This window comes from Patescibacteria group bacterium (assembly GCA_028715115.1).
Taxonomy (GTDB): Bacteria; Patescibacteriota; Patescibacteriia; order UBA2591; family UBA4787; genus JAQUSN01.
Genome location: JAQUSN010000002.1, coordinates 56,128 through 171,470 on the forward strand (window position 1 = coordinate 56,128; position 115,343 = coordinate 171,470).

The 115,343-nt window shown below is 37.4% G+C and carries 111 protein-coding genes (2 of these 111 only partly in view); 99 read left to right on the top strand and 12 right to left on the bottom strand.

Annotation, left to right across the window (positions count from 1 at the left end):
* The 14 genes from PHV78_02875 to PHV78_02940 form a co-directional block, all read left to right on the top strand.
* Positions 1–704: the 3' portion of an ATP-binding protein gene (locus tag PHV78_02875; protein MDD5396164.1), read on the top strand. Its footprint begins 160 nt before the window's first position; only the last 704 of its 864 coding nucleotides appear in the window; its start codon lies beyond the left edge, outside the window; it ends in the stop codon at positions 702–704.
* A 6-nt stretch (positions 705–710) separates the two neighbouring features.
* Positions 711–1,862, top strand: coding sequence for a cytochrome c biogenesis protein (locus tag PHV78_02880; protein MDD5396165.1), 1,152 nt, complete (start codon positions 711–713; stop codon positions 1,860–1,862).
* A 25-nt stretch (positions 1,863–1,887) separates the two neighbouring features.
* Positions 1,888–2,937, top strand: a complete 1,050-nt coding sequence (locus tag PHV78_02885; protein ID MDD5396166.1) for a cation diffusion facilitator family transporter — start codon at positions 1,888–1,890, stop codon at positions 2,935–2,937.
* A 1-nt stretch (position 2,938) separates the two neighbouring features.
* Positions 2,939–3,220: a DUF134 domain-containing protein gene (locus PHV78_02890; protein MDD5396167.1), complete on the top strand. Its 282-nt coding sequence runs from the start codon at positions 2,939–2,941 to the stop codon at positions 3,218–3,220.
* A gap of 104 nt (positions 3,221–3,324) precedes the next feature.
* Entirely contained in the window at positions 3,325–3,576 is a 252-nt protein-coding gene (locus PHV78_02895) for a FeoA domain-containing protein (GenBank protein MDD5396168.1), read from the top strand.
* Positions 3,569–5,506, top strand: a complete 1,938-nt coding sequence (feoB, locus tag PHV78_02900; protein ID MDD5396169.1) for a ferrous iron transport protein B — start codon at positions 3,569–3,571, stop codon at positions 5,504–5,506. The genes PHV78_02895 and feoB overlap by 8 nt, the downstream gene beginning before the upstream one ends.
* 740 nt (positions 5,507–6,246) lie before the next feature.
* The gene (locus tag PHV78_02905; protein ID MDD5396170.1) at positions 6,247–6,939 is read left to right on the top strand and encodes a M23 family metallopeptidase; all 693 of its coding nucleotides are present in this window, start codon (positions 6,247–6,249) and stop codon (positions 6,937–6,939) included.
* A 159-nt stretch (positions 6,940–7,098) separates the two neighbouring features.
* The gene (locus PHV78_02910; GenBank protein ID MDD5396171.1) at positions 7,099–7,677 is read left to right on the top strand and encodes a sigma-70 family RNA polymerase sigma factor; all 579 of its coding nucleotides are present in this window, start codon (positions 7,099–7,101) and stop codon (positions 7,675–7,677) included.
* Between the two features lie 73 nt (positions 7,678–7,750).
* Entirely contained in the window at positions 7,751–8,167 is a 417-nt protein-coding gene (locus tag PHV78_02915) for a hypothetical protein (protein ID MDD5396172.1), read from the top strand.
* 8 nt (positions 8,168–8,175) lie between these two features.
* Positions 8,176–8,643: a hypothetical protein gene (locus PHV78_02920; GenBank protein MDD5396173.1), complete on the top strand. Its 468-nt coding sequence runs from the start codon at positions 8,176–8,178 to the stop codon at positions 8,641–8,643.
* A 54-nt stretch (positions 8,644–8,697) separates the two neighbouring features.
* Positions 8,698–10,494, top strand: a complete 1,797-nt coding sequence (locus PHV78_02925; GenBank protein ID MDD5396174.1) for an efflux RND transporter periplasmic adaptor subunit — start codon at positions 8,698–8,700, stop codon at positions 10,492–10,494.
* Between the two features lie 11 nt (positions 10,495–10,505).
* Positions 10,506–11,219: an ABC transporter ATP-binding protein gene (locus PHV78_02930; protein ID MDD5396175.1), complete on the top strand. Its 714-nt coding sequence runs from the start codon at positions 10,506–10,508 to the stop codon at positions 11,217–11,219.
* Complete coding sequence (locus PHV78_02935) at positions 11,216–12,439, top strand: ABC transporter permease (GenBank protein ID MDD5396176.1); 1,224 nt, start codon at positions 11,216–11,218, stop codon at positions 12,437–12,439. Before PHV78_02930 ends, PHV78_02935 begins: the two co-directional genes overlap by 4 nt.
* A 57-nt stretch (positions 12,440–12,496) precedes the next feature.
* Positions 12,497–12,943 carry a hypothetical protein gene (locus tag PHV78_02940; protein ID MDD5396177.1) on the top strand — a complete coding sequence of 149 codons (447 nt, stop codon included), beginning with the start codon at positions 12,497–12,499 and terminating at the stop codon, positions 12,941–12,943.
* A 69-nt stretch (positions 12,944–13,012) separates the two neighbouring features.
* Here the strand turns inward: PHV78_02940 and PHV78_02945 are convergent, their stop codons facing one another.
* Positions 13,013–14,602, bottom strand: a complete 1,590-nt coding sequence (locus PHV78_02945; GenBank protein MDD5396178.1) for a tRNA uridine(34) 5-carboxymethylaminomethyl modification radical SAM/GNAT enzyme Elp3 — start codon at positions 14,600–14,602, stop codon at positions 13,013–13,015.
* Between the two features lie 112 nt (positions 14,603–14,714).
* On the opposite strand from PHV78_02945, the gene PHV78_02950 reads away from it, so the two are divergent.
* From PHV78_02950 to gatB, 50 genes are all read left to right on the top strand, one after another.
* A complete protein-coding gene (locus tag PHV78_02950; protein ID MDD5396179.1) occupies positions 14,715–15,470 on the top strand; it encodes a methyltransferase domain-containing protein in 756 nt (251 codons plus the stop codon).
* Between the two features lie 110 nt (positions 15,471–15,580).
* Positions 15,581–16,393 carry a glutamate racemase gene (gene murI, locus PHV78_02955; GenBank protein ID MDD5396180.1) on the top strand — a complete coding sequence of 271 codons (813 nt, stop codon included), beginning with the start codon at positions 15,581–15,583 and terminating at the stop codon, positions 16,391–16,393.
* On the top strand, positions 16,390–16,788 hold the full coding sequence (gene ruvX / locus PHV78_02960; GenBank protein MDD5396181.1) for a Holliday junction resolvase RuvX: 399 nt from the start codon (positions 16,390–16,392) through the stop codon (positions 16,786–16,788). The genes murI and ruvX overlap by 4 nt, the downstream gene beginning before the upstream one ends.
* A 3-nt stretch (positions 16,789–16,791) precedes the next feature.
* Entirely contained in the window at positions 16,792–17,934 is a 1,143-nt protein-coding gene (locus PHV78_02965; protein ID MDD5396182.1) for an MraY family glycosyltransferase, read from the top strand.
* A complete protein-coding gene (locus tag PHV78_02970; protein MDD5396183.1) occupies positions 17,924–18,370 on the top strand; it encodes a DUF192 domain-containing protein in 447 nt (148 codons plus the stop codon). The genes PHV78_02965 and PHV78_02970 overlap by 11 nt, the downstream gene beginning before the upstream one ends.
* 43 nt (positions 18,371–18,413) lie before the next feature.
* Positions 18,414–19,979 carry a type IV secretion system DNA-binding domain-containing protein gene (locus PHV78_02975; protein MDD5396184.1) on the top strand — a complete coding sequence of 522 codons (1,566 nt, stop codon included), beginning with the start codon at positions 18,414–18,416 and terminating at the stop codon, positions 19,977–19,979.
* Positions 19,980–20,000: 21 nt separating this feature from the next.
* Positions 20,001–21,050, top strand: a complete 1,050-nt coding sequence (locus tag PHV78_02980; protein MDD5396185.1) for a lysylphosphatidylglycerol synthase transmembrane domain-containing protein — start codon at positions 20,001–20,003, stop codon at positions 21,048–21,050.
* Complete coding sequence (locus tag PHV78_02985) at positions 21,031–22,902, top strand: alanine--tRNA ligase (protein MDD5396186.1); 1,872 nt, start codon at positions 21,031–21,033, stop codon at positions 22,900–22,902. The genes PHV78_02980 and PHV78_02985 overlap by 20 nt, the downstream gene beginning before the upstream one ends.
* Positions 22,903–22,930: 28 nt before the next feature.
* Positions 22,931–23,518 (top strand): YbaK/EbsC family protein, encoded by a 588-nt coding sequence (locus tag PHV78_02990; GenBank protein ID MDD5396187.1) that lies wholly within the window; start codon positions 22,931–22,933, stop codon positions 23,516–23,518.
* 29 nt (positions 23,519–23,547) lie between these two features.
* Positions 23,548–24,333 (top strand): DUF3800 domain-containing protein, encoded by a 786-nt coding sequence (locus PHV78_02995; GenBank protein ID MDD5396188.1) that lies wholly within the window; start codon positions 23,548–23,550, stop codon positions 24,331–24,333.
* An 84-nt stretch (positions 24,334–24,417) separates the two neighbouring features.
* Complete coding sequence (locus PHV78_03000) at positions 24,418–25,125, top strand: ScpA family protein (GenBank protein MDD5396189.1); 708 nt, start codon at positions 24,418–24,420, stop codon at positions 25,123–25,125.
* Between the two features lie 6 nt (positions 25,126–25,131).
* On the top strand, positions 25,132–25,707 hold the full coding sequence (gene scpB / locus PHV78_03005) for an SMC-Scp complex subunit ScpB (protein ID MDD5396190.1): 576 nt from the start codon (positions 25,132–25,134) through the stop codon (positions 25,705–25,707).
* Between the two features lie 6 nt (positions 25,708–25,713).
* Positions 25,714–26,559 carry a hypothetical protein gene (locus PHV78_03010; GenBank protein MDD5396191.1) on the top strand — a complete coding sequence of 282 codons (846 nt, stop codon included), beginning with the start codon at positions 25,714–25,716 and terminating at the stop codon, positions 26,557–26,559.
* A gap of 2 nt (positions 26,560–26,561) precedes the next feature.
* On the top strand, positions 26,562–27,227 hold the full coding sequence (rsmI, locus tag PHV78_03015) for a 16S rRNA (cytidine(1402)-2'-O)-methyltransferase (GenBank protein MDD5396192.1): 666 nt from the start codon (positions 26,562–26,564) through the stop codon (positions 27,225–27,227).
* A gap of 23 nt (positions 27,228–27,250) precedes the next feature.
* Positions 27,251–27,676 (top strand): hypothetical protein, encoded by a 426-nt coding sequence (locus PHV78_03020; GenBank protein ID MDD5396193.1) that lies wholly within the window; start codon positions 27,251–27,253, stop codon positions 27,674–27,676.
* 2 nt (positions 27,677–27,678) lie between these two features.
* The gene (gene metG, locus PHV78_03025; protein ID MDD5396194.1) at positions 27,679–29,196 is read left to right on the top strand and encodes a methionine--tRNA ligase; all 1,518 of its coding nucleotides are present in this window, start codon (positions 27,679–27,681) and stop codon (positions 29,194–29,196) included.
* 28 nt (positions 29,197–29,224) lie between these two features.
* The gene (locus PHV78_03030; protein ID MDD5396195.1) at positions 29,225–31,123 is read left to right on the top strand and encodes a hypothetical protein; all 1,899 of its coding nucleotides are present in this window, start codon (positions 29,225–29,227) and stop codon (positions 31,121–31,123) included.
* A 9-nt stretch (positions 31,124–31,132) separates the two neighbouring features.
* On the top strand, positions 31,133–31,426 hold the full coding sequence (locus PHV78_03035) for a hypothetical protein (protein ID MDD5396196.1): 294 nt from the start codon (positions 31,133–31,135) through the stop codon (positions 31,424–31,426).
* A 97-nt stretch (positions 31,427–31,523) separates the two neighbouring features.
* On the top strand, positions 31,524–32,033 hold the full coding sequence (locus tag PHV78_03040; GenBank protein ID MDD5396197.1) for a CvpA family protein: 510 nt from the start codon (positions 31,524–31,526) through the stop codon (positions 32,031–32,033).
* 96 nt (positions 32,034–32,129) lie between these two features.
* Positions 32,130–32,582: a transcription elongation factor GreA gene (gene greA, locus PHV78_03045; protein MDD5396198.1), complete on the top strand. Its 453-nt coding sequence runs from the start codon at positions 32,130–32,132 to the stop codon at positions 32,580–32,582.
* 81 nt (positions 32,583–32,663) lie between these two features.
* Complete coding sequence (locus tag PHV78_03050) at positions 32,664–33,872, top strand: MiaB/RimO family radical SAM methylthiotransferase (GenBank protein ID MDD5396199.1); 1,209 nt, start codon at positions 32,664–32,666, stop codon at positions 33,870–33,872.
* A gap of 63 nt (positions 33,873–33,935) precedes the next feature.
* Positions 33,936–34,271: a histidine triad nucleotide-binding protein gene (locus PHV78_03055; GenBank protein MDD5396200.1), complete on the top strand. Its 336-nt coding sequence runs from the start codon at positions 33,936–33,938 to the stop codon at positions 34,269–34,271.
* 30 nt (positions 34,272–34,301) lie between these two features.
* A complete protein-coding gene (locus tag PHV78_03060) occupies positions 34,302–34,544 on the top strand; it encodes a YtxH domain-containing protein (GenBank protein ID MDD5396201.1) in 243 nt (80 codons plus the stop codon).
* A 33-nt stretch (positions 34,545–34,577) separates the two neighbouring features.
* Positions 34,578–34,784, top strand: a complete 207-nt coding sequence (locus PHV78_03065; GenBank protein ID MDD5396202.1) for a ferredoxin — start codon at positions 34,578–34,580, stop codon at positions 34,782–34,784.
* A 62-nt stretch (positions 34,785–34,846) separates the two neighbouring features.
* Positions 34,847–36,706, top strand: coding sequence for an indolepyruvate ferredoxin oxidoreductase subunit alpha (gene iorA, locus PHV78_03070; GenBank protein ID MDD5396203.1), 1,860 nt, complete (start codon positions 34,847–34,849; stop codon positions 36,704–36,706).
* A gap of 78 nt (positions 36,707–36,784) precedes the next feature.
* Positions 36,785–37,381, top strand: a complete 597-nt coding sequence (locus PHV78_03075; protein MDD5396204.1) for an indolepyruvate oxidoreductase subunit beta — start codon at positions 36,785–36,787, stop codon at positions 37,379–37,381.
* 4 nt (positions 37,382–37,385) lie between these two features.
* Positions 37,386–38,258 (top strand): 16S rRNA (adenine(1518)-N(6)/adenine(1519)-N(6))-dimethyltransferase RsmA, encoded by an 873-nt coding sequence (rsmA, locus tag PHV78_03080; protein MDD5396205.1) that lies wholly within the window; start codon positions 37,386–37,388, stop codon positions 38,256–38,258.
* The gene (locus PHV78_03085; GenBank protein ID MDD5396206.1) at positions 38,255–39,016 is read left to right on the top strand and encodes a hypothetical protein; all 762 of its coding nucleotides are present in this window, start codon (positions 38,255–38,257) and stop codon (positions 39,014–39,016) included. Before rsmA ends, PHV78_03085 begins: the two co-directional genes overlap by 4 nt.
* 77 nt (positions 39,017–39,093) lie before the next feature.
* Entirely contained in the window at positions 39,094–47,109 is an 8,016-nt protein-coding gene (locus tag PHV78_03090; GenBank protein MDD5396207.1) for a hypothetical protein, read from the top strand.
* Between the two features lie 3 nt (positions 47,110–47,112).
* Positions 47,113–49,971 carry a hypothetical protein gene (locus tag PHV78_03095; GenBank protein ID MDD5396208.1) on the top strand — a complete coding sequence of 953 codons (2,859 nt, stop codon included), beginning with the start codon at positions 47,113–47,115 and terminating at the stop codon, positions 49,969–49,971.
* A 20-nt stretch (positions 49,972–49,991) separates the two neighbouring features.
* The gene (locus PHV78_03100; protein ID MDD5396209.1) at positions 49,992–52,109 is read left to right on the top strand and encodes a hypothetical protein; all 2,118 of its coding nucleotides are present in this window, start codon (positions 49,992–49,994) and stop codon (positions 52,107–52,109) included.
* Between the two features lie 75 nt (positions 52,110–52,184).
* Positions 52,185–52,604 carry a hypothetical protein gene (locus tag PHV78_03105; GenBank protein ID MDD5396210.1) on the top strand — a complete coding sequence of 140 codons (420 nt, stop codon included), beginning with the start codon at positions 52,185–52,187 and terminating at the stop codon, positions 52,602–52,604.
* Between the two features lie 11 nt (positions 52,605–52,615).
* Entirely contained in the window at positions 52,616–53,284 is a 669-nt protein-coding gene (locus PHV78_03110; protein ID MDD5396211.1) for a hypothetical protein, read from the top strand.
* Between the two features lie 3 nt (positions 53,285–53,287).
* Positions 53,288–55,258 carry an ATP-binding protein gene (locus tag PHV78_03115; protein MDD5396212.1) on the top strand — a complete coding sequence of 657 codons (1,971 nt, stop codon included), beginning with the start codon at positions 53,288–53,290 and terminating at the stop codon, positions 55,256–55,258.
* 14 nt (positions 55,259–55,272) lie between these two features.
* Positions 55,273–55,836: a hypothetical protein gene (locus tag PHV78_03120; GenBank protein ID MDD5396213.1), complete on the top strand. Its 564-nt coding sequence runs from the start codon at positions 55,273–55,275 to the stop codon at positions 55,834–55,836.
* 11 nt (positions 55,837–55,847) lie between these two features.
* A complete protein-coding gene (locus PHV78_03125; protein MDD5396214.1) occupies positions 55,848–56,801 on the top strand; it encodes a hypothetical protein in 954 nt (317 codons plus the stop codon).
* A 4-nt stretch (positions 56,802–56,805) separates the two neighbouring features.
* Entirely contained in the window at positions 56,806–58,023 is a 1,218-nt protein-coding gene (locus tag PHV78_03130; GenBank protein ID MDD5396215.1) for a pilin, read from the top strand.
* Positions 58,024–58,041: 18 nt separating this feature from the next.
* Positions 58,042–59,322 carry a hypothetical protein gene (locus tag PHV78_03135; GenBank protein ID MDD5396216.1) on the top strand — a complete coding sequence of 427 codons (1,281 nt, stop codon included), beginning with the start codon at positions 58,042–58,044 and terminating at the stop codon, positions 59,320–59,322.
* 3 nt (positions 59,323–59,325) lie between these two features.
* Positions 59,326–60,639, top strand: a complete 1,314-nt coding sequence (locus PHV78_03140; protein MDD5396217.1) for a M23 family metallopeptidase — start codon at positions 59,326–59,328, stop codon at positions 60,637–60,639.
* 4 nt (positions 60,640–60,643) lie between these two features.
* Positions 60,644–61,990, top strand: a complete 1,347-nt coding sequence (radA, locus tag PHV78_03145) for a DNA repair protein RadA (protein ID MDD5396218.1) — start codon at positions 60,644–60,646, stop codon at positions 61,988–61,990.
* Positions 61,981–62,781, top strand: a complete 801-nt coding sequence (locus PHV78_03150; GenBank protein MDD5396219.1) for a rod shape-determining protein MreC — start codon at positions 61,981–61,983, stop codon at positions 62,779–62,781. The genes radA and PHV78_03150 overlap by 10 nt, the downstream gene beginning before the upstream one ends.
* A gap of 64 nt (positions 62,782–62,845) precedes the next feature.
* Positions 62,846–63,286, top strand: coding sequence for a hypothetical protein (locus PHV78_03155; protein ID MDD5396220.1), 441 nt, complete (start codon positions 62,846–62,848; stop codon positions 63,284–63,286).
* The gene (mrdA, locus tag PHV78_03160) at positions 63,250–65,163 is read left to right on the top strand and encodes a penicillin-binding protein 2 (GenBank protein ID MDD5396221.1); all 1,914 of its coding nucleotides are present in this window, start codon (positions 63,250–63,252) and stop codon (positions 65,161–65,163) included. The genes PHV78_03155 and mrdA overlap by 37 nt, the downstream gene beginning before the upstream one ends.
* A gap of 188 nt (positions 65,164–65,351) precedes the next feature.
* On the top strand, positions 65,352–67,448 hold the full coding sequence (gyrB, locus tag PHV78_03165) for a DNA topoisomerase (ATP-hydrolyzing) subunit B (GenBank protein MDD5396222.1): 2,097 nt from the start codon (positions 65,352–65,354) through the stop codon (positions 67,446–67,448).
* A gap of 63 nt (positions 67,449–67,511) precedes the next feature.
* Positions 67,512–67,694, top strand: coding sequence for a preprotein translocase subunit SecE (secE, locus tag PHV78_03170; GenBank protein ID MDD5396223.1), 183 nt, complete (start codon positions 67,512–67,514; stop codon positions 67,692–67,694).
* 13 nt (positions 67,695–67,707) lie between these two features.
* Complete coding sequence (nusG, locus tag PHV78_03175; protein MDD5396224.1) at positions 67,708–68,250, top strand: transcription termination/antitermination protein NusG; 543 nt, start codon at positions 67,708–67,710, stop codon at positions 68,248–68,250.
* A 17-nt stretch (positions 68,251–68,267) separates the two neighbouring features.
* Positions 68,268–68,696, top strand: a complete 429-nt coding sequence (gene rplK / locus PHV78_03180; GenBank protein MDD5396225.1) for a 50S ribosomal protein L11 — start codon at positions 68,268–68,270, stop codon at positions 68,694–68,696.
* A gap of 22 nt (positions 68,697–68,718) precedes the next feature.
* Positions 68,719–69,399 (top strand): 50S ribosomal protein L1, encoded by a 681-nt coding sequence (gene rplA / locus PHV78_03185; GenBank protein ID MDD5396226.1) that lies wholly within the window; start codon positions 68,719–68,721, stop codon positions 69,397–69,399.
* 95 nt (positions 69,400–69,494) lie between these two features.
* Positions 69,495–70,871, top strand: coding sequence for a sugar transferase (locus tag PHV78_03190; protein MDD5396227.1), 1,377 nt, complete (start codon positions 69,495–69,497; stop codon positions 70,869–70,871).
* 4 nt (positions 70,872–70,875) lie between these two features.
* Positions 70,876–72,366, top strand: a complete 1,491-nt coding sequence (gene gatB, locus PHV78_03195) for an Asp-tRNA(Asn)/Glu-tRNA(Gln) amidotransferase subunit GatB (GenBank protein MDD5396228.1) — start codon at positions 70,876–70,878, stop codon at positions 72,364–72,366.
* A gap of 53 nt (positions 72,367–72,419) precedes the next feature.
* On the opposite strand, the gene miaA is transcribed toward gatB, so the two are convergent.
* Positions 72,420–73,430: a tRNA (adenosine(37)-N6)-dimethylallyltransferase MiaA gene (gene miaA, locus PHV78_03200; GenBank protein MDD5396229.1), complete on the bottom strand. Its 1,011-nt coding sequence runs from the start codon at positions 73,428–73,430 to the stop codon at positions 72,420–72,422.
* A 111-nt stretch (positions 73,431–73,541) separates the two neighbouring features.
* Between miaA and PHV78_03205 the strand changes: the two genes are divergently transcribed.
* Positions 73,542–74,315: a PrsW family intramembrane metalloprotease gene (locus PHV78_03205; protein ID MDD5396230.1), complete on the top strand. Its 774-nt coding sequence runs from the start codon at positions 73,542–73,544 to the stop codon at positions 74,313–74,315.
* Here the strand turns inward: PHV78_03205 and miaB are convergent.
* On the bottom strand, positions 74,292–75,545 hold the full coding sequence (gene miaB / locus PHV78_03210; protein ID MDD5396231.1) for a tRNA (N6-isopentenyl adenosine(37)-C2)-methylthiotransferase MiaB: 1,254 nt from the start codon (positions 75,543–75,545) through the stop codon (positions 74,292–74,294). The two genes, PHV78_03205 and miaB, sit on opposite strands and share 24 nt — an antisense overlap.
* 538 nt (positions 75,546–76,083) lie before the next feature.
* Here miaB and PHV78_03215 point away from each other — a divergent pair.
* Entirely contained in the window at positions 76,084–76,602 is a 519-nt protein-coding gene (locus tag PHV78_03215; GenBank protein MDD5396232.1) for a hypothetical protein, read from the top strand.
* Positions 76,603–77,109: 507 nt separating this feature from the next.
* Here the strand turns inward: PHV78_03215 and PHV78_03220 are convergent.
* The gene (locus PHV78_03220) at positions 77,110–77,415 is read right to left on the bottom strand and encodes a four helix bundle protein (GenBank protein ID MDD5396233.1); all 306 of its coding nucleotides are present in this window, start codon (positions 77,413–77,415) and stop codon (positions 77,110–77,112) included.
* Positions 77,416–77,464: 49 nt separating this feature from the next.
* Between PHV78_03220 and PHV78_03225 the strand changes: the two genes are divergently transcribed.
* A complete protein-coding gene (locus tag PHV78_03225) occupies positions 77,465–78,523 on the top strand; it encodes a reverse transcriptase domain-containing protein (GenBank protein ID MDD5396234.1) in 1,059 nt (352 codons plus the stop codon).
* A 38-nt stretch (positions 78,524–78,561) separates the two neighbouring features.
* Here the strand turns inward: PHV78_03225 and thrS are convergent, their stop codons facing one another.
* The 4 genes from thrS to PHV78_03245 are packed head-to-tail and all read right to left on the bottom strand — an operon-like array spanning position 78,562 to position 85,011.
* Positions 78,562–80,409: a threonine--tRNA ligase gene (gene thrS, locus PHV78_03230; protein MDD5396235.1), complete on the bottom strand. Its 1,848-nt coding sequence runs from the start codon at positions 80,407–80,409 to the stop codon at positions 78,562–78,564.
* A gap of 2 nt (positions 80,410–80,411) precedes the next feature.
* A complete protein-coding gene (locus PHV78_03235; GenBank protein MDD5396236.1) occupies positions 80,412–81,503 on the bottom strand; it encodes a hypothetical protein in 1,092 nt (363 codons plus the stop codon).
* 17 nt (positions 81,504–81,520) lie between these two features.
* Positions 81,521–84,751: a DNA polymerase III subunit alpha gene (locus PHV78_03240; GenBank protein MDD5396237.1), complete on the bottom strand. Its 3,231-nt coding sequence runs from the start codon at positions 84,749–84,751 to the stop codon at positions 81,521–81,523.
* A 17-nt stretch (positions 84,752–84,768) separates the two neighbouring features.
* A complete protein-coding gene (locus PHV78_03245; protein MDD5396238.1) occupies positions 84,769–85,011 on the bottom strand; it encodes a hypothetical protein in 243 nt (80 codons plus the stop codon).
* 98 nt (positions 85,012–85,109) lie between these two features.
* On the opposite strand from PHV78_03245, the gene PHV78_03250 reads away from it, so the two are divergent.
* From PHV78_03250 to PHV78_03280, 7 genes are all read left to right on the top strand, one after another.
* The gene (locus PHV78_03250) at positions 85,110–85,970 is read left to right on the top strand and encodes a hypothetical protein (protein ID MDD5396239.1); all 861 of its coding nucleotides are present in this window, start codon (positions 85,110–85,112) and stop codon (positions 85,968–85,970) included.
* Between the two features lies 1 nt (position 85,971).
* Entirely contained in the window at positions 85,972–87,093 is a 1,122-nt protein-coding gene (locus PHV78_03255; GenBank protein MDD5396240.1) for an FtsW/RodA/SpoVE family cell cycle protein, read from the top strand.
* A gap of 4 nt (positions 87,094–87,097) precedes the next feature.
* Positions 87,098–87,466, top strand: a complete 369-nt coding sequence (locus PHV78_03260) for a hypothetical protein (GenBank protein MDD5396241.1) — start codon at positions 87,098–87,100, stop codon at positions 87,464–87,466.
* 1 nt (position 87,467) lies between these two features.
* Entirely contained in the window at positions 87,468–88,025 is a 558-nt protein-coding gene (locus PHV78_03265) for an NUDIX domain-containing protein (GenBank protein MDD5396242.1), read from the top strand.
* A 1-nt stretch (position 88,026) separates the two neighbouring features.
* Positions 88,027–88,803, top strand: a complete 777-nt coding sequence (locus PHV78_03270; GenBank protein MDD5396243.1) for an alpha/beta fold hydrolase — start codon at positions 88,027–88,029, stop codon at positions 88,801–88,803.
* Positions 88,804–89,453: 650 nt separating this feature from the next.
* Positions 89,454–90,140, top strand: a complete 687-nt coding sequence (locus PHV78_03275; protein MDD5396244.1) for a 50S ribosomal protein L25 — start codon at positions 89,454–89,456, stop codon at positions 90,138–90,140.
* Positions 90,141–90,145: 5 nt separating this feature from the next.
* On the top strand, positions 90,146–91,168 hold the full coding sequence (locus PHV78_03280; GenBank protein MDD5396245.1) for a DUF3048 domain-containing protein: 1,023 nt from the start codon (positions 90,146–90,148) through the stop codon (positions 91,166–91,168).
* On the opposite strand, the gene prfA is transcribed toward PHV78_03280, so the two are convergent.
* Complete coding sequence (gene prfA, locus PHV78_03285) at positions 91,131–92,162, bottom strand: peptide chain release factor 1 (protein MDD5396246.1); 1,032 nt, start codon at positions 92,160–92,162, stop codon at positions 91,131–91,133. The two genes, PHV78_03280 and prfA, sit on opposite strands and share 38 nt — an antisense overlap.
* A 162-nt stretch (positions 92,163–92,324) precedes the next feature.
* The gene (gene rpmE / locus PHV78_03290) at positions 92,325–92,600 is read right to left on the bottom strand and encodes a 50S ribosomal protein L31 (GenBank protein ID MDD5396247.1); all 276 of its coding nucleotides are present in this window, start codon (positions 92,598–92,600) and stop codon (positions 92,325–92,327) included.
* A gap of 195 nt (positions 92,601–92,795) precedes the next feature.
* Here rpmE and rpsB point away from each other — a divergent pair, with 195 nt between their 5' ends.
* The 11 genes from rpsB (at position 92,796) to rplL (ending at position 101,983) form a co-directional block, all read left to right on the top strand.
* The gene (rpsB, locus tag PHV78_03295) at positions 92,796–93,506 is read left to right on the top strand and encodes a 30S ribosomal protein S2 (protein ID MDD5396248.1); all 711 of its coding nucleotides are present in this window, start codon (positions 92,796–92,798) and stop codon (positions 93,504–93,506) included.
* On the top strand, positions 93,507–94,343 hold the full coding sequence (locus PHV78_03300; protein ID MDD5396249.1) for a class I SAM-dependent methyltransferase: 837 nt from the start codon (positions 93,507–93,509) through the stop codon (positions 94,341–94,343).
* Positions 94,344–94,370: 27 nt separating this feature from the next.
* Entirely contained in the window at positions 94,371–94,955 is a 585-nt protein-coding gene (locus PHV78_03305) for a translation elongation factor Ts (protein MDD5396250.1), read from the top strand.
* On the top strand, positions 94,952–95,833 hold the full coding sequence (ricT, locus tag PHV78_03310) for a regulatory iron-sulfur-containing complex subunit RicT (GenBank protein MDD5396251.1): 882 nt from the start codon (positions 94,952–94,954) through the stop codon (positions 95,831–95,833). The genes PHV78_03305 and ricT overlap by 4 nt, the downstream gene beginning before the upstream one ends.
* Positions 95,833–96,453, top strand: coding sequence for a DJ-1/PfpI family protein (locus PHV78_03315; GenBank protein MDD5396252.1), 621 nt, complete (start codon positions 95,833–95,835; stop codon positions 96,451–96,453). Before ricT ends, PHV78_03315 begins: the two co-directional genes overlap by 1 nt.
* Position 96,454: 1 nt before the next feature.
* Complete coding sequence (locus PHV78_03320) at positions 96,455–97,108, top strand: HAD hydrolase-like protein (protein MDD5396253.1); 654 nt, start codon at positions 96,455–96,457, stop codon at positions 97,106–97,108.
* 23 nt (positions 97,109–97,131) lie between these two features.
* Complete coding sequence (gene argS, locus PHV78_03325) at positions 97,132–98,850, top strand: arginine--tRNA ligase (protein MDD5396254.1); 1,719 nt, start codon at positions 97,132–97,134, stop codon at positions 98,848–98,850.
* A 153-nt stretch (positions 98,851–99,003) separates the two neighbouring features.
* Complete coding sequence (gene pyrH, locus PHV78_03330; protein MDD5396255.1) at positions 99,004–99,708, top strand: UMP kinase; 705 nt, start codon at positions 99,004–99,006, stop codon at positions 99,706–99,708.
* 157 nt (positions 99,709–99,865) lie between these two features.
* Positions 99,866–100,243 carry a hypothetical protein gene (locus tag PHV78_03335; GenBank protein MDD5396256.1) on the top strand — a complete coding sequence of 126 codons (378 nt, stop codon included), beginning with the start codon at positions 99,866–99,868 and terminating at the stop codon, positions 100,241–100,243.
* A gap of 777 nt (positions 100,244–101,020) precedes the next feature.
* Positions 101,021–101,548, top strand: a complete 528-nt coding sequence (gene rplJ, locus PHV78_03340) for a 50S ribosomal protein L10 (GenBank protein ID MDD5396257.1) — start codon at positions 101,021–101,023, stop codon at positions 101,546–101,548.
* A gap of 60 nt (positions 101,549–101,608) precedes the next feature.
* On the top strand, positions 101,609–101,983 hold the full coding sequence (gene rplL / locus PHV78_03345) for a 50S ribosomal protein L7/L12 (GenBank protein MDD5396258.1): 375 nt from the start codon (positions 101,609–101,611) through the stop codon (positions 101,981–101,983).
* 502 nt (positions 101,984–102,485) lie between these two features.
* On the opposite strand, the gene PHV78_03350 is transcribed toward rplL, so the two are convergent.
* On the bottom strand, positions 102,486–104,792 hold the full coding sequence (locus PHV78_03350; protein MDD5396259.1) for a hypothetical protein: 2,307 nt from the start codon (positions 104,790–104,792) through the stop codon (positions 102,486–102,488).
* Between the two features lie 42 nt (positions 104,793–104,834).
* On the opposite strand from PHV78_03350, the gene PHV78_03355 reads away from it, so the two are divergent.
* From PHV78_03355 to PHV78_03420, 14 genes are all read left to right on the top strand, one after another.
* Positions 104,835–105,272, top strand: a complete 438-nt coding sequence (locus PHV78_03355) for a hypothetical protein (protein ID MDD5396260.1) — start codon at positions 104,835–104,837, stop codon at positions 105,270–105,272.
* Positions 105,273–105,286: 14 nt separating this feature from the next.
* A complete protein-coding gene (locus PHV78_03360; protein ID MDD5396261.1) occupies positions 105,287–105,865 on the top strand; it encodes a hypothetical protein in 579 nt (192 codons plus the stop codon).
* A gap of 144 nt (positions 105,866–106,009) precedes the next feature.
* Positions 106,010–107,629 carry a Na/Pi cotransporter family protein gene (locus tag PHV78_03365; protein ID MDD5396262.1) on the top strand — a complete coding sequence of 540 codons (1,620 nt, stop codon included), beginning with the start codon at positions 106,010–106,012 and terminating at the stop codon, positions 107,627–107,629.
* A 1-nt stretch (position 107,630) separates the two neighbouring features.
* Complete coding sequence (locus tag PHV78_03370) at positions 107,631–108,470, top strand: hypothetical protein (GenBank protein ID MDD5396263.1); 840 nt, start codon at positions 107,631–107,633, stop codon at positions 108,468–108,470.
* A gap of 39 nt (positions 108,471–108,509) precedes the next feature.
* Positions 108,510–108,959, top strand: coding sequence for a hypothetical protein (locus tag PHV78_03375; GenBank protein ID MDD5396264.1), 450 nt, complete (start codon positions 108,510–108,512; stop codon positions 108,957–108,959).
* 36 nt (positions 108,960–108,995) lie between these two features.
* Positions 108,996–109,736 (top strand): ZIP family metal transporter, encoded by a 741-nt coding sequence (locus tag PHV78_03380; GenBank protein ID MDD5396265.1) that lies wholly within the window; start codon positions 108,996–108,998, stop codon positions 109,734–109,736.
* Positions 109,737–109,822: 86 nt separating this feature from the next.
* Entirely contained in the window at positions 109,823–110,686 is an 864-nt protein-coding gene (locus PHV78_03385; protein MDD5396266.1) for a hypothetical protein, read from the top strand.
* A 51-nt stretch (positions 110,687–110,737) separates the two neighbouring features.
* Positions 110,738–111,874 (top strand): DUF4263 domain-containing protein, encoded by a 1,137-nt coding sequence (locus PHV78_03390; protein ID MDD5396267.1) that lies wholly within the window; start codon positions 110,738–110,740, stop codon positions 111,872–111,874.
* A 20-nt stretch (positions 111,875–111,894) separates the two neighbouring features.
* Entirely contained in the window at positions 111,895–112,443 is a 549-nt protein-coding gene (locus PHV78_03395) for a hypothetical protein (protein ID MDD5396268.1), read from the top strand.
* A complete protein-coding gene (locus tag PHV78_03400; GenBank protein ID MDD5396269.1) occupies positions 112,433–113,062 on the top strand; it encodes a nuclease-related domain-containing protein in 630 nt (209 codons plus the stop codon). The genes PHV78_03395 and PHV78_03400 overlap by 11 nt, the downstream gene beginning before the upstream one ends.
* 90 nt (positions 113,063–113,152) lie before the next feature.
* Entirely contained in the window at positions 113,153–113,698 is a 546-nt protein-coding gene (locus PHV78_03405) for a GNAT family N-acetyltransferase (protein MDD5396270.1), read from the top strand.
* Positions 113,699–113,759: 61 nt separating this feature from the next.
* The gene (locus PHV78_03410; GenBank protein ID MDD5396271.1) at positions 113,760–114,266 is read left to right on the top strand and encodes a DUF6512 family protein; all 507 of its coding nucleotides are present in this window, start codon (positions 113,760–113,762) and stop codon (positions 114,264–114,266) included.
* Positions 114,267–114,367: 101 nt separating this feature from the next.
* The gene (locus PHV78_03415; GenBank protein MDD5396272.1) at positions 114,368–114,676 is read left to right on the top strand and encodes a nucleotide pyrophosphohydrolase; all 309 of its coding nucleotides are present in this window, start codon (positions 114,368–114,370) and stop codon (positions 114,674–114,676) included.
* Between the two features lie 17 nt (positions 114,677–114,693).
* Positions 114,694–115,332 (top strand): PIG-L family deacetylase, encoded by a 639-nt coding sequence (locus tag PHV78_03420; GenBank protein ID MDD5396273.1) that lies wholly within the window; start codon positions 114,694–114,696, stop codon positions 115,330–115,332.
* Here PHV78_03420 and PHV78_03425 read toward each other — a convergent pair.
* Positions 115,329–115,343, bottom strand: the 3' portion of a protein-coding gene (locus PHV78_03425; protein ID MDD5396274.1) for a radical SAM protein. The gene runs 1,170 nt beyond the window's last position; only the last 15 of its 1,185 coding nucleotides appear in the window; its start codon lies off the right edge, out of view — the gene reads right to left on this strand; its stop codon occupies positions 115,329–115,331. The two genes, PHV78_03420 and PHV78_03425, sit on opposite strands and share 4 nt — an antisense overlap.

Here is a 115,343-nt window from a genome sequence, read left to right on the forward strand (position 1 = left end):
ATATAACAGTTTTTCAACCGATTCCTAAATGGAATTTTAAGAAGTGTACAAAATGCGGTAAATGCGCTTCCGTTTGCAAACAAAATGCCATTGTTTTCACTAAAGGAAAATTTCCCGCTTTTGTTAAAGATGTTTGTATCGGATGTAAGGCATGTATTGTTACTTGTCCAACTGGCGCGATAACGGAAACTAAAAAAGAAATCGGGAAAATTTATACTGGGAAAAATTATAATGTTAATTTAGTTTCTGGAGAGCTTAAATTGGGAGAATTGGCTTCCGGTGAGGTGGTGGCTAAGGTAAGAAAATATGCTGATAAAATTAATAAAAAAATAAAAGCTGAAATAACGATTATTGATTCTTCGCCGGGAATTGGTTGCCCTGTAATTGCTTCTTTAGTTGGCACTGACTATATTGTCGGCGTAACAGAACCGACGCCGTCAGCCCTTTTTGATTTGAAAAGGGTTTTATATTTGGCTGAACACTTTGGGATAAAGCGCGGCATAGTTATTAATAAATTTGATCTTGAAGAAAGTTTTTATTCTGAGATAGAAAACTTTGCCAGAATAAATAAAATTCTAATCCTAGGAAAAATTCCTTACCGAAAAGATTTTGTTAGGTCAACCGTTAAAATGAAACCAGTAATTGAAATAAATCCAGTTTATAAAAAGTTATTTCAAGCAATTATTAAAAAGATATTAGAATAAATTATTATGAATTTAAAATCTATTTATAAAAAATTTATAATTATTTTTATTTTAACCGTTTTTTGTATTATTTTTTCAATAAAAGTTAATGCTCAAAATAATCTTAATAATCAAAATGATGTTTCTTTACATATGTTTTACGGTCAGGGATGTCCTCATTGCAGTAAGTTAAAATTATTCTTGGATAACATGAGGAACAAATACTCGTCGTTGAAAATATATGAACACGAAGTTTATCAGGATCCTGAGGGAAGAAAGTTATTTGAACAAATGTCCCAGGCCTTTAATACTCCCATAAAAGGGGTGCCAACAGTATTTATTGATGATAAAGTAATTATCGGATTTAGCAATGAAATAGGAGATTCGATAGAAAATGAAATAAAAAGATGTTTGGAAGCCGATTGCATTGATCCTGAATTAATGGTGAATAAATCATTCCCAGACAATTTTGGTAAAAACGAAATTGTAAAAAAACTTACAATTCCCATTGTTGTTTCTGCGGCGGCAGTAGACGCAATTAATCCTTGTGCTTTTGCGGTTTTAATAATTTTGATGACCGCTGTTTTGTCTATAAGCAGTAGGAAAAAGGCTTTAAATTTTGGTTTAGCTTTTACAGCATCGGTCTATATTTCATATTTCTTAATAGGTCTTGGTTTATTTTCAGCCTTGCAGATTAGCGGACTTAGTCACAAGTTTTATATAGTAGTAACAATTTTAGCTTTTATTGTTGGCTTATTGAATATTAAAGATTATTTTTGGTATGGAAAGGGGTTTTTAATGGAGATTCCACTGAGATGGAGGCCAACTATAAAAAGAATATTAAACAGCGTGACAACTCCTTTTGGAGCTTTTATTGCTGGTTTTGCCATATCTTTATTTGAATTACCTTGTACGGGCGGACCATATATAGTTATCTTGGGCTTATTGGCAAAAGAAGTTACCAGGAGTACGGGAATTTTTTATTTACTTATCTATAATTTGGTTTTTGTATCGCCATTAATAATACTTTCCTTAATAATTTATAAAGGTTTATCTACTGCCAGCAAGTTAGAAGCAATAAGGCAGAAAAAAATAAAATTGTTGCATTTAATAGCTGGAATACTGATGCTTGGAGTTGCGACGGCTATGGTCATATCTTTGATCAAAGGTTGGGTCTAATTAATAATGAAAAATAATAACCGAAATGAAAGAAAAAATAGCTAAAATTTCAATACTAACTAACGTGTTTTTAGCCGGAAGTAAATTAGCGGTTGGCTTTATAACTGGTTCTGGCGCTATTTTTGCTGAAGGTTTTCATTCGGGAATGGATGTATTAACCTCGGCGATAAGTTTTGTCGGCATTAAAATAGCCAAAAAGCCCATCGATCAAAAACATCCTTATGGCCATTATAAATTTGAAGTTTTGGCCGGATTAATAATAACTATTGTTCTGTTCGGAACCGGTTTATTTATTATATTTGAGGCGATTCACGAACTTCAGAGCCCTTCTCCCGCTGCAATTGGATACTTGGCATTAGGTACGATGTTAATTTCAGCTGTGATTAATGAGATAATGGCGAGATTGAAGATTCATTATGGTAAAGAAGAAAATTCCGTTGCTTTATTATCAGATGGATTTCATTCTCGAATAGATGTTTACGCTTCGCTAGTCGTTTTAGCAGGATTATTTTTGACTAAATACTGGGTTTATGTTGATTCAGCTTTGGCCCTATTAATCGGTTTATATATTATTAAAGAATCATTTTCAATTGGTAAAGAAGCGGTTGATTCTTTGCTTGATGTTTCAGCTGGCGAAAAGATAGAAGAAAAAATAAAAACAATAATTAAGACGCAGAATATTGAGATCTCATCCTTAAAAACTCAAAAAAAGGGTTCAGCCATTACCGCTAATATGGAAATAAAATTACCCAGTAATTTGAGCGTAGAAGAAGCGGTAAGAACCTCCGACAATTTGAGAGAAGAGTTAATAAAAGAAATTGAAAATCTTTCTTATGTCGCCATTCAGATCAAAGGTCATGAAGTAGAGACCGGATTTTATAAACCGGCTTTTGGTCAAAGTTTCGGTTGGCAAAGGAAAGGAAAATTTAGGAAAGAAATTAAAGAGGCAAAAGGAGGTGGACCCGGTGGTTATTGTGTTTGTCCAAAATGTGGTTATAAAATTCTTCATGAACGAGGCATTCCTTGTTTGACATTTGAATGTCCGAAGTGCAAAATTAATTTAATTAGAAAATAATATGGTTAGACCATTAAAACCAAGAAGAGTATTATTCGACCCCAATGTAACTTATTTTAAACCACAGGCAGTGCCTCTCTCAATATTAGAAGAAGTAGATTTGGGTGTAGACGAGCTGGAGACTTTACGACTTTGCGATTACAAAAATTTAGAACAAATTGAAGCGGCCAAGAAAATGAAAGTTTCTCAAAGCACTCTTCAACGAATACTAACATCAGCCCGCAAAAAAGTTGTTGAAGCTTTAATTGAGGGAAAGGCAATAAAAATTAGAAAAAATTTATAGCCAGGTATTCTTGTAAATTTAATTGACCTTTATCACAGAAATAAAAAAGATTTTAATTAATCTTTTTCTTGTTATTATAATTATTTTTTGTTATTATTAACAATATGAAAGAAGAATTGACTCTTATTGATTTAAAAGAAAACCAAGAAGTTGAAATTATTTCTGTTGTCGGTGGACAAATGGTCACTAAAAGATTGGCTGATTTAGGATTAGTTTTCGGGACTAAAATAAAAATTTTAGGAAAAGCCCCATTTTGGGGACCAATAGAAATTGAGGTTTTGGGTTCAAAATTAGCTTTAGGCAGAGGGATAGCCTCTAAAATTTTAGTTAAAATTTTAGCCGAGAAACATGGCTAAAGAAGGAAAATTAAATATAGTTTTGGCCGGAAACGCTAATACCGGGAAAAGCGTGATTTTTAATTACTTAACCGGTCTCCATCAGCATTTGGGTAATTGGCCAGGGAAAACAGTAGAGAAAGCAGAAGGAACTTTGTGTTACAAAGGATACACTATTGATGTTTTAGATTTGCCAGGAATTTATTCTCTCGCCACTTATTCAATGGAAGAGTTAGTTTCAAGAGAATACATTGCCTCTCAGAAATCAGATTTTGTCGTGAATGTCGTAGACGGTACCAACTTAGAGAGAAACTTAATTTTTACTTTGCAACTTTTAGAATTAGAGCGACCAACCGTTTTAGCCTTGAATATGGTGAATTTGTTTAAAAAAAAGAGAATAGATATTAATATTGAAAAATTAGAAGAAATCTTAAAAATTCCCGTGGTGCCGGTTGCAGCCATTTATGGTAAGGGGATAACAAAAATTTTAGATAGAGGTATTGCTTTAATAGAATCGAAAAGGGTAGGAAATCAGAGCAATCTAAAATACGGAAAAGAAGTAGAAGAGCAGATTGAAAAACTTATCAGCATGATGTCCAATCTTGAACTTTCCTATTCAAAAAGGTGGTTGGCCATAAAGCTTTTAGAAAAAGATAAAGAAGTTGAAAAATTAGTCAGAAATAAAGCCCCCGCCATATTAGAAAAGGCAAAAGAATTAATTTCTTATATTGAGAAAATTCATGGGCATGACTCATCTATTGTCGTCGCCGGCGAGCGTTGCCATTTGGTTTCAGACATAATTCAAAGTGTACTAAGAATAACCAAATTATCGAAAACAAGCTTCACTGAAAAATTAAACTCGATAACCAGCCATAAAATTTGGGGTTATCCTGTTTTAATTTTAGTCTTATTTTTAATGTTCGGATTCATTTTTAAATTTGGCGACTGGTTTTCCTCGTATTTTATAAAGATATTTCCCAACGTTCAGCTATGGTATGAAAACTTTCTCGGTAATTCAGTTTTAGCTTCGTTGATTTGGGCAGGAATTGAAAGTGTTTTGGGTTTAATCATGATCGCTATTCCTTATATTATTCCCTTTTATTTTGTTTTATATTTTTTAGAAGATTGCGGATATTTGGCCCGCATTGCTTTTTTAATGGACAATTTAATGCACAAACTTGGCGTACATGGTAAGGCCTGTATCCCATTGCTTCTTGGTTATGGTTGTAATGTTCCGGCCTGTCTTTCTTGCCGCATTATGGAGACTAAAAGGGAAAGATTTTTGACAGGATTTTTATCCACCCTTATTCCTTGTAGCGCCATCACGGTTGTTATTTTAGGATTAGTAGGAAAATTTGTCGGTATAAAATGGGCCCTTGCTTTATATTTATTTAATATTTTAATTATTTTTATTATAGGAAAATTGGCTTCCAAAATTTTACCAGGCGAGCCGACAGGGCTTATTATGGAAATGCCAGACTATAGAAAACTACATTTTAGAACAATATTTCTACAAACTTGGTTCAGGTTAAAAGATTTTCTTTTTATCGCCGGCCCTTTAGTGATTATCTCCGGAATAATAATTAAAGGACTTTATTTAGTTGGTTGGCTGGCGGTGATTGCTAATTTTTTAAGCCCCGTCACTGTAAAATGGCTCGGGTTGCCAGTTCTAACTGGAATTTTATTGATTTTCGGCATTTTGAGAAAAGAATTAATTTTGGTTATGTTAGCTACGCTATTAGGAACCGCTAATTTTGCTCTAGCTTTGAGTCCTGTCCAAATGATTACCTTGGCGTTAATTACCATGTTTTATATTCCCTGTGTAGCCACCATTGCTGTTCTTCGACGAGAATTTGGCTGGAAAAGAGCTTTGGGAATTACCATCTTTAAAATATTTTTAGCTATTTTGTTGGGCGGAATAGCTTTTAGATTATTGAGTGCATTTTTATAATAAAATGAGACATATGATCTGTACCCCAAAAAGTGGACACATCGTGTCTCATTTGTCTCATTTTGCCCGAAACCCTTTATTTTATCTACCTCTCAATTTTTAAAATGAGACACTACTTTTTTACCGTGTCTCATTTATATAACCAGACCGAGAGGGGTCATTTTCGTCCTTGACCGATCCCCAAAGAACCCTTATACTGATTGATAGTTATACGTCTCAGACCGACATGGGGTATAGGCCTTCTCCGCCAACTGGCGGATATGGACTACGAGTTAATTTGAAAATCATCAGCTCTCGACTTGTCTTGCAAAGCTCAATAGAGCGAAGCGGGATTCCTTCGGAGGGGTACCAAACAAAGTCATTGGAGGCAATCAAAAGAGTCTTGATATAGAACTCTTTTTAGTATATAATAATTTATAGATTAATATCGTAATAAAATTTATATGGCACAAAGAGCAAAAAGAGATAATGCAGTCGGAAAGCACAAAAAGTCACACTCGCACAAGACCAAAAAGAGATTAGAGATCAAGCGATTAATGCTTGAAGCAAGAAAGAATAAAAAACACAGATAGAAGCTGATATATCCTTAAGACCTAAGGACATGCAAAACAAAAGGACAAGGAGTCTGCATTTTGCCTAAATTAATTATAGTAATATATCTTTAATCTTAAAAAGATTATAATTTATATTATTTATTGTTTTTTTAAGTAAAAGGGCAGAAGTTGATTAAAAAATATTTTATGAAAAAAATATTACTAATCATTATTTTATTTATCATTGCCGCAGTAATTTTATTTTTAGTACGATATTTTTTAATGCCAAAACAACTCCAGCCGGTTTCAAATACAAATCAGTCACTGGCGATAATCAACAATTCCTCTAATCCTGCGCCTTTGCCGAATCATATTCTAACGATGTCTAATTTTCAGCCGCCCCTTGATAGAGCAGGTGAGCGGGTTACGAAGAAAAACTTTGGTATTTATATTACTCCGCAAACTTCACCGGTCCAGCCGGAAAGATTTGCTGGCTATCATACTGGCGCTGACTTTGAAATATTTCCCGAAGAAATCAACATCGACGTGCCGGTTAAAGCAATTTGTTCTGGCGATTTAAAATTAAAAAAATCGGCTAGTGGTTATGGTGGTGTGGCGGTAGAATCTTGTTCTTTAAACGGCCAGTCATTCACAATAATTTATGGGCATTTAAAATTAGCGAGCATCAGCTCTAAGGTCGGGAATAGTATTAAAAGCGGCGATATAATCGGCGTTTTGGGTGCCGCTTATAGTCCAGAAACCGACGGCGAAAGAAAACATTTGCATTTAGGAATTCACCGAGGAACCGCCATTAATATTTTGGGCTATGTTCAAAATAAGGCCGATTTATCCGCCTGGACTGATCCTTGTTTGTATGTTTGCCCCGCAGTGAAAATTTAATGGTTCTTAAAACTGCGTTTTGCGACCACGACAAGCGTCTAGCTAAAATGTTATCGATATATTAAATTATTATTTATTTTTCGAACCCCAAGCAGTATCAAATTTCTACTTCGGGGGGGGGGTTGCCATAATTAAATATTTTTATATATTATATTTAGCATGATAGGCCAAGATATAAATTTAGTGCGGCAATATCTTAATGGCGATGAACAATCGCTAGAGATTTTGATTAAAAAATACCTTAAACAGATTTATGGTTTTGTCTATCGTTATACAAATAGCGCTTCAGAGACAGAAGACATAACACAGGAGGTCTTTTTGCGGATGTGGCGAAATATTAAAAAATTTGATCAAAAGAAAAATTTTAAAACCTGGCTATTTGCCATTGCTAAAAACGCAGCTATTGATCATTTCCGAAAATACCGCCTGGCAACAGGTGAAAGAAAAGCGGTGCCTTTTTCGAACTTTGAGAATGAAGACGGCAGCAATTTAATCTTTGATACTTTAGCTGACCTTGGCCCCACGGCTCACGAAATTTTCGAAAGAAAGAATTTAGTCCAAATTATTTCTTTAGCTGTGGAAAAACTCTCCGAAAAATACCAAACCGTCCTTTCTCTTTATTATCACAAACAATTAAATTTCCGGGAAATTGCCGAGCAACTTAATCAATCTATTAATACGGTGAAAAGTAATCACCGCCGAGCTATTATTGCTTTAAAAAATATCCTATTAAAATAATCTACCAACCGAATGATCGTATAAGTTTTAAAGGGTGCACCAAGAGGCACCCTTTTGTCGTATTAACAATATTATGAAAGAAAGCCATATTGACAATTTAGCGCCTCAACTGCCGCCAAATCCGCCGGACTATCTTTTTATTAAAATTATCAACCGCATTGAGATCGAAAGAAAAATAGCCATAGCTAGGCGCAGGTTTATTTTGTTCTCTATTGGTTTAATTAGTTCGTTAATAGCACTTGTTCCTGTTTTTAAAATAATGCAAAGCGGGTTAATTGAATCCGGATTTATTCAATTCTTTTCTTTGCTTTTCTCCGATTCATCGGTCGTTCTTACTTATTGGCACGAATTCGTTTTAACACTTCTAGAATCTATGCCGGTCGCAAGTATTTTGGCTTTTTTGACCACTATTTTTGTTTTTCTTTCTTCGCTTAAATTCGTGGTTCAAGATGCTAAAGTTGCCTTTAAACATAATTTAGCGAGCAATTAATATAAAACATGAAATTAGATTTTGTTAAAATTTTTCAATCTAAACAATTTAAGATTATTTTCATTGGCGTGGTGGGAGTGATTATGCTTTTGCTTATTTTCAAGATTGGCATGATGGTGGGATTTAAACAAGCAGATTTTTCTTATCGTTGGGGAGATAACTACCACACAAACTTTGCCGGTCCCCAGGGTGGATTTTTACTTAGGGATTTTAATGGGCGGGAGTTTATGGATGCTCACGGAGTCTTTGGTCAAATAATAAAAATTGATAACCCAATGATTATCACCAGGGGGCCTGGCGACATGGAAAAGATAGTTTTAGTAAAAAACAATACCATAATTAACCGCTTAAGAGACAGAATAGAGATCGACGATTTAAGGCCAGATGATTTTATTGTAGTTATCGGTGCTCCAAATAATATCGGTCAGATAGAGGCGCGTTTAATTAGAATGGTTTTGTCGCCGTCATTTCGCTAGCCTAGCCAGAAGCCATTTATTCTTTAATTATAAGATAATTAAAAAATTATTTTTATGACTGCAAAAATCATTAAAAGGTTATCAAAGCATAAGGCGATTACTATTTTTAGTGTTGTTGTAATAATTGTAATCGGTTATTTCGGAGTCAAGGCTCTTAAGGGAAGCGGCGTTTCAATTACCTATGCTTTAGCTTCGGTTGAGAAAGGAACGGTTATAAGTTCTGTTTCCGGCAGTGGCCAGGTTTCTGCCTCTGATCAAATTGAAATTAAATCAAAGGCCTCAGGAGATGCGCTTTATGTTGGCACTAAGGCGGGACAAAGCGTTAAGTCCGGGACAGTGTTGGTTCAACTTGATTCCAAGAATGCACAAAAGTCTGTTAGAGACGCGCAGACTAATTTAGATTCAGCTAAGCTATCTTTACAAAAATTACAACAGCCACCAGATTCGCTTTCTCTTTTGCAGGCTCAAGACGCTCTGGTTCAAGCCAATCAATCCAAACAAAATGCGCTAGATGATTTGGCTAAAACCTATGAAGACGGTTTTAATACAGTCTCTAATGCTTTTTTGGATTTACCTACTATTATGACCGGGCTAGATAATATTTTACACAGTTATACCCTTAGCCAAACGCAAATGAATTTGGATTATTATGCTAATGGGGCCCTGAGGTATGATAGCGCGGCTACGCAATACAGAAATGACGCCGAAGACAAGTATCAAAAAGCTAAAAAAGAATACGATCAAAATTTTACCGACTATAAGTCCACGACCAGGTTTTCTTCAACTGAAGCGATTGAGAGTTTAGTCACGGAAACTTATAACACTACAAAAGATTTGGCCGAAGCGGTGAAAAGCACCAATAATTTAATTCAATTTTACAAAGATAAACTAACAGAACATAGCATAATTCCTAGTCCAATGGCTGATACGCATCTAACAAATTTAAATACTTATACCAGTAAGACTAATAGTAGTCTTTCAAGCTTGCTTTCGATTAAAACTTCCATCACGGACGATAAGCAGGCCATTACCAATGCTGATGCAACCATTGCCGAACGAACCGCTTCATTAGCAAAACTTCAGGCTGGAACCGATCCTTTAGATATTCAATCACAGCAACTCAGTATTAAACAAAAAGAAAATGCTTTACTTGATGCCAAACAAACTTTGACCGACTATTCAATTCGGGCTCCGATTGACGGCACAATCGCCGAATTAGACGTTAAAAAAGGAGATTCTGTTTCTAGTGGTACGACCGTAGCCATAATCATCTCCAAACAAAGCATTGCCGAGATTCCTTTAAATGAAGTTGACGTATCAAAAGTAAAAATTGGCCAAAAGGCAACACTTACTTTTGATGCGATTGAAGGGTTAAATATCTCTGGCCAAGTGGCGGAGATAGACACCATTGGTACTGTTTCGCAGGGAGTAGTTAATTATAATGTGAAAATTACTTTTGATACCGAAGATACTCGTGTTAAACCGGGTATGAGCGTTTCAGCAGCCATTATTACCGATATACGACAGGATGTTCTGGTCGTATCAAATTCGGCTATAAAATCATCAGGCGATACTAGTTATGTTGAAATTCCGTTGGAAAAAGTTTCTGATACTCAGCTAGCTAGCGCCGGCGGCATTAATTTAAGTGAGACACCTAAAAGACAAATAGTTGTTACCGGCTTGAGCGATGATAGTTTTACGGAAATTACCAGTGGTTTGAATGAAGGCGATCAAATTATCATTAAAACGATCGCTAATGGCGCCAAAACATCTTCTACTAAAACGCAAAATATTTTTCAAACAACCGGAGCTAATCGCGGCACTGGCGGTGGTATGATTTTTCGGCCATAAAAAATTGAATTATGATAGAATGTAAAAATATAAATAAAATATATAAAAGCGAGGCCTTCGAGACTATCGCCCTAAAAGACATTTCTTTTATTATTAAAGATGGGGAATTTGTGGCTATTATGGGTCCGTCTGGCTCGGGCAAATCTACTTTGATGCATATTTTAGGCGCGCTGGACACTCCCACCAGCGGTGAATATTTTTTAGACGGCAAAGATGTTTCTAAACTTTCCGATGATGAATTAGCGGATATTAGAAAACAAAAAATAGGTTTTATTTTTCAGTCATATAATTTATTGCCACGCGCTACGGTTATTCGCAACGTAGTTTTGCCGTTAATTTATTCCGGAGTTCCAAAAGAAGAACGCGACCAGCGCGCGAAAGAATCACTGAAAAACTCAGGATTAGATGAATCGCACTTTTATCATCTTTCCAATCAGCTTTCCGGCGGTCAGATGCAGCGAGTGGCTATTGCCAGAGCGCTGGTTAATAGCCCTTCTTTAATTTTAGCCGATGAACCGACCGGAAATCTTGATACGAAGACAGGCGAAATTGTTTTAGCTACCTTTCAAGAATTAAACGATAAACAAAAACGAACTATAATTCTAATTACCCATGAGCGTTATGTAGCTGAACATGCTGATCGCATTATTACTATTCGCGACGGCGCTATTGTTGAAGACAGTAAAAATATTCAAAAGAGAATTATTAATTTTAATAATTTATGAGAATATCGGATTTATTCCAAGAAACATTTTTGGCTCTGTTGGCCAATAAGGCTCGGTCAGGATTAACTGTTCTTGGTATTGTTATTGGCATTGGATCGGTTATTGCCATGATTTCCATTGGTCAGGGAGCGCAGGGTTCTATTCAATCCAGCATTCAATCGTTAGGATCGAATTTAATTTTAGTTACGCCTGGCATGCAACGAGGAGTTGGTAATCAAGTCAGCCAAGGTCGCGGCTCGGCTCAGACGTTAACGCTCGAAGATGCTAGTGCTATTTCGCAAAATATTTTTAATATTTCTGGCGTCGCTCCAGATTTATCAGGCCGTTATCAAGTTACGGCCAAAGGGACCAACACCAACACATCTATTGACGGCGTGACTCCGTTTTATTCTTCTGTTAGGAATATAGAGATTGCTGATGGAGTATTTATTACGGATCAAAATGTAGCCAACTTAAGTAGGGTGGCGATTCTGGGGTCGGCAGTTAGCGAAGACCTTTTCGGTACAGACGTAAGTCCGATTGGCCAAACAATTCGCATTAAAAATATAAATTTTACGGTCGTTGGGCTTACCAAAAGCAAGGGTGGGACTGGCTTTGGCAGCCAGGATGACATGATCTTTATTCCTTTAACTACGGCGCAACAATTTTTAGCCGGCAGTCAAAGGGTTAGTACAATTAGTGTTCAGGCGACCAGTCAAGCGGTTATGTCGCAAGTTCAAGAAGATATTACTTTTTTATTATTAGAACGTCATCATATTTCTGATTCAGCCTTAGCAGATTTCAGTATTTTAAATCAATCTGATATTGTTGCCGCTGCTTCATCGGTAACCAACACCTTTACGATTTTATTAGGTTCAGTCGCGGCTATTTCGCTTTTAGTTGGTGGTATTGGTATTATGAATATGATGCTCACTACGGTTACTGAGCGGACGCGCGAAATCGGTCTTCGTAAAGCGATTGGCGCAAAGGGCGGAGATATTAATTTGCAATTTTTAACCGAAGCCATAATGCTAACTTTTGTCGGTGGCATTGTCGGCGTTATTTTTGGCTGGCTTATCTCTTGGGGCGTTTACCAGTTTGCTAATATTGCTACAAAAGTTTCTTTGACTTCGATTTTATTGGCTTTCGGAGTTTCGGCTTTAATTGGCATTATTTTTGGCTATTATCCGGCTCGCCGCGCCTCAAAATTAAATCCGATTGAAGCCTTAAGATATGAATAATTTTATCAAAAAAATCTCCCCATCAGAAGTTATTATCTTAATTAATAAAATAATTTTATGAAAAAATTTTTACCCTTAATCATTATAATTGTCGTGGCGATTGCGCTTAGCGCATTTTGGGGCGGCGCTAAATATGCGCAAAGCAAAAGCAGATCAATATCTCAGGCGAATATGCAAAGGTTTCAACAAATGGGCGGGGCAAGGCCTAGTGCTGGCAGTCGACAGGCAGGAACGGCTTTTATTAACGGACAAATAATTGCTAAAGATGATAAAAGCGTCACCATCAAACTTCGCGACGGTGGATCTAAAATAATTTTTTACTCTGATAAAACAGAGATAGGCAAATTCGTTGCCGGTACAATTAATGATTTAGTCGTTGGCCAAAATGTTATGGTCAATGGCACGGCCAATTCCGATGGTAGCGTTAGCGCTGCTTCAGTCCAAATTAGGCCAACTACATTTCAGACGCCAGGAGGGGACAGCCCTGTTATGCCGTCACAATAATCAACTCAACCGTAAATTAGTTAAAATCAAAAAGACGTTCCCGAGCGAAACGTCTTTTTGCTAATAAGATTATTTGACGTTTTTAATAAGATATGTTTGTCTTAGTTGATAGCCAATTCGGCGATAATAATTTCTCACGCCCACGCCGGAAATGACAGCGATTTTTTTATAACCGGCCTGCCTGGCTAATTTTTCCGCTTCCAGAATTAATTTTTTTCCTAAACCGATGTGTTGAGCAACTTTTTTCTTTTGGCCGATAGGCACCATTTCGCCATAAGTATGAAGCTCGCGAATAAGAGCTGCGCCGTTTAAGGCGGAAAACGGTGACCTAAACCGCTGGGGTAATCTTAGACGCAAAAAGGCGAGCAATTTATTTTTATTTTCAAATGATAGGAATATTTCCTGGCCGCCGCTGGCCGAGTAGGTGATTTTTTTTAGTTTAATGTTGCCGATTTTAAATTTTATATCTTTTATTTCTCGGCAGCGAAGGCAACGGCAAGATAGTCCTGATTTTTTCATTTCTTTTTGTATTACTTCGCGTAAATTAGAAATACGGCTGCCGCTTTCAATTTTAGAAGAAGGGATGTCGCGAATAATGCGAGTTATTCTAACATATGGCGGAATGGTCGATTTTATTTGTGTTAATAGTTTTATTAATTGTTGATTTTGATAAGGCCGATATTTTTTATTTTGCCATAGTTTATAAAGCGGAGAACCTTTAGTTACTACGCATGGATAGATTTTAAGCATATCAGGTTGAAAGTTTGGCAAAGAAAATAATTTTTTAAACATAATCAAATCTTTCTTGACAGTAGCGCCGAACATGCCAGGCATGATATGGTAGCAGACTTTAAACCCAGTATCTTTTAATAATTCAGTGGCTTTAATAGTTTCATTAATACTATGTCCGCGTTGATTTTGTTTTAGAATTTTATCGTCGATGTTTTGTACGCCCAATTCAACGCGCGTGCAGCCAAGCTCGCGCATTTTTTTTATTTCTTGGGCGTTGATATAGTCGGGCCGTGTTTCCAAGGTAATGCCAATTATTCGATGTTCTCCTTTTTCGTTTAGTTTTTGCGCTTGATTTAAATTTTTTGAAACCTTTCGATTGGCTCCATCAAAGCATCTTTTAATAAACCAAGTTTGATATTTAGTCGGTAGATATGACCAGGTTCCGCCGATCACGATTAATTCTATTTTATCGGTCGGGTGGCCGTTTTTTGCCAAAACTTCAATTCTTTTTTTAACTTGCCAAAAAGGATCGAAAGACAATTTTTTTGCCCTTTCTACTGCGGGTTCGCCAGATAAATAACTTTTGGGGATTCCTTTCTCGGTGGGGCAGTATAAACAATGATGCGGGCAGGACAAGGATTGCTCCGTCCCGAACGGGCGGGGTGAAGTTAATACGGAAACAACGGCTACGCCGGAAAGCGAGCGGATCGGCCGTTTTTTTAATTTTTTTTCAAAGTAATAATTTGGCGATAAATTTTCTTTTTCTTTTAATTCACGATAGATGCTTAAAATAGTTGTATTGTTCGGTGGTTGAATTTTAGTCTGGCTGATTAGTTTTTTCTTTAAATTTAAAAATTGCTCGCTATTTTTAATATTTTTTTGAGCGAGCTCGCTGACAAAATCATTAAGTTGGTTATTCTTGGTCATTTTTAAAGTATAGCGTTAATTTCGATTTTTTCAACCCCCACACCAAAATTTTTTGCGTGGGAGTGAAGATAACTATTTGATTTTGTTTAATCTTACGCTATAATAATGTAATATGAAACAAGCCAAGGCTGAACAAATTATTAAGGAGACCAAAGAAAACTATAATGCGTTGGCCCGCGACTTTTCTAATACTCGAGCTTTTCTCTGGAAAGAATTTCAAGATTTATTAGTTTATATTAAGAATGGCGACAGGGTTTTAGATTTAGGCTGCGGCAATGGTCGATTGGCCGAACTTTTTAAAAATCGACCGGTTGAATATGTCGGTGTTGATAATTCAGAAGAATTGATATCTTTGGCTAAAAAAAATCAGCCGGTTAAAATGTTAAAAGAGCCAAAGTTCTTCGTAGCCGACGCTCTTAATCTGCCCTTTCGTCCATCGGATTTTAACGAAATTTTTTCCACGGCGGTGCTACATCATATTCCTTCTTACAAATTACGCTTAAAATTTTTACAGGATTGTTATAGTTATCTTAAACCGGGCGGATATCTACTTTTAACGGTTTGGAATTTTTATCAACCAAGATTATTAATGAAATATAAAATTTGGTCAATTATTTTCGGTTTTCATAAAAGAGAATTTGACCGCGGCGACGTGGTTGTCCCTTGGAAAATGCCAATTGTCAGCAAGGGAGAAAAACTAAAATTTAAAATTTTTGAACGATATTATCATGCCTTTACCGAAGGTGAATTACAACGCCTGGTTTCAGCAGCCGGTTTCCAGGTAATTGACCATTATTATGTTTGTAAGGGCAAAAAGACAAATTGGATTAAGGGATTTAATTTAGTTTTAATTGCTCAAAAGCAATAATATTTTTGGTTATCCCGTAAAAGCCGACTGCTATCGGCTCACGGGATACTCAAATTTGTAACGAAATTTACATCGTTACAAAATAACTCGTAAATTTTGACAAATTTGGTATGATTGGAATTTTTGACTCTGGAATTGGCGGTTTGACCGTGGTTAAAAAATTTTTCGATTGGTTTGATAAAGATAATTTATCTTATCGACTTTTGTATTTTGGTGATACGGCCAGAACTCCGTACGGCAACCGAGGGGAGGAGGTTATAAAACAATACGCGCTTGAAGACGCAAAATTATTAATTGAACGCGGAGCAAAAATAATTGTCATTGCCTGCAATACTGTCTCGGCTATAGCAACCGATTATTTAAAAAATAATTTATCAGTACCGGTTTTTGAAGTGGTTAGTCCGGCCGCACAAAAAGCAGTTGCCATTACTCGTCATAATCGCATTGGTATCTTGGGTACTCGCGCTACGATTAACTCGAAGATTTATGATCATTTAATTAAACAATATGCGGCTAAAGCACACAAAAAAATCGGCGTTTTCGAAAATAGCGCCAGCTTGCTGGTGCCGCTAGTAGAAGAAGGCTGGCTTGATACACCTGAAACTAAAAGAATAATTAAAAAATATTTATCGCCATTAAAAGCGGCTCAAATCGACACTCTTATTTTGGCCTGTACGCATTATCCGTTTTTAATCAAAGAGATTGAGGCCAAATTAAATAAACAAGTAAAATTGGTTGATCCGGCTCTAGAAGTTGTTTTACAGGTAAAAGAATTTTTAAAAAATAATTCTGCGATAGAACAACAATTAAATCATAAAAGTAAGCATCAATTTTTAGTTTCCGACCTAACCAATCGCGTGCAAAATTTAGCAGCAAGATGGTTGGGAGAAAAAATTAAATTGGAAAAAGTTAATTTAAAATGATTTTAAGTATTGATCACGGTACAAAATATATCGGATTAGCCATTGCGGACGAAAAAATTAGGATTGCTCATCCGCGAGGATTTTTGTTAAATAAAAATTATGAATATGTTTTGGCGGAAATAAAAAATATAATCACCGAACAAAAAATATCATTAATTGTGGTCGGACAACCCCTTGGCTTGTCTGGCCAGGCGACAGAGCAAACTAAATTGGCCAACAAATTCATTGAACAACTAAGGAACGATCTAAACTTGCCCGTTGATATTTTCAATGAAACCATGACCACTAAAATGGCTGGTCAGGTAGGCGGTAAAAAAGAGAATAGCAGCGGACACGACGCAGCTGCGGCCATAATTTTACAAGATTATTTAGATAGGCTGGGAAACAAAAATTAATTTATGTTAAATTATTTCGTTATTTTTTTGGTTAGTTTTTTGACCGGCATAATTTTTACCTGGTTGATTCGCCTTTTGGCAATTAAATTTAAGATTATTGATTGGCCCAAAGCTGACAGCCGCCATATTCATCGAGAGGCTACTCCTCTTTTGGGAGGTTTGGCTGTTTTTTTAACCTTTTTCTTAGTTTTGTTCTCCGTTTATTTTAGCTCTGCTTGGCCGGTTAAAAAAATAGCTCTATTTCAGCCGCTTACCGCTAACATTCATTTAGTTACCCTAAAACAATTGATCGCCATTTTTTTGGCCAGTTGTTTGATAGTTATTGGCGGTTGGCTGGATGATAAATACCATTTTAAGCCGCGGAAGCAGATAGTTTGGCCGATTTTGGCTACACTCATAGTCATCATTGGTGGCGTAGGTATTAATTATTTAAATAATCCGTTTGGTGAGGGTTATCTGTATTTAAATCACTGGCAAATAGAAATTTTTAAAATTAATGGCGTGCCATTTTATTTTACGCCCCTGGCTGATATTTTTACTTTTATTTGGTTGATGTTGGTTATGTATTCTACAAAGCTGCTTGACGGTTTAGATGGTTTAACGGCCGGTATGGGTCTGATTGGTTCGGCAGTAATCTTTTGTTTATCAATGCTAACCATTTTCTATCAGCCAGAAATTGCCGTAATGGCTCTAGTGCTTAGCGGAGCTTGTTTAGGATTTTTATTTTTTAATTTTTATCCAGCTAGAATATTTTTGGGCGAGGGAGGGAGTCTATTGGTCGGATTTCTTCTCGGAACCCTGGCCGTAATTTCAGGAGGAAAAATTGCTGTTACTTTTTTGGTCTTGGGCGTTCCAATTCTCGATCTGTTATGGGTAGTCGCTCGCAGAGTTTTCCAAGAAAAAAAATCGCCATTTTCAGGCGACCGCAAGCATCTTCATTTTAGATTACTTGATCTTGGTTTCTCGCATCGCGGTGCGGTAATTTTCATTTGGTTGATTTCTTTGATTTTTGGTCTAGCCTCTTTGTTTTTAAGAACTAAAGGAAAAATTTTCGTGTTGGTATTTTTTGTTATTTTCATGTCGCTTTTAGCTCTGGTTATAATTTTAAAAGAGAGACGCTTGAAGTTGAAAAATTATGAAAAATAAATGGCATTTAATAATTTTCTTACTAATCACTGCGATAATATTGTTTGTTTTTAATTTCGTCCTTTTTGATAAACAATTTACCAAGGTTACCATAAATCAGCAGGTGATTAAAGCGGAAACAGTTACCACGTCTTCCGAAATTATCAGGGGCTTATCCGGTCGCCAGTCGTTGGCTGATAACTCCGGAATGTTATTTGTTTTCCCCAAGGTAGATACTTATGACTTTTGGATGAAAGATATGAAATTTTCGATTGATATTATTTGGATCAACGATGGCCGAATTATTGATATTTGGCAAAATGCGCCAATACCTCAAAATAGTCAGCCGGCCCGATATCATCCTCGCGATAAAGCGGGCTATGTTTTAGAGGTTGGGGCCGGAACCGTTGAAAAAAATGGCTGGAAAATAGGCGATTTTGTTAAACTGGGTCTTTAGTTTTTCGCTTGCCAAATCCTTTAAAATACTTTAAAATTAATATATGTCGACTAATCCACAATCTAGCCACGAATGTCCAGACCACGAAAACGAGGTTATCTCTTTCGGTGAGGCTAATTATCGTAATATGCACCGCCGTTTTGGTATTAAAACGCCGGATCGCCGGTCGCATATGTATTTGGTTGGTAAAACCGGAGTTGGTAAATCAACTTTATTAGAAAATACGATTTATCAAGACCTTCAGCTGGGACATGGCGTGGCCATAGTTGATCCGCATGGTGATTTGGCTGAAAAGGTTTTAGATTTTGTTCCAAGTTGGCGAATTAACGATGTTATTTATTTTAATCCGGCTGACGTTGAATGGCCGATTGCTTTTAATATTTTAGAGAGCGTTGATTCGACACATCGACACTTCGTTGCCTCTGGTTTAATCGGCGTTTTTAAAAAAATCTGGGCTGATTCTTGGGGCCCGCGTTTAGAATATGTTTTGCGTAATGCCATCTTAGCGCTTTTAGAATATCCGGGCAGTACTTTGCTCGGCATTATGCGGCTTTTAATCGACAAAGAATTTAGAAAAAAAGTCGTCGGCCGATTAACCGATCCAATAGTTAGATCTTTTTGGGTAGAAGAATATTCTAAGTATCCGGACAGATTTCAGGCGGAAGCCATCGCGCCGATTCAAAATAAAGTCGGGCAATTTTTATCCATGAACTTGATTCGCAATATCGTCGGCCAGGTAAAATCAAAAATCGATATTCGCGAAATCATGGATAAAAAGAAAATTCTCATTATGAATTTAGCTAAGGGCAGAATCGGTGAAGATGCATCGTCTTTAATGGGCGCGATGATGATTACAAAATTACAAATGGCGGCCATGAGCCGGGTCGATATTGTCGAAAAGGACAGAAAAGATTTTTATCTCTACGTAGATGAATTTCAAAATTTTGCTACCGAATCATTCGCTAATATTTTATCCGAGGCGCGCAAATATCGTTTAAACCTAATTTTAGCCCATCAGTATATTGAGCAGCTAGACGAAAAGGTGAGCTCGGCTGTTTTTGGTAATGTGGGCACGTTGGTTTGTTTTCGTGTTGGCGCTGAAGATGCTGAATTTTTAGCCAAAGAGTTTACTCCTCAATTTGATGAAACCGATTTGGTCAACTTAGATAAGTTCGAGATTTATATTAAACTGATGATTGGCGGCATTACCTCAGAGCCTTTTTCAGCCAATACCTTACCGCCCTTAGGCAAGCCAGAGAATAATCATGATAAAATCATTCGGGTTTCACGAGAAAAATATGCCGAAAGCAAAAAGGTGGTCGAAGATAAAATCGTTCGTTGGACCGGCATGGAACCGCCCTCGACCGATCAGGCCAAATTCGAAGCCAAGTGCGAAGGTTGTGGCAATCCGGTTTTAATTCCTTTTATTCCCGACGGTGTTCGCCCGATTTTCTGTCGCAAATGTTTAAAAAAAATGAGAAAAGAAGATCAAGACAAGGTCGCAGCAGGTAAACAGCCAGATAACCTACCAACTGGTGAACTAAAGAATCAAACCGGATCTTTAGTACAATCAACTACCTCCGTACAATTAGAAAATAAACAAGAGTAATAATAAAAAATATAGATCTTTATGGTAAAAAAGTACCTTATTATTTTTGTCGCTTTTTCCATAGGCCTGGTGGGCTTGATTGTTATTTATCATAAAGTAGGTTTAGTAGATATTTCTACTCAGTTACACAAATTGCATCTATGGCAATTATTTTTAGTTTTAGGCACTTCGATTGCCATGATGACTTTAACGATTTGCCGTTGGGGATTGATTTTGATTGATCTGAATCAGAAAAAAACCTCTTGGCTGACGATGATTAAGGCGCGGCTTGGAGAATTTGCCTTTAGTTATCTTACGCCGATTGCTTATTTTGGCGGTGAATGGATCAGAGCTTACGTGATGAATAAAGACAAAAACGTTCCGGTTAGCACCAGTTTGACTTCTATTTTTTTGGATAGAATCTCCGAATTCGTAGCCGCTTTCCTCTTTATTTTTTTTGGGGCGATAGTCATGGCTATTAGTAGAAGTTTTATTTGGGGAATTTTGATGCTGATTTTTTCGGGAATAATTTTCTCTGGGTTATATTTGGCTATTGTTTTAGTTGGTTTGGACAAAATTTTAATATTCTTGGTTAACTTTTTAAAACTAAATAAGATTCGTTATAGTTCTAAAAATGCCGGTCAAACGACCATAGGAGAAAGATTTATTTATTTGGGCGGTCAGGTTAACGATTACTTTAAAAAATCGCGCGCTAAATTTGTTTTCACTACCTTTCTTTCGTTTTTAACTCTTTTGGTTTGGCTTTGGCAAACCAAGTTGATAATTAATTTTTTGGGCATAGACTTGTCTTGGAGTAAAATATTCATCATTAAAATTTTTCTTGCTACCTCGATGTTTATGCCGATTCCGGCAAACCTCGGCTCTTATGAAGGCGCGCACGTGTTGGTCTTTAATATTTTCGGCTTGCCCAGTGACTCGGCCTTGGCCTTAAGTGTCGTTAATCGAGCCCTGGATTTAGTCTGGATTACGGCTGGAATTTTTATGATCAGTCATTCCTTGACGCAAATTTTAGCCAAAATTCTCCAAGCCATTTCTAATTTTAGCAATCGCAATGGGCAGTCAACAAGTTAGACAAAAATTTTTGGATTTTTTCAAAGAAAAGGGCCATGCCATTATACCTTCGGCTTCTTTAATTCCCGAAAATGACCCGACGGTTTTATTTACCACGGCCGGCATGCATCCACTAGTTCCGTTTTTATTAGGAGAAAAACATCCGGCCGGAAATAAATTGGCCGATGTTCAAATCTGTCTTCGAACCGATGACATTGATGAAGTGGGGGATGAAGCCCATCATACGTTTTTTGAAATGTTAGGAAATTGGTCTCTGGGAAGCTATTGGAAAGACGATGCTATTAAATGGAGTTTTGAATTTTTAACCAGCAAGAAATGGCTAGGGCTTGAGAAAGAAAAAATAGGCATTACTATTTTCGCCGGCGATAAAGATGCGCCGCTTGATGAAGAGACTAAAAAAATTTGGCTTTCTCTGGGCATTTCTGAAAATAAAATTAAACCGCTCCCCAAAAAAGATAATTGGTGGGGGCCGGCCGGGCAAACCGGGCCGTGCGGACCGGACACAGAAATGTTTTATTGGACCGGCGGAGCGCCGGTGCCGGAATTTGATCCTAAGGACAAGCGCTGGGTGGAAATTTGGAATGATGTATTCATGCAATATTTTAAAAACATGGATGGCGTTTATGAGTCATTAAAGCAAAAAAATGTTGATACTGGCATGGGTCTTGAACGCACCGTCGCAGTAATTAATGGTTTAGATGATAATTATAAAACAGATTTGTTTTGGCCGATTATAAAAAAGATAGAAGAATTGTCAGGGAAGAAATATGAAGACAACAAAAGAATGTTTAGAATTATTGCCGATCATATCAAGGCTGCGACTTTTATCATTGGAGACAAAAACAGCGTTGAACCATCAAATCTCGGCCGCGGATATGTGGCTAGGCGATTGATTCGACGGGCTATCAGATGTGGCCGTCAATTAGGCATGAACTTTGTCTTTACCTTTAAAATCGCCGAAGAAGTAATTAAAATTTATCAAGATATCTATCCGGAATTAAGAAAAAACAAGGATTTAATTATTAATCAATTGGTCAAAGAAGAAGAAAAATTTGGGAAAACACTGGAGAAAGGAATACAAGAAATAAGAAAAATTAAGGATTGGCTTGGTCATAATTTTAAAAATAACTCCTCTTCAGAAGAGAAGATAAATATAGCTAAAGAGTTAGGCCTAAAATTATTTTTTATCTACCAAAGCTATGGTTTTCCTTTAGAGCTTTCTGTGGAAGAGCTTGACCTATGGGGGCCAAGGACGCCCCTTGGCGATAGATTTACTAATGAAAAATATTGGCTTATTGACGAGGGCTCGAACATAGAAGAATATATTCGAATTGCATTTAATGAGGAGTTTAAACAACATCAAGAACTCTCTCGGACCGCTTCGGCCGGAATGTTTAAGGGTGGTTTAGCCGATGGCGGGGAGAAATCAGCGCGATATCATACGGCCACGCACTTACTTTTGGCTGCTTTGCGGCAAGTTTTGGGTGATCATGTTTATCAACGTGGTAGCAATATTAATGCCGAGCGCTTGAGATTTGATTTTTCGCATCCGGAAAAGATGACCGAAGAACAGCTTAAAAAAATCGAGGAAATCATTAATCAAAAAATAGAAGAAAATATTCCAGTCGTTTGCCAAGAAATGTCCTTAGAAGAAGCGCGAAAGAAAAATATGATGGGAATTTTTGAAAATAAATACGGCGATAAAGTTAAAACTTATACCATCGCCGAATTTTCGCGGGAAATCTGTGGTGGACCACATGCCAGTTGCACTGGCGAACTAGGTCATTTTAAGATTATTAAAGAAGAATCTTCTGGCGCCGGTTTAAGACGCATTAAAGCTGTTTTAGAATAAAAATTTAATTAACATAAGAAATAAAATTATGGCTATTCCCAAACCACTTTTGACTTATTTGCAAAAGAGTAAAATTAATTTCGAACCGGTCACGCACAAAACAGTGTTCACGGCTTTTGATTTAGCGCGTACCTTACGTGTTGATTTTAAAGAAGTTGCTAAGACCCTGATTGTTAAAGGTGATAACAATTATTTTATCGTCGTTTTATCGGCCGCCCAGATGCTCGATTTTGGCGGATTGAAAAAATTATTAAATGCGAAAAAAATAGAAATTGCTCGCGAAAAAGTAATGGAAACGGTTTTTAAGATTCCTATGGGCACGATTACGCCCTTCCCCGGATTTTATAAAACCAGCCAACTTTGCCTGGAAAAAGGATTATTAAAAATGAAAAAAATCGTGGTTGGCGGTGGTAGCTATAATGACGCGATTAAAATTAAACCCGCTGACTTAGTTAAATTAGAAAAGCCGATTGTCGGCACTTTTGGCGTTAAGGCAAAAATAAAATTACCCAAACCCAGTAAACCAAAAGCGAAGAAGCCAGCCGCCAAAAAACCGGCCAAGAAAAATAAAAAAGTGGTCTTAAGAAAGAAAGCAGCGAAGAAAAGAAAATCATAAAAATAAATAATAATTAATTCAATATTTTTATGTTTAGACTTTTTGGCCGTAGCGACAAAGAACTTAAACTAGGTGACTATAAAAATATTTGGACAAAATTTTGTTTTCTTGATGAGAGCGGGAGCCTTAATGATACCAATGCGCCATTCTTCAGTGTCGGTCTGATTAAATGTTCCCAACCATATTATTTGAATAGTTTACTTACCTATAAAAGAAATGAAAAAAATTTCCACGATGAATTGAAATTTAATAAGTTGTCTCGTAAAAATATTAATTTTGCTAAATTAGCTCTAGAATGTTTTTTAAACACGAAGAGTATTTGGTTTTATTCTTATCTGGTAGATAAAAAAGGGGTTTATTTTCTTCATGAATTTGATTCTAACCCATGGATTGCGTATGAAGAGATATCAATTAAGTTAATTGAAGCAGCATTAGCTCCAAGCGAGATATTAATAGTTATTGCTGATCACGTAACTACTCCTCCGAATATTAAATATGAGGTTGATGTAAAGAAGAAAATTAATGAACAACATCAATGTTTGTCTGTGGCGGGAGTGTGTAGGATTGATTCAAGAGCCAACGACATGCTACAATTAGTTGATTTAATGATTGGTGCAATAAATTATGATTTAAAATTAAAGTCGAATTTAGTTAGTGGCGATAAGAATAAAATAGAGTTTCTTGAATATTTTAAAACTATTTTAGGGATTAAAGATTTTGTATGTGGTTTTAAAAATAAACAGTTTAATATTTTTGTAGATAAAGACGTTAAAAAAAGACCTTTTGGTCAAAATGAAAAAGAGCCATCGTCCTAACGGTCGACGCCCTTTTTCGATATAAAGATATTATAATATATATATATTAAAAGTCAATTAATTTTTCTGTGGATAACTTAGTTTATGGCTTATCAAGTTTCTTTAGACAAATTTTCCGGTCCGTTAGATTTGTTGTTACAACTAATCGAGAAAAACGAATTAGACATTATTGAATTATCGTTAGTTAATATTACTGATGAATTCGTTAAATACGTGGAAACGCTGGAAGAAATAAGACCTGAAGAGTTGGCTGATTTTTTAGTGATGTCGGCGCGGTTGCTTTTTTTAAAGTCTAACTTGCTTATGCCGGGACTATTGGACAAGGAAGAAGAGCCGGATAATTTAGTCAGTCAGTTAAAAATTTATCGCGAGTATTTCTTAGCCTCTAAAACAATTCAAAAAATATTAAATAAGAAAAATGTCGCCTTTAATCGCGATAAATTCCCGAGTGGCTTAGTTCAGCAAAGCTTTAGGCTAAAAACTAAAATTATGCCGGAGACATTAAAAAATTATTGCGAAAATGTTTTACAAGTCGTAGTTTCGCAAATTAAGTTAGCGCAAAAAACCTTGCGTAAAGTCATTTCTTTAAAAGAAAGAGTCGGTCAAATCATTAAATTATTATCCAGCCAAGCGGAATTAAAAGTCGGTTCGCTGTTTTCGAATAGGGCCGAAGCAGTGGTCACGTTTTTGGCAATTTTAGAATTAATTAAAGAGCGCCACGCGGACGCCGATCAGCCAGGATTATTCGAAGAAATAACCGTTACTCGTTGCGATTTAAATTTAAATAATTAAATTATTATGCTCAAATCTGCTATCGAAAATTTACTCTACATTGCGACGCGGCCGTTATCTTTTAAAGAAATTGCCAAAATTGTCGATCAAAAGCTTGGTGACGTTGAAGTGGCAATTAAAGAATTAATAGATGAATATAATTTAAAAGACGGCGGAATTAAAATTGCCCAAAATGGCAATCAGGTGCAGATGATTACCAATCCCAAACACACGGAAATGATACAAAAATTTTTAGGCGAAGAGGTGAGCGGCGAGTTAACGCCGGCTTCTATCGAGACCTTATCGATTGTCGCTTACCGCCAGCCGATTAGTCGCGAAGATCTAGAGCAAATTCGCGGCGTGAATTGTGCGATTATTTTACGCAATTTATTGATTCGCGGATTGGTAGAAGAAAACAAAGAAGCGGGAAAAGTTTTATATCGCTTAAGTTTGGATTTTATGAAACATTTAGGTGTGGCCGACGTAAAAGAATTGCCGGACTTTGAGCGATTAAACTCGATCAATATCGTGTCTACGTTGGAACCAATACAAAACGAGGTCAATATTGCGCCAGCTGTTGATGAATTTAATGGTTTAAAGTGATTTATTATGAAGAAATTTAATATTAACGCTTTTATGCCCCTGATTAAAGTTTGGGGTCAATATAAATCGCCCTGGGTTCCAGAAGGCGAGGAATTAAAAATTTTTGAAAAGTTTTTACGAAAAGCCCTCAAACAGCATCGAGATAAGCGCGTTTTAATTTTAGGGTCTACTCCTCAATTAAGAGATTTGGCCCATAAACTTGGAGCCGAAGTAACCGTAGTTGACGTATCGCTCGAGATGATGATCGGGCTTTCATATTTAATGAAATATAAAAAATTAGCAAATCAAGAAATATGGGTAAGACAAAACTGGCTTCAAGCGCCGCTAGAAAAGGGTTACTGGTCCATTGTTTTAGGAGACTGGGTTATTTGCAATATATCAAAGAAATTACAATCAACTTTTTCAGCTAAAATTAGCAGTTTGTTGACCTCAAAGGGATGTTTTATAACTAAAGCTTATTTTGTTTGGGACAAAAAAGTGACCGCCGATGAAGTAATTCAACGTTTTTTATCTAAGAACAACCCGTCTTTTCGAAATTATCAAGATTATTTTACAGAATTATTTTATACTCAGGCTAATCCAAAAACCTGGAATCATTCGGTTAATGATTTAAGGAGTGTATTAAGGCGTTTCGCTAAAAAATCTTCTAGTTTAAAAATTAAGGCGAAAATTTCTAAGCATTTAAAAATGTTAGATTATCTACTGGGCAGTGGCGATTTTGTCTGGGCCTGTCCCACAGAAAAAGCCGGAGAAAAAGTGTTCACCAAAAATTTTATTATAAAAAATAAACAATATTCCCGCGAACATCCATTTGGCAAGTATAACCCGATTTATCTATTCCAAAAGAAATAATTATGCTATACATTATTGCCACGCCGATAGGAAATTTAAAAGACATTACTCTTCGCGCTTTAGAAGTTTTTAAAGAAGTTGACTATATTTTATGCGAAGACACTAGAGTGACACAAAAATTATTAGCTCATTATCAAATTAGTAAACCATTGATTTCATATCATCAGCATTCACGATTGGCAAAAATAGATTATATTGTAAAATTATTAAAAGAAGGCAAGAATTTAGCCCTGGTTTCTGATGCCGGCACGCCGGGCATTTCTGATCCGGGCAATCAACTTATCCAATTACTAATTACCAATTACAAATTACCAATTACCGTTATTCCTATTCCCGGACCGAGCGCGGCCATTGCCGCTTTGTCTATCTCTGGATTCTCGACTGACCGATTTATGTTTTTAGGTTTTCCGCCACACAAAAAGGGGAGGCAAAAATTTCTTAAAGAGGTTGGCGTTGCCAAAGAAACGGTGGTTTTTTACGAATCAACTCATCGGATTGAAAAACTTTTAAATGAATTAATGACAATGGACGATAAATTGAATATGGTTGTAGCTCGAGAGTTGACTAAAAAATTCGAAACTATTTATCGCGGCACGCCGAGCGAAATTTTAGAACAAATAAAAAACGACGACAAAAGAGGAGAGTTTGTGGTCGTTATTGGTAAATAAATTTTAATTTAAGACCATTGTCTATGCCGATGAATCTTCCTTTAGAGATACAAAAAATCGTAGAGAACTTAGAATCAGTAAATGATAAGGAAGAATATTTAAAGAGAGTATATGCTATTTTAATAGATAAGTATCATGGTTCTCGTTTAAAATTTATAACACGCCTTTGGGAGTTATTTGATTCTAATATAGATGGGTTGTGGAGAAAAAATGGTTTTATTTATTGCACGCAAACAAACCGTCTTCTTAAGGTTATTCTTGTTGCTAGTAAATTTTTTAATAAAGAGGACATTAGGTTTAGATGGACGCTGACCTGGTATATTGTCCCGCATCAATATGCGGTGGTTAAAATTAATGATAATAAATATATAAATGTTGATATCTGGGCAAATATTTTTGGCATTGAATTCGGCGATTTTGCCCATGGTTTTCATCAATCTAGTAAATAATCATGAACAAAAAATTTTACATTACTACTCCGATTTATTACGCTAATGCTGATCCGCATATCGGCGGCGCTTATACTACCGTAGCGGCCGACGTTTTGGCGCGTTATCACCGCTCAAAAGGCGAAGAGGTTTTCTTTTTAACTGGTACCGACGAACATGGAGCTAAAATTGCTGAAGCCGCGGCTAAAGAAAAAAAATCGCCCAAGGAGTTTAGTGACCAAATCGCCGCCAAATACCAATTATTATGGGATGAGTTACAAATTTCTCATGATAATTTTATTCGCACCACCGATCCGCATCACGAAAAAGTCGTCGCCAGCATTGTTCAAGCGCTCCATGACAAAGGATTCATCATCAAAGGAGCTTATTCTGGACTTTATTGTGTTGGTTGCGAACAATATTATACCGAAAAAGAATTGGTTGACGGCAAATGTCCGCTTCATCTTAAGGAACCAATTCAACTTTCTGAAGATTGTTATTTTTTCAAATTATCAGCCTTTCAAGAACCTCTACTGAAATTAATCGATAGCGGTGAATGGGTTATTGAACCGAAAGAACGGCGAAATGAAGTTATGGGATTTTTAAAAAGTGAAAAATTACAGGACCTTGCTGTTTCGCGCGCTAAAGCCAAAATGAACTGGGGCATTACCTTGCCCTGGGACGAGAGCCAAGTGCTTTATGTTTGGGTTGATGCGCTGCTTAATTATCTGACCGGTTTAAAATGGGATGGCAGTTTTAAAAGAATATCCAGATTTTGGCCGCCAGACGTGCAATTGATGGGCAAAGATATTCTAAGATTTCATGCCGTGATTTGGCCAGCTGTGCTTTTGGCGCTTGAGATTGCTCTGCCCAAAAAATTATTCATCCACGGATATTTTACCATTAACGGTCAAAAGATGAGTAAGTCTTTGGGCAACGTCATCGATCCTTATCAATTGACTAAAACTTTCGGATTTGATGCGGCCAGATATTTATTACTAAGTTTATTTCCTTTTGGCGCCGATGGCGACATTTCCATGGAAAAATTTTACGATAAATATAATTCTAATTTATCGAGCGGTTTGGGTAATCTGGTTTCGCGAGTCATTACTTTAACAAAAAAATATCAAGGCCAATATCAATTTACCGAAAATAAGCAATTTTCCGAAAAAATTGAGCAAGTTTGGCAAAAATATGATGAGGCTTTGAATAATTTAGCCTTTGAAGCGGCCATTAACCAGATTCATGATTTTGCTTCATTTTGCGATAAATACGTGGAAAGCCAAAAGCCCTGGGAACTTGCCAAAACCGATATTGACAAATTCAAAAAAACCATGTACAATCTAATAGAAGGACTGAGACAGTTATCTTGGCTGGTAAAACCATTTATGCCTGAAATTAGCCAGAAAATAACCGAGGCGCTTAATTTAAAATTTGAAAATCAAGAAGACCTGGAAGCTGTTAAAGATTGGGGGCAGGTCAGAGTTTATCGGGTTGGTAATATAAAACCATTATTTCCGCGCTTAGAAAAGGTTAGTTAGCATAAATAATTAACTAAATTATTATTTTATGTCTGAACAAACACAACGACCAGAGGAAGAAAATCAGGCAACCGAATCGGCTAATGAAATACCGCAATTTAATATCGAAGCCACAATTGACAGAGAGCCTGCCTTTGCGGATTTTTTAGCTAAATTCGAAGACAGCGAAGAATTAATCGAGCAAGGCGACAGTGAAAGGCTTGAACGCAGATATAAATTATTTAAATCAAAAAAAGAAACAATTAGCGGAATTGCTTCTATGTTAAGCAAAGAAGTTTCCGCTGATTTAGGTTTAAGTTTAAGAGACAGAGATGTGGCTGCTTCTATAGAAAAAACATTTGATGAACTGCTTAGTCAGGGGCCAGAAGGATTGGAACGGGCCGAACAAATTGTTGTACAATATACGGAATATTGTCGTTTGCAATCAGATATTACCAGAGGAGAGCAAGCTTTAAGACAATTAGGTGGTGAAGAAAGAGCCGATCAAATAGTTGATCAAAAGGCTGAAATGGAGAAAAAATTAAAAAAGAAAGAAGCCGGCCTGGATAAAGGATTTTTGTTTTTTGCTCCTTCGGCCAAAGAAAAAGCAAAGCGGCAGGTCGTTATAGATGAGTTAAGAAAGAAAATAGATGCAGCCGGAAGCATCGAAGCTTTGCGGGTTGCTAAGGCTGACATTGCGTCGGGCCTAGAGACTTTTAAAAGAACCATCATTGAAGACGTACCTACTATTGGCCAAGGTATAGTGGAGATGGTCAGACAAAGAGTAGCCACAGAATTAGAAATTAGGCCGGACGACGAAACAACCGCTACTACCGCACTAGAAAAACAACAAAAATTTTTAGATAGAATCCGCACAATTAGAGATTCTTCCGATGCGCGTTTTACTCTAGTTAGTCAAATGCTTGGTCAGGAACAGGTTAAAATTGATAACATTTTCGGTATTGAGCGGCAGATAAGAGACAAACAACATGAAATAGACCTAAACAGGGAATCTTTGGAAGCATGGCAGAGATATTTGGATGGGAAAAGAGAAGATCGCTCTAGGAAAGAAGATGATAAGAAATCGCTTGAAGCATCTTTGGCCACTCACAGGGAAGAACTTTCACAAATTGATGATCAGGAAAATGTGTGCATACAGAAGGAAAATAAATTAATAGCCGATGCTACTGATTTAAAAAAATTTATTGAGGTTCTCGAATTATTCCAAAGTAACAATGCGGAGCAGGCTGTTTCTTTATATGAAAGATTGAGCAAAGAACCAGGGGAATACTCTCTGTTGCGCGATATTCGCTTGGGAGCTAATAAAGATGAGTTAGTTTTGCATGGCGGAGCCGTTCTTACGAAAAACGATGTTGGGAATGTTATTGAAAGAAGCAAACAAAACTTAGAAAGTGTATTAGTAGGGCAACGGGAAAATACCGAAGCGCACACAAAACTTCTTGAAAAAAGAGAACAATTAAACAAGGTCATCGGCGAAGAAAGCGGACAAATCGACCTTCTTAATGGTGAAATTGAGATTATTAACCAAGATATTGACGCAAGAGCTGAGCTACCAAGAAAAATAGGAGAAGAAATAGCAAAAAGTGAACGCGAATTAGAAGATTTAAAAATAGTTCGCCAAGAGACAATTAGCAGGGAGAAGCCGATTAATATAGATGATATCGAAACCAGATTAAATCGACAAATAGAAGATGCTGTAAAAAGAGAGATAGAGAAAGCCGTGATTGCAACCGTAAAGCTAAATACGCCAACATCATTAGAGAAAGCGTTATTTAAAATAATTAATCGATCAAAGGTTGGTTCGCTAGATACTGATCAGGCCAAAGAAATGCTGGGCGATGCTTTGAGGGCTTTATTAAAGGGCAATAAGGTCGAGAAATCTAAAAGAATTTTATTGACGATAATTATTAAAAAACATTTCTCTTAATAAAATTTTATGAGCAATATAAACGTTGAACAATTGGAAAAATTATTAGCCGAGGGCAAGCAGGAAGAGGTAAAAAATTTATTACAAGATTATTTATCCCAAGACTTATCCGAAGCAGACAAGGGCTCGACTTATTTAAACTTAGCTTCAATTTATATGCAAGTAGTGAATAAATTTAATAAGCGATACTTGGATAGTTTAAATAACGCCATTGAGGCCATTAAAGATATTAATCGAGAAGGTCAGGTAATTGATGATAAGGCGGCACTATCGATAGCGCGAGCAAAAATTAAAGCATCTTAAAAATTAATTTATGATGATTTTTTCCGCCAAACCTGCCTATCGGCAGGCAGAGGCGGACCAGCCTATGGCTGGGATTTATAAATTTTGATTTATTGTTATGATGATTTTTGACTTAGTACTCCTTCTAATTTTATTTGGGTTTGTTTGGTTTGGATTTTGGCTGGGATTGATTCATGTTATCGGTGGGATTTTGGGCGTGATTATCGCTTCGTTTTTGTCGACCCGATGGTATGATTTTGTCGCTCATAAATTATTATTTTTATTTGGCAACAATTTAAATCTGTCGCGTATTATTTGTTTTATAGTTTTATTTATTGTTATCTGGCGCTTAGTCAGTTTATTATTTAATTTTTTGAATCGCGTTTTCAACTGGTTAACTTTTATTCCATTTTTAAAAACTATCAATCGCTTAGCCGGGGCTATCTTTGGGCTGCTTGAAGGCGCGCTAATTTTAGGAATAATTTTATTTTTCTTGTCCAAATTTCCGATTTGGGGACTGTCAAACATGATCAGCTCTTCTACTACCGCCCAATTTTTAATGAAAATCGCTAAAATTCTGTGGCCCTTATTGCCTCTGGGCCTAAAAAAACTCCAAGAAATAAAATAAAAGGTGGTGGATAATTTTCTTGACGTAAGGTGGTTTTTCTATATAATTAATTAATCGGTGTAAGGCCGATTTTGTTGTTATTTTAGGACAAATTTTATGACTCATATTACTAAAAAAGAGCTGGAAAAGCTAAAAAAAGAGCTAGAAACGCGAACAACTAAAACAAGGCAAGAAATTGCCGAAATGATGCGTACAGCCAAAGACCAGGGAGATTTAAGCGAAAATGCCGAATATTTTGAGGCGCGCGAAAATCAATGGGAGAATGACAACAGGATCAATGAGTTACAACAGATAATTAGTGAGGCTGAAATCGTTGAAGAAAGGCGAGGCGGCGGTAAGATTGATGTTGGTAGTACGGTTAAATTAAAATCGGCTTCCGGGATCGTTGTTTTTACTATTGTCAGCCCAGAGGGAGTTGATCTGGATAAAAAAATGATTTCCTTTCAATCTCCTTTGGGCCAGGCCTTAATGGGTAAAAAAACTAGTGACGAAATAGAAATTACTGCGCCAAAAGGTAAAATAAAATACAAAATCATAGAAGTAAAATAAATAAAGTAAAATATTATAAAAACGGGCTGCTCGGCCCGTTTTTTAATTGACAATAAGCCAAATTTTTATAAAATAAATTACATGAAAATATGTTTTATAACCTTTGGCTGTAAATTGAATCAATCGGAAAGTTTTTCTTGGCAAGATAAATTGTCCGGAAAAAAGATACAAGTTGTTACCGAACAACAAAATCCTGATTTAATAATTGTCAACGCTTGTTCGGTGACGCTTAAGGCAGAGCGAGAATTACGTCAAAAAGTAAATCAATTAAAAAGAAAATTTCCCCGGGCAGAATTGATATTAACTGGCTGTTTTTTGTTTCCTCCAAAAATTGTTAGAGTCTTATCCAGAGATAAAATGGCTAGTTTTATTGATAAACTAGCGAAACAATATTTAACTACTGGCGAAAAGTATAAAAGTTTATGCCGGACCAGAACTTTTATAAAAATTCAAGATGGGTGTAATAATTTTTGCGCTTATTGCATTGTGCCATATTTGCGCGGGCGTATTTATAGCCGCTCAATTTCGGAAATTATCAATGAAATAAGAAAGCGGGAAACGCAAGGCTGCCAGGAAATAGTTTTAGTTGGTACAGATTTGCAAAAATTCAAGGATAGAAACAATAATTTAATTGATTTATTAAATAAAATCTTGTCAGAAACAAAAATTAATCGTATTCGCATCTCTTCGCTTTGGCCAACGGCGATAAAACAACGATTAATAAATTTAATGAAAAATAATTCTAGAATTTGTCCGCACTTACATTTATCAATGCAGTCAGGCAGCAATGAGATATTAAAAGTTATGGGTCGGCCTTATCAGGCTAGTCAAATTCTAAATTTAATTAAACAAGCAAAGAAAATAAAAAATCTATCTTTAACGGCAGATTTAATAGTCGGATTCCCCGGAGAAACTAAAAAAGATTTTTTAAAAACCGTTAATTTTGTTAAAAAGGCCGGATTATTGAAAGTTCATGTCTTCAAGTATTCGCCCCGACCGGGTACTAAGGCCGCTAAAATGACAAATCAAGTTTTAGATGCCATCAAAACAGCCAGAAGCCAAGAATTGAAAGAGGTAAGCGACTTAATTTCTAAAAAATTTAAGAATAAGTACATTAGCAAAGTGATGCGGGTTTTATTTGAAGCTAAAAGGGATGGTTATTGGAGTGGTTTTACTGATAATTATCTGCGCGTTTATGTGCCCAGCCGAGTTCAATTAACCAATCAGTTTGTGGAGGTAAAGTTAACGAGCTTATTTAAAGATGGCTATCGCGCCAAAGTCGTAAAATAATCCCCAAAATGCTTGTATTTTTATTTATTTGCTTTATAATATAAGTGATATAAATCATTTTTTATGTGTATTTTTTGCCAAATCATTAATAAAGAAATTCCAAAAGATTTTATTTTTGCCGACGATCAGTTGGTGGCATTTAATGATTTGCATCCATCTGCTCCAATTCACATTCTAATTGTGTCAAAAAAACATATTGACAGTATTGCTACTTTAAAAGAAGAAGACATAAATCTTATTGGAAATATGATTTGGCGAGCCAAAGTTTTGGCCGAAGAAAAGGGGATTGCTAAGAGCGGTTATAAATTAATTTTCAATTGCGGCGAAGACGGCGGACAAATCATACAGCATATTCATCTTCATTTGCTTGGCGGCGAGAAGGTTAAATGTATAGTTTAATTTAACAATTAATTTTTTAATTTTAATCTTATGTCTTTCAAAAGAACAATAAAAGCAGGATTTTTTGGCGCTTTAGCTGGAATTATTGCCGGACTTTTCTTGGCGAAAAAATCAGGCAAAGAATTAAAAGAAGATCTTAAGGTAAAGGGAGAAGAATTAAAAAGCAAGGCCGGTGAAATTGCCGAGACCATGGAAACTAAGGCCAAAGAAACCATCGAAGAAGTTAAAAAAGATCTTAGTGATGAATCGCGAGACGATCGATTACAAAAATAATTGGCAATTATTTTAATTGGTTAAATCATTTTTATGCCAAAGTTTATAGTCAAAGTGGACGAGGGTAAGTGTATTGGCTGTGGGAGTTGCGTAGCCGTTTGTCCGGATAATTTTGAATTGAAAGAAAACGGCCGTTCCCACGCGCTCCAAGAAGAAGTAGATGATCTAGGCTGCAATCAAATAGCGGCCGAAAGTTGTCCGGTTCAGGCAATCACGGTTGAACCATCAAGCGCCTCGTAAAAAATTTTTAAATTAATGTTTATTTTTAGAAATAGTAATTTTTCTTTGGCATTTTTTAAATTATGCAAATTAATAATTCAAAGATAAAACAAGCTCTTTTGTCCGGGAATGAAGCGGTGGTAAGAGGCGCCTTAGAAGCTGGCGTTAATTTTGCGACCACTTATCCTGGTACGCCGGCCTCGGAAATTGGCGATATTTTCGCTAAAATATCAAAAGAATCGAACTTTTATTTTGAATATAGTACTAACGAAAAGATTGCCCTAGAAGCTGCCTCTGGTGCAGCTTTTTCTGGTTTAAAATCAATTGTTTCGATGAAGCATTATGGTCTTAACGTCGCTCTTGATAGTTTACTGCCGCTCATTTATTTAGAGTGTCCATTAGTAGTTGTTATTTCTGACGATCCGGGTTCGTGGAGTTCAATTCAATCAGAACAAGACAGCCGTTGGTTTTCACGATTAGGCCATTTACCAACTCTTGAACCGGCTGATAGTCAAGAAGCGCTGGACATGACCAAGTTTGCTTTTGAATTTACTCAAAAATATAAAATACCAATTTTGATCAGGCTAACTACCAGAGTTTGTCATTCCCGAAGTTTGGTAAAATGCAATTCCATTTCCATAGAAAACAAAATCGGCAAATATATAAAAAAAGAATTTAGCGTAGGCACGGCAGTTACGCTCGAGCGGCATAAAAATTTATTTCTTAAAACCAGGAAGCTGCAAGATGATTTTAATAAAAATAATCAGTTTAATTTTATTAAAAACGGCCATGATAGAAAATTAGGAATTGTTACTTCAGGGGTTTCTTATTGTTACGTTAGGGAAATTTTAGAAAATTTAAATTTGGACTTACCGATACTTAAAATCGGATTTAGTTATCCGATTTTTAAAAATAAATATAAAGAATTTTTTGGCCAAGTTAATGAAATTTTGATAGTAGAAGAATTAAATCCGGTTTTAGAAAGAGAGGCGCGTCGTTTGCTGCAAGAATTTGGCTTAACTAAAAAAGTTTATGGCAAAGATTTATTGCCTGGCGTTGGCGAATTAAAACCAGAATATGTTTTACAAGCCATTTCTAATATTTTAAAGTTGCCATTGCCGCAAGATTTATTAAATCAACAAAAAGAATTTGCTGAATTATCTATTGCGCCGCGTCCGCCAATTCTTTGCGCCGGCTGTCCGCACCGTTCAACTTTTTGGATGATCAAAAAGGCTGTTGGCGATCAGGCTGTTTTTGGCGGCGATATCGGTTGTTATTTAATCGGCGCTTTGCCGCCATTTAAATTAGCCGATTATATTGTTTCTATGGGCGCGGGCATGGGCATTTCCCATGGTGTGGCCAAGGCTACTGGGCAAAAACCCGTTATTTTCATTGGTGATAGCACCTTTTTCCACGCCGGCATTCCGAGCCTGATTAATATGGTTTATAACCAGTCAGATGTTTTGGTGGTGATTTTAGACAACAGAATCACGGCCATGACTGGTCATCAGCCTAATCCGGGCGTCGGTTTAACTGGTCAAGGAGAATCGACTAAGGCATTAAAAATAGAAGAAATAGTTAAGGCTTGCGAAGTTGATAATTTAGAAATCATCAATACTTTTAATATTAAAGAGTCGCTGGAAAAAATAAAAAAAGCTTACGCGGCTAAAGGAGTCTCCGTGGTTATCGCCAAGGGTGAATGCCGATTATTAACGGTCAGAAGATTAACGCAAAAAAATATCAATGTTCCAAAATTCGACATTACCGGAGATAGTGACTTTTCAGAATTTAATAATTTTAAATGTCCAGCCATTCGTCGGAATGAAGGTGGTAAATATTATATTGATCAAAATACTTGTTGGGGTTGTGCGGTTTGCGGACAAATTTATCCCGGTAAAATTCACCCCACCACCAAATCAAAAAACCTTAAGATTTATTTTTAGATTATCTAAAATATTTATCCAAACACAAAATATGAATTAGAATCATATTTGGTGAGGGGGCTAAACCCAATTTAAATAATGGAAAATCTTAACGATAAGAAATTTTTTAACGTCATTATCTCTGGCTATGGCGGGCAGGGTGTTTTGACATTGGCAGAGATTTTAGCCAATGCGGCTCAATTAGCCGATTATGACGTTAAGCAGGCTGAGCTACATGGTTTGGCTCAGCGCGGCGGATCACTGGAATGTCATTTGCGGTTCGGTAAAAAAATTATTTCACCGCTAATAAGACAGGCTGACGCAGATATTATTATTGGTTTAGAATTATTAGAAACATTGCGTGCCTGTTATTATGCTAATAAAAATAAAACGATAATTTTAACTAATAATAAATATTTTAATCCCGATCCTTGCGCAAAAGACAACGGTGAGAGTGAAAAAATAAAAAAAGAAATAGAAAAATTTTCATGTGTGTTGCACTCAATTCCCGCCGATAAAATTTTAAAAGAAAATAATTTGAGTTTATCATTGATTAACACTTTTATGTTGGGCTTTTTAGTTAAGGAGAATGCCTTACCGATAAAAAAAGAATTGATTTGGCGAGCAATTAGCGAAAAGATAAAGCCGGAATTCTTGGATAAAAACGAAAAAGTATTTAATTTAGCTCAACAATAACTTGATGTCATTATTATCGGATACAAAAAATTATTGTTCAGCCTATAGCTTAAAGCCGCGGCGGGAAAGAGGGCAGAATTTTTTAATAAACCCTTTGATTTATAGGCAAATTATTGAAGCGGCTGATATTCAAAGAGATGATACAGTTTTAGAGATTGGCCCAGGTTTGGGTTATTTGACGGAGCTATTAGCCGAACGGTCAGGAAGGGTGGTTGCCGTAGAAATTGATAAAAATTTACTGACCATTTTAAGACAAAAATTTACTTACAGTAAAAACATAGAATTAGTCGGCGATGATGCGCTGAAAATTAATTTAGAAAAATTAAAATTAAAAAATTATAAATTAGTTGCCAACTTACCGTATAATATTACCGGCGCAATCTTAAGAAAGTTTTTAGATAGCGACAGGAAACCAAAATCATTAATTCTGATGTTGCAGAAAGAAGTGGCGCAAAGAATTATCAGCTTACCGCCGAAAGAAAATTTATTATCGCTCATGGTGCAATTCTATGGACGGCCTAAAATAGTAAAAATAGTTTCAAAAAATAATTTTTGGCCCAAACCAAAAATTGACAGCGCTATTATTAAAATTACTACTACAAATCAAGAATCAAATACCCTGGTCCGTCCCGTTTGCTGGACGAACGGGTCTAGGACGAATAGACAAATTGACAAAAAGAAATTTTTTAGTTTATTACGAGCGGGATTTTGTTCGCCGAGAAAATATTTAATTAGTAATTTAATAAAACAAGAAATTTTTTCTCGCACCGACGGAGAAAGTGTCTGGCGAGAGTTAAAATTTAATCCCAAGGTTAGAGCTCAGGAATTATCTTTGGAACAATGGGAAAAATTATTTAAGCTCTCATTGCTTTTATGAATAAAAAATCGGCTAAAACAAATTTTTTATTAATCGGTCTAATTGGTTTGACCCTAATTTTTATTGTTGGCAGTTATTTTGAATTTAAAAGCTTAATCAGAGGACCATTTGAAAAAAACAAGACAAAACAAGCGAGCGTAGACGTTGAAAATTTATTGATTCAAGCGCAAACTACCGACACGGATAGTGACGGTTTAACCGATTTTCAAGAACAATATGTTTATAAAACCTCGGCTTATTTAGCCGATTCTGATAGCGACGGATATTTTGATGCTGATGAAATTTTGGCCACAAGTAATCCTTTAGATCCGCAATCAACACCTTTAAACAAACAAAGTTCGAAGACAAATCTAGAGCAAACGTTTCAAAATTTACAACAAAATCAAGAATTAAATCAGCCAGACATGTCACCACAAGAAATCCGAGATTTGCTAATAAATAAAGGGGGTTTAAGCCAAGACGTTGTGGATAAACTGGATGACAAAACGTTAATTCAGCTTTATAATGAGACTAAGGCGGAAACTGGTATAAATCCAAAATCCGCCGAGCAAAATCAACAAGATCAATCCCAACAATCGACGACTTCATTGGCCGGCGCTAGTTTATCTGCTGACCAAATTACCGCTTTACAAGCTTTAACTCCCCAGGAGATTAGGCAATTATTAATTTCCGGAGGCATGAACGCCGATGAATTAAATAAAATCGACGATCAAGCTCTTCAAATAATTTTTTTACAAACACTAAGCGAGCAGAAATAGAAATATCATTAGAGGCTGGTAATTAGAAATTAATTGATTTGTATATTTGTCCTAGATTTGTAAATTCGTAGTAGATTATGCAACTTAAAAAGAATTTTCAATTTAAAATAATTACCGGAGCAGTTTTACTGACCATATTTTGTTCAATATTCACTCCGGTTTTGTTTTATCCTCAAGTTGCCAAGGCTCAATGGGTGGTGACAAATCCGCATGATTTTGTGAAAGACATTTTAGAAAAAATCGGCGAAGCGTTAAAAACTGCCGGCTATGTTGCTTATCGAAATTCTTTGAATTTAGTTTTAGGTCAGATGGCGCAACAAAGCGCTGAGTACTTAGCTACTGGTACTCCGGGGCAGAAGCCGATGTTTTTAAGCAGCTCTAAGTATTGGCTTGATCTTGGCGATAGCGTATTAGGAGATTTCATCGATACTACGGCCAAGTCGGGCGGTTTCCTTAATCAGAGCTTGTGTGACCCGATTGACCCGACCATTCGTTTTCAAATGCTAGTTTCTCTTGATCCAAAATATCAAAAAATGACCTGGAATTCTGAAGCCCGCTGTTCTTTGTCACAAATAGCCGAACGAGCCAGAGAAATGGGAAAACAAAAATTAATTGATTTTGATGTTAATCTTACCGAAGGCCCGGTCGGCGGTTATAAATCAGATTTAGGGACTATAATTTTAGGCGATGGTCAGTTATCGCCCACTCAAAAAAAATTACTCTATGGCACCGTTGATAATAAAGGCAATTTTACTTATAAAGGAGTTATTGGCAATTTAATCGACATTCAAGATGAATTCAGCGCGTTTATTAAAGCAGAAGTTAATAACCAAGTTACCCCGGGCGCAGATATAATTAAAATGACCATAGAGCGGCTTAGTTCCAAGCTAGACGCTGATATTTTACATGAGAGTGGGCCAACGGGAGCAAAATGGTGGCACAATTATGCCGTAACTTGTTTAGGCTATGATAAAAAAGAAAATTATTGCAGCGATGTTAATTGCGTAACCTATTTTTGTGACACCACTCAGAGCGGTTGTTCTAATAATTTTGAACAGTGTACGCTCCGAACCCAAAGAGTTAATGATTACGCAAAAAAAATCATTGACTGGGCTATGAGTTTAAAACAGATGATGAACGAGATTAATCCTGATGATTTTCAGCCTCCCGCTGCAGCCAGTCTTGAGGATTTAAGCAAAATGTTTAATCCGGAAGGCAGTTCCGTTGGAGTCGCTTTGAGTTTAAACAGTAGTTTATTTGATAAACAGACTACCGCAGTAGAAAATTCTAAATTTTGGCAATTGCTTCAAGGAAGAATTAACGACGTGACTAGCGCTATCTCCGGTTTAACAAAAACTCCATCAACCTTGGTCAGTGAAACTGCTCGCCAGTCGGTCGTCGAAGGAACGGCCAGTATTAAAACTGTGACTGGCGTAGCGCTAGCTGACGCGGTTGGCGTTTTTACTAACACCTTGATCAATAAAATGATCAAGAACGTAATTTACGGCACCGGTCTTAATCCAGAGCTTAACCCAGATCTTAGTAATAATTTGACTGGCGGTGGTTTTTCTGCGCCAGGGCAGAAAGAAGCCAGGGCGATGTTCTCAGATTTATCGACCGTTGTTTTAAAAAGGGGAGACAAATTAGATATTTTATCTGAGTTAAGCGCTTGTCCGACAGATAGTAAATATGCCTTGCCGAATAATTGCACCATTGATTCCGGATTGGTTCGCGCCGCCGAAGCATCAATGACGATTAAGGATGCCATTGATCAGGGATTTTTGCATGGCGATTGGGTAGTTGGCGGATATAACGTTAAAGATACGAATCGAGATTATGCAACTCGCTATAGCTTGAATAACATCAAAAAAATGCGTCGCAACAGAATCATGCCAGTAGGTTTAGAAATTGCCGCGCAGAAAATTAATCGAGGCGAATTAGAAGACGCGAAAATAACTCTGTCGCGAATAGTTAATGAATTTAACAAGGTTAATGATAGCGGAAATTGTGACGGCGGCACTGCTTCGCCGTTTTGTCATCTAGTTGATCCCAATTGGGTCGTTAAGGCTCCGGAAATGAAATGTAAAACAGTTGCTTATTCAGCTATACCAATGGCCAACAGTAACCAGCGCCAAGAGATTTGTATTGATATGCAAGATTGCATCCACGAAAACGATCGGGGAGAATGTGATACCTATGCTTACTGTACAAAAGAAAAAAACATTTGGCGGATGGGTGGAGATATTTGTGAATCCCAAAATGCCACCTGCCAAACTTATACCCGCGTTAGAGATGGCCAACAATTTTCTTATTTAAATAATACCTTAGACTTTAGCGGTTGCGATCAAAATAATGCTGGTTGCAAATGGTATTGCGATCGTTTTACTAAAGGCCTAGCGGCCAACGGTGAAAATACTTGGGCTTGTAAAGAGCCGGGAATTTCTTTGAGAAAAGTCGGTACACAGTGGACCGATGATAGCGATCCGTCAAATCATCTTTTCTTTAATAACAAGGTTTCGCTCTGCAGCTCTACGGCTGAAGGTTGTTCTCAGTTTATTCGTTTAAGTAATAATTCGGGTGTAAATATTTTAGCTAATGGCAGCTTTGAAATTTATCCAAGCACACAAACTTTTCCTGCCACCACCGTTGACGGCTGGATGGCTAAAACAAATAGCGGCACCTTACATAGTCAATTTATAAACGATGGTGGTTTAGCTCGAACCGGAAATATTGTAGCCGGTATTGATTCGGCTCGCGACGATTGGGGCGGAGTGAAACTAGCGGTCGGATCAAACTTAGCAAGCTTTTTAGTCGACAATAATTCATATTTGATTTCGATTTGGGTCAACAACAAAGACCTTAACCGATCGCACAACATTCATCTTTTTGTTAGCACTAACAGCGGTTGGAAGAGTTTATATAATAAAATCATTCCTAGAAATTCTGGTTGGCAAAGATTGATTTATCCTTTTGTTTATCGCGTTGGCGATGGTTATAATTTTAATAATTTAAGCTGGGAGGTTGCAAACGACACTGGCGCTCAGGGCCTTGTTTATTTTGACGATCTTCAATTGGAACCAGGCACGAGCGTTTCTTCTTATAAAGATTATGGCGCTGTAAATCAAAGTTATTTTAAAAAAGCGCCAGACTTCATGAAGTGTTATAATCGTTATAGCGACGGCACCCTTAATACTTCTGACGACGATTTGAATTGTTCAAATTATGTTTTGGCTTGCAAAAAAAATGAAGCTGGCTGTGAAATGTATCGGCCGATTAATGGAGATCCGTCTTTACCAGCCGTGGCTCGTGACGCTGATCGTTGTCCGGCAGAATGTTCTGGTTATCAAATTTTTAAGGAATCGGCGACTAACTTCTCAAGCGGCGTCTTAGCGGTTAATTTAATTCCTTCAACTGCCCGAACTTGTGTGGCCAATGAAACAGGCTGTGAAGAGTTTACCAATTTAGATCAGTTTTCGCAGGGCGGCGAGGGTAAGGAATATTACAATTCAATTCGACCCTGTCGCAAGCCAGATGATGGTTGTTCATATTTTTACACTTGGGTTGGATCTGACACCAGTGGTTATCAATTAAAGCGTTATTATTTGCAGAAGAGAGGTGTTATTAAACAAGGAGAAGCAGGTTTAGGCCCGGATGAATTTTTATCAGACTTTGATGCATTAAAATTATGGGGTGAGTGCAATAGTGAAGATGATATTTTTTCTAATCCACGCTGCAAACAATTCTTTGATAATAGTGGCAACAGTTATTTGCGACTTTATGAAAATACAATTTCTTGCTCCAACGATTGCCATCCACTCCGAAAAACAACAGCTGTAACGCAAGAATTTTGTCAGACCACTACGCAGTCGGGAGTGACCATTCCTGGCATGAGTTATAGCAACGGCATTTGTACTTATATGGCCATTCCTTCCGAGGGTACGACTTGCAATAGAGTTAATGTTGGTTGTCGTGAATATAAGGGCAACGCTGCGGAAAATATTCGGCAAATTTTCTTAGAAGATTTTGAAAGCGGTGTTGGCGATTGGAAGGTGGCGCCGCAAAACGCTCTTATTCGCTCCAGCACAGACTCTATTTATGCCGGCGGTCATTCGGCGCAGGTTATAAATTCGAATAAAGTTGCAACAACTATTTCAAAAGACGTATCTAATGAGATTACTGTGGGCAAAGAATATCAATTGTCTTTATGGGTTAAGGGCATCACCGGCGATATTTCTTTTGGCATTACTGGTAATCAGGTTTCGTCTCCGATAAATGTGGGAGATGTAAATGATTGGCGATTGATAACCTTCAGCCCTTATTATATTTCTACATTGCCAACAGGAACTATTGAAATAGCAATTCAGGCAACACCCAACTTAAGATCTGATGTGGCACCCGTTACTTACAGTTTTGTCATTGATAATATTTTACTTAAAGAAGCGCAGAGCAGTCTTTATTTGATAAAAGATTCTTGGACTACGCCGCAAGTTTGCGACAAAAACGAACAGGGTCAAAATATGCCAGGGTTTATGATCGGTTGCGCGGCCTATAAAGATACCGAGAACGCCGATAATTATTTTAAAACATTTAGTTATTTGTGTTCGGAAAAATCAGTCGGCTGCGAGGCCATGATCGAAACCCATAATTCTTCAAATCCTTTTGCCCAGAGCTTTAATGATGATAAGTATACGGTTCCGGCCGACAGTATTGAATATTTAATTAATGATGGCAAAAAAACTTGCGCGGCCGCAGACAAGGGGTGTGAACGTTTTGGTTTGCCAAGTTTGTCGGCATCTAATCAGGGCGGACAAATTACTTATAAAGTTACTGGCTGGACTGATAAATATTTAAAAAACGACCCAGATCTTTACACACAAAAACCGATTTTATGTTCTGATAATGGTATGGCTTGCGAAGAATTTATGGCTAAAGGATCTAATACGTCGGTTTATTTTAAAGATCCGGGCGATAAGGCTTGTGAATACAAGGCTAAAATTTCCGAAACAGATGAATATGGCTGGTATAAACAGGGTACCAATGAACCGTGTTATTCAGATTCGCCGGTTAATGGATTCTATAAAATAAAAAAGACAACCGACAACAACTATCTGGGCTTTGCCGGACTTTGTCCGAGCAGTCAATCTAGTTGTACGAAATTTACCGATCCCCTAGATAACAAATCTTATTATTATTTAAATAACAGCAAATTAGATAAATCTTCTTGCCAAGGTGTTAGCCAAAAAGAAGGGTGTATTTTAATTAACGATACCAATCAATCAGCTAAGACTTATAGCAGCAAGGCTACTTATAATAAAAGCAAAGATAAGCAATATGCGGCCGTTGGACCGATTAATTGCGAAGTTCAAGCTGATTGTTCTAATCCCGAAAACTTAGAAACAGATTTTTGTAAATATTGTAAAATTTGCGTTAACGGCACCAATACGGGCGGTTCTTGTTTAAATGATGGTGGTTGTCCGGGTGGATTTTGTCAGCAAATACTTAATAATGATTCTAACACAATCGTAAAGGTTCAGCGCGATAGGACTTGTGGCGAATGGTTAAGCTGTGCTGGTGGGCAGATGGTTTGGGATAAGTCGGCTAATGAATATAAAAATCAATGTACCAGTCTAATTCGTTGTCAGGGTTTGGTCGGTTCGGGCGATGAGGAGCGCTGTAGTAATTTTATTCTTGATACGCCGCAACAATTAACAGAATCTCTTTATAAGAGTCGAAATGTTTCTTGGGCTGATATGGATTATTCGGGTTATTCTTTGTACGAATTTTATCCAGTTGATACTTTAACTCCTTATAATTATGGTACGTCGGATCAACCTGACTATAAGTTAACCTATAAGGACAACATTCAAGATCATGGTGTTAATAATTTAACCTGTTCATCAACGCAATCATGTCCGACAGGAATGGATTGTCAGACCGGACATTGTGTCATTCCTAAAACTTGCCAGGCCTATCCAGAACAAGATTCGCCATTTATTTCAGCCAATCAGATCGGTGATTATTATTCAAAAGTTAATTTCTGTGAAGATGCCAACGGAGATGGTTGCCAATGTTTTTATCAAAAAGCAGAATATGGTAATAAGTTAGCTACTAAATATTTTAATCTAGATACCGACTTAACCGCTAAAAAGGTCTGTACTCAGGGTGATCCTGGTATGTTGGGGAAATTATGCGATAATCTTGATAAATGTGGGCCAGACCCGGAAGATGGACAGCCAGATGTGCGCCGTTGTGAAGAACCATCTAATATTATTAAAAATTACGGTCAAAGAGACTTTTGCTTGGAGCCTGATTTAACTAAATTAGACAAGGTTAATGCATGTTTAACCTGGTGGCCGGCTAATGGCAGTATTGGTGATTCGGACATTAATAATATGTTCCAAAGCGCGGGTTATTTCCCGAGTACAAGCCGACAATGGTATTGTGTGGGGAATACGACTACACCGTCTTCTTTAAGTGGCGTTGGTTTTTTCCCAGATCAACAAGACGCCGTAAATACTTGCGGGCATGGTTATATTAACAGAAATCCATATTATTATTCACGAAACCCGGATCAATACAAAGGATTTAAGCTAACTTCAGGAAGCTATACATGGACGTGGCCCGTTACAAATAATCAAAGTTTTGGCAGTCAAGCTTTCACCTATTGGCACACCGGCATACAAAATATTACTTTAGGAATGATAAGCGGTGTTTCAGCAACTGTTTGCGGTGATTTTGGTGGTACAAATACTAAATGCGGCGCTTGCGGCGATATTGGTGGTGGTTCTGGGGGAGTCAAACCTCTTACTTGGGATAGCGTAAGTAATTGTTTCGTTTATCAACAAGCTGCTAGACCTCAAGACAGTACTCCATCGGGAGCTACGCCAGAAGAGTTTATTTTTAAGGTTTGTTTTAATGGTAGTTCGGTTGATTCTAGATTAATTAAGGCAGAATTAAATTTGAATAATGCTGGTAATACTTTTGGCGATGCCCTTTGGGGATTGATTGAAGATGTAGGGTTTGATTTTAAAAGCGGATGTTCAACCATTGCCAGAATAGCAAGTAATGGCGATACCAAAGCCTATACCAATAAGATAAATAGCATGGATGAAAATAAAAATTATACCGGACAAGGGGTAGACAATAAAACAGACGTTAATCAATGTAAGCCTTGGGGCGCAGTAAACTATAATTCGGATAAAACTAATTTTATTAATACTAATACTGCCGGCACTTGCTGGATGCAACAGGTAGCAAGTGATTCGATTTATTCTAACCGCGATGTTCTAGAGAATAATTTATTTGCTAAAAGTTTCGAGATATATACTTATGACAGAAATACTTTTAGCTATGTATCTTCTTCGGGAGATGATCGGACGGATATTAATTCTAATTCTACTAAGGCGCCGAAAGTTGCCGCGGTTTGTTTTAATCAGCAAAATGGCTCTTCGTCAATTTGTCGCGATGGCAACAACAACCCCATTGCCGGTTTAACAATTGGTAATACTTATAATCTGAATATTGTTCGAGAACAAGCTTATTATGCGGCGATAAAATTTTATGCTTGGGCTGACGCAAATCAAATGCCAGTTCGCGAAATAGCTATAGATTGGACCGGTGGGAGTAGGCCCTCTATCTTTGACAACAACAGCATTATTGCTAAAAATCATAAAGATGCTTGTCCAACAAAATGTATGCGAGATGGTTTTTGTAGGGACAAAAATAATAATAAAGTTAGTTGTGATAGTATTGATGCGATAGTTTGCAATAATATTAATGATTGTCCTGCTGGTGGTGTGGGGCAAGGGCCTGCGACTTGCGAAATAACTAATTTTGGAGATTCATATGATGCTTGCGCGACTCAATTTTGGCAGTTTAATCATCTTTATATTTGTACCAAAGATAGTGATTATTATGATCCGCAACGAGGGGCCTGCATTTTTAAGCCCAGGGTTTTCGTAAGAGACAATTGGGGTTGGTGTAGTGGTGGAGTTTATGTCGGGAACACTCCTTGTACTAGTACTCCTGGAATATCTTTTGCCAAAGAAATAATAATTTATCCACCTAGCACTAGCGGTCAGCAACAAGAGTAAATTATGAAGTTTAACTGGATAAAAAAAATCAACTTCCGCAAAGGGCTGATAATTTTATTAGTTGCCGTTTTTGTTTTGTCCATTTTACCTCGCGTCATTAATGCAGCCGACTCCGCCGAGCCAGCCGATCAATCTTCAGTTAATAGTATAGAACATCTTTCTCTAACCGTTAGCGGATTGATAACTAGCGCAGTGGTAGCGGCAATTGGTAAATTAATGGTCGTGGTTATTCGAGTTTTGGTCAGCTTGGCTCAGTATAATGATTTTCTGAAGTCGCCAGTAGTTGATATAGGCTGGAGACTGATTCGTGATCTTTGCAACATGCTATTTATAGTAATTCTTTTGGTAATTGCTTTTGCGACAGTATTACAGAGAGAACAATATTCTTATAAAAGAATGTTGGGCGCGCTGGTTCTGGCGGCGGTGTTGGTTAATTTTTCGAAATTAATCTGCGGAGTTATTATTGATTTTTCGCAAGTAGTCATGTTGACCTTTGTCAACGCGATAAAAGACGCGGCCGAAGGCAACTTTGCCGAATTGATTGGTATTAAGCAGCTTCTTTCCATGACGGCAGATCCTAGTAAACCTTTGACTATAAATTCTTTTGAATTATCAGTTACTTATTTATTGGCTTTAATTTTTTCTATTGTCGGTTTAGTTATCTTTATTGTTGTTACGGTAATAGTTCTTTTAAGAATAATTATACTTTGGTTTTTGGTCATGCTTTCACCGGTTGCTTTTATCGCCACAATTTTGCCGCGAACTAATGCTTATGCAAGTCGATGGTGGGATAAGTTTACCAATCAAGTAATCGTGGGCCCGGTTTTAATGATTTTTATTTGGTTATCGCTATCTATTGTTCAACAAAGTATGAATGACGGAGGTATGTTAAACCATTTAAAGATGGGAAGTTCTTTACAAAAAACTACTGATTTATTAGGAAATGCCGTGGGCGTGAATAATAATGCAATAGCAGCGGGCGTGGCCGATATTGGTCAGGCGCCTAATGTTTTAGGATTTATGGTCGGTATTGCTTTGTTGGTTGGATCGGTGGCTATGGCTCAAGAATTGTCTGCCGCTGGATCTGGTATGGCCATGAACGCGGTTAATAAAATGAAACAAATCGGCGCCGGCGCTGCGGCTATGCCAGGTAGGTTGGGCGGCAAGGCCTTAAAAGCCGTAGGTCAAAGCGCCGTGGAACGATTTGAGGCAAAAACGGGTATACCTATTCAACCTAAACACTACAGAGCTGCTTGGGAGAATCGTAAAAGAATAGTACGCGGTCAAAGAGCCGCTCAAATGATGGAGAAAATGGAGGGGCATCGATTCCTTCGTCCGCCAACGGAATTCGTTAATAATATGTTTTCTACAAAAGGATGGAAAGCTGGCGTTCAGAGAATGTTTGGAGTTGATGTAGTTAAAAGAAATCAAGCTGCTGAGCTTAATAGACAGCTTGAAGAGCAAAGAGCTAAAATAAACGGAAGATTTACCAGCGATGAAATCGCTAAGAGCATTACTCAATTAGGAGGCGAGACAGGAGAAGAAGGAGAAATAGGCATGTTAGCAAGAGAACTAGAAGTCTATAAGAGTAAGTTAACCGAAGAAGACCGAACTAAATTAGCAAAGGGAGAAAAAATAGAGGAGAAAAAACAGGCTAAAATTGATCAATTGACAGATTTAATTGATTTAAAACGAGCCCGACTGGAGGAGTTTGAAAACTATAATAGCCAAGCATGGAGAGAACAAAAAGCAAAAGAAGCTGGGGAAGCCGGGGCACAACTTGAGGGAAAAAGAGCAGAACTAAAAGCCGCAGAAGCCGAGGAAAACCCAGATCAAGCAGATCAAGAAAAAATTAAACAATTAAGAAGAGAAATCGATACATTAGAAGCCCATAAACAGCAGCTTGACTTAGAGGCAAATATTATTATAACTCCGGAGCAAAAAGAGCAGGTTTCGGCCGAATTAGCGAAAATAGGTAAGAAATTTGGCGTTAAGATTGACGAGGCAGACGAAAAGAATCTCCAAAAACAATTAAGAGATTTATCAACGAAAAGAGATAAATTGCGCGTTGAAGGAGAGGTTATTATGCCTACCAGCATGCCATATGAAGATCAGGCCACGATAAACGCCGCTATATCTCAAGAATCGAAAAATTTACAAGGCATAGAGGATGCTGATGAGTTAGTTACTTTATATCAGGTAGCCAAAGATAAAAAAGATTTAATTAAAATGAGAGCTATTATTTTGAAATTGACCGAAAATAGAGACTTAAATGAATTACTGGATAAATTGGGGCATGAACAAAATTATAAGGGACTTCAAGAATTAATCGAAGAAGATTTTGTTAAGCATATTGGCGGTTCGGCACAAGCGCATTATTCTTTTGGAAACGACGTTACGATGTTGAATAAACATGAGGCGGCCTTTGAATTTAGTGGCGCCTATATAAGGGGTACTAATGGAAAATTAAGGACTACTACCGACAAGGAACACAGAAACTTTGTTTTAATAGAATCAGGTAAGCGAGACAGAGAAACCTTGTTTCGTAAAGATTGGTGGGGGTGGTTAATAGGCAAGCGAGTTGATCCGAATACTGGCAAACGAGTCCCGATTTGGACTCAAACGATTGAGCAGATCGTTAGAAGGGATTTAGGTATGTTAAAAACAGAGATAGATAAGTCTAGGCTTAATTCCGAGTTAGAATCATGTTTCTCCCATCCAGAATTTATAGCTCATTTTCAGGATTTGCAGCAACGGTTTGTTGAAGAGGGCAGAAAGGGCGCAGTTGAACAGATAAAGGGAGTTATTAAACACTTGCAGATGAAACAAGGCCAATATTGGCCGACTATAGAAGAAAAATAATTTCGTATTTTATATAAATCATGGCCTCCGAATTAATTAATTCTGAAAAATTAAATCAGCTGAAAAGGGAACTTTTTTTAGATGAAGGTTTTTATAATGGTTTAATTAAAAAATACCGTCAGAATCAAAAATTATTAGAAGATTTTTTGAAACAAAATCCTAGTTTAAGCAATATTGATCCCAGATTTTTTCAGGAAGTTCAGGATATGCTATTAATGTTAAAATGGTATTCATTTAATTATTTAACCGACCAAGAAATCATAGAGATGTTTAGGAATCATGTTAGTGTCGTTCTAAATGATGATACTTTCCCGATTGAAGAAGCGCTGAAAATAGCTTTCTTGGGTATGTCGATATTAAACGATCGCGACGTTCTAAAGAAGCAAATTAAGGAAGCTTTATTGCAGAATAAGGAAAAAATAACCAGTCAATTAATTAAATTAAAAGATTCCAGCGTTGAGGGAACGATTGGCAATTGGTTACAGTTATATAATTCGGTTGTTGGGGTTGAGCTGGTTGATAGTTTAAAATTAGCAGAATTTTTTGTTAAAAATAAAAATTTTACGGCCCTAATGGATTTAGAGGCCGGAAAAATTAAAAAACTATTAGCTCTTTATGAAAAACTAAAATTATCATCCTTAACCCCTGAGGGCCTAGAAGAGGAAGAATTAGAAGAGGCCGGAGAAGGTCGTGTAATTTTAATGACCGGAACCGGCGCTAAAGAAGTTTATGATATCGAGGGAGACAAAAAAGAAGGACTCGTAAAAGAAGAGCTATTAACGCCAGAAACAAAAGCAGCTATAGCCGTTGCCTCGCCGTCAACAATAAAGGAAAATTTAGTGGTTACACCTATAGTTAATCAAGCTAAAGAGTTCGTTAAAGATTTGGAAAATATGAATTTGCCAAATTCATCCGAATTTACAAATAATGTTATCTCGACAAAAACAGAACCTGATTTTGAAAAAATAATTCAAAATATCGTTGGACAGGCCGGCCTGTCTTTTACCGACGAGAATCTAAAGACCAGGTTTATTGGTCTCATTACTTCTTATTTAAAAGGCGTACGAAAAGAATTAGACTTACGCGACGCTTTAATGCGCGGTGAAAAAGTGGGCGGTATGGGTTATGATCAACAAAAAATTACGGCAATTATGAATATTTTAGCCGGTAGCCGGATCGAAGAAAAAGAAAGCATGCAAAAAGAAACTACCAAACCAGCCCTAGCCGAAGGATTAACTTCGCCGATAGAAATTATTAATCCAGTAACGCCTGATTTATCTAGAGAGCCAGGCAAATTATTAGAAGAAGGAGAAGACGCTTTATTAACTGGATCGACGCAAAAGACATCAGACAATATAGAAGTGCAACAAGAAAAATTTTCTTCAGGTTCGCTTGCGCCCGTTGTTGATGATAGTAAAATACCGGAAAACGTTTCTTCGTCTTTTGAAAATATAGTAACATCCGAAGAAGAGCCGATTAAACAGCCTCCGGCAGAAGATTTTTTGGCAAAATTTGACTTGTCGTCGGCATTTGGTTCTGATAAAACCGAAGAAGCCGATCAGGGAATAAAATCACAAGAAGCAAGCGATATGAACATTGATGCTTCGATTGAAGATTTGAATTCCCAACTAGCTGCTAATAATGTTTTACCGACAGAAGAGGCTAAGCCAACAGAACTTGTCGAGCCCGCGTCTATTTCGGAACCAGAGCAGAAAATTGTCGAGCCCTCAGATGGTGCTATTAAAAATATCTATCGTGCTCCGGAGCCGGAAGAAGCGCCTCAGCCGCCCATAGAAGAGGTCAGGGTAACCCCAAGAGCCTATGGCCCGGTTGACGAGCTTAGAAGTCTAACCTTAGAAGATTGGCGACGTTGGGGAGGTGTGGGTGAAGCAGTAAAACTTATTTTAGATAAAATTAATTTATTAGCAGAAGAATCTTTGACTAAAAAATCTGAAGGCATCGCCGCCTGGAAAGGCTCAGAAATAAACAAAATGTATTTGGATATAGGTACCGAGGCAATTAATAATGGATTGTCGGTTGAGCAAGCTATTGAAAAAAGGAAAAGTGCTAATTTACCGACTTTAACCATTGACGAATTTAATGCTATTTCGGAAATAAATCAAAAACTACGTTTTTAACCCTACCACTAAACTACTAAAACTGGCGTAAAATTCAGGAGAATAGGGTATTTTAATTCGTAATTTGTAGTAGTAATGCAGTTTATTGTTCCTCAATTTATCGACATTGAACCTAAAATTATCGGGCCGGTTACGCCACGGCAGTTTATTATTTTAATTATTACCGGTGCGTTTATTTTTGTCGCTTATAAATTATCTGATTTTTCTTTATTTATTATCGAAGCGGTAGCTTTATTAGGCCTAGGAGGGACTCTAGCTTTTTTGAAAATAAACGGCCAACCGGTTCACTATTTTTTATTAAACTTAACCCAGACTTTTAAACGACCAATGTTAAGAATTTGGAGAAAAGATTTTATTATGGCAAAAGAATTAGCGGTTAAAGAAAAAGTAAAGATAGCGCCGGTAGCTATTCCGCGTAAAACGCTTTCTAATGCCCGGCTTTCAAATTTATCAATTTTAGTTGATACGGGCGGAATGTATCATGAGGAGGTTTGATTTAAATTTTTATGAGTAAAACTGCAGCCATTTCATCAACACAAAAATATTTAGACATCTCCGAGGTGCGAAGTGATTGTATTATTTTAAAAGACGGAACCATGCGAGCCGTGCTTTTGGTTTCTTCAATCAACTTTTCCTTAAAGTCAGAGGACGAGCAAAAGGCGACCGTTTCGGCTTATGTTCAATTTTTAAATACCTTGGAGCACCCCTTACAAATAATAATCCAGTCTCGTCGCCTGAATATCGAGAATTATTTAGTTGACCTAAATACCCGCCAAAAAGAGCAAACCAACAATTTATTAAAAGCTCAAATGGCCGAATATATTGATTTTATAAAAGAATTAGTCGATTTGGGAGAAATAATGACCAAGAAATTTTATGTTGTCGTGCCCTACAGTCCTATGGGTGATAAAAAATTAAAATTTTTCTCCCGCCTATCGAGCGCTTTTACGGCCGGATCAGCTATTAGACTGAAGCGCGAGCGATTTGAGGCCTATCGAGAGCAATTATTTAGAAGAGTTGATAATGTTAGTTCGGCGTTGTCGAGCATGGGGTTAAGAGTCGTGCCACTTGATACTCAAAGTTTAATTGAATTATTATATAATAGTTACAATCCGGTCGAATCGGCAGTTCAAAAATTAGCCGAAATAAATAAGCTTAACATCGAAACGATTTAATTTATGGCTATTCGTCCATCAGCTATTAATCGCGCCACTGCAATGCCAGAGAAGAAACCGACTCCTCAACAAAAGGAGCAGGTTAAAATTGTTCAAGAAAAGCAAATAAAAAATCTTTTAGATTCGGAAGAGGCATATTTAAAGGGACTAATGTCGGTTCGCGACTTGATTGCGCCGGCCGCGCTTAAGGTTAATCCTTCCTTTTTGCAATTAGGAGATAAATATATTAGAACGCTTTTCGTGACCGCTTATCCTCGTTATATTTCTGTAGGTTGGTTTGCGCCAGTAATAAATTTTAATGCTTCTCTTGATGTGGCCATGTTTTTCTATCCGGTTAATTCGGGTGTGGTTTTGAAACAACTGCAAAAGAGAGTGGGCAATATTGAAGCGGAATTATCAGCTGAGCGTGATAAAGGGATGCCTCGAGATCCGATTAAAGAGACCGCTTTACAAGATATTGAGAAGCTTCGCGACGACCTAACGACGGGAGTAGAACATTATTTTCAATTTGCTCTTTATGTAACCATGTATGCGAATTCATTGAAAGACCTTGATTCAATGACGGAAAAAATAGAAGCGCTATTCGGTTCAAAATTGATTTACACCAGACAAGTATTTTACCAAGCCGAACAAGGATTTAATTCGACCTTGCCTTTAGCTAGCGACGAGCTGATGGTGACCTTTAACATGAGTTCTTCTCCCTGTGCCTCATCTTTTCCTTTTATCTCCGCTGACGTTACTTCAGATACCGGGATTTTATATGGTATTAACAGGCACAACAATGGCCTGATTATCTTTGATAGATTTAGTATGCAGAATGCTAATATGAATGTTTTTGCTACTAGTGGCGCTGGCAAAAGCTACGCTATTAAGCTCGAGGTTTTGCGCTCAATGATGTTTGGCACCGATGTAATTATTATTGACCCAGAAAGAGAATATAAATATTTATCAGATGCCGTAGGAGGAACATATGTGAATATTTCTTTATCTTCGGATAGCAAAATTAATCCTTTTGATTTGCCCAGGGCTACTTCGGCCGATATGACTGCAGCTGACATAATTCGTTCGGCAGTTATTACTATTAAAGGATTGTTAAGAATTATGATTGGCAAGACCGACGAAAGAGGAACAAAGCAGTTTTCGCCGGAAGAGGATTCAATTATTGATCGCGCTCTACTTGAGACTTATGCTAAAAGAGATATTACGCCATCTGCTGACTTAAGCCAAATTACTGAAATGCCGACCATGTCTGATTTGCAAAATATTTTAGAGGGCATGGAGGGCGGGGCCCAGTTGTCAGAAAGGCTGAAAAAGTATACCGAAGGCACCTTTGCCGGACTATTAAATAATCCGACCAACGTTAAAGTTAATAATCAATTAATAGTTTTTTCGGTTCGCGACTTAGAAGATGAGCTTCGGCCGATAGCTATTTATACTATTGTCAATTATATTTGGAACATCGTCCGTTCTGAACTTAAAAAAAGAATTCTCGTCATTGATGAGGCTTGGTGGTTAATGCAGCAAGAGGATTCGGCAAAATTTATTTATGCTTTAGTCAAACGTTGCCGAAAATATTATCTAGGTGTGACTACGATCACTCAAGACGTTAACGATTTTTTGGTTTCTCCTTATGGCAAAGCTATTGTAAATAACTCGGCGCTGCAACTTTTATTAAAACAAGCTCCGGCGGCGATTGATTTAGTGGCGCAAACATTCATGTTAACCGAAGGAGAAAAATATTTACTATTAGAGTGCGGGGTAGGTGAAGGGATTTTTTTCGCTGGCGCCAAACACGCAGCCATTAAGATTATTGCTTCGTACTCCGAAGATCAATTAATTACTTCTGATCCGCGGCAAATCTTAGAAATCGAACAGGCCAAAAGGGAGTTTTCTCAAAAAGAGGCTGGCGATGCCGTGGTTGATCAGGGCGGGCAAAAAGAATTTGTTAAGGGTGTTGGTGATTTAGAAATTTAATATAAAATTATTTTATGAAAAAAGTAATCATCATTATTATCATTATACTTATAATCGGCGTTATTTTTTATTATTTAAATTGGCGCGGCAAAAACACCGCAAATCCTTTAATCCCAAGTAACAACCAGACCCAAATTAATGAACAGAACAATGATTTTACGAATGAGGGCCAAACTGACAATACGCCCGTAGACCCAACTGCTAAATTAGAAAACGATTTAACCGTGATGGCTCGCGCTTTTATTGAACAATACGGCTCATGGTCAAACCAATCTACCTTTTCCAATTTTACAGACCTTTATCCTTATATGACTAGCTCATTAATGGCGCAAACTCAAAACCTAGTTAACCAGAAAATAGCCGAAAAAAAATTATCCTTGAGTTATTATGGCATTACTACCAAAATATTATCTTTAGAATTGAAAAATTTGGCCGAGCCGACTGGCGAATTTTTTGCCAATATCCAACAACAAGAAACAAAAGGCGACACTACTACGGTTTTATACAAAACAGTAAAATTGGTTTTATTAAAAGAAGGGTCTCAATGGAAGGTCAATGACATCATTTTTAATCCATAATTTTATTAATTATGGGTGACTTTGTTGATCCAAAAATAAGAGAGGAAATAGAACGAAAGGATGCTTCGGATGCTGAAAAATATAATCTTGACACTTCTGATCCTGACTATCTAGCTGCTCAAAAGCGCGGCAGAGGAGAAGATGAAGAATTTGAAGAATCAATTAGGCAAATAAAAGAGCAACGCCAAGCCAGGGAATTAAAACAACAAAGACTTAAAGAAGCTTCTAGTCGAAAAGCAGCAATAAATCGACAAGTGCAAACTCCCGAAATGCAACAGACATATCGGGACTTCAAAGATCATAAAGGTTACTCTGATTTTAGTGAAGAAAGAGCCAGGGCCAGAGACAATAAAGAATATATGAATAAGGCCCGTGCATTATCTAACGTTGCCGTTGACGCAGCGGCAACAAGCATAAAGCGAGGCGATATTAAAGGAGCCATCACTGCTGGCCTAAAGGCTGCCGGAGAGATGGGAGGTCAAATAGCAACTGCCAAAATTTTGCAGTTCATGTGGGAAAATTTTTATTATGTGTTGCCAATATTTTATATAGATTTTCATTTTATAATGCGGTATATTGCTGGCTCTAAGTTGTTTTGTCGCCTAGGACAGGAATGGCTTATGAAAGGCAGTGGTAAGGCTGCTTCTGGAGCGCAAAAAGCATCAACAGCCGAACAAGGGTTAGAGGCGGCAAAATCTTCTACAACGGGAGCACAAGCGACTGCAGGACAAACAAGCGGAGATTTAAACAAGCTAGCTGATCAAATCGCCGAAGCCCCTAATAAATTTTTGGAAATTATCGAAATCGCTGCTTTAATGGTTTGTAATTTGATAATTGGCGCTGCAATTTATTTAATCCTGATATATATTTTTATCATGACTCATCCTTGCCAGTCAGCGGCTATTGTTACTCATTCCGAGGGCATTTTGAAGGCCTTTAAAAGTATTGGTATTAATTGTAAATAATTGTATGTTAATTAATAAAAACATTCTCGGCATATTTATCTTTATTCTTTTATTGTTTGTTTTTTTAATTGGCGGCGCTCATATTATTAAGGCGCAAACTACTTTCACCCCCTCGGTCGGGATAGGAGATAGTAATTTTCAAGCTGGTTCGGGCGTAGAAATTACAGGACTATCAATAGCTGATTATATTATTGCCGTTTATAAATGGTCAATTAGGGTTATCGCGATTTTAGCCGTTATTGTTATCATGGTGGCTGGCTTTCGTTGGGTTAGCGCTGCCGGAAATGCATCAGTAATCGGCCAAGCGAAGAATCAGATGATCGATGCATTTATCGGATTAATTTTAGTGATTGGCGCTAATTTATTGTTATATTTTATTAATCCGGCCTTGGTGAGGTTTAACGATCTTTCAATAACGCACATAAAGAAGGTTAGTTTGGATAATTATGATTTTCCGATAGAGCAAGCCATTATGCCTAATATCTGGGACGAAAGCGAAAAACAGCCAAATATTAAGGCTAGCGCCTGTGGAATACAGGCCGTGGATCAGGAAGATGGGAGAACTTATCTTGGGGTCAAATGTTCGTCGGCCGGAGTGCCGGGTGCTTCCATTAGGAAGCCTTGTGTTTTACAATTTAGTTTAACATCACAGGACTATCAAGATGATATTAATAAAAAAGCAGATATAGCCGAATATTTGGCAGATATTTATTATCTTGGCAAAGATTCTGGTTATAACGTAGAGTCTGGTTGTATTAGTAGGGGGTCGGTATTTAAATACATGATCCCGATTTACGGATTAATTGAGGCAGCGACTACGACGTATGGGAAGGTAAGTTTGCCCTTCAGAGATGATCCAACCGTAATGTACGATTTTGCTCTTGATCCATCAACTAATTGCGGCGTTAAAAAAGGAGAAGGAGATATTATAAAAAATAAGATTGGGATGAAAGTTGGGATAAAATGTCCTAATTCGAATTCAACGTGTGTCTTTGCTCTGGTTAATGTTACTGATGATAAAATAAATAAGACTGCCGTTAAATTTTATAGTTTTTGTAAACCAGATAGCGGAATGCCTATGTGTGAACCAAGTGAGAGAAGAGTAAATTGTGAAAGATATACTAATTGTAAAGTATCAGGATGCACAAATGAGATAGACGCATCCGGAAAATCAATTTGTTGCCAGCAGGCAGTTGATAGGGCGGTTTTGAGGAATTTTTAGTCGTCAAATTTTTATATCATGAATAAAAGAATACTATTGATAGTTTTGTTTTTTGTGGCGGTTATAGCCATAGCTTTGGTTTTGTATTTTTTTATTTTTAGGACCAATATTTCCGCGCCGCCGATTAATGAGGCGCAAAACTTAATCAACGAGCAAACCGGCAAATTGCCAGTAAGTCGTGAACAATGGGAGGGCATGACTATAAATGAGCGGGCTAGCGCCAATTTACCTTTATACGAATGGCAGGAAGCGGCGCCTGCTCAATCTTCAGAAGCACAGCCGGTAGTTTTGCAAGTCTCTGAGATAGCCAACGGCGGTAAAACCATTATTAATCCTGTTTCCAATGATTCGGCGCAAAGTGCCACATTGTCTTTCGATGGACAAAATAGCTTATTCTATAACTCAACTGATGGTAAATTCTATCAGGTAGATAAGAACGGCATTAAAACGTCTTTAAGCAATCAAGTTTTTCATAATGTCAGTAATGTTAATTGGGCGCCAAATAAGGACAGAGCGATTATCGAATATCCCGATGGCTTTAAAATAATGTATGATTTTAAAAATCAGAAACAATACACCCTGCCGAACAATTGGGAAGACTTTTCTTGGGATTCTCGCGGGAATCAAATTGTTTTCAAGGCTACTTCGCAATATTCACAAAATAATTGGTTAGCCGTAGCTAATTCCGATGGAACCGGGGCGAGGGCCATAGAAAATATGGGTGATAACGGCGATAAGGTTACCGTCTCCTGGTCGCCCAATAATCAAGTCGTTGCTTTTTCGGCTACTGGTCAAGCGCAATCAGCTTGGCAGCAAGAGGTTTTATTAATCGGCCAAAATGGAGAAAATTTTAAATCTTTGATTATCGATGGCCGTGGTTTTGAAACTCAATGGAATCCGCGAGGCGATAGCATAGCTTATAGTGTTTATAGTGCCGACAGCGGCTATAAACCAACATTATATTTAGTAAAAGCGCAGGGAGATGAAATCGGTAACGATAAAATTAACACAGGCCTTAACACCTGGTCTCATAAATGCGCTTATAATTCTAGCGGCAGTTATCTTTTTTGCGCCGTTCCTAAAAGTTTACCAGAGGGGTCGGGGATGATGAGCGAGTTAGCTACTAATCTGCAAGATAATTTTTATAAAATTAACGCCATTACCGGCGAAAAGACATTTTTAGCCGAAGGAGCAATGGGTGGTTATGATGTTTCCCAGCTATTTATTTCGGGAGACGATGGTACGTTATATTTTATTGATAAAAATTCAGGAATATTAAGATACATAAAATTAAGATAGATTGTGATCAATTTTTTCTTAAAAAATAGATTTTTTAGAACTTCCAAGCTCGGTTATCTCTTGGTGGTTTTTGTCTTAATGGGTTTTTTGTTTTTTTTATTTCAAAACGTGCTGGCTATTAGCTGTTGCTATGGTTCTAATATCGAGCCAAGGTGCAAAGATATTACTACTGGATTTTGTCCACTGCCATATACCATGCAGGCGAAAGATACTACTTGCGCTAATTGTACTGATTGTTTTTGCCAGGGCAGCTTCGCGCCAGCCGATGCTACTGATCCTGTGCCAACAAAAAATACAGAACAAAAAACTCCAGATATTATCCCTACTCTTCAAGTTCAAATTCCCGGTTTTTCTGGATTTTCCAAAGATATCCAAGTTTGTTTAGAGGAGGGCAAGACTTTAGACGAGTGTCAAAAGGGCAAAACAGGCTATTCAATTCCATGGATAGGGGAATATTTAATCGCTGTTTATAAATGGGCGGTTAGAGCTATCGCTATTTTGGCCGTGATAATTATTATGTGGGGCGGGTTGCAGTGGATATTAGCTCGTGGCAATTCCTCGGCCATTACGGAAGCTAAATCAAAAATAAGTTCAGCTTTGATCGGCATAGTAATTATCGTTGGTATGAATGTTTTTTTGTCGGCTATTAACCCCAATTTAACAATCTTAAAACCTATTACCCTGGGCAAGATTGAACCAATAATTATCACTCCATTAGATTCAGACAAAGAAGAGGGCGGTATTAGTGGTCCTAATGCCGGTACCAGCATAGATATGGGGGGCAATTGTTTTCCTGTTAGTGCGGATAGCATCAAACAAACCCAATGGAATTTTGGTAATAGCCGTAGTAGCGGCAAACGTTGTCATGCTGGCATTGATATTTTAACCAATTGGCGGTCGGGTAATGATAGTGTAGTGGCTATAGGGGACGGTCGCGTTTTGGCTGTTTACGGTTTTTATACTTGTAGTACCGAAACCGGTAAGGGTGGACACGTTAGTGCAATTTTTATTGATCACAAAAAATTAAATTATACAGTTTTATATGGTGAAGTAGATGATGATAGTATTCTGGTAAAAAATGGAGATGAAGTGAGGGCTGGTCAACTTTTAGGCCAAGCAAGCCGTTGTGGGATGTTACACCTTGAAATGTATGAAGCCGGTGCCAGAGGAAATAAAACATGGTATCCTCCAAATGGACAAAGAGTTGAGAATCAACCTAATTATTGCCAACAAAATTTTTTAAATACAAAGCCGTCAACATTATTGGACCCAACGGCCACTTTAAAATATTTAGATGGCAAAAGATGTAGTATTTAAAATTATGGCCTCTAATAAATTAAAAATAATATTTAATTGTTCGAAGTGCGACGCTCAATTTCCTAAATGGTTTGGTCAGTGTCCGGAGTGTGGTTCGTGGGGAACATTGCAAGAGATGGTTGAAAAACAAACGAGAGCTAAAAGTTTAAACGTCTCAGCTGGCGATGTTATTGATTTCGAAGAAGTGAAAGGCAGGGAGTTTCCTCGTACCAAAACTGGGCTAGAAGAATTAGATCGTGTTTTAGGTGGTGGCATAGTGCCGGGCTCCTTGATTTTACTGGGCGGTGAGCCTGGTATTGGTAAATCGACTCTAGTTCTGCAATTAGCCGCTAAATTAGCTAATAATTCAATTTTATATATTTCTGGAGAAGAGTCGGCCGAACAAATTAAGATGCGATTGGATCGTCTTAAGTTGCCGACGACGAATTTAAAATTTTTAGGCGAAACCGATATAGAAGTAATTTGCGCTACTATCGAAAAAGTAAAACCATCTTTGGCGATCATAGATTCAATTCAAACAATTTGGTTTTCTAATCTTCCTTCTGAGGCTGGCAACGTTAACCAAATTAAGGCTTGCACGGCAAAATTATTGGAAACTGCCAAAAAAAATAATGTACCTACGGTTATTATTGGTCACGTTACTAAAGAAGGGTTTGTCGCTGGACCAAAAACGCTAGAACATCTAGTTGATACAGTTCTTTATCTTGAAGGAGACCAATTTCACAACTTTAGACTATTACGCGCGGTAAAAAATCGTTTTGGCGCAACCAATGAAGTGGGTGTTTTTGATATGCGCGAAGGGGGATTAATAGAAGTTAAAAATCCTTCGGAAATATTTTTAGCTTCGCGAGACAAAGATTTGCCCGGAGTAGTAGTCGGCGCTATTGTTGAAGGTACGAGATCTTTTTTGGTTGAAGTTCAGGCCCTGGTAACTCAAACGCATTTTGGCTATCCCCAGCGCCGATCTATCGGCTTTGACAATAATCGGTTGCAATTAATTACTGCTATTTTATCGCGCCGTTGCGGGATAAATTTAGGTAATTATGATGTTCATATTAATATTGCTGGCGGCATTGATATCCGCGAGCCAGCCGTAGACCTACCGGTTTGTTTGTCGATTATTTCGGCTTTTAAAAATAAACCATTTGACCCGAAGATAGCGGCGTGTGGCGAGGTAGGCTTAGGAGCAGAAGTGCGACCAATAAATAGTATTGAAAAAAGAATCAAAGAAGCGGAGAGATTGGGTTTTAATAAAATATTAGTACCCAGGTCAGATCTTAAATCAATTAATCGTAAAATAGAGATAATTCAAATTAAAAATTTAAATGACGCAATGAAGTTATGGCTGTAAGGAACAAAAAAACATTAAGCATAATTTTAATTATTGTTTTTCTATTTTTTTTACTCAAAATAGGAGCCTTTAATTTTATAGCTGATTGGTTTAATCCTTCCCTTAGAGCAGCAACTAATGGAGGCGTAAAAACAGGTTCTTTCTTAAATAATTTAGAAAAAAATAATTTATTATCTGAATTGGACAATCTTAAGAATCAAAACACTGAGCTGCAAAAAGAGGTTGTTTCTTTGCGCGCCGAATTGGTTCAGTTTGATTTATTATCACGGCAAGTTGGGTTTATTGATCAACAAAAATATCATTATGTTCTGTCCAATGTTATCGGTCAAAACACAGAAGTCGGTATTAATTATTATATAGTCGACAGGGGAAGAGACGATAGAATCAGAGAGGGCGCAGCGGTTATTGTTAATGACGGATATTTGGTGGGCAAAATTGCCAAGGTCGATAAAAATTATGCTTATTTTTTACCGATTTACGATAATCATTTTTTAACCAGTGTTGATTTTTTAACCAAAGATCCCAAGGCCGGAGTAATTTCCGGTTTAGCCAAGGGCAAGCATGGCTTGAATATGCAAATAGACTTTGTGCCTTTGGATAAGAATATTAATAATGGTGACTATATTATCACCTCTGGCGTAGAAAAAGATATACCGCGAGGATTGATCGTCGGGCAGGTTGAAACGGTAGAAAGAAAGAATGAATCCGCATTTCAAAACATAATAACCAAACCCCTTGTTTCCCTGGGAGATTTAAGAATAGTGAGTATAGAGGTTAACGATAATTTATAATCATATGAGATACTTTTTATTTGACCTTTTATTGATTTTTTTTATTTTTGCCCAAATAAGCTTTATGCCTCATTTAGGAGTTTTGAGATATTTAAATCTGCCACTTTGTTTTTTAATGGTTTATTTTTTTTGCCGTAGAAAATTTTTACTAATTTATTTTTTATTAACTGCTATTGTTTTAGATCTATATTCCATTTTTCCACGAGGAATATATTTTGTTATTTTCATTTTAATATTTTTACTGCTTAATTGGCTTCAAAAACGCTTTATCGACATTTCGTCAGGCATGAACCTGTTGATTACTATTACGGTCCTATTTGCCTATCAGCTATTTCTTACCTTTTTGGTTATATTGATTCATTATTTTAGAATATTTTCTTGGCCAGTTATTTTCGATAGGATATATTTTAGAGAAATAATTTTATTTATTTTATTAAATACGGTTTTAATTTTTATAGTTAATCAATTATGTTCGATCCTTTTAAAGTCGAAACGATTGACTTGAGAGCAAGAGAATCGCACATGCACAGTGGTTCTCGACGCACTTGGGCAGGTGAGGATGGTATTTTTAATGTTGCTGGCGGAGAGCTTCTGATATCACCCGTTAATTCTAAGAAAATCATTGTTTTATATATTTTTATAGGCCTTATTTTTTGTTTATTTCTGGGCCGAATTTTTTATTGGCAAGTTTTAGAGGGTAGTCATCGCTCGCTAATTTCTCGCGGTCAGAGCTCAAGAGTTGAGGTTTTAAAATCCAAACGGGGTTTATTTTATGATCGTAATTTAAATCCATTAGTAAAAAATGCGCCAATTTTTTCTTTGAATGTCGTTCCGGCAAAATTTGATCGCAAAAATAGCAATGAAACAATTAGTGCTATAGAGCAATTTTTATCTGAAGATCAAAAAAAAGAACTACAAGACAATCTTTCGCAGCTGCCTATTTATGCTAATGAGTCCATCTTACTTTTAAAGGAGCTAAACTACGATCAAGCCATTTTAATCCAAACGATTTTATCTTCTAATAAGGGAATAGATGTTGAATTGCAAGACCAGCGGGTTTATGCTGATTCTTTGGCGTTTTCTCATGTTTTAGGTTACGTAGGAAAGGTTTCTAGAGATGAACTAGCGCAACACCGTGATTATTTATTTAATGATCTGATAGGCAAGAGCGGTCTAGAAAGTTATTATGAAAGTTACTTAAGAGGGCAATATGGCCAGCAGCGTATTGATATTTTACCAACTGGCGAAGAAGAAATATCTTATAATAAACCAGCGATAAATGGAGATAATTTAGTTTTATCAATCGATGGCGATTTACAAAAAAAGTTATTTGAATCCTTGGCTGCGCATATTAGAGCTAATGGTAATCGAGGCGGTTCTGCCGTAGCCTTGAATCCAAATACCGGAGAGGTTTTGGCGTTAGTATCTTATCCTTCATTTAATAGCACCTCTTTGGGTAAAGGGATAAGCATTAACGAATATAATAATATATATCAAAATTCTCATAAGCCATTGTTTTTTAGGACCATTACTGGCGAATATCCTTCTGGTTCTGTGATTAAGCCGGTTGTTGCCATTGGGGCCCTGGAAGAAAAGATTATTACGCCAATAACAACAGTACTTAGCACCGGAGGAATTAGTTTGGGGGGTTGGTTTTTCCCCGACTGGAAGGCCGGTGGACATGGTATATCCAACGTCACTAAGGCCTTAGCTGAATCTGTAAATACTTTTTTCTATTACGTTGGCGGTGGTTATAATAATTTCAAAGGTTTGGGGGTAGACGGACTAGATTTTTGGATGAAAAGGTTCGGTTTGGGCAATTTAACCGGCATTGACGTAGCCGGTGAGAAATCCGGTTTTGTACCGACTCAACGATGGAAAGAAGAACAGCGTAACGAGCCATGGTATCCGGGCGACACTTATCATTTATCAATTGGCCAGGGAGACTTGCTGGTAACGCCACTTCAGGTTGCTAATTATACGGCTGCTATTGCCAATGATGGCACTTTATACAAACCATACCTCTTAAAAGAAATTATTGATGATGGCAATAAAACTATTTTAAAGATATCACCTAAAATTTTAGCCAATAGGTTAGCTAGTCATGAAAATTTAAGCGTGGTTCGTGATGGCATGCGTGCGGCAGTTACCGAAGGAAGCGCCCGCAGTTTATCGACTTTGCCAATTGAGGTGGCGGCTAAAACCGGCACGGCGCAAAATGAAGCCGGTGCTCCTCATGCCTGGTTTACTTGTTTTGCGCCATATCAAAATCCGCAGATTGTCATAACTGTTTTAGTTGAGAATGGTGTAGAGGGCGGTACGGCCGCGGCGCCAGTTGCCAAAGATGTTTTGAATTGGTGGGCGGAAAATAGAAATAAATAAATCGAGTTATCCACAAAGGCTAAAACATGATTTAATAAATTTTTCACTCTTGAAAGCCGCGATTTTCTTAAACAATAGGACACAAAATTTTATAAATGCAAAATAATTAAATTTTAACGAAAAAGCCGCCAATTTTTGATTTTTGGGGCTTGTTTTTTATCAATTTTTATAGTATACTTATCATATCTATGAAGAAGCAAATAACTAAAAAAATCAATGAAATCAAAGAAAGTAAGCCGACCGGCGATTTAGTCAAAGACAAAGACAAGAAAGCGGCCAGCCAGGAATATAGCGCTAGCCAAATTACGGTTCTTGACGGATTGGAGCCGGTTAGGAGGCGGCCGGCCATGTACATTGGTTCGGTTGGGCCAGACGGTTTACATCATTTGATTTGGGAAGTTGTTGATAATTCAATCGATGAAGCGATCGGAGGATTTTGTAATAAAATTATTATTGAATTATTACCGGATAATTTAATCAGAGTTACTGATAATGGTCGAGGTATTCCTGTTGATATGCACAAGCAAGTCGGTAAATCTGCTCTTGAAGTTGTTTTAACTAAATTGCATGCCGGCGGTAAATTTAGCCATGATGCTTATAAAGTTTCTGGCGGTTTGCATGGCGTTGGCGTGTCAGTGGTAAACGCCTTGTCAATTTATTTAAAAGCAGAGGTTCGCCGCGACGGTGGTTTATGGATGCAAGAATATAAAAAGGGTCAGCCCGTATCAAAAGCTAAACAAGTCGGGAAATCATCAGAAAGGGGTACGACCATCACCTTCCAGGCTGATCCGGAAATTTTCCCTAAAATAGAATATAATTGGAATACTATTTTAAATCATTTACGCCAGCAGGCTTATCTAACTAAGGGCGTAAGAATAATTGTTGTTGATTCTCGCAAGGCCAGTGACATTACTAAACATCAATTTTATTTCGAGGGAGGCATTATTGCTTATGTGCAGCATTTGAATCGTACAAATAAAATTAGAAATCAAAATATTTTTTATGTGAACAAAGAATCCGAGGGTATAATAGTTGAAACCGCCTTTCAATATATCGACGACTTTATAGAAACGGCTTATAGTTTCGCTAATAATATTTATACGCCCGAAGGCGGAACGCATATATTGGGTTTTCGTACGGCCTTGACCCGCATTTTAAATACTTATGGCCGCGCTCATAATTTATTAAAAGAGAAAGACGATAATTTAACCGGTGAAGATACGCGTGAAGGCCTAACAGCCGTGGTCAGCATTAAGATCCGTGATCCGCAATTCGAAGGTCAAACCAAGGCCAAACTTGGCAATACTGAAGCTAGGCCAGTGGTAGAAACGGTGGTTGGCGAAGCTTTAACCACGTTTTTAGAGGAACATCCCCGCGACGCCGAAGATATGATTGCTAAATGTGTTTTGGCAGCTCGGGCCCGGCAAGCGGCTAAAAGCGCTCGCGATGCAGTACTGCGCAAAAGCGCTCTAGAAGGGTTTACCTTGCCCGGGAAATTAGCTGATTGTTCTTCTCGCGAGGCTGAAAAATGCGAATTATTTATTGTTGAGGGTGATTCGGCCGGTGGCAGCTGTAAAATGGGTCGCGATCGTCAGTTTCAGGCTATTTTGCCGCTGAGAGGTAAGGTTTTAAACGTCGAGCGGGCCCGTTTAGATAAAATTTTAGCTAATCAAGAATTAAAATCACTAATTATTGCCTTGGGCACTAATATCGGCGAGCAGTTTGATATAACAAAGTTGCGTTATCATAAAATTATTATTATGTCTGATGCTGACGTCGATGGTATGCATATCAGAACTTTACTTTTGACTTTTTTCTATCGTTATATGCCGCAGCTTATTGAAAATAATTATTTATATATTGCTCAGCCGCCGTTATATAGAATTAATTATAATCGTGAAATAAAATATTTTTATTCTGACGAAGAAAAAGATAATTTTTTGGAAAGCGTTCCTAGTCATAAAAAATCAGTTGCAGCCACAAAAAAGATTGCCAAGGGTTTCGTTGTGCAGAAAATAGGCGAAACTACTCAGCCAGAGCAAGAAGAAAAGAAAGAAGTTGAGGCCGGCGTAAATATCCAGCGCTATAAAGGTTTGGGCGAGATGAATCCTGAAGAATTATTTACCACCACCATGGATTATAATAAAAGAACCCTAAAACAGGTGGCAATTGACGATATTTCTTTGGCTGACGAGGTTTTTGACATATTAATGGGCAAGGAGGTTGAGCCTCGCAAAAAGTTCATCCAAACTCATGCCAAGACCGTCCAAAACCTTGACATTTAAAATAGGTGTTTTATAATATTTAAACAACCCTGCGGGGGTTCTTTTAAAATAGTTTACTTCATTATGATCAATAAACTTGTGGAATACATAAAAAATTCCCGACTAGAATTACAAAAAGTAGTTTGGCCAACTCGCAAAGTATTAATCAAGCATACTTTGTCCGTGATTGCTTTTAGTTTGGTTATGGCTTTCTTCTTGGGAATTATTGATTTCGGCTTAACTAGAGTTGTTCAATTATTAATTTAATCGAATATAAATTATGGCTAAACAGGTAGAACAAGGTAAAAGATGGTATGCGATTCATACCTATTCCGGCTATGAAGAGAACGTGATAGAAAGTCTTAAACAGAGAATTGCCTCTATGGGAATGCAGGACAAAATTTTTAACGTTTTGATTCCTACTGAAAAAAGAATTAAGATAAAGGGCGGGAAAAGGAAAATTATTACTGAAAAAATGTTTTCAGGCTATGTTTTAGTCGAGATGATTGTAACTGACGATTCTTGGTATGTAGTTAGAAATACTCCGAACGTGACAGGTTTTATTGGTACCGGCACCATTCCTACGCCATTGTCGGAAGAAGAAATTAAAGTTATTCAAAAAAGAATGGGCATTGAAGAGCCAAAATATAAAATTGACATTAAAGTCGGAGACTTAGTTAAAATCACCGATGGCCCATTTAAAAACTTCGAAGGCAAGGTGGCTGAAACTGACGAAGAAAGAGGCAAGGTTAAAGTGTTGATTTCCGTTTTTAGTCGAGAAACGCCCGCCGAATTGGACTTTTTACAAGTCAAAAAAATATAATACATAAAAATAATAATATGGCAGTTAAAAAAATTAAAACAGTCATTAAACTTCAAATTCCGGCTTCTCAGGCTACGCCAGCTCCGCCAGTTGGTCCGGCTTTGGGCCAGCATGGTTTAAATATTGCAGAATTTTGTAAAAAGTTTAATGATCAAACTAAAGATAAAGCCGGCAATACTGTTCCGGTCGAAATCACCGTTTATGAAGACAGAAGCTATACTTTTATTTTAAAAACTCCGCCTACTCCAGAGTTGATTAAAAAGGCAATTGGCATTGAAAAGGGTTCAGGTAAATCTTTGCGGGAAAAGGCCGGCAAAATAACGCGCAAACAAATTGCCGATATTGCTAAAATAAAAATGCCAGATCTGAACGCCAATAGCTTGGAAGCAGCCATGAGAACGGTTGAGGGTACAGCTAAACAAATGGGAGTTCAAGTGATTGATTAATCAATAATTTATATTTTAATATATGGCACGAGGTAAAAAATATCAAGAAATTAAAGCAAAGGTTAACATTAACAAAGCCTATACATTAGACGAGGTGATTGATTTTATTAAAAATAATCACGTTGCCAAATTTGATGAAAGTATTGAACTTCACATAAAATTAGGCATTGATCCGACCAAAACAGAACAGAACGTTCATGGTTCGGTAGTTTTGCCGAGCGGTTCTTTAAAGAAAAAAAGAATTGCTGTTTTTGCTACTCCGGCTAAAATAGAAGAAGCCAAAAGCGCTGGTGCCGATATTGTCGGCGGGCAAGAATTAATTGAACAGATTAAGGCGAGCGGTAAATGCGATTTTGACGTGGCCATAGCTGAGCCGGCAATTATGAAAGATTTAGCCCAAGTTGCTAAGGTGCTGGGACCAAAAGGCTTAATGCCGACCCCAAAAACCGAGGCTATCACGACTGATTTTAAGAAAACTATTGCCGAATTAAGCGGCGGTAAAACGAACTTTAAGAGCGATGCTAGCGGAATTGTGCATCAGGCTGTGGCTAGAATCTCTTGGCCAACTGATAAAATAAAAGCAAATATTGTTAAACTTTTTGAGGCCGTTAAGAAATCGAAACCATCAACCTCCAAGGGTATTTTTATTCAGGGTGTTACAATTGCTTCGACTATGGGCCCAGGATTAAAGGTTCAACTATAATTGAATAATTTATATAGAAAAAGAGGGCAACTCAATCGAGTTGACCTCTTTTATGTTTAGGATTATAATATAATAAACATCGTCTTTGATTATTTATGAAAAAAGCAGAACTTTTTTTCACGGCCATTTTGTTGCCGATTGATTATTTGATGGTAGTTAGTGCCGGTCTTTTGGCATATTTTTTGCGTTTTAATGCCCTGGCCCAACTTAGACCGATAATTTTTGAGTTGCCATTTTGGCATTATTTAGGAATTATTTTGCTGGTCGCCCTGTTTTCTATAATAGTTTTCGCTTTTAATGGATTATATCGAATAGGTCGTCAACGGTTTAGTCGAGAGCTGGCTAAAATATTTTTCGGCGTAACAACCGCCGTTATGTTGATAGTTTTATTTGTTTTTTTTCAGCGAACCCTTTTTTCTTCAAGGTTTATCGTTTTAATGGGCTGGTTGTTAGCGATAATTTTGGTTGCCTTGGGTAGATTTTTTATCCATCTGGCCCGGCTTAACATCTATAAATTAGGCAGAGGGTTAGAGCCGACAGTTATAGTGGGCGATGGCCCATTCGCTCGCGATATTTTAGACCAATTAATTAAAGAAAGAGGGTTTGGTTATCGAATTATTGACAACTCAAAGTCAGTTGACGAATTTATTACGCGTTGGCAAGATCGAGCTCAAGAAATTAGGGTGGTTATTTTGGGGGACGTGACAACCACCAATCAAGAAATTTATCGTTTGGTTAATTTTTGTAATGAACATCAAATAGTTTTTAAATACGTGGTTGATTCTTATGGCGCTCTTTTAACTAACATAAAGAGTGAAACCATTGCCGGCGTGCCGGTTATAGAAATAAAGAGAACCGCTCTTGATGGTTGGGGCAGAATTATAAAAAGATTTTTCGATATAATTATTTCCTTCTTGGCTTTAATAATTTTATCTCCTTTATTTTTAATAATAGCTGTTATTATAAAATTAGATTCGCCGGGGCCAATTTTTGTTAAGCTTAAAAGAGTCGGCTGTCGCAATCAATGTTTTCCGGTCTACAAGTTTCGTTCTATGGTTATTGGGGCCGAGAAGATGAAGGAAGACCTTATGTCATACAATGAACGAGGGGATGGCCCATTATTTAAAATGCAAAATGATCCGCGCGTAACCCGTTTTGGCAAATTCATTAGAAAAACCAGTCTTGATGAATTGCCCCAGCTATACAATGTTTTAATTGGGCAAATGAGCCTGGTTGGCCCGCGGCCCCATGAACCCCAGGAAGTAGAAAGGTACAAAAGCAATCATAAGCAACTCTTGACGATTAAACCTGGTATTACCGGTTTGGCACAAATCAGCGGTCGCTCTAATCTCACCTTTGATGATGAAGCAAATTTGGATATTTATTATATTGAAAACTGGTCATTGGGTTATGATGGACAAATTTTAATAAAAACCCTACCGGTTGTTTTAAGTAAAAAAAACGTAGCTTAATACTATGGAATTAGAACCAATTATTGGCCTGGAAATTCATTTACAACTTAAAACCAAAAGCAAAATGTTTTGCGACTGCCAGAATGAGTGGCTTGACGCTAGTCCAAATGTTAATATTTGCCCGATTTGCTTTGGTCACCCCGGCGTCTTGCCGGTAATTAACCGTGGCGCCGTAGAAATGGCCCTTAATTTAGGATTAGCATTAGAGGGCGACGTTGCCCAGTATTCTAAATTTGATAGAAAAAATTATTTCTATCCAGATTTGCCTAAGGGATATCAAATTAGCCAATATGCGATTCCGATTGTCAAAAAAGCCAAATTAAAATTAAACGAAGACAGAACGATTAGAATAAACAGAATTCATCTTGAAGAAGATACGGCAAAATTAATTCATACCCCTGATTATAAATGGAGCCTGTTGGATTACAATCGAGCCGGAATTCCACTGTTGGAAGTAGTGACCGAACCTGACTTTAAATCTCCAGAAGAGGCGAAATTATTTTTACGTGAATTACAGCTCCTGGCCCGCTATTTAAACATTTCCTGGGCTGACATGGAAAAAGGCCAAATGCGCTGTGATACCAACATATCGTTGCGACCTAAGGGAGATAAGAAACTTTATCCTAAAGCTGAGATAAAGAATCTAAATTCTTTCCGCGCCGTGGAGGAATCTTTAAGGTATGAGATTAAAAGGCAATCAAAACTATGGGAAGCCGGCAATCCGCCCAGTGGCGATGTGACCTTTGGTTGGGATGAAAAGAAAAAAATAACCATTGAACAGCGAACCAAAGAAGGAGAAATGGATTATCGCTATTTTCCTGAGCCTGACTTGCCGCCGCTTTTACTAACAGCATTTAATCTAAATGCCATTAAAAAGGATCTGACCGAATTGCCGATGGCTAAGAGGGGAAGATTTATGAAGTCTTTTGGTTTTAGCGAGATTGAAGCGAGGATATTGACCGATGATATAATCTTAGCTCATTTTACCGAAAAAACGCTTAGCGAATTAAAAGCTTGGCTAATTTCGATTGAAGAAGTCGAAGGTAGTGAGCAAAAAATATGGGAAAAACATAAAGAAAAGTTCGTGAAATTAGTTGGTAGTTGGTTGATTAATCGTTTAATGCATTTAATGGATAAATATAAAACCGCTTCTTTTGAGCTTAAAATTACGCCGGAGAATTTTGCCGAATTTATAATTTTATTATATAAAGGCAATGTTTCGAGTACCTTGGGACAGCAAATTTTAGAAAAAATGTTTTTAGAAGGGCTAGATGCCGACGAAGCCATTAAAAGGGGATCAATGAACCAGATTGACGATCAAAAACAGCTCGAAAAAATAATTGATAAAATTATCAAGAATAATCCCAAGGTTGTCGCTGATTATAAAAAAGGTAAAACCAATGCCATTGCTTTTCTAGTCGGCTTAATTATGAGAGAGACCAAGGGTCGTGCTAAAGTTGAATTGGTTAAAGAAATACTAGAAGAAAAATTATAAATTAATATTATAAAAAAAGACCGGTTAATTTACTGGTCTTTTTTGTTTTAGAATTAATTTTTTAAGAATTTTTTAATTAATTTTTTAGCTTTTTCCGTACTTTCATAATTTAACCATTTAACGGTTTTGTCTCTTTTGAACCAGGATAATTGACGTTTAGCATAATGACGAGTTTCGGTTTTGATTAGTTCGACAGCCTGTTCAAGCGTTAATTTATTATTTAAATATAAGTTAATTTGCCGGTAACCGATGCCGGTCATTGACGGAAGCAGGGGAGAGTATTTATTATTCAGTTTTTTAACTTCATTGATCAGCCCGTTTTTTATCATTTGCTCGACGCGGTCGTTGATACGCTGATAGAGTTTTTGGCGTGGCAACTTAAGCCCAATTTGTAAAATATCAAAAGATGATTTTTTATTATTCCTTGTTTCTGAAAATGGCTGACCAGTTTTAAGGCAAACCTCGAGGGCGCGGATAATTCGGCGCGGATTTTTCGGATCAATGAAGTCTTTAGCTCCGGGGTCAAGCTTGATTAATTTTTTATATAAATAAGTTAAACCGTATTTTTTTATGTCCTTTTCTATTTTTTTTCTTAATTTTAGATCGGCCGCTATAGGCGGGATATTTAAATCATTAATAATTGAGGATACGTATAAACCAGTGCCGCCTACTAAAAATGGAATCTTGCCGCGCGATTGAACGTTTCTAATAATTTTAAGCGCCATATCTTTAAAGTCAGCTACGCTGAAGCCTTCATTTGGCTTTTTTATATCAATTAAATAATGAGGCACTTGCTGAATTATGAATATTGGTTTTTTGTCAATTCTGTTCAAAAAATCTGATTTTTTGTTTACAGAATTGAGCGCCCCGATCCGCCGGCTGGCAAAGAGGGGTAACCTTATTGTGGGCTTGGCAGTGCCAATATCCATACCCTTATAAACAGTGCGGCTATCAGCGCAAATGATTTCCCCTTTGAATTTTTTAGCTAATTTAATAGCAAAATCGGTCTTTCCCGAGCCGGTCGGGCCGATGATGACTATTAATTTATTGTTTAGAGTAGACATAATTTAAGAATGTTTTATAATAGAAGGAGAATGCCTCCATTGTTGCCTGCCTGCCGGCAGGCAGGCCAGCCAGCGCTCGCTTGGCAATAATAAGGGTATAATCATATAAATATGAATGTTCAAGCTTTAAAAGAATTTTTCCTTTCTTTAGATCCGCAAAATATTGTTTTATTTACTTTGATAACCGCGTTATTATGTTTAGCGTGGATTTTTTTGTGCTTGCGCTTGGATCGCGAATCTCCAGAGCCAAAAGAACAAATCGTGAGAATATTTTTCTGGGGAGGCCTGATGGTTTTTCCGGCCCTGTTTATTGCCGGACCGATTACCGTTTTTATAAATAAGTTCACTTTTCTGAGTTCTTTAGCTCAAATTTTAATCCTTTCTTTTTTAGTTGACGGACTAATCGAAGAATTTATTAAGTTTAGCATCATTTCGGAGAAGGTTTATCGAAAGCCGTTTTTTGACGAGCCGCGCGATGGTTTAATTTATGGTATGATTCTTGGCATCGGGTTTTCCTTTTTAGAAAGTTTTTTCTACAGCTTAACCCTAGTGGGCGAGCAGCACGCGTTTTTAATTATTCTAATGAGGGGATTAATGACAACTTTCATGCATCTTTTGGCTGGTGGGATTATTGGTTATCATTTTGGTCTGGCAAAATTTGCGCATTTTTATCGTCATAAGCTGGCGACAAAGGGCTATCAAAGAATGCTGGTTTGGCGTGGTTTAATTTTGGCCATCTGCTTCCATGCCTTATATAATTTAGTCATTCGTTTCAATTATGTTTGGCTGATGATTCCTTTGGCAGTGTTATTAATCGGAGTTTATATTTCGATTATTTTGGGCTTAAGAAAAACTCAGACCTTATTCAAGTCGAACGCCCTCTAAACAGAAATCAGCTGCTTTGATAATTTTAACTTTTATAATATCGCCGATTTTTATATTCGGTGATTTTTTAATTTTTACGGTTTTAAAGGTTTTGGTTTTGCCGTAGAAGTAACCTTTATCATGGTTATTAATCAATACTTCAACTATTTTTTTCAAGTAATTTTTATTATTTTTTAAGGCTGATTTTTTTAAGATTTCATTTAGAATTTTCCATCGGCGAGATTTTTCTGCCGCCGGCACATTATCTTCCAGCTTCGCGGCTGCAGTGCCGGGCCGAGGCGAATATTCGGCGAGATATGCCATATCAAAATTAATCTGTTTCATCAGTTTTGCCGTATTATTGAATTGTGCCTTGGTTTCTTTGGGAAAGCCAACGATAATATCTGTAGAAATAGCAATGTCGGGCATAGCTTTTCTTATTTTTTTGATCAAATTTTTATAATGTACGGATGTATAATGGCGATTCATAGCTTTTAAAACCTTATTGTCGCCAGCCTGAACTGGCAAATGCATGTATTGGCAGATTTTTTTGCCGTTAGCCATTATTTTTATTAATTCATCGGATAGATCTTTCGGGTGGGAGGTAACGAAATTAAGCCAAAAATTTCCAGGCAAATCATTAATAGTTTTTAATAATTTCGGAAAATTATAATTCTCGGAATAATAGCTGTTAACATTCTGGCCCAAAAGCGTTGTTTCTTTATAACCGCTGTTGATTAGTGACTTCACTTCATTAATAATTTCTTTGGCCGGCCGTGAGATTTCCGGGCCTCGAGCATATGGTACAACACAATATGTGCAATAATTGTTGCAACCGGTTGAAATCGGCACGTAGGCCTGGAATTTAGATTGGTATTTGGGGGTAACAGAAAAATAGTCGGATGAGATAGGCCTCTCTTTTTTCAGTAATTTAGGTAGTTTATTCAGGTTTTTGATATCAAAAATTAAATCAAACGATTGACTTAATTTTTTTTGGTCTGATTTTAAGACACAACCGGTCAATAGAGTGACGATTTTCTTGTTCTTTTTAAGTTTATTCCAAATTTTTATTTTTCCGTAAATACGGTCAACGGCACTCTGTCGGACCGAGCAGGCGACAACAGCAATTAAGTCAGCCGATTTTTCGTTATCAGTTTTTTGATAACCCAAGCCTTCCAGAATCGCGGCTAAGCGTTCGGCATCTGACTTGTTCATCTGACACCCAAATGCAATAATGTGATAATATTTCATAAATAATTTTACTTGCCCCGTGAATTTTACGAAGTAAAATTTTTACGGGGTTCATTCTTGCCCCGTTGTTTGACGAAGTCAAGTGTTGCGGGGTGGCAGCCAAATGTGATTATATGGTATTTCATGGTTTGTATATTTTAGCAAAAAATACATAAAAATCAATCCCTTACCTAGAAATTTTAGCCAGACCCCTTTGATTGATTTTAACGATTCTTTAAGTTAATTAAATTAGCGAATAGATTTTGTTTAAAAAAATTACGTTTATTAAGGGTCTGTCTAAAAATCAATCAAAATTTTTAGGTGAGGGACTATTGACTTTTTGTCAAAAATATGCTAGAATAGTAACATAAGAATTAAGGAGGATAAATATAGTTCTTTAAAATACTTGCGAAATTGGTGGTCATAGCCAGAAGATTCTAATCTCCGCCTCCGCCGGCTGGTGGATAACTGATTAATGTTTTCTGGCTATGACTGCCACGCTTCCGCGATATGCGTGAGAAGAAGAGGGTAGTCCTCTAGTACAACCGAGGAGGTTGTTATGTCAAAAATAGCGCTCTGCGATGCTCGTGGACCGCTAAAACAGCTTTTTGATTGTCTCGCCGGAGACAACGGAAGCGATTGGCTGGACGAGCTAAAGAAGATGCTCCGCAAGGACGGCATCATCGACCTCGATGCTGACCCATTCCTGCCCAACGGCTGGCAAGTGGAGCAGCACATCAAGGGCGGCTCCTTCAAGTGTGACCCCAACCAAGTGGAGCTCTATCTGGCCAACGGCCAGAAGGGCGGCAAGGTCATTCGTGGCCACGAACTCCGCAAGGAGCTTGAAGGCAAGTCGGTTTTCAATGCCAACCTGCTTGATTGGCTGTTGGCCCATCCTCAGTTCATTCCGGACAGCTGGAAGGGCAAGGCAGTCTTCTTTTGGGGGACCGTCTATCGTAACGCCAATGGCGATCTGTGCGTGCGCTGCCTCTATTGGAGTGGCAGCGGGTGGAGCTGGAACTACAACTGGCTTGACTACAGCTTCTACGACAACAATCCGGCGCTGCTTCGCAAGTAACTCTCGGGACCTGGGATCCTTGTTCCTTTGGTCCGCCGTCCGCCAACTGGCGGAGGCGGATTGGACCCTTGGAATTTTGGTCTTTGGTTCTAGCCCTGCGCGCTTTCGCGCAGGGCCTTTTCTTTTTAATTATTTCTAGTAAAATAATATTTGGCGGTAGGTGAATACGCAGGCGGTCAAGGCTTCTTGCTACCGAGGCCAGTGTTTATGCAACCGAGAGTATCCTTGGTTACGACTTAGGATAGAGTGGTTTATAGGCGCTTCAAAAATGAAGTTACTTGGTGTAGGACGTTAAGGCATTTTAGATGTCGAATAAAATACAGCCCTAAATTCATCAACAATACGAATAAAGGGTAGTGATATTGACAGCATTCTACATAATCGTAACGCCAATGGCAATCTGTGCGTGCGCTACCTCTATTGGAATGGCAGCAGGTGGAGCTGGAACTACAACTGGCTTGACAACAACTTCAACGACAACAATCCGGCGCTGCTTCGCAACTCACTTCATTTCTTCTCCCGATTCAGCTCGGGAGAAGTTTCTTTTAATAAATTACGGTGCCAACCGCCAAGCATTTTACCAATTTCATTAAGCGGTTCAGAGATAGCCAGATATTTTTTGTTATCCAGCGACTTGATTAGCCAGGCAATTTGGAGAAAAAATTTTAGCAAGTCAAATCGGCTGACTGCTTTTTGCACATAAGGCAATTTCTTGTCTTTGGGTAAATTTCCGGCGGTAAAAATTAACTCGATTACTTCGACGAATGTCGAATCAATTTTTGCACCCAAAGTAAAGCGTGATGTTTTGGGCAAGTGTTGAACAATTTCGTGCCATAATTTGTAAGTTCCGATTAATCTATCTATGATTGGAAGGGTATTTAAAGCGGGGGGGGGGCAATTAAAGGAAGAATTTTTCATAAAAATTAAGTTAGATATTAAATTTAGTCAAATTACCGATTTAGAGAATTTACTCGAAGCCTGGCGAGAGTTTTTAAAGGGTAAAAAGAAAAAACCTGATGTTGCGCTGTTTCAAAGGAATTTAATAGACAATATTTTTTCTTTACGCGACGATTTAATTAGCCGTACCTACAGGCACGGCGCTTATCAAGCTTTTAATATTTCTGATCCTAAGCCAAGAAATATTCATAAAGCCACGGTGCGCGACAGGGTTTTACACCGTGCTATCTATCGTCAGCTTTATTCATTTTTTGATCGAATCTTTATCGCCAGTTCGTTTTCTTGTCGTCTTGGCAAAGGAACGCATCGAGGGCTTAAATATTTTCAATCCAATGGTTATAAAGTGAGTAAAAATAATACCAGAACCGCTTGGATCTTAAAATGCGATATTAAGAAATTTTTCGCTAGCGTTGACCATAAAGCCTTGCTTAAAATTTTAGCCCAATATATTACCGATCAAGATGTTTTATGGTTGCTCAAAGAGACTGTTGGCAGTTTTGAGAACAAGCCAAAAATAGGATTGCCGTTAGGCAATTTAACTTCGCAACTTTTTGCCAACGTTTATCTTAACGAATTTGACCAATTTGTAAAACATAACCTAAAAGTTAAATATTATCTGCGCTATGCTGACGATTTTGTTTTACTCTCTGAAGATAAAAACTGGCTCGAGGGTCAGATTCCTCATCTTAAAACATTTCTTTCTGAAAGGTTACGCTTAACCATGCACCCACGAAAAATTTTTCTTAAAACCCTTGCTTCGGGTGTTGATTTTCTGGGCTGGGTTAATTTTTTCCACCATAGGGTGGTTAGGACGAGCACTAAAAAGAAGCTAACCAAGAGAATTAAAGCAAATCCGACCAAAGAAACCATTGCTTCATATTTGGGATTATTGAGCCACGGGAATACATATAAATTAAAAAAGAAAATTAGACTGGCGGATAAATTCAAAAAAGACGGTGCGTGAGCAATCCGTCTTTTTTTTATTAAAATAGATGAAAAATATTATTTTTTATTATTAATCTCTTCTATAATTTTTTCGATAAATTTTTTCTTGGTCATATTTTTGACCTCATCGCCGCCCTGCCCACCGGAGCCTTGGCGTAGGCGGGGAGCCCGAACGTTAAGATTTCTGCCTGATTTTTCTTTATCGCCGATAACCAAGATATAAGGAATTTTATTTTTTTCGGCTTTACGTATTTTATAGCCAACGGTTTCATTCAAATCGTCAACTTCTACGCGTAAATCTAATTCATCAAATTCTTTTTTAAGCTTCCGGCAAACTGCATCATGATTTTTGCCAACCGGGATTAGTTGAACTTGGATAGGCGAGAGCCAAACAGGGAAAGCGCCGCCGCAGTTTTCGATTAAGATAGCGACAAATCTTTCCATTGAGCCCAAAAGCGTACGGTGCAGCATAATAGGAGATTTTTCTTTGCCATCTTTATCAATATAAGTCATTTGGAATCGAGTTGGCTCGTTCATGTCTAATTGGATTGTCGTGCCTTGCCATTCGCGGCCCATCGCGTCGACTGCCTTCAAATCAATAGCTGGACCATAGAATTTAGCGCCGCCAATGTCTTTTTGAAACTTTATTTTTCTCTTGGTCAATAATTCTTCTAAAACTTTTTCTGTGAATTGCCAAGTTTTTTCATTTTTAATGTATTTATCTGTAATTTTTGGATCACGAACAGACAAATAAACATTCAATTTATTAAAACCAAAAGTTTTATTAATATCCAAGGCAAAATCAAGAATACTATTAATTTCATCCACAAACTGATCTTCACGACAAATAATATGGGCATCGTCTTGAGTAAAGCCGCGCACTCTTAGCATTCCATGTAAAACACCGGATTTCTCGAAACGGTAAACACTACCCAATTCACACAGTCTCATCGGTAGATCTCGATAGCTTCGCAATTGTGATTTATAAATTCGGATATGAAAGGGGCAGTTCATCGGTTTAATATAGTATTTTGTTTTTTCTCCAATATCTTTTTCCGCCATAGACATAGATGGATACATTCCTTCTTGAAAAGTCTCTAGATGGCCCGAAGTTTCCCAAAGGTTGCTAAGACCAATGTGAGGAGTATAGACGTATTGATAGCCGCGCTTACGATGTTGCTGCCGCCAATAATGTTCAATTTCTTCGCGTACAATGGATAATTTCGGATGCCAAAGCACCAGGCCAGGTCCGACATAATCATCAATGCTGAATAAATCCAGGTCTTTGCCGATGCGACGATGGTCTCGTTTTTCGGCTTCTTCGATTTGTGTTAAATAACAGTCCAGGTCTTTCTGGCTGGCAAATGCCACGCCATAAACGCGCTGGAGCATTTTATTTTTTTCGTTGCCGCGCCAATAAGCGCCGGCAATTTTGGTCAATTTAAAGGCGCCTAAGCTTTGGGCGGAATTAACGTGCGGACCGCGGCATAAATCAATAAAATTTCCGGTTTGATAAAGGCTGATGACGTTATTTTTATCCGTGGTCACTTCATGTTCGCCCTCTCCATTTAATTTAGTGGTGCCGTGTTTTTTGATATCTTCCAGAAGTTCAACCTTGTAGGCTTGATTAAGTTTTTTGAAGGTAGAAATAGCCTCGTCAATCACGACCTCTCTTCGCTCAAATTTAACCCCGCGTTTAATCAATTGGCGCATTTTTTGTTCGATTTTCGGCAAATCTTCCGGCGTTAAGGTACGTGGCAAATCAAAATCATAATAAAAGCCATTTTCAATTACCGGCCCAACGCCAAACTTAGCTTCGGGAAATAATTCTAAAATTGCAGCCGCGAGCAAGTGGCTGGTTGAATGGCGAACAACTTCGAGCTCAAATTTGTTTTTATCACTCATAATTATAAAGTTTTAAGCGAAATACGATCTTCGTTGGTAGGAGACTTAGTCACGAAAAATGGTGAAATTTTTATAACAAATCGTTCAACGTCTTCTATATTTTGCAGATAAGATTTAATTTGATCTTTAGTTTTGCCAATGAAATAAACGCGGGCCAAAAGGTTGTTGTTTTCGTTAAGAATGGTTTCTCCGGCTAAATACATTTCAATCGTCGCTCGCTGATTTTCGACATCGTAAGATTTTAATCGATAGCCGAAAGAAGAGCGGTCAACGCTGATTAATTTTTGTTCTGCCGGAACTTGGTTGATTAGTTCTTGGTTGATAATTTTTAATAATTCATCTTCTTTTATTAGAGCCGCCGTAGTTTTTAGGGTCATTTTAACGGTAAAATTGTCTTTTTCTTCATTTACTTTTGCGTCAACTTGCGAGGAAACTACTTCTGGTCGAACCGCTATTTTCAGGCTCTGGTCATCTTTTTTCTTTTCAATATTTTCCAGCGCTTGTTTTTGCAGGCTATTTTTTAATGCGTTAGTCGCGTCATCTATATCTGTTTGCGTAACGATGCCAACTTTTTTAAAACCGCCGGTCATGGGCTCTTTGCTCTCGGCAAAAATCTTTTTTTGCAAAATAGCAGAAAGGCCGGGCAAGGTAAAGGTAGTCGGTCCTATTTCATAATCAGCGCCAGTTTTATCTGCTTTGATGTTCGCTTCAACTTTTTGGCCGGCTAAGACAATTATTTTTTGAGTCAGCCTGAATAATTTATTATCAGCTGATAAAAGGCGCGTGTTAGCAACTAGCGATTGGTTTTGGGCCGAATTATTGGTTATTATTACTTCGCCAGTGGCAAAGTCTTCCATGCTGGCCACGGTTTTAGGTTCGGCGGTTTGTTCGCCGCTGACAGTTTCTTCTATGATTTTTGCATTAACGGTGCCGGTAAAGTTAATTTCGGTGCGATGTTTTTTAGAATAAACCAATATGGTCGTACGGTATGACAATAATATCAAACCCAAAATCGTAAGAAGTAAAATAACGATAGTGAAAAGTCCAAAAAAATAACCAATCTTTTTATGCGGTGAAATAAATATAGTAGTCATATGATTAATATATCACATTAATATTGCTTTGACAATAATTTTTGTTGAATTTTTTTAACGCTTTTTTCGATATTTTCTTCCATTAATTCTTCGGCTGTTTCGACGATTATTTTTGGCACGCCATCTTTGTCGGTTAAAGTTCCGGCCGCTAAAATAGTTTTATTTTCTTCAAAGAGATCAGGCATGACCAAAAGGGTTTTCGGGAACACTATGGCTTCGATGGAGCCGGATTCATCTTCTAATTTTATAAATAACATTGATTGCTTGTTTGAGGTTATAATTCTTTTAATATTAGTAATAATGCCGGCGATAATCACGTAGCGCGTATTTAAGTTAGCGCCTTTTAAAAGTGAATTTATCGGTCTGGTCCATTTTTGTAATTCTTCTTTATGCTCTTTAAGCGGATGATCGGAGACGAATAATCCCAAAAGCTCTTTTTCCCAAAAAAGTTTTTGTTTTAATGGAGCAGGCTCGGTTTCGGTTAGGCGTAAACTGCTTTTGCCATTATTGTTTTGGAAAGAGCCAAAGAGATTTGTTTGGCCGTTCTGATGGTCTTGTTGTAACTTTTTATTGAAGTCAAGCAAAACCTCCATATTAACCAATAATTTATTTCTTTCGCCAAACTGGTCGAGGGATCCGGATTTTATAAAACTCTCAAGAGATTTTTTATTTAAGTCTTTTGTTTTAACGCGCGACAGAAAATCATCAAGTCCTTGATAGGCGCCGTTGGCTTTTCGTTCGGCAATAACTTCTTTAACAATACCTTCTCCGACATTTTTAATGGCTAGCAATCCGAATCTTATTTTTTTTGCTCCAACTACGGTAAAATTTTCTAAACTTTCGTTAATGTCGGGCGGGAGCACCTCCAATCCCATTTTTTTGCATTCTTCAACTTCAATAGCAATACGATCGCTGTCGTTTTGGTCGGAAGTTAAAAGAGCGGCCATAAATTCGGTGGGGTAGTTTGCCTTGAGATAGGCGGTTTGATAAGCGATTACGGCATAACAAGTAGCATGTGATTTATTAAAACCATAACCGGCAAATGGTTCAATGAATTGCCAGACTCTTTCGGCCACTGAGCGATCGACGTTATTATTTATACATCCTTTGATGAATTTTACTTTTTGTTCTTGCAATAATTTGGCGATTTTTTTACCTACGGCTTTTCTCAAGACATCAGCTTCGGCCAAGGTGAAGCCTGCCAAGGCTCTAACGGTTAGTAAAAGTTGTTCTTGATAAACGGCAATGCCATAAGTATTTTCCAGGATTGGTTTAAGTTTCGGATGCAAATAACTGGGTTCTTTTAATCCGTTTTTGGCGGCAATATAATCAGGGATAAGCTCCATCGGGCCGGGACGATACAAAGCAACCATGGCGATAATATCTTCCATCTGCGTTGGCTTTAATTGTTTTAGATATCGCCTCATGCCGCCGCTTTCAAATTGGAAAACGCCGATAGTGTAAGCAGCTTGGAATAATTTAAGAGTTTTCGGATCATTGAGCGGCAAATTATCGAGATCAATTTCTTCTTTATAAATTCTTTTAATGATATTAAGCGCGGTTTCGATGAGCGTTAAATTTTTTAAACCCAAAAAGTCCATTTTCAACAAGCCCAATGCCTCCACGGCGTGCATCTCATATTGAGTGATGATAGTTTTTTCCGTGCCGGAAACATCATATTGTACCGGAACATATTGATCCAACGGTTCGGGCGTGATAACAATACCGCAGGCATGTTTAGACGCGTGGCGGGCGACGCCTTCTAGTTTTATTGCCGCGTTAATTATTTTTTTCACGTCAGAATTGGTGTCATAATAATTTTTTAACTCAGATACTTTACTTAACGCTTCGCCCAATTTCATATTCATGGGAATCATTTTGGCCAACTTGTCGCAAAAGCTATAAGGATAATCCAAGACGCGACCGACGTCGCGCACCGCGGCGCGGGCAGCCATCGTCCCGAAAGTGATAATTTGCGCCACATGATCGCGGCCATATTTATTTTCAACATAATGTATTACTTCATCGCGCCTGATATCGGCAAAATCTAAGTCAATATCAGGCATGGAGATTCTCTCCGGGTTTAAAAATCTTTCAAAAACTAAACCATAAGGCAGAGGATCGATATTAGTAATATTCAAAATATATGAAACGATTGAGCCGGCGGCTGAACCTCGGCCCGGTCCGACGACGATGCCATGTTCTTTAGCCCACATAACAAAATCTTGGACAATTAAAAAGTAAGAAGCAAAGCCGGTTTTTTCGATAACGCTTAATTCGTATTTTAACCGTTCCATTACCTCGGGATTTTTGTCAGGATAGCGATGGGGCAGTCTCTCATAGCATAAATTACATAGGTAATCAAAGGGTGTTTCTCCTTCGGGCAGAGCAAAATAAGGGAGCTTGGTTTTACCTAATTCTATCTCCAGGTTACAGGCATCGACGATTTTTTGCGTATTGGCAATGACTTCAGGATGATCCTTAAAGGCCTCTTCTATCATTTCTGGCGAACGGAAAGAATAGTCATCGCCCATCATATAAATCCGGTTATCGGTTTCTGATTTTTTTCTCTTCGTTTGCAGGCACAAAAGGATGTCTTGAATTTCAGCGTCTTCCTGGTGAATATAGTGGCAGTCGTTAGAGGCCACGATTGGAATATCGAATTTTTTGCTAAGCTCAAACATTTTTTTGTTAACGATTGATTGTTCCGGTTCGCCAGGATGGTGCTGTACTTCCAAATAAAAATTATCAGGGCCAAAAATTTCTTTATAATCTTGCAGGGCGCTTTCTAATTTGGCAGTTTGATTATTAATTATTAATTTTGAAATTTCTCCGCCCAGACAAGCGCTCATGCCAATTAATCCTTGTGAATATTTTTTTAACGTCGGTTTATCGATTCTTGGTTTATAATAAAAACCCTCGAGGTGGGCAATGCTCGTGAGTTTAATTAAATTTTTGTATCCAATTTCATCTTTGGCAAGGAGCACCAGATGATAGGGCCGTTCGTCAATTTTTACCCGCTTGTCGTTCAGGCCGTTGGGGGCTAGATATACTTCGACGCCGATGATTGGTTTAATACCGGCCGCTTTGGCTTTTTGATAAAATTCAATGACGCCATACATCACGCCGTGATCGGTAATGGCCAGAGATTTCATTTTGTATTTTTTTGCCTCTTCGATCAGATCTTCGATTTTAGCCATGCCGTCAAGAAGCGAAAAATGGGAGTGGACGTGAAGATGGTTAAACATATTTATAAATTAACGAGCTATTTCTGTCTTCTTTCTTTGATAAACTCGGTTACTTCTTTTATACCCTGTGTTATTAGGGCCATGAAGGTGGAAATTTTAATTTTTTCCTTTAAGTTTTCGGCAATTTTGTTAAAATGATTTATGACGCCAGATATTCTCTTTAAGATAACCAGCCAATAAATCATAGAGATACAAACAAAAAGAGCCACTACGATTATGGCTGCACTGACGCTGTAATAAAAAAGATTTTGTGCGAACATAGACTATAAGTTAATATTTAAATATGTTAATAGCTTACCACTTTTTTCTTTTCAAGACAACCCCTTGTTGTTAATATTGTTTATGCTATAATGAATTTATGGCTGATTTAAACCAGGATCTAAACATTAAAGAAGTAAAATTTGCCAAATGGTATGAAACCAGGAAGGGTTTATTTAAAAAAATCCCGGTTTTGGTGCTAGTTTTAGTTTGTATTATAGTTTGGGCTGTTGGTATTAACCAGACTGTTAAATATTTTATAAACACTTCAGCATATCAGCAAACAATTTTTGGTTTAGTCAAAAATTGGGTTGATTACGTTACTTATAACGAATCAAAAAAGCCTGCGCTTCCGGACGTAAATGTCGCGCCATTGATTTCGTATTTAGGTCCAGATAATTTATATCATTATCATTTATTGGCCAAAGTCAAAAATAACGACAGCAATTGGATAATTTCATCGCTTAGCGGAGAATTTAAATTAGGGGACACGGTGATTTCTGTCAGTAATTTTTTTCTACCCAATGAGCAGAAATATTTAATGGCCTTAAATCAAACAAATCGTCAATTATTTTCTACGGCCGATTTTACCGTTACTGGTGTTTCTTGGCGCCGAGCAAGGCCGGACATTAAATCAAATCTATCCATAATCAATAATTTATCTTATCAGGACGTTAATTTTATACCCGGCGAAGTTGTCGGCGACAAAATTACGCCGGCGCGCGTTCAATTTATTGCCGCCAACCACTCAGCTTATTCTTTTTGGCAGACGATGGCTCAGCTTTTAATTTATCAAGGTAATAAAATTGTTGACGCTTATCTCGTGCCCATAAATGATTGGATGACTGGCCAAGAAAAGTTCGTGGAAATAAATTTGATTCAACAATTTCCTTCTGTTACGAGGATTGAAATTATACCCAATATCGATTTGCTAAATAAAAATATTTTTATTAAGCCATAACATGCCACTGATATTAAATCAAAGATTTAGATTAATAGACTGGGGATTAATAATCCTTATTTTTCTTATAGTGGTTTTTGGTTTAATAGTGCAATATGATTTATCTTTTAATAATAACACAAGCGGGCTGTCTAATTTCACGAAGCAATTAATTTATTGTTTAATCGGTTTTATTTTGATTTTTATTTTAAGTCAATTAGATTTTCGCTATCTTAAATCAATTAGCTATATTTTTTACGGAGTAATTTTATTAGCCCTTGTCGCTGTTCTTTTGTTTGGCAAGACTTTCCACGGAGTGAAAGGTTGGTTGTCGTTTGGCATTTTCAATTTTCAATTGGTTGAGCTGGCGAAGCTCGCCTCCATTATTGCTTTGGCTACCTTTTGGCAAAAGACTATTCGGCCTCTGCCGTTTAAACGTATTATTTTAAGCTTGGTTTTTGTCTTGCCGCCGATAATTTTAGTCGCTTTACAGCCAGACTTTGGTTCGGCGCTGGTTTTATTTTTGACCTGGTTGGGCATTATTGTTTTAGTTGATAATAATCCTAAGCATCTGGTCGCGATTTTTTTAACCATTGTTTTAGTGCTTATTTTAATGTATTTTTTTGTCTTTCATCAATATCAACGAGATAGGATTAGCACTTTGTTAAATCCCGGAGCCGATCCGCTTGGTCGCGGGTATCAAACTGCGCAATCGGCGATGGCCATCGGTTCTGGCGGTTGGTGGGGCAGGGGATTGTCGCTTAGTGCGCATGGATCTCTCAGTTACTTGCCGGCCGGACAAACTGATTTTATTTTTGCCGCCATTGCCGAGCGAGCCGGATTTTTAGGATGTCTTATTGTCTTCGGTTTGTTCTTTTTGTTATTCAGCCGGCTTAATAAATTGGTACAAAAAATTTATGATAATTTTGCCGCGCTTTTGACCATCGGTATTTTAATAAATTTAGTTATTCATTTTGTTATAAATGTCGGAATGAATCTTGGTCTTTTGCCGGTCATTGGGGTTCCATTGCCTCTTTTAAGCTATGGCGGTAGTTATTTGTTGGTAACGTTTATCTTTATCGGTTTAATACAAAGCATTAGTGTTCATCGTTTATTTATCGCCCAAGAAAAAGATTTAGCATAATTTTATGAAAATATTTATTGCTCATTCAAGTAATTATGATTTTAAAAAAGAACTCTACGAGCCGCTTAGAGATTCTTCTTTAGACAAAGAACATAAAATTATTTTGCCTCAAGGAAAAGGATTTGAAACGATTACTCGAGATGTAATAAATGGATGTGATTTATTAGTGGCAGAAATTTCCTATCCCTCGACGGGGCTGGGCATTGAGTTGGGCTGGGCTGATGTGGCTAAGATTCCGGCCATTGGCGTTTATAAAGAAGGAACGAGACCGTCTCCGGCAGTGAATAAAATGATAAAAGACTTTATTATTTACAATGATGCCGATGATATGATCAATAAATTAAGAGAATATATTTCTAATCTTAAAAAATAATATGGGTAAGAAAGAAATACTAAATATTGTTGATGAAAACGATAATATAATCGGACAAGAACAGAGAGAAAGAGTACATAAGAGTGGATTATTACATCGAGAAATTCATGTCTGGGTTTATAACGATAAAGGCGAGGTGTTATTGCAGAAAAGAGCGATGGATAAAGATACTTTTCCTGGATTATTTGACGCATCTGTTGGTGGACACGTTGACTTAAACCAAACCTATGAAGAAGCTGCCACTAGAGAGCTAGAGGAAGAAATTGGCGTTAAGGCTGACATAAAAGATTTATCTTATCTTATTAAAATGAGAGACAAAGATTATGATCAAAGTACCGGAATGACCAATAATAGATTTTGGGTAGTTTATGCTTATAAATATAATGAGAACAAAGATAATTTAAGATTAGAAAAAGGAAAGGCGATAAGTCTGGAATTTTGGCCAATAAACAGAATTATGAACGCCTCGGCTGAAGATAGAGAAAAATTCATTCCATTTTTGCTCGGCGATAAATATTCAATAATTTTTCAAGAAATAAAAAATTTAATTAAACAATAAAATGAAACTATATTTTAAAAATAAAAGCGGATTAAGATTGTGCGGTGTTTTGGACGAGCCGAAAAAGAAGGGTGACACTTGCGTTATTCTTTGCCATGGCCTGGGAGTAGATAAAAATGAATACAATAATATTTTCGTAAAACTTAAAAAGCGATTAGTACAAAAAGGAATGCCAGTTTTCAGGTTCGACTTTATGGCACATGGCGAAAGTCAAGGCAAGTCGATAAACATGACTATTATTAAAGAAAAATATGATTTAGAGGTCGCGGTAAGTTTTTTGAGAAAATTAGGTTATAAAAATTTCGGTATTTTGGGCGCCAGTTTTGGCGGCGGGGCAGTGGCGCTTTTTTCGGCTCAAAATAAGAAAATTATCAAAGCCGCAGTTTTATGGAATGCTTTAATAGACTATCATAGCATTTTAAAACCGACTTTGTCCTGGCCAAAACGTAATTTTGGTTCAGAGGCGATGAAAAGGTTAAAAAAATCAGGCTATATTTTCATTGGCGGTTCTAAATTTAAAATGGGCAAGAAATTATTTTCGGAAATGAAGAAATTACATCCTGGCCAGATAATGGCTAAAACAAAAATACCGACTTTGTTTATCCACGGCACTAATGATAACTATATTCCATATCAAGACTCAGTTAAATATTCCAAGCTATTTAAAAATGCTAAAGTTAAGTTGCTTAAAGATGCCCAACACGGTTTTGATGATAGTAAAGAACACACCGAGGAGGCGATAAAATATACAACAGATTTTTTCGCCAAATTCATATAGTAGATAAAAATAAAAATGAGTAGCTTAAAACTCATTTTTATTTTAAAAGAAACCGGCGCGGAACTAGTCCGCGCCGGGAGATGGTTCTTGCTGCTGGAAGAGTGCCTTGTTCGGCATGCCGTCGGTTATGACTACGAGAACAGAGATGAGGGCACTGCCTATCTGCCACAGGATGAGTCTGATCACGAAAGGGCCCGGCATCATACAGAGCCCGATAGTGAGTCCAAGCCAGGCGCCTATGATAGACCAGAATATCACGTCTCTTGTCCCTAGATCCCTCATGACGTCCCCGTAGGGCGGGCGTCAAGAGGCGTTTTTTCCGTAGCGATTTCGTACAAGAAAACCAGGATCAGGCTGATCACTAACCAGGCGCTGGTCAGTAACGGGACGCCCAGGCCGATGCACAGAACCTTCCATAGGTTCAGCATGTCGAAGTGGCAGATCCAGATGACGTACTTGATGCACGTCACGAACCAGACGATGAAACACACTAGAGAAATCACTCCTGCCTCCTTAGTTAGGTTGTATTTAATATTATATATTTTTGGTTAATTGTCAATCCATTTATACACCGAATATCTTAAATAACCTTGACAAGTTTCCCCCTTTATTTTATAATTTTATCACTAACTATCTAAGTATTATTTGATATGACATTATCATTAAAAGCCAAAAGCCGTACGATTACTGGCGGCAAGGTAAATGAATTAAGGAAAGAAGGCCAAATTCCGGCTATTGTTTACGGCCATGGTTTTAAAAATGTAAACATTATCGTTTCTGATGGCGATTTTAAAAAAGTTTTTAAAGAAGCGGGCGAGAGTAGTTTGGTGAGTTTAGTCGTTGACGATGCTAAGCCGATTCAAGTTTTGGTTCACGATATTCAATATCAACCGCTTAAAAACACCATTCAACACATTGATTTTTATCATGTCAAAGCTGACGAAAAAATTACTGCCGAAGCAGGCTTACGTTTTATCGGCGATGCTCCGGCTGTTAAAGAATTAAGTGGCGTTCTTGTGACCCCAATTACCAAAGTTAAAATCGAATGTCTACCCAAGGACCTGGTTCATGAATTAGAAGTTGACATTTCAACCTTAAACACCTTTGAAGATGCAATTAGAATAAAAGATTTAGTTGTGCCTGCAGGAATAAAAATTGTCGGATCGCTTGACGAAGTTGTGGCTTTAGTTGAAGCACCGAGAAGCGAAGAAGAATTAAAGAGCTTGGAAGAAAAGCCAGAAGCCAAAGTTGAAGATGTTAAGACCGTAAAAGAAGAAACCAAGGCTGCCGAAGATAAAATCGAAGAAGAAAAAACTACAGAAAAAACAGACAAATAAAAAAAATGAAATCATATAGACATTTAAAACGAAACGATTTGGTTTTGTTTGGGTTAATTTTTATTTTACCCATTTTTTTATTATCCGGATGTACGAAGCCGACGCCGACTCAAATCGAAAACCAAGAACCAATCGGCCAGCCGAACTCATTGGACGGTGAGTATGTTTCGGTCAATGTTGATTTAAAGCCGGTAGCTGTTTGTATTGATAATTTTTTTGTTTCTCGGCCGCAATCGGGATTAAATCAAGCTTCAATAGTTTATGAATTGCCGGTTGAAGCTAATATTAGCAGATTTTTAGCTGTTTATCGCGGAGATAAATTACCCGACAAAATTGGCCCAGTTCGTTCAGCTCGTCCATATTCGGCAGCTATTGCCGATGAATATCGCGCAGTTTATGTTCATGCCGGCGGCAGCCCGCAAGCTTTATCAGAGATTGCCAAAGATACTTACTGGATTAATAATATAGACGGATTGACCAAACAAGATGTATATTTTTGGCGCGATAAAAATCGCCAGGCTCCGTATAACCTATATACTTCGGAAAATCAAATAGCTAAATTTAAACAAGACAATCAAATAAACAATATTGCTGATTTTACTTCTTGGCTATATGTTGATTTTAAAGAAAATGGTCAAGATTTATCAGATATAAAAATTACCGGTTATTTTGAACCAGTAGTTTGGAGTTACAATATTGCCACCAAAAAATACGAAAGATTTTTATTAGTTAACGGCCAAAAAGAAAAATTTATTGATGATAATAATGTCCAAATTAGTGCCAGTAATGTCATCGTACTTTTTACTAAGGTTAGCGTAATTGATAAAATCGGCCGGAAGCAGATTGATTTGGTCAGTGGTGGCAAGGCTTCAGTTTTTAATCACGGAGTTAAAACAGAAGGAACTTGGGAGAAAAAAAATAATCGGACAATCTTTTTAGACGCGTCCGGTCAAGAAATACCATTAATGAGGGGTAATACTTGGGTTGAGATTATTTCTGCGGCAACAGGCACTCTTTCAAATCTTTAATCAGATCATCTAGTTTTCCATCCATAATTTCATCGATATTAAACCAGCTTTTATTAATGCGGTGATCGGTGATGCGGTTTTGTGGGAAATTATAAGTTCTGATTTTTTCTACTCTTAGGGCGTGGCCGATTTGGCTGCGGCGTTGCTCGGTTAGATCGCCGAGCCTTTTTTCTTCTTGTTGAGCCATGAGCTTTGCGCGCAAAACTTTCATGGCTTTTTCTTTATTTTTTGATTGAGAGCGTTCTTCTTGAGAAGTGACGACTAAACCGGTCGGTTTATGGGTAATACGCACCGCAGTTTCTACTTTTTGTACGTTTTGGCCGCCCTTGCTAGAGGAACGATAGGTGTCAACGTCGATTTCATCGGGGCTAATGGTGATGTCGTGCTCGGTTGCTTCCGGTAAAACAGCGACCGAGGCCGTAGAAGTATGAACGCGGCCGTTTTTTTCCGTTTCCGGAACTCGCTGAACGCGATGCACGCCGCTTTCATATAATAAGATCGAGTAAGCCTTAGGTCCGCTGATACGGAAAACAATTTCTTTATAGCCGTAAATATCAGTTTGATTGGCGCTTAAAGTGTCGATAGACCAGCCCTGTCTTTCGGCAAAACGGCTATACATACGGAAAAGATTAGCGGCAAAAAGCGCAGCTTCTTCTCCGCCAGTACCAGCCCTAATTTCTACAATGACATTATTGAAGCTTTGGCTCGGGTCATCCTCGTTGATTAATTGTTCTTTTTGGGATTTTAAATCATTTAATTCAGTTTGGGTAAGCGAGAGCATCTCTTGATCTTTTTCTTGTTTTAACATTTTTTCTAGATCGGTGATTTGCCGATCGAGAGAATTTATTTTTTCTAATTTATTAAGGCGTTGTTTGATTTGGGTATATTTTCTTGATAGCTCGGTTAATTTATTTTGATTAACTAAAACTTCCGGAAGCGTCATTTCCGTTTCTAGCTCACTAACTTGTTTTTTTAAATCATCGAGTTCGGACATATTCATAAAATAAAATACATTAATCAGTTTTTAACTAATTTAATGCATGTGTAAAAGAAATAATGCTATTGTCAAGCGAGTGAAGAATAAAGAAAAAAATATTTTTTTCTTTTTTGATCCGCCAACTGGCGGAAGCGCCGACAACACAGGGCAAAATGCCCTTTATTTTTTGCTTTTAGCCTTTTTAGTTTTATTGGCGGTTCCAGTGGTTTTGGTAGTGGGCTTGTGCATTTCTTGGCCCTTGGCGACCATTTTTTTAAACCTTTCTAATCGGCCGCTCGTATCTAATAATTTTTGTTTGCCGGTGAAAAATGGATGGCATTTCGAGCAGACTTCGACGTGGATTTCCGGCATAGTCGAACCAACGGTTAAAATATTACCACAGCTGCAAATAATTTTTGCTTTAGGATAATACTTAGGATGAACATCTTTTTTCATATTTGGGAGATTAATGAATTATGTGGAAATTATAGCATACCTTAAAATATTTGACAAGGCCGGTTATCAAATTTCTAGGCAAGAGATAGGGGAAAAACGCCATAATATCTATTGCCAAAATTATTGCTATAGTATATAATGTAATAGCGAAAATTAAAAATCGCTTAATTAATATTTAGTAAAATTTAATTTTTTATGGTTACTATTCCCACTTCCAATGAGTTATCTCAGGCGGCTGTTAGCATCGGTCATCGTTTGAATAAACGCCATCCCAAAATGGCTAAATATATTCAAGGTGCCAAAAACGGGATCAATTTGATTGACCTCAAGAAAACAGCTGAAAAATTAAAAGAAGCGCTTGATTATGTTGAACAATTGGGTGCGCAAAATGCTACCTTGGTTTTTGTGGCTACTAAGCCGGCCGCTAAGGGTTTGGTTAAAAAGTACGCCGAAGAAATCAATATGCCCTATATTAATCAGCGTTGGCTGGGCGGCACACTGACTAATTTTTCCACCATTTCTAAATTAATAGAAAAATTGAAAAAATTATCCGATGGTAAGGAAAAGGGTGACTGGGAGAAATATACCAAAAAAGAACGTTTAAATATGGAAAAAGATATGGATCGATTGGAATTTATGGTCGGCGGACTGAAAACTCTGACTAAGCTTCCTGATGCGGTTTATGTGGTTGATATTTTACAAGAAGCCACGGCTGTTGACGAGGCTCGTAAGAAAAAAGTGCCAATCGTAGCTATTACTGATACAAATACCAATCCGGAAAAGGTGACCTACGCCATTCCGGCCAATGACGATGCAACCAAGTCGATCAATCTTATTACTGGTTTAATCGTCGAGGCCTATAAGCAGGGTCAGGTTAAAGCCAAAAAAGAAGTTAAAAAGGACTAAATGAATAAAGAAACAAAGTTAACCAAGAAATTATATTCTTCGATGGTGTTGAAGGAGTGGAAGAGATTGGAGAAAAACGCACTTCATAAACTCGAATTTGATACAACAATTAAATTCTTAAAAAAATTTTTACCCAAGAAGGGATTTATTCTAGATGCCGGGGGCGGTCCGGGAAGGTATACGATTGCTTTAGCCAAAGCGGGCTATAATGTGGCGCTTCTCGATTTAGTTCCAGAAAATATTGATTATGCTAAAAGAAAAATTATCAAAACCGGTACTGCAAAAAGAGTAAAACAGACCACGGTCGGTTCGATTACAGATCTTTCGATATATAAAGACAAGACATTTGATGCTACTATTTGTTTAGGTGGTCCATTGTCTCACGTTTATCCCGAGAAAATGCGCAGGAAAGCTATTTCAGAATTGGTTAGAGTAACTAAAGTTGGGAGTCCGATATTCATTTCAGTTATGAGCAAATTGGGCACCTTAACCTGTTGTCCTGGTAGTCCTTGGGAAGGGGAGATAAGTAGGACCAAAGATTTTAATCGTTTTGCCATAAAAGGTGATGACTATTTATGGCATCATGGAAAGGGCTATTGTCATTTTTTTGATATAGTCGAATTAAAAAATTTAGTTCAGTCTAAGAAAAACATTGAAATATTGGATCAGGTTGGGCTAGAGGGCTTAGGATCTTCGCACGAAAAAGAAATCGACAAAATGTCAAAAAAGCCAAAAATTTGGAAGAATTGGCTGAAGGTACATGAAAGATTTTGTACGCATCCAAGCGTAGTTGATACAAGTTTACATATGATGATAATTTTTAAAAGAATAAAATAGATATTAATTTTATAATTTTATTTTACTATGGCGAACGTTGAACTATTAAAAAGGTTGCGCGAGGACACCGGCGCAGGGATGAGCGATTGTCAAAAGGCTCTCGAAGAAGCTAAGGGCGATTTTGATAAAGCCGTCGAATATCTAAGAAAGCAAGGGCAAAAAATTGCCTTAAATAAATCCGTCCGCACTATGCGCGAGGGCATTATTGACGCTTATGTCCATGCTAATAAAAAACTCGCCGTGTTGGTTGAAGTAAGCTGTGAGACTGATTTTGTAGCGCGCAATGAAATATTTAAAAATTTTGTCCATGATGTAGCCATGCAAGTGGCCGCGGCCAATCCGCGTTGGCTTTCTCCGGAAGATGTACCGGCAGAAGAAGTAGCGAAGGAAAAGGAAATTTACATTGAAGAATTAAAAAGAGAAAATAAGCCGGCCGAAATGATCGATAAAATTGCCACCGGCAAGATTAATAAATTTTACACCGAAACTTGTTTGCTTAAACAAGCGTTCATAAAAGACGACAAAAAAACAATCGAAGACTTATTAAAAGAAGCAATCGCCAAAACTGGCGAAAATCTCAAAATTCAGAGATTTTGTCGCTTTAATATATGATTTTAATTTGCCAAATTGCTCCTTGGGATAAGCCCCTTGAAGTTTCGCAAACCGGCGAGAACGATGATATCGATAATAGTCATAACCTGAAAGTCGGAGATAAGATTATAATCAAAAACGAACAGGGGACTGATTTGGCGATGATTATAAAAATAAAAGCAGAGAGAAATAAAACGCCGGAATGCGACGACTGCAAAGAATGTCCTGGTGCAGTAGCCGTGGCTAAGGCCAACCCTTCTTTTCAGACTACGGCAGCCTTAGTCCGCAGAGCTACGATGAATGATTTGGATAAACAGACTAAAAAGGAAGAACACAAGCAATCATGTTTAACTGAATGCGAACAATTGATAAAAAAACACAATTTGCCGATGAAGCTGATAGATGTAATCTTTCACTTTGACGGCGGTCGAATAACCTTTGCTTTTACCGCGGCCAACAAAGTTGATTTCCGCGAACTAGTCAAAGATTTGGCGAAAAAAATGCATCGCTCGATTCGTCTATATCAAGTTGGCGCGCGGCAAGAAGTTGAGATGACCGGCGACATTGGCCCATGCGGACAATCTTTGTGCTGTATGAGTTTCCTGGAAAAATTAGGCAATGTAACGACCGAATTGATATTTGATCAACAAATAGCGCACCGGGGCGTCGATCGTTTGTCCGGCCCGTGCGGTAGATTAAAGTGCTGCTTGTTATTCGAAGAAGATAATTATAAAGAGTTGGCAAAAAATTTTCCAACGCAAGGCAGTTTTGTGAGAACTCCCCACGGAGACGGCAAAGTATCAGGATGGAAAATTTTGCGCCAAACCGTTATGGTAAGGATTGATGATGAAACGATGGTTGAAGTGCCGATTAGTGAAATAAAAAAAATCGAAAAATAATGAAGAATATATTTTGTTTAACTATTTTATTTTATTCAGTTATATCGCTCACTGGCTGCCAATGGCATAAAGTTAATAATCAAAATATGACCGCTAGCAAAAAAGCATTATTGGTTATAGCTTTTGATGGCTTTCAAGACGCTGAATATAGCGTTACGAAAAACATTCTAACTGAAGCCGGCATAGCCGTGATTACAACCAGTACATCGCTCGGAACGGCGACTGGAAAATTCGGAGCCAAAGTGGAAATTGATAATTTAATCAGCAACGCCAATGTTAATGATTATAATGCCGTAGTTTTTATAGGCGGACCCGGAGCAGAATCCATGATTAACGACTCGGTTGTTCAGCAATTAGCGATAAAGGCTAACCAAGAGCAAAAAACATTAGCAGCGATTTGTGTGGCGCCGGCAATTCTAGCTCAGGCCGGAATTTTATCAGGGCGCGAGGCCACAGTTTGGTCATCGCCTCAAGACCAGGAATTCGTCAATATTTTAAAAAATAAAAACGCCAAATATTTAGAACAGGGCGTAGTGGTTGACGGTAGATTCATTACCGCTAATGGTCCGGACGTAGCCAAGCAGTTTGGCGAAAAAATAGCCGAAATTTTAAATAAATAACATGATTAAGGGAATTATTTTTGACTTTGACATGACGCTGGTTGATACGCTCGAAATCGGCCATAAAATTTTTTGCGAGATGGAAAGAAAATACGGATTAAACGTATTTTCATTGTCTGAGAGAAAAGTTTGGGGAGAATCAAGAAAAAATTTTCTTTCGGCCGTCTGGCGCGCCAATAAGCATAAAATTCCATTAGAGAAAATAAATAAGATTCATTTGGCAGTGATGGATAAATTTTATAAAAATTGTCGTCTCAAAGATATCGAAGTTCTAAAATTTTTTCAAAATCATAAAATAAAACTTGGTATTATTTCTAACAATTCAAACAGAATCGTCAAAAAGGTTTTGCGCATGCCGGTTAATCGAGTGATAAAATTTGACGCTGTATTGTCGGCCGAAAAAAGTACCGACAATGTTTCCAAGGTTTCACTGATTAAGAAATGTTTGCGCAGATTGAATCTCAAAAAGTCGGAAGCGATTTATGTTGGTGATCATATTATGGATATTATTGCCGCCGAACGCGTTGACGTAATTTCAGCCGGCATTCCAACGGGATTATATAGTAAAAAAGAATTAAAAAAACATCACCCTGATTTGTTGATTAATAATTTCAGAGATCTTAAAAAGTATATTTTAGTGAATAATATTATTTAGTTTTATTAACTCCCTAAAATAAAATGACCGTACAAGAAATAAAAAATCATCTTTTACAAATCCTAAAAAACAATTTACCAGAATTGTCGGGTAATGTTAATTTAGAATTAGAAATTCCGCCGCAATCGGAAATGGGGCATCTGGCCATTGGTTGTTTTGAAATAGGCAGAATGACCAAGCATACACCCGGGAAAATTGCCACCGAATTGGCAAAAAAAATTCAAAGCGACGAAGTTATAGATAAGGTTAAACATACTGGACCTTATCTTAATTTTTTTCTAAAAAAAGACGTTTGGTTTAAATCAGTTTGCGATGAGATTTTAGCGACTGACAGCGTTTTTGGCCAGGCCGAAGACGGCAAAGGCAAAAGAATAATGATAGAATATTCTGGTCCCAACACCAACAAACCACAGCACATTGGCCATTTGAGAAATGATTTTTTAGGTATGTCTGTGGCCAACCTATTTGCCGAATTAAATTTTGAGGTTATTAGAGTTAATTTAGTTAATGATAGGGGTATCCATATTTGTAAATCAATGCTCGCTTATAAAAAATGGGGAGAAGATAAAACTCCGGAAAGCGAAAAAATAAAAGGAGATCATTTTGTTGGAAATTATTATGTGATGTTCACACAAAAGGCCAAAGAAGATCAGACTTTACTGGATGAAGCGCAAGAAATGCTCGTGAAATGGGAGTCGGGTGATAATGAAGTTATGGCCTTATGGCAAAAAATGAACAAGTGGGCGGTTGATGGCCTAAAAGAGACATATAAAAAGATTAACGTTGAATTCGATAAATATTATTACGAAAGCGAAACCTACAAACTCGGCAAAGACATAGTTTTAAAAGCATTAAAGGAAGGTTTGATTTATAAACGTGAAGATGGTGCAATTGAAATAGATTTAACGCCATATAATTTGGATAAAAAAGTTTTAATGCGAGCTGATGGCACTAGCGTTTATGTAACTCAAGATCTAGCCTTGGCAAAGTTAAGACAAGACGAATTTAGCCCCGATAGAGCTATTTATGTTGTTGGTTCAGAACAAGAGTATTATTTTAAGACCCTATTTACAATTTTAGCAATTTTTGGTTATGAATGGGCAAAAAATTTATATCACTTATCGTATGGGATGGTATCTTTGCCTGATGGAAGATTGAAATCCAGAGAGGGTAGCGTTGCGGATGCCGATGATTTAATTGCTGAATTAGAAAATTTAGCCAAGGGTGAAGTCTTAGGCAGAAACAAAGAAATTACGCTGATAGAGGTTTCCGAACGGGCGGAAAAAATTGCTATGGCCGCGATAAAATTTTATTTTCTTAAGATTAATCCTAAACAAAACATGGAATTTAATCCTGAAGAGTCAATTTCTTTGGACGGTGCGACCGGACCTTACATACAATATACTTATGCTCGTATCCAAAGTATTTTGAAAAAAGCGCAAACTTTGCCGCAAGACGTTGATTACGGATGTTTAGGTGAACCCGGCGAAATCGAACTGGTTAAAATGTTGTTTATTTTTCCAGATGTGATAAAGCGCAGCGCCTTATCCATGGATCCGTCTTATTTGGCAAATTATTTATTAAAACTTTGCCAATATCTCAACGAATTTTATCATCAACATCAGATTTTAGCTGCGGAAGAAAAATTAAAAAACGCTAGATTGAATTTAGTTAGTGCCGTGGCCAAGATAATTAATAAGGGTCTAAATATTTTAGGCATCGAAACTTTAGATAGAATGTGAATGAGACTTGGTTTGCAATTTGTGATTGCAAGCCTTAGTCGGAATTCATCCGCCTACTGGCGGATAACAATTTAATTAGTTATAGATGAATTTTAGTCCGTATATCGGGCCGATGAGTATAATCATTTAAATCGTTTAATATAATTTAAAAGTATGGCAAACAAAAAGACCAAGAAGAACAAGACTATTATTTTTTCCATGGGCGGATCTATTGTCGTCCCGGATGAAATCGACGTTAAGTTCTTGAAAGTAATCAAAGGCTTTATTTTAAATCTTTTAAGTCGCGGTTATCGATTGGTTATTATTATCGGCGGGGGAGAGTTGAGCAAAAAATACAATCAAGCGGCCAAAGCTTTATCGACCGTGACCAATACTGATTTGGATTGGATGGGCATTGCTTGTACTAGAGTTAATGCTGAACTCGTGCGCGTAATTTTATCCAAGTATGCTTATCCAGAAGTTATCGCTGACCAAAATAAAATTAAAAATATCGGCAAATATAAATTAGTTTTGGCTTGCGGTTTAAAACCAGGCCAATCAACTGATGGCCAGGCCGTGGGTTGGGCGAAGAAATTGGGCGCTAAGGAAATTATTAACCTAACTAATCTTGACCGTGCTTATACCGCCGACCCAAAAAAAGATAAGAATGCCAAACCGCTGGATAATGTCAGTTGGGCGCAATATAGAAAAATAGTCGGCGATAAATGGATTCCGCGTTTATCAACTCCATTTGATCCGACTGCTTCGAAATTAGCGCAAAAATATGGCATGCGCGTAGCGGTTTTGAACGGCCGAAAACTACAGAACCTGAAAAATTATTTGGCCGGCAAAAAATTTATCGGTACGCTTATTGAATAAAAATATATATAAAATATATTTTCAAAAAATGAGTCAGTGATGGCTCATTTTTTGATTATAAAGGGGTTGACAAAATCATAAAAATGCGTTAATATAATAAAAGTGGCGGCATAAGTCGCTGCAAATTCCGATTATTTAGATAACGAAAGGAGTCCTCGTGGACGAAGCCCTGATCGGATTGATTATCCCCAAGTCTCCTTGGGCTATGGCCAAGGAGGCGAATACGCTGGGTGCGCTGATAACCATACTGCGCACTTACTACTTCTTCATGGTGGGCGTGCGCGACTGGAGACAGGTCGCAAACAACATCAACGAGACATCGGTGCAGATTGTGGAAGAAACATCCAGCTGCGTAAGAGCAGAGGTTGATTTCACGGTTATGACCGATGCAGGTCTCTTCATCGGCGCGATGGCCGTGCACGTCAAGGCGCTCAATGCAACTTTGGCCGACAGCAGAATGACACAGCTGTCGACCTGGCTACAAAGAGCGATCGGCAACAGTACGTTCGTTCAGGTGATCCTGAGGACGAGATAGACGGAGGTTTGACCATTCGGAGCCGTCGGCTTAGGCCGGCGGCTCTTTTCTAATTATGCACAATTTCAATTGACGCAAATAAATAAGCAGAATATAATAAAAGAGATGGGGACTGGCACCACGCCTCAACTGCTGGGCCTTTAATGCCTCATCGAACGCATAAACTGGAGGTTATCTATGCTGAGACGGCTTCTGAAGGACGAGAGCGGATAGTCGAGACGACGAAGAAGCGGAGCTCGCATAACGCGAGCTCGCACTCCCGGGGCGCACTGCGCTCTGGGAGTTTTTTTATGGAGTGGATAACTTTAATTTACAAATTTTATTTATAAAATATAATAAAAAAAGACAAAGACAGAATCATTGTGTAAGTACACCGGGTCTACGGATCCGGTGGGCATACCCAGGGAGGTATGAGATTGGTTTGGTAAGCTGAATGCCCGGCTAGCCCTTGTTCCGAATTCTTAGGAGCCCGGAGCCGAGGTACGCCAGGGAGAGCAGCGCCAGCCCCGGGGATGCAGATTGAGCTTCAGCTCTCTGCTCCCCGGGTATTATTTTTTTATCTGGTCTGGGGATAACTCTCGTTGACACTTAATTATTTTTGATTATACTAATTATATCTTAACCGTAGACAGTGTGGCCTTCGACGAATCGTCGGAGTTAATACACCAGCCCACCGAGGTCAAAAGACATTTTATTGTCTGCGGTTATCCGCAGATTATTTATTATTACGAATTACATATTTTTAGATTTAATTTTTGGTTTTTAATTTTACTTTATATGGCTCTTACCCGAACAAAAAAAGAAAGCCTATTTACGAACATTAAGGACTTAGTCGCCAAGATGAAAAGTTTAGTTTTGATTGATTATTATGGCTTGAAGGTAAAAGAAGTAAATCAATTGCGGCAGGAACTTAGAAAAAATAATTGCCAATACGTCGTGGCTAAAAAAACTTTATTGAAAAAAGCTTTTAAAGAACAGGGACTCGAAGATGATTCAGTTGATAAGCTTCAGGGTGGCATTGGTATGGCCCTGGGATTAGAAGACGAGGTTGCTCCGGCTCGTGTCATTACTGCTTTTAAAAAAGATCATGACAAAATGAATATTCACGGCGGCATTTTTAATAAAGCTTTTATTACCCTAGAACAAGTTAAACAAATTTCCATTTTGCCGTCTAAAGAGCAATTATTGGCCCAAGTGGTTTATACCATCAAGGCGCCGCTTCAAAACATGGTTGGCGCAATGCATGGCAATTTAAGAAAATTGGTTTATGCTTTGCAGGCCGTGACTGATAAAAAGAAAAATTAATAAATAATATTAAGGCGAATTGAAGCAATTAAGCAATCATTCGCAAAAAGAGATAATTATATGGATAAATTCAAGGATTTAATGGAACAAATTGAGAAGATGACCGTTTTGGAATTGTCTGAGTTCGTCAAAGCTTTAGAAGAAAAGTTTGGCGTGACTGCTCAGGCCCCGATGATGATGGCTGCTGCCGGTCCGGCTGCTGCCGCTGCTCCGGCTGAAGAAAAGACCAGCTTCAATATTGAGTTGACTGAATCCGGCGCGAATAAAATCGGCGTGATTAAAGTCATCCGCGAAGTCACTGCTTTAGGCTTGAAAGAAGCCAAAGATTTAGTTGACGGCGCTCCCAAAATGGTGAAAGAAGGAGCTGACAAGACTGAAGCCGAAGAAATGAAGAAAAAGTTAGAAGCCGCTGGCGCGAAAGTCACCCTGAAGTAAAGACCTCAGCCCTTTGTTGCTAGCGCTCGCTCGGAAAAGAAAAAATAAATTTTTTCTTTCTCTCTCGCTTGCTTAGCAATAGCACTGATCAGCAATCATTAGAGAATCCACCAAACTCGTGGAGTGGGCATAGTTCCCACAAATGGCCCGAGTTGGTGGATTTCTTATTATAGCTCTTTGTATCTGATACATTAGAGCTATAATAACCCTAAGCGAGCTTGCGAGCGCAGGGTAACCTTTAAACACTCTCAACTTTAGTTGGGAGCATGACTTGTGATTAGAAACAAAAAACCCCTGAGGAGGCTATGCGACGTAGGGTAACTTAAAGAAAATAAATAACCCTAAGCGAGTCCTCGAGCGCAGGGTTACCATAATACTTTATTGAGTGAGTCTGCGAGCGCAGAGTAACCTTAATGCCTTATTGAGCGAGTCGCAGGGCAGCCATTTGAACATAAAAAAACGAGCTCAAGTAAGCTCGTTTTTTATTTAAATATAGAAGCCCTTATTTTAATCCGACCTGATAAACTTTTTTATCATTTAAGATCCAGGCCGTATCAGCTTTATCGTTGATGACAAAATCAGTCGTAGCGCCCAGTTCCGGAGCGGAAATTTGTTTAATCAATTCTCCTGTTTTATCGAAGATAACCAATCTTTGGTTGGTCGGCTCTAAGACGTAAAGATATTTATGGTCAGCATCGGTGAAAATTTTAGTCGGCTTTTGCAAAACCGGCAAAATATTTTTCAGGTTAAAATTTTGTTTGGCCCCACGATAGAATTTTATCATTTGTCCGTTATCAAGCATTACATATATGGCTCCATCAGCGGCAAAAGAAACTCCGTTGTTTATTCCGGCCGCGCTGGTCAGCCAATTTTCTTCTTTGCCAAATCCGCTGGCAGTTTTGGTGTATTTTAAAATCAATGAATCTTTAGCGTCTAGGATATAAAGTTTGTCAGCATATACCAGAAAATCTTGCATGGTCAAATTTTGATGGCTGGTCTGAAGGTCAATGCTGGTAAAATTATCATTAACGGTATTATAAGTTGCCAGACCATTGTTGTTATGAGAAAAGAGTAGGGAGTCTTTATCGAGCGGCGTGATTTCTTTCAAGTATCCCACGTCGACCGAACCTTTGTGCGCCAGATCAACCTTGTTGGTAGCTAAGTCGATTTTATAAATATAATTATTGGTCGGGTTAAAGAAATAAAGGAAACTGCCCAGCTTGGTTAATCCGCCGACCGAGATTTGCTTATCAACCTTACTTAAATCAGCCACGAGTTTTAAATTCGAGCTTATTTCCTGGTGTAAAATCGGCGCAGCCTGTTTGTCGATATCGGCTTTTAACTCGTTATAAGCCGTTCTTTGCGCTTCAGTTTGTTGCGGCAAGGTTTTTAGGAGTATGGTTATTTGGCTATAAATGCTGGTAGCCTTGGCCTTATCTTTATAAATCAAAGCCGAATACATTTGTTGTTCTAGGTCTTTAATTTGTTGGATGGAAACGTTTGATTTTTTAGCGTTTTGGCGGTTAAATTCCTGGCGGCAGGCGATAATTAGGCCGGTGGTTAAGAGAATGGCCACAATTAACAAGAGAATAATCAACAGCCGTTGCAAAGGAGAAAACCGCTGCGAACGGGCAGAAATTTTACCAAAGATTTGTTTTGCTTTATTGGTCGTTGGCGTGGTGTTTGTTTTTTTAATGCTGTTAAATAAATATTTAACGCCGTGATAAATCGTTGCGCCAATAGTTAAAATAATTCTCCAGATTAATGGTGGCGGTGGCGGTTCGAGTCCGTCCGGTTTGCCGCCAATAGAAAGTTCTTGCAAAATAGCTTCAGATTCTTCAGAGCTAACAGGAGTAACTTGGTTTTTTATTTTGGGAGAAACAATAGAACGGCTTTCTTCTTGGTCTTCGACAATAATTTTATCATCTTTTGTTTCTTCTGGATTTTCTTCGGCTGAAACTTCGGAAGCTTCCTCGTCTTTTTTTTCTTCAATTATTTTTTCAACCGGTTGTTTATTTTTTTTACCGCGTTTTTGTTTCTTAATTGGTTCGGGGATTGGGGTTGGTTCTGACTCAGGGGTTGATTCTGGTTCTTTAACTTCAGCTGGCGCTTCTTTGACCGGCTCGGATTTTTCTTCAAGCTCTTCTTTTATTATCGGATTTTTTATGGTGATTAAACCGAGTGAAACTTTCTGGCTGAATTTTTTGAGCGCGGCATTTAATTTTTTTATTGAAATTTCATTTTTGTCGCGCAGATTTTCTTCAATGGTTTCTTCCGGTAGATAATCGAACAGATTGCTGGTGCCAAAAAACAATTGGTCGTTGTCTTCGAGCGTGCCGCTGATGATATTGGAAAATTTTCTGCTTTTATTTTCTTGGCCGAGCTCAATTAACTCTCCGTTTTGTCCGAGATAGGCGAGTGGCGAACCAATTTGGGCAAAGTGCACGTTGGGAGAATCAAAAACAGCGATGATGACGTTAAGAGTTTTATCTTTTAGGTCATAACCGCTGAAAAATTTATTCAAGTCCTGCAAAAAACTTTCAAATCTTTCGTACACGCCGGTAAAAGGCGCCTCGGAACCGAAATAAGCTTCTTTGATTAGGGTGATTAATCCTTCACTTAAACCCTTGGTCCAAACCAGGTCTTCGGGCGTGGGCACCAGCTTATATTCAATTTCTAACAAAAAGCTCATTCTTTCTTTCTTGTCCGAGTTGTTAGTATCTCCATAATTAAAAGCAGACACAAACTTACGCGTTCGGTCTGGATTTGAAAGGGATACTTTTTCGATATTTATCTTGTAGTTATCCATAAAATATAGTATAATATATTTTTAAATCTTGGCAACTTTTTAATGTATTTATTTATCAACAATCTCATTGACGGCGAACTATATCTGGCCTTATTCGACAAACAAGGCGAGATAAAATCGAAAATCTTGCATCGCACTACCGATCGCCGGGTAAATATCCTGATATATCTCGATAAATTATTAAAAGACGCGGCCATGCCCCTGGAAAAGATAAAGGGCTTGATTGTAGTCAGTGGTCCGGGCTCTTTTTCTGGCATTCGCACGGCCCTAGCCATCACCAACACCTTGGCAATGGGATTAAAAATTCCGGCGGCCGGAGTTTATCTTGATCCGAGTAAGTCAAACCAGGGCTTAATCAAACAGGGGTTGAAAAAATTACTAAGTAAGAATAAGAATACGTTGGTTATGCCGCATTATGGCGCGGAGCCAAACATCACCAAACCCAAATCTGCCATCTGGCGGAAGAAATCTTTAATTTAATTTAAATATATTTTATGGCTAAAGCGCAATTGTTCAACAAGTTAAAAAAAGAGTACGACCATTATTACGTTTCTCGGCATCGGATTATTGCCGTGGCCAACGAAGCTCTAGCTAGTTCCAAGCAGGCGATTTTTGCCATGCATCGCGATGACATCAAAGACGCGGAAAAACTCCTGGCTTTAGCCGAAAAAAAATTAAAAAGCCTGAAAAAATATTTCGTGCAAAACTTTTTCCTCGAGGATGAAGGTGCCTATCGGGCGGCTATTGAAGAATACGTTGAAGCAAAATTGTTCTGGCAGGTTTTAACGACTGGCAAAATAGATTTTATCAAGACCGTTAATTTATATTTTTCCGGTTATCTGGGCGGCTTATGCGATTTGACCGGCGAACTCTTGCGAAAAATGATTTTACTCGCCACGGCCGGTAAATTCAAAGAAGCTGGTAAATTAAAAGATCTGATGGCTGACATTGTCGCTGAATTGATTAAATTCAATTTGACCGGATATTTGCGCAACAAATACGACGGCGCTAAAAATAATTTACGCAAAGCCGAAGAAATTTTGTACGAAATTAAGATGAAGTCTCGTCAATAATAAATAAAGGGGACGGAATCCTCCGCAGCTTCCAATTATTTAGTTCTGTTATATAGGTTTGTTAATAAATTAAATAATTTATAATAATTTATACGCGATGCGCAGGAGGGTGAAGCCGTCAATAATATTGTCTAATTAGTATATATGCATATCAATATTTTATTGCCTTTAGTCGGTTTAGCCCTGTTCCTTTATGGTCTGATTCACTTAAATTCATTGGTTCAGAAATTTTTTAGCGTTCGGGTCAGGGATTATATCCGCCAGAGCGTCAGGCGGCCGTTTTCCGGAATTTTAGTCGGTTTAGTTTCGGCGGTTTTGGCGCAAAGCAGTTCAGCTTCGAATGTTTTGACTATTGGCATGGTCAGTGCCGGACTGATAACTTTTTATCAATCTATCGGTATTTTGCTTGGCGCCGGCCTTGGCGGTACGATTAACGCCCAACTTATTGCTTTAAATTTTACGGCTATCGCGCCGCTTTTTATTATCATTGGTTTTTTACTATTGTTATTCACCCACGGCAAGAAAAAAGTTTTAGGCCAAATGGTTTTTCATTTTGGCTTATTGTTTTTTGGTTTAAGTCTGATTGAAGCCAGTGGCGAATTATTTAAACATAGCCTGTTTTTAACCGAATTGCTGACCTCGGCGCAAACGCCGCTCATCGGTATTTTAATCGGTATTTTAGCCTCGATTGTTTTTCAAGCCAGCGCCATTCCGATCGGTCTGATGGTGATTTTTGCCGGACAGGGGATTGTGGGAATCGAGAGTGCCTTGCCCATTGTCTTGGGCGCTTGTTTGGGCACGACGATTGACATTGCCGAAATTATGGCAACCCTAACTGCCAAACGCGGCGGCCAGCGCGTGGCTCTGGCAAATTTTTTATTCCGCTTGGTCGGCCTGATAGTTCTTCTGCCGTTTTTGGGGAAATTCATCGAACTATTGAAAATAATTTACATTCAGCCGGCTTATCAGATCGCCTTGGGGAATATTTTATTTGCCTTGTTCACCGCCATTGTCGGTTTGATTTTACTAAAGCCGCTCACGTATTTAATTAAAAAAATAATTCCGGGCGAAGAAAAAAGCGTTTCCTTTTGGCCAGAGTATCTGGACAGCCGCCATATCAGCCAGCCGAAATTAGCCCTAGAAGGCACTATTAAAGAATTGACGCGCATGACCGAAATTACAAGAAGCATGTATCAGGAAGCCGCGGGTTTGAATTTTAAATACAAGCCGGCTAATTTCCGCAGCGTAGAATATTTGGAAATGGTCGTTGATAATTTACAAAAAGAAATTTTAATTTATCTTGATAAGATTTCCGAACAAAAAATGCCTCAGGAAGAATCTTCGCGCTTATTGTATTATTCTATCATTGTCGACGACGTGGAACGTATTGCTGACTTATCGTTAAACATTGCCAAGCTCAGCCGTTATCAGAAAAAATATAAGCTTTGTCTGTCGCCGGAGGCTAATAATGAGTTGCAAAAATTTATGTCTTTGACGCTCAGTAACATCGATTACGCGGTTTCGCTTTTTGACAATCCCGGTTCAGAGACCATTGAACACATTAAGGCCGTGGAGCAGGAGACAGATCATCTCTACAAACAATATCGCCAAAATCATTTTGCCAGATTTTTTGCCGGCACTTGCAGCGCCGAAGCCGGTCCGATCTTCATCGGCCTGTTGTCTAATCTGGAAAGAATCTCCGATCATTGTAAAAATATTGCCGACTATTGGCAAGAATTAAAAGAAAATTATCTTCGCGCTTAATATGGTAAAACGCTTTGAGGAAAAAAGATCTCCTGTTGCCGCCCGGTTTCATCAGCCGAAAAAAAGTTGCTTTCCTTGGATTTTCTGGCCGCTGGTCGGCTTGGTTATTATTTTCGCCATCTTTATTGCGCAAAATAAATATCTTTATATCACTACGGTCAGTGTCAAATATTTGCCGGCTAACGCTAAATACCGTCTGACCGACCAGGCGCAGATTACTAAACAGTTAAACGATTACATTAATCAGCCTTGGCTGAATTATTTCAAAAAAGATACGCCGTTGACTTTTTCGACTCAATACATTCTTAGCCATTTTGCCAAGGATGGGCGATTCGCCAGTACGAAAATCATCTGGCGTTTTCCGCATAAAATAGAACTCGCCTTGTACGAAAAAGTCCCGGTGGCGATTTTGTCTGTTTCCGGCGACAAGGATTATTGGTTGGATAAAAACGGGGAGATCATTGCTCCGGCTACTAAACCGCTGACTGATTTGACTAATAATAACCAACCCGTGGTTTTGCCTATAATATATGACGAAACTAGCTCCAGTTATGGCTCAAAAGGCCTTTCAGATGCGCTTAAAATGGCTTTAGGCGTGTTTTCGGAGCTGAATGGGGTCAAATACCGTTTGGCGGTAAAAGACCTGAAAATAAGCGAAAATAGCGGTTATTTCCTGGGTGAAAGCATGGCTGTTCCTGGTTTTAAAATCCTATGGCTATTGGACCAAAAGGAGATTAATTATGAAGTCGCCCGATTGAAAATTCTAATGGATAACAAATTTGCCAGCAGTAATCCGGAGTACGTTGACCTACGTTTCGGCGAAAAAGTTTATTATAAATAATTATGAAAAAACTAATTAAAACTTTCTAATTTAATCGTTATGAAAAAAACAATTTTCGTCGGTTTAATCATTCTGACTACGACCGTGTTGGTTGGCGCTGGCTGTAGCAATAGCAATCAAAAAGCCGGTGACCTGGCCAATACTTTGCCAGCTCAAACTAATGATAATCAGCCAGTTGTTTGCCAAGATCCGCCTTGTCTGGTGCAATATTTTCTTCGGTGTCAGCCGGCAACCTTAAGCATGAATCTGGGCGAAGGAGTAACTTATGTAATTAAGGTTTTAGGATTAGAAGATGGTAAGTGTCATTGGCAAAGCACGATAACTTCTGGTCAAACCCCGTCATCAGAAACTAATGATTGTTATTATCCCTTAGCCGATATGACTACTGATACGATCGATCATCTTTTCGGTGCTGACAAAGTCGCGGGGAAAGAAGCGGTTTTGCAAGCGCAAAACAATTTATTCCAAGCCAACTGCACCGCTAAATAATTTTGTACTTAGTATTTCATATTTTATATATTCTTTGTGCTTATTCTCTACGCTTTTCTTTCGGCTCTTATTGTCAGCTTGATTTCGCTAATCGGCGTTTTTACTTTGAGTATAAAAAAAGAAGCACTGAATAAAATCGTTCACGTCTTGGTCGCTTTTGCCGTGGGCGGACTATTCGGCGACGCGATAATTCATTTGATCCCCGAAGCTTTTAAAACAAACCCCAACAGCTTATCAGTTTCATTACTAATTCTGTTGGGTATTTTTATTTTTTTCGGAATGGAGAAAATTTTGCGCTGGCGGCATTGCCACGAGAGTGATTGTCCCGAGCATCACCACTTGGCCACTATGAACTTAGTAGGCGATGCAGTGCATAATTTTATCGACGGTTTGATTATCGGCGTCAGTTTTATGGTCAGCTTACCGCTCGGCTTGGCAACTACCGTGGCAGTTGTTTTGCATGAAATTCCCCAGGAGGTGGCTGATTTTGGCGTACTGATTTATGCCGGCGTGCCGGTTAAAAAAGCCTTGGGTTATAATTTTTTGTCAGCCTTGTTGGCAGTTTTGGGGGTGGCCATGGCGGCCTTAGTCGGTAAATATGTGACGAACTTTTCTGATTTATTGATTCCAATTACTGCCGGCGGTTTTATCTATATTGCTGGTTCGGATCTGATCCCTGAACTTCACCATCAAACCCAAATATCGCATTTTCTAAAGCAATTAATCTTTATTTTGCTAGGCCTCGGCATTATGGTGCTTTTATTATTTTTAGGGTAAAATATAGACAAAAGTTAATATCAGGCGTTTTATTCGTGTTTTTGATAACAAGATTAGTATAATTATGAAATACTAATATTTAAATCATGAATAATTTAAATCAAAATTTATATTCTCGTTTCGGACGGACAATTGATCTTGATAAAGTCCAGAATGGTTTTAAATTATGCGTTAAGAATGCGGCGCTTGAATATATAACGCCACTTTCCTATCTTAATGAAACAGATGAATTAATAGACATAAAAAATCAGACACTTAAAGAATTATGCCGACAAATGTTCGCAGATCAGGACAAATACAACAGCGTTTACGGACTCGAGTATTTTATAAAATCTCAACTTTATGACAGCATGGATCCTTTTCAAGAATCTCTTTTAAAATTACAAATATTTTTGAATATTATTTTCCGTAATAATTCTAATAAATTATTACTCCATGAATTTAATCAATTTATTATAGAATTAGAAAAATATATTAGCGACTTTCCAATTTTAGGAATAATGATTAAAAAATATAAATTAAAATCACCGCAGATTTTGCCCACTACCTCAAAAATATTCAAACAAAATATAAAAAATACCTTAGGACTTTTAGAATTAAATGATAAATATAAGCATATACTTTCTTCTTTTGAAGATGGTTTAAAAGAATTTTTATCTGCCAAAACAATAGAAAAGTATAAAAATGTTGTTGAAGACATGTATTCGGCTCTTGATGAGTTAGCAAAAGTTATATTTGATGATAAAAATAAGGGCTTTAAACATTTATTAAATAAAGAAAATATAAAGTTATTCAGTTGTGGTTTTCAAAAAGAAATATATAACAATCTTCGTAAATGGATGGATCTTATTAAACATGGAACAAAAAAGGATCTTAATAAAAATGATATTGAGATAATCATTGATATGACGGGCAATTTAATTAGATTTATGATTTTAAAAATAAAATAATATTTAAATTTTATACCTAAAAAACATATTTAAATAATATAAAAAAGATTTATGATAATTTCGGAACTAAAGGAAATATTTGGTTGGTCAACAGAAAGAGATGATTTTATTATCGGAAAAGATAGTTTTTCAGACCTGCAAATAAATTCGACACCATTTGAGCAATTTTATTATTTTTTTCATCAAAAAGACAGAAGACTAATAAAGCAATTTGTTCTTAACAAGGGTAAGCGAGTAGACCATATATGCAGAGTGGATCTTATAAAAAAAGATAGTAAATTTGCACCCCGATTATCATTTTCCATCCGCGATAAAGCAAGAAAAATAACAGAGCAAGAGGAGGCAGAAAAAACTAATATAAAAGCTAACGTTAGTTTATGTGATTGTTCTAATAATTTTTGGAAATTGATTTCTTTTCTTAAAACATTGCAGGACATAGAAATTCCAGAAGACAAATTCTCTCTTGTGTCTCAAAAAGAAGAAGAAATTGTATCTGCCCTGCATAATCGAGGATCAGGTAGTGTTTTAAATATTATTAAACAACTTTCACAATCACCAGATATTTCCTTAACACAAGAAGATGTTAATTCTCTCTTAAAGAGAAGAGAGAAATTAATTAATTTCGAAGAGGCTCTAAAAAAATATCAAAGTGATGAAGGATGGTGGCAAAATTTTTTTGAACAAAATAAATGGATTTTTGGTTATGGTTTAAACTATGAAATTCTGAAGAACCAACAATCACAGCCACATTATGGAGGCGATAAAGTTGATGGATCTGGCGGTCAGCGGGGCGACAACCTTATGTCTACAACTGGCGATTTAAATTTTACAGTTTTGGTTGAGATAAAAACTCCAGCCACCAAGCTTTTACAGGGAGTGCAAGAAATTAGAAATGGTGCGTGGAGCTTGTCTAAAGATCTAACCGATGCTTTGTCTCAAATACTAGCGAACATTCAAACATGGGATAAATGTGGATCAGAGCAACCAGCGAATAGGGATAAACTCGAGAAAGATTCAGTTTTTACTATTAAACCAAAGGGCATTATTGTTATTGGCGCGCTGGGTCAGCTTGATGATAGAAATAAAAGAGAAACATTTCAACGTTTTAGAAAATCGGTTCACGGAATCGATATTATTACTTTTGACGAATTATTTGAAAGAGCTCAATTTATTGTTCAAAGTGATTAGGGTTTTAAATGTCATATTTAATGAAAAAATTAGGAGAAATAAAAATTGCGTGGTTGGTACTGTGGACTTGTTCTGGTCAAAACGAAGATGAATGTTTAAGAAAAGTAGGTATTTATGAAAAAGTTGCGGATATAATTAGTGCGAGGAAAGATTTTGACCAAATTATTGAAATTGCAAAAGATATTTATAAGCAAAAGATGCTCTCATTTTCAAAGAGGATTTATCTTTCTAATTATTCACTGGGGAATAAACGTAAGAAAGAATTTTTTAGCACAGAAGTTCCGGTTTTTACGCACTATCAATCTGATGTTTATAGAACTTTAATGAAATTAATTCAAGAAAAAGGGATTAAAAATAAAAAAGCAGAAAAGATGTCTGAAAGATGGAGTAGACATCCTCAATTCATAACGGTCGGACATAATCCATGCCTCGAAATAACTAAAGTGTTCAATTTATCTGTTTCTGAAGATAAAAATGGTGAGGAATTTTTAGAATGGGATCGTCTATTAGCAAGTGGTAATTTTAAGAGAGAAGAATATAGGCGCAAAAAAATAAATTATGGCCAATAAATATTTAAAGAGAAAGATTAGAAATTATGAAATATATAAAACAATGCTTATATCTATTTTGATGTGTTTGTCTTTTTTTACTGGCGAATATGTTTATTCTAAAAAATTTTTTGGTGATATTATAGTAAACATTATAGTGGGGCTGGTTCTTGGTATCATTGGTGCAATTTTGACTATTATTTTTGAGAATTACATGATTAGTCAGGCTCGTTATAGAAAAGGGCTTGAATTGGAATCACAGGTAGAAGATAAATTAAAAAGACTAAGAATTAAATATGAACCCCACCTAGAAGATGGTCACGGTGATTTGGATTTTTTACTTAGTGGAAATAATAATTTTTATGGGATAGAAGTTAAAAATCAATCAGGCCTTATAAGATTTGAAAATAATAATCTTATGATTTCTAATTTTAAGAATACCTATATTTTAAAGAACTTATTAAAACACTGTAAACTAATTAGAGATATAAAATTTGGAGATAGTTCAGATAGATTCATTAAACCCATACTCATTTTTGGTTATAAAGCTGTTGTTGATATCCCACAAAATAAGATCAAGTTCAATAATGTAGAAATTATAGTTGCCACTATTAATGATTTTGAGCGCTATATTATTTAGTTGTTATTAAAATTCGGCAGCGATTTTGCGTCCGCCTCCGCCCGTATTCTCAATACTCTGACTTTGAATAAATTAAAATAAATAAATAAAATGATAAAAATAAAACGGGGAAGACAATTATCTAAAGAATTTATAAAGCAATGGAACACCGCTGTTGACAGAGAATTTGAATGTAATGAGTTTTTAGATCCACAAAAAAGAAATAGTTTTTCAAAAGATATTTTTTTCATACTTACTGAAAAGAAAAAGATAAAATCAATAGCAAGAATAAAGGAATATTCTGTTATTTTTGAAGAAAAACGATATAAAGTCTTGGGCATTACGGATATGGTTTCTTTAAAAAAGGGTCATGGTTATGGGATAAAATTAGTTAAATCCATGATTAGATATATTAAAAAAACTAAAAAAACGGAAATAAGTTTCTGTCATCCAAAAAATACTAATTTTTATAAAAAAGGCGGATTTATAATTATAAAAAATGCAGTTAAACAGTTTTATTACAAAGATAAATCAGGTAAGGTTATAAAAAATAATTGGGATAAAGATCTCCTTTGTATAAATGGAACAGATAATCTAATAAATAAAATTAAATCTTATCCCAAACAAAAGATACAAATGTCAACCAAATTTTTCTGATTTTGCCGCCGCCTCCGCCCGCATCTTAACCCTCCTCACTAAACCAACTTTAAATTAGTTTATGCTATTCAATATTTTATTTACCGTTATTGTTGGCTCGTTGCTCCATTTTACTTTTAATTTTGCCCACCAGGCCAAGATCGTCGGTTTGTTTTCGGCGGTCAACGAAAGTAGTTGGGAGCATTTGAAACTGGCAGTCATGCCCATGGCGCTCATTGCTTTATGGTGGGCGATTAACGGTAAGCGGAGGCCGAATAATTTTTGGCTATCGCGGGCCGTGGCCATGTATCTAGCGCCGATTTTAATCTTATTGATTTTTTACGATTACACAGCTATTTTAGGTAAGAATTATTTGCCTTTAGACATCAGCACGTTTATCCTGGCCGTTATTCTTGCTGAATTAGTCGCCAGATGGATTACCAAAAAGCCAGAATTTTCCCGGCGCTATAATCCAATTTTTCAAGCCGCCATCATCCTTCTCGTAGCCATTTTCATAGTCTTTACCTTTTATCCGCCGCAAAATATTCTTTTCCTTGACCCCATCACCCTCACCTATGGTCTAAAATAACATTCTAACATTCTCCCTAATTCGCATAAGACGGCGAACGGGCGAAGCGAAAGAATGTTAGAATGTCTAAAACATAAATATTTATGGTTAAAAACAAATCAATTGATATAAAAAAAATGCAGAAAATAGTTGATAATTGGGTGAAGACAAATACCCAGGGATATTGGAAACCAAATAACATGATGTTAAGATTAATGGAAGAAATTGGTGAGCTTTCCAGAGCTATTAATCATAAATTTGGCGAAAAGAAAAAGAAATCTCAAGAAATCGATCAAGAAATTAGCCTGGAAATAGCCGATGTTCTTTTTGCCATAACTTGCATTGCTAATTCTTTGAATATAGATCTGACAGAAGCCTTTAAACGTATGATAGAAAAATATGAAAAGCGAGATAAATATCGCCATCGCTAAATATTTTTTAATAATTTATGAAACAAAAAGTTGTCGTATTTTCTCCACATCCTGATGATGACCTGATTGGATGCGGCGGCAGCTTGATTAATCACCTAAAAGAAGGGGCTGATGTTTTGGTCGTATATTTAACCTCCGGGGAATTAGGAACATTAGGCTATATCCCAAAAAAATTAGCTAAAATAAGAGAAACAGAAGCTAGAAGTGCTGCTAAAATTATCGGCCTTAAAAAATTGATTTTTTTAAGACAACCGGACAGCTGCTTAAAATTTACTAAAAAATTATTAGCCAAGGTTGTAAAAATTATTTCCCATGAAAAACCAAACATAATATATATACCTCACGCAAAAGAAAACAACGCAGATCATGTGGCTACATATAAAATAGTTAAATCGGCAGTTAAAAATGTTTTAACAAAAAAGGGCAATCGTATTGCCCCTATTATTTTAGAATATGAAATTTGGACCACCCTACAGAATTATAACTATATCGAAGATATAAGCAGATCAATGAATCTTAAAATTTTAGCGCTTAAAAAACACAAGACTCAACTTATTTCTAAAAATTATGCCGAAGCGGCTAAAAATTTAGCGCGATATAGAGGAATTATGACCGGCAAAGGCAATTATGTAGAAGTATTTAAAATGATAAATTAATGATGGCGAAC

Excerpts from the sequence above, each read along its gene's own strand:
- PHV78_03375 (MDD5396264.1), top strand. The coding sequence starts at position 108,510 with ATGAAAAAAACAATTTTCGTCGGTTTAATCATTCTGACTACGACCGTG.
- PHV78_03055 (MDD5396200.1), top strand. The coding sequence starts at position 33,936 with ATGTGTATTTTTTGCCAAATCATTAATAAAGAAATTCCAAAAGATTTT.
- PHV78_03240 (MDD5396237.1), bottom strand. The coding sequence starts at position 84,751 with ATGTTTAACCATCTTCACGTCCACTCCCATTTTTCGCTTCTTGACGGC.
- PHV78_02950 (MDD5396179.1), top strand. The coding sequence starts at position 14,715 with ATGAAACAAGCCAAGGCTGAACAAATTATTAAGGAGACCAAAGAAAAC.
- PHV78_02970 (MDD5396183.1), top strand. The coding sequence starts at position 17,924 with ATGAAAAATAAATGGCATTTAATAATTTTCTTACTAATCACTGCGATA.
- miaB (MDD5396231.1), bottom strand. The coding sequence starts at position 75,545 with ATGAAATATTATCACATTATTGCATTTGGGTGTCAGATGAACAAGTCA.
- thrS (MDD5396235.1), bottom strand. The coding sequence starts at position 80,409 with ATGAGTGATAAAAACAAATTTGAGCTCGAAGTTGTTCGCCATTCAACC.
- PHV78_03050 (MDD5396199.1), top strand. The coding sequence starts at position 32,664 with ATGAAAATATGTTTTATAACCTTTGGCTGTAAATTGAATCAATCGGAA.
- PHV78_03040 (MDD5396197.1), top strand. The coding sequence starts at position 31,524 with ATGATGATTTTTGACTTAGTACTCCTTCTAATTTTATTTGGGTTTGTT.
- PHV78_03400 (MDD5396269.1), top strand. The coding sequence starts at position 112,433 with ATGGCCAATAAATATTTAAAGAGAAAGATTAGAAATTATGAAATATAT.
- PHV78_03255 (MDD5396240.1), top strand. The coding sequence starts at position 85,972 with ATGCCACTGATATTAAATCAAAGATTTAGATTAATAGACTGGGGATTA.
- PHV78_02880 (MDD5396165.1), top strand. The coding sequence starts at position 711 with ATGAATTTAAAATCTATTTATAAAAAATTTATAATTATTTTTATTTTA.
- gatB (MDD5396228.1), top strand. The coding sequence starts at position 70,876 with ATGGAATTAGAACCAATTATTGGCCTGGAAATTCATTTACAACTTAAA.
- PHV78_03065 (MDD5396202.1), top strand. The coding sequence starts at position 34,578 with ATGCCAAAGTTTATAGTCAAAGTGGACGAGGGTAAGTGTATTGGCTGT.
- metG (MDD5396194.1), top strand. The coding sequence starts at position 27,679 with ATGAACAAAAAATTTTACATTACTACTCCGATTTATTACGCTAATGCT.
- mrdA (MDD5396221.1), top strand. The coding sequence starts at position 63,250 with ATGTTCGATCCTTTTAAAGTCGAAACGATTGACTTGAGAGCAAGAGAA.
- PHV78_03110 (MDD5396211.1), top strand. The coding sequence starts at position 52,616 with ATGAGTAAAACTGCAGCCATTTCATCAACACAAAAATATTTAGACATC.
- PHV78_03030 (MDD5396195.1), top strand. The coding sequence starts at position 29,225 with ATGTCTGAACAAACACAACGACCAGAGGAAGAAAATCAGGCAACCGAA.
- PHV78_03365 (MDD5396262.1), top strand. The coding sequence starts at position 106,010 with ATGCATATCAATATTTTATTGCCTTTAGTCGGTTTAGCCCTGTTCCTT.
- PHV78_02965 (MDD5396182.1), top strand. The coding sequence starts at position 16,792 with ATGTTAAATTATTTCGTTATTTTTTTGGTTAGTTTTTTGACCGGCATA.
- argS (MDD5396254.1), top strand. The coding sequence starts at position 97,132 with ATGACCGTACAAGAAATAAAAAATCATCTTTTACAAATCCTAAAAAAC.
- PHV78_03410 (MDD5396271.1), top strand. The coding sequence starts at position 113,760 with ATGCTATTCAATATTTTATTTACCGTTATTGTTGGCTCGTTGCTCCAT.
- PHV78_03135 (MDD5396216.1), top strand. The coding sequence starts at position 58,042 with ATGAATAAAAGAATACTATTGATAGTTTTGTTTTTTGTGGCGGTTATA.
- PHV78_02975 (MDD5396184.1), top strand. The coding sequence starts at position 18,414 with ATGTCGACTAATCCACAATCTAGCCACGAATGTCCAGACCACGAAAAC.
- PHV78_02890 (MDD5396167.1), top strand. The coding sequence starts at position 2,939 with ATGGTTAGACCATTAAAACCAAGAAGAGTATTATTCGACCCCAATGTA.
- PHV78_03250 (MDD5396239.1), top strand. The coding sequence starts at position 85,110 with ATGGCTGATTTAAACCAGGATCTAAACATTAAAGAAGTAAAATTTGCC.
- PHV78_02990 (MDD5396187.1), top strand. The coding sequence starts at position 22,931 with ATGGCTATTCCCAAACCACTTTTGACTTATTTGCAAAAGAGTAAAATT.
- radA (MDD5396218.1), top strand. The coding sequence starts at position 60,644 with ATGGCCTCTAATAAATTAAAAATAATATTTAATTGTTCGAAGTGCGAC.
- PHV78_03130 (MDD5396215.1), top strand. The coding sequence starts at position 56,806 with ATGTTAATTAATAAAAACATTCTCGGCATATTTATCTTTATTCTTTTA.
- PHV78_03100 (MDD5396209.1), top strand. The coding sequence starts at position 49,992 with ATGGCCTCCGAATTAATTAATTCTGAAAAATTAAATCAGCTGAAAAGG.
- PHV78_03270 (MDD5396243.1), top strand. The coding sequence starts at position 88,027 with ATGAAACTATATTTTAAAAATAAAAGCGGATTAAGATTGTGCGGTGTT.
- PHV78_03280 (MDD5396245.1), top strand. The coding sequence starts at position 90,146 with ATGAAATCATATAGACATTTAAAACGAAACGATTTGGTTTTGTTTGGG.
- PHV78_03090 (MDD5396207.1), top strand. The coding sequence starts at position 39,094 with ATGCAACTTAAAAAGAATTTTCAATTTAAAATAATTACCGGAGCAGTT.
- PHV78_02920 (MDD5396173.1), top strand. The coding sequence starts at position 8,176 with ATGAAATTAGATTTTGTTAAAATTTTTCAATCTAAACAATTTAAGATT.
- PHV78_03385 (MDD5396266.1), top strand. The coding sequence starts at position 109,823 with ATGAATAATTTAAATCAAAATTTATATTCTCGTTTCGGACGGACAATT.
- iorA (MDD5396203.1), top strand. The coding sequence starts at position 34,847 with ATGCAAATTAATAATTCAAAGATAAAACAAGCTCTTTTGTCCGGGAAT.
- ruvX (MDD5396181.1), top strand. The coding sequence starts at position 16,390 with ATGATTTTAAGTATTGATCACGGTACAAAATATATCGGATTAGCCATT.
- nusG (MDD5396224.1), top strand. The coding sequence starts at position 67,708 with ATGGCTAAACAGGTAGAACAAGGTAAAAGATGGTATGCGATTCATACC.
- PHV78_03235 (MDD5396236.1), bottom strand. The coding sequence starts at position 81,503 with ATGACTACTATATTTATTTCACCGCATAAAAAGATTGGTTATTTTTTT.
- PHV78_02930 (MDD5396175.1), top strand. The coding sequence starts at position 10,506 with ATGATAGAATGTAAAAATATAAATAAAATATATAAAAGCGAGGCCTTC.
- rplL (MDD5396258.1), top strand. The coding sequence starts at position 101,609 with ATGGATAAATTCAAGGATTTAATGGAACAAATTGAGAAGATGACCGTT.
- PHV78_02905 (MDD5396170.1), top strand. The coding sequence starts at position 6,247 with ATGAAAAAAATATTACTAATCATTATTTTATTTATCATTGCCGCAGTA.
- PHV78_02895 (MDD5396168.1), top strand. The coding sequence starts at position 3,325 with ATGAAAGAAGAATTGACTCTTATTGATTTAAAAGAAAACCAAGAAGTT.
- PHV78_03370 (MDD5396263.1), top strand. The coding sequence starts at position 107,631 with ATGGTAAAACGCTTTGAGGAAAAAAGATCTCCTGTTGCCGCCCGGTTT.
- PHV78_03085 (MDD5396206.1), top strand. The coding sequence starts at position 38,255 with ATGAATAAAAAATCGGCTAAAACAAATTTTTTATTAATCGGTCTAATT.
- secE (MDD5396223.1), top strand. The coding sequence starts at position 67,512 with ATGATCAATAAACTTGTGGAATACATAAAAAATTCCCGACTAGAATTA.
- rpsB (MDD5396248.1), top strand. The coding sequence starts at position 92,796 with ATGGTTACTATTCCCACTTCCAATGAGTTATCTCAGGCGGCTGTTAGC.
- PHV78_03225 (MDD5396234.1), top strand. The coding sequence starts at position 77,465 with ATGATTGGAAGGGTATTTAAAGCGGGGGGGGGGCAATTAAAGGAAGAA.
- PHV78_03150 (MDD5396219.1), top strand. The coding sequence starts at position 61,981 with ATGGCTGTAAGGAACAAAAAAACATTAAGCATAATTTTAATTATTGTT.
- PHV78_03390 (MDD5396267.1), top strand. The coding sequence starts at position 110,738 with ATGATAATTTCGGAACTAAAGGAAATATTTGGTTGGTCAACAGAAAGA.
- PHV78_03405 (MDD5396270.1), top strand. The coding sequence starts at position 113,153 with ATGATAAAAATAAAACGGGGAAGACAATTATCTAAAGAATTTATAAAG.
- PHV78_03125 (MDD5396214.1), top strand. The coding sequence starts at position 55,848 with ATGGGTGACTTTGTTGATCCAAAAATAAGAGAGGAAATAGAACGAAAG.
- PHV78_02925 (MDD5396174.1), top strand. The coding sequence starts at position 8,698 with ATGACTGCAAAAATCATTAAAAGGTTATCAAAGCATAAGGCGATTACT.
- PHV78_02985 (MDD5396186.1), top strand. The coding sequence starts at position 21,031 with ATGGGCAGTCAACAAGTTAGACAAAAATTTTTGGATTTTTTCAAAGAA.
- rplJ (MDD5396257.1), top strand. The coding sequence starts at position 101,021 with ATGGCTCTTACCCGAACAAAAAAAGAAAGCCTATTTACGAACATTAAG.
- PHV78_03395 (MDD5396268.1), top strand. The coding sequence starts at position 111,895 with ATGAAAAAATTAGGAGAAATAAAAATTGCGTGGTTGGTACTGTGGACT.
- gyrB (MDD5396222.1), top strand. The coding sequence starts at position 65,352 with ATGAAGAAGCAAATAACTAAAAAAATCAATGAAATCAAAGAAAGTAAG.
- PHV78_03245 (MDD5396238.1), bottom strand. The coding sequence starts at position 85,011 with ATGTTCGCACAAAATCTTTTTTATTACAGCGTCAGTGCAGCCATAATC.
- PHV78_03420 (MDD5396273.1), top strand. The coding sequence starts at position 114,694 with ATGAAACAAAAAGTTGTCGTATTTTCTCCACATCCTGATGATGACCTG.
- greA (MDD5396198.1), top strand. The coding sequence starts at position 32,130 with ATGACTCATATTACTAAAAAAGAGCTGGAAAAGCTAAAAAAAGAGCTA.
- PHV78_02940 (MDD5396177.1), top strand. The coding sequence starts at position 12,497 with ATGAAAAAATTTTTACCCTTAATCATTATAATTGTCGTGGCGATTGCG.
- PHV78_03260 (MDD5396241.1), top strand. The coding sequence starts at position 87,098 with ATGAAAATATTTATTGCTCATTCAAGTAATTATGATTTTAAAAAAGAA.
- rsmA (MDD5396205.1), top strand. The coding sequence starts at position 37,386 with ATGTCATTATTATCGGATACAAAAAATTATTGTTCAGCCTATAGCTTA.
- PHV78_03095 (MDD5396208.1), top strand. The coding sequence starts at position 47,113 with ATGAAGTTTAACTGGATAAAAAAAATCAACTTCCGCAAAGGGCTGATA.
- PHV78_03265 (MDD5396242.1), top strand. The coding sequence starts at position 87,468 with ATGGGTAAGAAAGAAATACTAAATATTGTTGATGAAAACGATAATATA.
- PHV78_03020 (MDD5396193.1), top strand. The coding sequence starts at position 27,251 with ATGCCGATGAATCTTCCTTTAGAGATACAAAAAATCGTAGAGAACTTA.
- PHV78_03305 (MDD5396250.1), top strand. The coding sequence starts at position 94,371 with ATGGCGAACGTTGAACTATTAAAAAGGTTGCGCGAGGACACCGGCGCA.
- PHV78_03275 (MDD5396244.1), top strand. The coding sequence starts at position 89,454 with ATGACATTATCATTAAAAGCCAAAAGCCGTACGATTACTGGCGGCAAG.
- PHV78_03010 (MDD5396191.1), top strand. The coding sequence starts at position 25,714 with ATGAAGAAATTTAATATTAACGCTTTTATGCCCCTGATTAAAGTTTGG.
- PHV78_03115 (MDD5396212.1), top strand. The coding sequence starts at position 53,288 with ATGGCTATTCGTCCATCAGCTATTAATCGCGCCACTGCAATGCCAGAG.
- PHV78_02980 (MDD5396185.1), top strand. The coding sequence starts at position 20,001 with ATGGTAAAAAAGTACCTTATTATTTTTGTCGCTTTTTCCATAGGCCTG.
- pyrH (MDD5396255.1), top strand. The coding sequence starts at position 99,004 with ATGGCAAACAAAAAGACCAAGAAGAACAAGACTATTATTTTTTCCATG.
- PHV78_02935 (MDD5396176.1), top strand. The coding sequence starts at position 11,216 with ATGAGAATATCGGATTTATTCCAAGAAACATTTTTGGCTCTGTTGGCC.
- PHV78_03300 (MDD5396249.1), top strand. The coding sequence starts at position 93,507 with ATGAATAAAGAAACAAAGTTAACCAAGAAATTATATTCTTCGATGGTG.
- PHV78_03060 (MDD5396201.1), top strand. The coding sequence starts at position 34,302 with ATGTCTTTCAAAAGAACAATAAAAGCAGGATTTTTTGGCGCTTTAGCT.
- PHV78_03320 (MDD5396253.1), top strand. The coding sequence starts at position 96,455 with ATGATTAAGGGAATTATTTTTGACTTTGACATGACGCTGGTTGATACG.
- PHV78_03075 (MDD5396204.1), top strand. The coding sequence starts at position 36,785 with ATGGAAAATCTTAACGATAAGAAATTTTTTAACGTCATTATCTCTGGC.
- miaA (MDD5396229.1), bottom strand. The coding sequence starts at position 73,430 with ATGTCTACTCTAAACAATAAATTAATAGTCATCATCGGCCCGACCGGC.
- PHV78_03215 (MDD5396232.1), top strand. The coding sequence starts at position 76,084 with ATGTCAAAAATAGCGCTCTGCGATGCTCGTGGACCGCTAAAACAGCTT.
- PHV78_03355 (MDD5396260.1), top strand. The coding sequence starts at position 104,835 with ATGTATTTATTTATCAACAATCTCATTGACGGCGAACTATATCTGGCC.
- murI (MDD5396180.1), top strand. The coding sequence starts at position 15,581 with ATGATTGGAATTTTTGACTCTGGAATTGGCGGTTTGACCGTGGTTAAA.
- ricT (MDD5396251.1), top strand. The coding sequence starts at position 94,952 with ATGATTTTAATTTGCCAAATTGCTCCTTGGGATAAGCCCCTTGAAGTT.
- PHV78_03000 (MDD5396189.1), top strand. The coding sequence starts at position 24,418 with ATGGCTTATCAAGTTTCTTTAGACAAATTTTCCGGTCCGTTAGATTTG.
- PHV78_03205 (MDD5396230.1), top strand. The coding sequence starts at position 73,542 with ATGAATGTTCAAGCTTTAAAAGAATTTTTCCTTTCTTTAGATCCGCAA.
- rplA (MDD5396226.1), top strand. The coding sequence starts at position 68,719 with ATGGCACGAGGTAAAAAATATCAAGAAATTAAAGCAAAGGTTAACATT.
- feoB (MDD5396169.1), top strand. The coding sequence starts at position 3,569 with ATGGCTAAAGAAGGAAAATTAAATATAGTTTTGGCCGGAAACGCTAAT.
- PHV78_02910 (MDD5396171.1), top strand. The coding sequence starts at position 7,099 with ATGATAGGCCAAGATATAAATTTAGTGCGGCAATATCTTAATGGCGAT.
- PHV78_03190 (MDD5396227.1), top strand. The coding sequence starts at position 69,495 with ATGAAAAAAGCAGAACTTTTTTTCACGGCCATTTTGTTGCCGATTGAT.
- PHV78_03350 (MDD5396259.1), bottom strand. The coding sequence starts at position 104,792 with ATGGATAACTACAAGATAAATATCGAAAAAGTATCCCTTTCAAATCCA.
- PHV78_03360 (MDD5396261.1), top strand. The coding sequence starts at position 105,287 with ATGGCTAAAGCGCAATTGTTCAACAAGTTAAAAAAAGAGTACGACCAT.
- rsmI (MDD5396192.1), top strand. The coding sequence starts at position 26,562 with ATGCTATACATTATTGCCACGCCGATAGGAAATTTAAAAGACATTACT.
- PHV78_03105 (MDD5396210.1), top strand. The coding sequence starts at position 52,185 with ATGCAGTTTATTGTTCCTCAATTTATCGACATTGAACCTAAAATTATC.
- PHV78_02885 (MDD5396166.1), top strand. The coding sequence starts at position 1,888 with ATGAAAGAAAAAATAGCTAAAATTTCAATACTAACTAACGTGTTTTTA.
- prfA (MDD5396246.1), bottom strand. The coding sequence starts at position 92,162 with ATGTCCGAACTCGATGATTTAAAAAAACAAGTTAGTGAGCTAGAAACG.
- rpmE (MDD5396247.1), bottom strand. The coding sequence starts at position 92,600 with ATGAAAAAAGATGTTCATCCTAAGTATTATCCTAAAGCAAAAATTATT.
- PHV78_03315 (MDD5396252.1), top strand. The coding sequence starts at position 95,833 with ATGAAGAATATATTTTGTTTAACTATTTTATTTTATTCAGTTATATCG.
- scpB (MDD5396190.1), top strand. The coding sequence starts at position 25,132 with ATGCTCAAATCTGCTATCGAAAATTTACTCTACATTGCGACGCGGCCG.
- PHV78_02945 (MDD5396178.1), bottom strand. The coding sequence starts at position 14,602 with ATGACCAAGAATAACCAACTTAATGATTTTGTCAGCGAGCTCGCTCAA.
- PHV78_03120 (MDD5396213.1), top strand. The coding sequence starts at position 55,273 with ATGAAAAAAGTAATCATCATTATTATCATTATACTTATAATCGGCGTT.
- PHV78_02995 (MDD5396188.1), top strand. The coding sequence starts at position 23,548 with ATGTTTAGACTTTTTGGCCGTAGCGACAAAGAACTTAAACTAGGTGAC.
- PHV78_02915 (MDD5396172.1), top strand. The coding sequence starts at position 7,751 with ATGAAAGAAAGCCATATTGACAATTTAGCGCCTCAACTGCCGCCAAAT.
- PHV78_03155 (MDD5396220.1), top strand. The coding sequence starts at position 62,846 with ATGCCTCATTTAGGAGTTTTGAGATATTTAAATCTGCCACTTTGTTTT.
- PHV78_03035 (MDD5396196.1), top strand. The coding sequence starts at position 31,133 with ATGAGCAATATAAACGTTGAACAATTGGAAAAATTATTAGCCGAGGGC.
- rplK (MDD5396225.1), top strand. The coding sequence starts at position 68,268 with ATGGCAGTTAAAAAAATTAAAACAGTCATTAAACTTCAAATTCCGGCT.